We start from the raw sequence: 113172 nt of genomic DNA on the forward strand, positions 1-113172 counted from the left end.
CCGGCGAGAAGATCGAGCTGGCGGCCGATCGGACCCGCCGGCTCCATCCGGTGCGTTACGGCGGCAAGATCGTCGGCGGCATCTACTACCGGCACGGCCTGATCGCCGACGACGCCCTGTTGGACGTGCTGGCCGGGCTGGTCGGCATGGCCATGGATCAACAGCGACTGGTCGCCGAGCAGAGTGCGCTGGTGGCCGATCTGCGCGCCCGGGAGGCCGAGCTGCAGAGCTCGCGCCGGCGGCTGCTGCAGGCCGAGGACACGGAGCGGCGACGGATCGCCCGTGATCTTCACGACGGCGCCCAGCAACACCTGGTCGTGCTCGGGATGAATGCGCGCCAGCTGAGCCGCACCAGCGAAGACCCGTCGATCGCCCGCTCCGCCGCCGAGATCGCGGACGGGATGACCGGGGTGCTGGCCGAGTTCCGCGATCTGATCGCGGGCATCATGCCGGCGCCGCTGCTCGATCGCGGGCTGGTGCCGGCGGTGGAGCTGCTGGCCGAACGGATGCCGATCCCGACCCGGGTCACCGTCCGCTTCGTCCCCGAACGGCTGGCGGCCGATGCCGAGTCCACGCTCTATTTCCTGGTTTCGGAATCGCTGACCAACGTGGTCAAGCACGCCGGCGCGACCTCGGCCGAAGTGATCATCGGCGTGGCCGACGGGGTGACCCCGACGGTGGTGACGATCACCGTCGTCGACGACGGCAGCGGTGGCGTCGATCCGTCCCGGGGCACCGGGCTGCGCGGTGTCGCCGACCGGATCGCGGCGGTCGGCGGGACGTTCCAGGTCGACTCCACCGAAGGAGTCGGGAGCTCGGTGTATGCGGAGGTGCCATGCGGTTGATCATCGGCGAGGACGAAGGCCTGCTGCGCGAAGGCCTGTCCCGGCTGTTGACCGACGAGGGGTACGACGTCGTCGCCACCGCGTCGACCGCGACCGAGCTGGTGGCCCGGACCCAGGAGCTGCGGCCGGAGTTGGTGATCACCGACATCCGGATGCCGCCCAACCAGGCCCGGGACGGGATCGAGGCGGCGTTGATCTTGCGCGCCGCATTGCCCGACCTGGCCGTGCTGGTGCTCTCCCAGCACGTCGACAGCGTCGGCGCCACCGAACTGTTGACCGAGGGGGCGAAGGGGGTCGGCTATCTGCTCAAGCAGCGGCTGATCGACGTGGATCCGTTCCTGCAGGCCGTGCAGCAGGTGCTCGACGGCGGCACCGTGATCGACCCGACCGTGATCGAGACGATGATGCAGCGGTCCCGCCCGGACAACGACATCGACCGGCTCAGCCCGCGGCGCCGGGAGACGCTGGCCCTGATGGCCGAGGGGATGAGCAACTCCCGGATCGCCGCCCGGCTGTTCGTCACCGAGCATGCGGTCGCGCGCAACATCTCGGCGATCTTCGACACGCTTGGCCTGCCGCCCTCAGCCGATGATCATCGCCGGGTGCTCGCCGTGCTCCGCTATCTCGATCGGCAGGTGCAGTAGCCGATCAACGGCCTTCGGCGACCGGCGCCGAGTCCGTACCCAATGATGCGACCAGTCGGTCGGACTCGTCGTTGCGCCAGGGCCGGATCAGGCCGATCAGGACGAAGATCAACAACGCGACCACCACCGGTCCGCCGACGCTGATCGCCGTCGCCTGATCCGGTGCCAGTGCGGCGATCTGGCCGGCCACGACGAACTTGGTGATCACGAAGACGGCGAGGCCGGCGGCCCAGGAGATGATCGCCGCGCCTGGCCCGCAGCGCCGGAACAGCGGCAGCAGACCGAGCAGCATCGGGATCGCGATCGGGCCGACCAGGCCGCCGAACCAGGCGATCAGCAGGCCGAGCACTCCGCCGAACGAGCCGGCGGTCAGCGCGATCACCATGCTCAGCGCAATGAAGCTGAACACGGCGATCCGGCCCACGGTCAGCTCGGTCCGGCTGCTCAGCCCGCTCGGCCGGCGCCAGACCGCGGGCAGAATGTCCCGGGTGACGACCGACGAGATCGCGTTCGCGTCCGATCCGGTCATCGCCATCGTGTGCGAGAACAGCCCGGCCAGCACCAGCCCGATCAGTCCCGTCGGCAGCAGGTCGTGCGTGAGCCGCGCGTACGACTGGGACGGGTCGGCCAGGTCCGGCACCAGTAGCGGCGCCGCCCACATCGGGAAGAACATCACCAGCGGCCAGATCAGGTAGAGGCCGGCCGAGAGCAGGGCCGCGCGGCGGGCCGTGCTGCCGGTCGGCGAGGCGATGAACCGCTGGGCCAGGTTCCAGGTGCCGCCGTTGTACGAGAGCGTGTTGATCAACAGATAGACGACGACGAACAGCACCGTGTATTGCCCATTGAACGCGTCGCCGTGGCCCTCGGGCAGCTTGTCCCACAGGGTCCACAGCGTCGACACCCCGTCCAGGGAGCCGAGCACGACGACGAACAGCACGATGCCGGCGACGAACTGGATCAGGAACTGTCCGGTGTCGGTCAGTGCGTCGGCCCAGAGCCCGCCGATCGTCGAGTAGATGAGCGTCACGCCGCCGGTGAGCAACACACCCCAGACCAGCGGGACCCCGGCGAACACGTTCAGCAGGATGCCCATCGCGGTCCATTTGGCGCCGACGTCGAACACCTTGAGCAGGGTGCCGCTCCAGGCCAGCAACTGCTGGGTCGGCAGGTTGTATCTGATCTTGAGATACTCCAGCGGCGAGATGATGCCGAGCCGCTGCCGCAGCCTCGGCCACCGCGGGGCGAAGATGAACGCGCCGACCACCATCGCGATCGAGATCCCGAGCGCCCACCACACGTACAGGACGAAGCCTTCGGTGTACGCGATCGCGGCGTAACCGACGAACACGGCCGCGCTGTAGCCGGACATGTGGTGCGAGATGCCGGACAACCACCACGGCATCTTGCCGCCCGCGGTGAAGTAGTCGGCGGAGTTCTTGACCCGGGCCTTGGCCCAGAGCCCGATGCCGATCATCACCAGGAAGTAGCCGCCGACGACCACCCAATCGAGTGCCTGCATCTCGACACGGTGGCATGCAATCGGTTGCAGGTCAAGCGGATGGCGAGTGCCCCGGCTCAGTCCCCGGTGGGGCTCAAGGCTTGTCGGACCAGGGGAGTGGTGTCGCCGGCGAAGTAGTCCCGGAAGGAGATGATCTTGTCGTCCTGGATCCGGACCACGTGGACCTGCCGGATCTGTTGCAGCTCGGCCTGGTCGAGGAACTCGACCGTCAGGTCGACCTCGGCCACGACCAGCTCCGGATCGGCTCCCTCGTGCACGGTCAGGCTGGACCGGTCCTCGATCACCCGGGTGCCCGAGCTGCGGGTCCGGTCGAGCGCCTGCAGCATGGTCAGAATCTCATCCCGGCCGTGGAACCGGCCCGGGGTGCCGTCCGGTGCGAACGGGAACTCGACCACCGCGTCCGGCGCGTAGAACTCGAGCTGTCCGGGCCGGTCGCCGGCCCGAGCAAGGTCCAGTTGTCGCAGGTAGATGTCCTTGGCTGTCATGAGTCCTCCCGGTGCCGAATTATTCGGAGTGATCACTCCGTCTCTGACTATACGGAGTGATCACTCCGGTAATCAACCGTGCCGCCAAATTCGTTCCTGAGCCAGTCGAAGGCAGGCCGGTTACCGCCCACGCTCCTCGACGCCCGGACGATAGATTCAGCACAGAGATCCCCGACCCCGGAGTGAGCGACCATGGCCCCCAAGCAGCGCGCGGACGCGGTCCGCAACCGGGCCCGGGTGCTGGCGGCCGCCGAGGAGGTCTTCGACCGCTCGGGTCCCGGGACGTCGACGGCCGAGATCGCCCGGGTCGCCGGAGTCGGTATCGGCACCGTCTTCCGCCACTTCCCGACCAAGCGCGATCTGCTCGCGGCGATCATGAAGGACCGTCGGGAGCGGGTGGCTACGGCGGCGGAGGCGTTGATCGCCGGTGACGATCCCGAGGCGTTCTACGTCTTCTTCACCGACCTGGTGGCCGCCGCGGCGGGACGCAAATCGGTGGTCGACGCGCTGGTCGAGGAGGGCGTCGATCTCTCGGTGGACAAGCCGATCGGCTCGCTGCAGGGGATGATCGCCCCGCTGCTGCGCCGCGGTCAGGAGGCCGGCACGATCCGCGCGGACGTGGCGCTGCCGGAGGTGATGGCCCTGCTGATCGGGACCTGCCAGGCGGCGTTGTCCGGTGGCTGGCAGGCCGAGCTGCAACAGCGCACGACCAAGATCATCTTTGCCGGGCTGCGGCCCGGAGCTTGATCACCGTTCAGATCGCGTTCAACTCCACTTAAGGCCGTCGCCGTGTGCCGCTCGCCCGGGCGGCAGATCGAAGGCTCATGGTCGAACCATGGTGGCCAAACTCTCCCGGGAAGTCGCCGCGGTGCTGGCGGCCGAGATCCGCGAACTGCCGGCCGGTCACCGGCTGGACGGCGAGCACACGATCATGAAGCGGTTCGGGGTCAGCCGCAGCACCGTCCGCGCGGCGCTGAAGGAACTCCATGATCAGTATCTGGTGCGGCGCGTCCAGGGCTCCGGTACCTTCGTCAACCGGCGGATCGATTACGTGATCTCCCGCAGCCGGCGGCCGTCCCTGCACGAGACGGTCGCCAGCGCCGGTGCGAAGGCGTACACCCATCTGGTCGAGGCCGACCTGCGGCCGGTGCCGGCGCAGGTCGCGGATCGGCTCGGGGTGCCGGCGCGGGCCGAGGCCCAACGGCTGGTCCGGCTGAGCTACATCGACGACGAGGTCTCCGGCTATTCGGAGGAGTGGATCAGCCTGGACGTCTGTGATCACATCGAGGTGGGGCTGCGGGTGATCGAATCGCTGGACCAGGTGCTGCGTGGCCGCGGCTACGACCCGGTCCGGGCCTGGTGCCGGATCGGTCTGGACACGCCGCCGGCCGCGATCGGTGAACGGCTCGGCCACGACGGACCCCGGCCGACCTGGATCGTCGAGAGCCTGACCCGTAACCGCGCCGACTCCCGACCACTGATGTGCAGCACCGCCTGGACCCGCCCCGACCTGGTCCGGATGGTTCTCGAACTCGAGGAGTGACCCGCCCGCAGACGGAGTTGTCCGGTAGGTCCGCGGGGATCGTCGGGGCTTGGTCTCCGTTTGTTCACCGGCCGGCCCCGGCCGTCGTCAGGTCCGGCGCCGAGAGTGATCACGACAGACGTCGCGATCGGAATCGGCAAGGAGCGTGGAGCGATGGCTTGGGGCCTGACACGGGGGAGCGCCACGAAGGCGAGCAGGAAGGGCCGGGCCGTCGTCGCCGCGGCGCTGTTGATCGGCAGCGGCCTGCTGGCCGGCTGCGGTGAGAGCGCGGTTGCGGGTCCGGCGCCGGGGAAGGATCCGGACGTGCTGATGCTCGGTCACATTCCGAGCGAGGATTCCAGCAACATCGACGAGGAATACCAGCTGGTGATGGACGTGATCGAGAAGGAGACCGGCAAGAAGGTCGAGTTCCAGCCCGCCACCAGCTACGCCGCGGTGATCGAGGCGCAGCGGGCCGGGAAGGTGCAGCTCGCCTCGTACGGCCCGTTCTCCTACGTGGTCGCCAAGGACAGCGGGGTCGGCGTGACCGCGCTCGGCTTCCTGGCCGAGTCGAAGGACGCCACCGGCGGTTACCACTCGACCGCCTGGGTGCCGAAGGGGTCGCCGATCAAGGATCTGGCCGGCTTCAAGGGCAAGAAGGTCTGCTTCGTCGATCCGACCTCCACCTCCGGCTACCTCTATCCGTCGGCCGGGCTGCTCGAGGCCGGGCTCGATCCGAAGAAGGACGTGACGCCGATCTTCGCCGGCGGCCACGACTCCTCGGTGATCGCGATCGCCAACCAGCAGTGCGAGGCCGGCTTCTCCGAGGACACGATGCCGGAGGAGCTGACCGAGAGTGGCCAGATCGCCGCCGGCTCGGTGATCAACGTCTGGACCTCCGACCTGATCCCGTCCTCGCCGATCGTCATGAGCGATTCGCTGTCGGAGCCGTTGAAGGCGCAGCTGACCGACATCTTCGCCACCAAGCTCAACGTGGATTGGCTGTCGAGCAACGGGTATTGCGCCAGCTCGGACGCCTGTGAGCTGCCGAGCGACAAGGCCTGGGGCTACAAGCCGGTCGAGGATTCGATCTACGACGGCATCCGCGCGGTGTGCGAGGTGACCAAGTCCGACTCGTGCCAGGTGAGTTGATCATGATTCAGGATCAACGCGCGCCGGTGATCGAATTCGTCGGGGTGGACAAGCGGTTCGGTGACACGGTCGCGCTGGACGGGGTCTCGTTCTCGGTCGGTGCCGGGTCGGTCGTGGTGCTGCTCGGGCTGTCCGGCTCGGGGAAGTCGACCCTGCTGCGTCAGGTCAACGGGCTGCAGCAGCCGTCCGCGGGATCGGTGCGGGTGCTCGGTGCCGACGTGCCGGCCATCCGCGGCCGAACCCTGCGGGCGTTGCGCCGGCAGGTCGGCTTCATCTTCCAGAACTTCCATCTGGTCGGGCCCTGCACCGTGCTGGAGAACGTCTGCACCGGCCTGCTCGGTTCGCTGTTCGGCCCTCGCCTCGGGCTCGCCATGTATCCCCGGTCGGTCCGCCGGCAGGCGCTGGAACAGTTGGACCGGGTCGGGTTGGCGGACCGGGCGTTCCAACGCGCGGACACGCTGTCCGGTGGGCAGCAGCAGCGGGTGGCGATCGCCCGCGCGCTGATCCAGCGGCCGAAGATCCTGCTGGCCGACGAGCCGGTCGCCTCGCTCGATCCCGAGTCCAGTGCCCAGGTGATGCAGTTGATCACCGCGATCAGCGCCGAGGACGACCTGACCGTGGTGTGCAGCCTGCATCAGGTGGAGCTGGCGCTCGACTTCGCCGATCGGATCATCGGCCTGCGCTCCGGCGCCGTCGTGCTCGACCGGCCCGCGGCCGGCCTGACCCGGGACCAGGCGATGCAGATCTACGGGGTCGTCGGGGCCGAGCCGACGCCGATGCGACCGGTTGCGGTGGAGCTGCCGGCCATGGCCGGCTAGTCGCCGCGATGACCGTCACCGAGACTCCGGTGCGGCCCGGCCGCGGTGCCGGTCGGCCGCCGGCCGAGTTCCCGTCCCGGCCGGCGACGCCGTTCGGTCATCGGGCGATGAACCTCGTGCTGCTCGGTCTGCTCGGCGCCGCGATCTGGTCGATCATCGACCTCAAGATCAATCTCGCGACGATGACCGACGGCCTGGGCTACGCGGTGGCGTTCCTCGCGCGGGTGGTGCCGCTGGACTTTCCGCCGCTGGGCGAGATCATCACCATGGTCGGCCAGACGCTGGCCATCGTGGTCTGCGCCACCGTGCTGTCGGTGCTGCTCAGCATCCCGGTAGCCCTGCTGGCGGCACGGAACACGACGGTCAATCAGGTCACCCGCGGCGGTGCCCGGCTGATCATCGTGATCGCCCGGGCGCTGCCCGAGTTGATCTTGGCCATGTTCTTCCTGCGCATCTTCGGCCTCGGTGCGATCGCCGGCGTCCTCGCCCTCGGGCTGCATTCGGTGGGCATGGTGGGAAAGTTGTACGCCGACGCGATCGAAGAACTCGACCCCGGCCCGCGGGAGGCGCTACGGGCCACCGGCGCGACCAAGCTGCAGCAGATCACCGGCGCGATCCTGCCGCCCCTCGGCCCGGCCTTCGTGGCCACGGCGCTGCACCGGTTCGACATCAACCTGCGCGGCTCCGTGATCCTCGGCTTCGTCGGCGTCGGCGGGATCGGGCTGGAGATCGCCGGCGCCCTGAACACCATGAACTACCGGCGTGGCCTGGCGCTGGCGATGATCCTGTTGGTGATCTGTCTGATCACCGAGGTGGTCTCCGGGCTGATCCGGATGGCCCTGCTCGGCCGCGCCGCGCCGCGCCGATCACCGCTGGCCTGGCTCCGCCGCCTCACCGACCGTGCCGACCGCAACTCCGGAGGCTGGGTGCGCGGCACCGGCCATGCTGGGCCGCGCGGCACCGGGTCCGGTGGCTCCGGATCGACAGCGGTCGGGACGGGTGGCATCGGGACGAGAGGCATCGGGTCGAAAGGCATCGGGTCGGGGGCCTCGGACCAGCGACGGATCAGTCCGCCGTGGACGGGGGACCGGATCCGCCGGACGATCTCGTACCTGCTGACGGCGGTGGTGATCGGCGCCTCGCTGGCCGGCGCCCAGATCAGCCCGGAACAGCTCGCCGGCGGGCTGCAGCAGGCCACTCACATCATGTCGCTGTATCTCCCGCCGGGCCTCGGCGGCATCGGCGACAAGCTGTTCGCGGCGATGTTGGAGACCGTGCAGATGGGCCTGGCCGGGACCTTGATCGGCCTGGTGACCGCCATCCCGGTCGGCATCCTGGCCGCCCGGAATGTGGCCCCGCGACCGGGGATCGCGACCTTCTTCCGGGTGATCATCGTCAGCGTCCGCGCATTCCCCGACCTGATCATCGCGATCTGCATCGTCGTCCTGACCGGGCTCGGCCCGGTTGCCGGCGCTCTGGCCCTGTCCTTCGGCGCGGTCGGCTTCCTGAGCAAGATCATCGCCGACTCGATCGAGGAGACCGACCTCGCGGTGCAGGACGCGGTCCGATCGGGCGGCGGCGACGGCCCGCAGGTCTTCGTCGCCGCAACCCTGCGCCAGGCGGCGCCGTCCGTGGTGTCGCACGTGATGCATCAGCTGGACGTCAACGTCCGCGGCGCGACCAGCCTCGGCGTAGTCGGCGCCGGTGGGATCGGCTACTACATGACCAACGCCAACCGGGTGCTCAACTACCAGGTCGTGACCAGCTGCATGATCATGATCCTGGTGGTGATCCTGGCCATCGAAGCCCTCGCCCTCTGGGTCCGCCACCGCGTCAGCTGACCCGCCCCCAACCCCGACTTGTCAGACTCTCACCACGCTATAGCCCGGTGAGAGTCTGACAAGTCGGGGTTGGTTGGGTGGCCGGGCCGTCGGGATCGGTGAATCATGGCGGCATGATCACGCTTCCAGCTCGGCTGCGGGCGAAGGCGTCGCTGACGACGGCGGGCCAGGCCTGGTTGGCGACCCTGCCGGAGCTGTGCCGTCGGCTCGCTGCTGACTGGTCGGTGCGGCTCGGCGAGCCGTTCGACGAGTGTCACGTGTCCTTGGTCGTGGCGGCGGATCGGGCCGGTGAACCCGTGGCCCTGAAGGTGCCGCTGCCGGTCACGATCGAGTTGGGCACCTTGGCCGCCGGCGTCCGCTCGGCCGAGGCCGCAGCACTCCGGGTCTGGGCCGGGGCGGGAGCGGTGCGGCTGCTCGAGCATGATCACGAGACCGGCGCCCTGCTGATCGAGCGATGCGTGCCCGGGGAGCCTCTCGCCCGGGCGGGGGACGCCGACGAGGCGGACCTGGTCGCAGTCGCGATGTTGGACCGTCTGCACGGCGCCGAGCCGCCGCCCGGGACGTTCGACCGACTGACCGATCGGGCGGCGCGGCTGGCTCGGGAGCTTCCGGAACGATTCGAACGGCTTCAAGGCTCATTCGATCGGCGATGGCTGGAGCCGGCCATCGCGGATCTGGCCGCGCTGTCGGCGGGCGGCACCGCCGAGGTGCTGCTGCACGGTGATTTCCACCACGACAACATCCTGGCCGCGGAGCGTGAGCCCTGGCTGGCCATCGACCCGCTGCCGATGTTGGGGGATCCGGCTTATGACGCGGTGCAGTTCCTCCTGTTCCGCAAGGGCGACCTGGCCGAGCCGGCGGTGGAGTGGGACCGCGTGATCAGCCGATTCTGCGGGCTGCTCGGTGTCGAAGCCGAGCGGGTGAAGGCCTGGATGTTCGTGCGGCTGATCACGGACGCCGTGGCGGCTGCCGAGGAAGGCGTGACCTCGGCGGAGTCGGATGCTTGGCAGGGAGATCTCTGGACGGCTCGGCTGGTGCACCGCCTTCGGAAGTGATCACCAGGGTGTTGCGGCCGGCGTCCCCTGGAATCCGACCGCCAGCCGCTCCGACACTCGCGACACGCCGCAAGATCGAAGGGGAGCGGCGCGCTGGTGGTCGGATTCCAGGGCGGCGTGCGCCCAGATCACGAAGAAGTCGGCCGGTCGGGTGGGATCAGGGGAGAGGCGTCGATCAGGCGGGCGACTTGGATGGCGACGTCGTCCTGATGCGGCGGCGCCACGACCTGGGCGCCGACCGGGAGGCCGTCGAGGAGTCCGATCGGGACCGTGATCGCCGGGTGGCCCGAGAGGTTGAAGGCCCAGCACAGCTGGCAGGCCGGCAGATGATCTTCATACTCGAGGTAGGGATAGGCGGTCTGCGGCGTCGTCGGTGTGATCAGCGCATCGATCTCCGCGAACATCTCGGCCAGGGCCCGATCCAACTCGCGACGAGAGGCCAGTGCCGCTGTCAGATCTTCATGATCGACCGGCCGGCCCTGGTCCAGTGCATAGAGTGACAGCCAGGCCCGCTCCGGATCGGCCAGCTCGGCCCGTACCGATACCAGCTCGACCAGACCGGCTCGCGCCGACTCCGCCACCCGAGCGCGGACCAGTTCGGCGACGGACGGATCCGGGCTGGAATATCCCAAGGCGGCCGAGAAGGCGACACGCGGCGGCCGCCGGACGGGGGTGGTCGCCGGGTCCCAACGGGGGAGGGCCGTCGAGTCGTTCGGGTGGCTGCCGCTGGCCACTCGGGTCGCGATGACGACATCGTCGATGCCTGCGCCGATCACGCCGCTGCCGGTGAGCTGGGCCAGCCCGCGCCCGGCACCCCGCGGCAACCGGCCGACGGTGCCCTTGAACCCGACCACACCGCAGAATGCAGCCGGGATCCGCAACGATCCCGCACTGTCGCCGCCGGTCGCGAAGGGCACCACCCGGGCGGCGACCGCCACGGCCGAGCCGGCCGACGATCCGCCGGGCGAGCGGTCCAGCCGCCACGGATTCCGGGTGTGGTCCCGCCCGTTCCAACCCCAGGACTGGGAGACGGCGCCGGGAGTCGGGCGAGTGGTCGTGCCGATCGGAATCGCTCCGGCGGCGACCAACCGCTCCACCACCGGTGTGTCCAGCCCGGTCCCCTCCTTGATCATGAACGGCACCCCGGCCAGCTCGCCCCGTCGCCCAGGCGGTCGATCATCGACCGCGCCGGCCAGCCGTCGGGCCAGTTCGTGCCACGGCTCGGCCACGAAGTGAAGATCGACATCGAGCCGAGCCATCGCCCGCAACGCGACCTCCACCCCCGACCGAGCCGAGACCCGCCCATCGTTCACGTCGTCGGCGATCCCCATGCGCCGACCCTAACCACGCCGACTTGTCAGAACTGAGTTGTGTCAGGGGGCTACTCAGTTCTGACAACTCGGCGGGGGTGGAGCGTGGGCCGGTCCCTGCCGGGGCGGGCTGATCACGTTGCTTGGCCTTCGCTCCCTTTTCTCCGGCTCCGCGACACCATTAGCTGGGGCGAGGCACGAGGTGGTGGGGCGAAGGTCGACGGGTGCGGTCGGGGGCGGATGGCCCGACCCGCAGGTGCCGTCGACCATCTCCTGGGCGGAGGAAGTTCCAGGCACCTTCCCGGCGCGATCAGCGGCGCGCTGATGCCGAGGACCAACTCCTGCCGAGTTGTCAGAACTGAGTAGCCCCAGAGCACAACTCAGTTCTGACAACTCGGCGGAGGGCTTGGAGCCGGACACACTCTCTGCCCGGCGTGCTGATCACGCTGCTCGGCCTTCGCTCCCTTTTTCCGGCTCCGCGACGCCAGTAGCAGGGGCGAAGCACGAGGAGGTGAGGCGAAGGGTGTGGGGCGGGTCGGGGTCGCGGAATCGGCGACGTTGCCGATCACTTGGCCGAGTTGTCAGAACTGAGTTGTGTCAGGGGGCTACTCAGTTCTGACAACTCGGCGGGGGTGGAGCGTGGGCCGGTCCCTGCCGGGGCGGGCTGATCACGTTGCTTGGCCTTCGCTCCCTTTCTCCGGCTCCGCGACACCAGTAGCTGGGGCGAGGCACGAGGTGGTGGGGCGAAGGGCGGCGGGTGCGGTCGGGGGCGGCTGGCCCGGGCCGCAGGTGCTGTCGACCATCTCCTGGGCGGAGGGGAACCCGGGCACCTTCCCGGCGCGCGATCATCGAGGCGGTGACGTCGAGGACCAATTCCAGCCGAGTTGTCAGAACTGAGTAGCCCCAGAGCACAACTCAGTTCTGACAACTCGGCGGAGGGTGGGATCGGCCTCTCCGGTTGGAGGCGGAGGGACCGAGGCGTGGAGGCCGTCGGGCATTCCTGGTGGGGAGTGGGCGGTGACAAGAGGCTGTGGTGTTCGGGGGGTGTTCATCGGGCGGTCAGGTTGGCGCGATTCTGTTGCCGGTCCGGCGTTGCAGGCTCGATCACGACAGTGAAACCTGCTGAGGATCGAGGCCCGATGGATGGATTGCCTACCAGGGAAGCGATGAGTAGGGAAGATCTCTGCTCCGAGTTGAGCATGATCGAGGCGTCCGGATTGATCGCGCTGGCGGACGAGTGCATCGCCGGCGAGACCGAGCTGATGATCACCCGGCCGCCGACGGTCGGCAGCGTGGTCACCCAGGTCCGGGAGCCGGTGGCCGAGCAGCGGTTCATTCTGGCCGACGTGCTGGCGTGCTCGGCCGAGGTGAGTCTGCGGGGGCAGCTCGGCTGGGGGATGCGGATGGGCGCCGATCGGCGGGCCGCACTGGCCGCGGCGATCTGTGACGCGGAGGTCGTCTCGTCCGGACCGTACGCGACCCGGGTGATCGATCTGTGCCGCGAGGGCCGGGCGCGCCGGGAGGCCGAACGCGCCGCCGAGTGGGCCCGGCTGGCCCCGTCCATCGTCGAATTCGAGGAGATCCCGTGACGCTCATCGCCGATCCCCGCTCCGCCGTACCGTCGGATGCCGACGCCGACTGGCCGGTGTTGCGGGCGCTCAGCGCCGACACCTCGCAGCGGGTGTTCCGGGCCTGCCTCGACGCCCTGGCTCGGCCCGGCACCCGGCACGCGTTGCCCATCGGTGTGCTGCCCGCCGGGGTGCCGCCCGTCGCCTTGGCGCCGCTCGCGTTGACCGACCTGATGGCTCCTCTGGCCGGGTTGGGTGCGGCGAGCGGCCTGGCCCGGCGGGTCGCCACCGCTACCGGAGCTCGGTTGGTCGACCCCGAGCAGGCGCGGTTCGCGTTGGCGCTGGCGGACAGCGGTGAGTTGGTACGACTGCCGATCGGCAGTGCGTGGTCGCCGGAGTTCGGGGCGATGCTCTGTCAGCGGGTCGGTGCCGTGCGGGGCGAAACCGGGCCTGCCCTTCGACAGGCTCAGGGAACGAACAAACCAGCGGCTCAGGGAACGAACAAACCAGCGGCTCAGGGAACGAAACCAGCGGCTCAGGGAACGAACAAGCGGCCGGCCGGGGGAGACGTCGGTAGGTCGGCTCAGGGAGCGGATGAGGGCAGGACTCGGGAAGCGGCCGAGTGGTCGGCTCAGGAGATCGAGCAAGGGGCTCAGGTCGTGGTCGGGCCAATGGATCAAGGAACGATCGGGCAGGCGGGTCAGGGGGCGAACGTGTCAGCGGAGGAGTTGCGGCTGACGCTGACCGGGCCGGGGATCAAGGATGCGACCATGATCATGGTCGCGGGGCTCGGGGTGAAATTCTTCACCGCCCGAGCTGAGCTGATCGAGGGGTTCCCGGCCGGGATCGACGTTCTCTTGATCACCGACGACGGTACGGTCACCGGGTTGCCCCGGACCACCCGGATCGAGGTCGGCTGATGTACGCGGGGACCAACAAGGGTGGCACCGAGGCGATCATCGCGGCCGAGCGGCTGGTGCTGCAGCGACGGTCGCTGCTCGACGGGGTGATCACCGTCGATCAGGTGATCGAGTGTTTCCCGATCGCGCTGGACAAGATCATGGGCGAGGGCGGGTTGTGGGATCCTCCGACGGCCGCGACCGCGTTCCTTCAGGCCGGCGGCGATGCGGCCGAGGCGGTGCACCTGTTGCGCGCCCACCGGTCGACGCTGCCGCGGCTGGCGTACTCCGAACCGGTGCAGCCGCGGGAGCTGGAGTTGTTGCGCCGGATCGTGCCGGCGCATCGCAAGCCCGACGGCCCGCAATTGCTGGGCGAGACGGTCGACTACACCGCCCGGCTGATCCATCTGGGCGGCGAGCCGCCGCTGCCCGTCGAGCCGATCGAGTCCGTTGATCATGATCAGGCGGAGCCGGAGCCGGACGAGCCGTTCCGCCGCTACCGCGACTATCTCGCCGACCGGGGCGTGCTGGTCGACCGGAGCGACCCGGCCGACCCGGAGCCGTTCGACCTGGCGCTGGTCGCACCGCAGTTGCCGGCCGAGCGCTCTGCACTGTTGTCGGCGATGGCGCTGGCCGAGACCGGTGGCTTGATCAACATCTGGTATCAGTCAATCATCGGCCCGGACGGCTACACCGACGAGTCGGTCACCCTGGGCGAGGTCCGGCACGGCCGGATCCCGGTCCGGGTGCGCCATCCGCACACCGGGAACCCGGTGCAGATCGGGCGGATCCGGGTCAGCGAGACCGAGGCGATCACCCACCTGACCGAGCGCGGCGAGGACGCGGCGAAGTTCGACGTCGGCTACGGCATGGCGCTCGGCCACAACGAACGCAAGACGATCGCGATGGCCAGCCTGGACTGCGCCGCGCAACGGTTCCGTGGCACCGAGGGCGGCAAGCGGCTGGACCAGATCCTGCTCCACACCACCGACGGCCTCGCGTCCTGCGGCTTCCTGGAGCACCTGAAGCTGCCGCACTACGTCACCTTCCGGTCCCAGCTGGAACGGGCCGAGGCGGCGGCCGGCGAGGCCGGGACCTTGATCAACTCCGCCATCGACCAGGAAGAGGACTGCGATCATGATCACGAGCATTGATCAACTGATCGACGAGCCGGCCGACCGGGCACCGGTGGTGATGGACGAGCAGGCGAAGCGGGAGGTGCGCCGGGCCTGCCTGTCCGGGGTCTGCGTGCCCGGCTACATCGTCCCGTTCGGCTCCCGCGAGATGCCGGTCGCCCGGGGCTGGGGATCCGGCGGGCTGCAGGTCACGCTCGCGGTCGGCGGCCCGGACGACTCGGTCAAGGTGATCGACCAGGGCGACGAGGAGGGCGTCAACGCGGTCAACCTGCGCCGGCTGATCGCCGGCACGCTGCGCTGCCGGACCACCGCCGACACCCTCGACGCCACGATCGTCCAGTCCCGGCACCGGGTGCCGGAGGACGCGCTGGACGGCGACGACATCCTGGTGTTGCAGGTGCCGCAGTCCGAGCCGCTGCGCAAGGTCGAGAAGTCGGTCTACGAGTGCAAGCGCCGGCACGCGGAGGGCGACTACGCCAAGATGTGGGTCGGCCTGTACGAGAGCCTGGCGCAGAACGGCGTGATCAGCGGCGGCGCCGGCTATCCGGTCATGGTCCAAGATCGTTATCTGATGGCGCCCAGCCCGATCCCGCGCTGGGACATCCCGCGACTGCACGACAGTGATCATCTGACCCTGCTCAGCCACGGCCGGGACAAGAAGATCTACGCCGTGCCGCCGCACACCAAGGTCGAGCCGCTGACCTTCACCGACGTGCCGTTCGAGGTCGAATACACGGCCGGCAGCCGGTGCGGCCTGTGCGGCTCCGACGACACCTTCCTGGTCGAGACGAGCTCGGGCGACTTCCTCTGCTCGGACGTGCAGTGGTGCCTGAAGGTCCGCGCCGGTGAAGCCGATCATGATCATCGAGCCCGGTCGCCGCTGCACCTGCTGCCCGATCCGGCCCGCCGGGTCCGGGCCACGGCGGCGACCGAACGGAGGTCCTGGCAGGCCCCGCCGGCCGGCGTCACGGCTCCCGGCGAGGAATGGTCGATCAAGGTCGCCGGCCTGGGCAAGACCTACCGCGGCTATCGCGGCTCCAGCGAGGTGGTCGCGGCAGCCGAGGTGAGCTTCGACGTCGCGCCGGGCGAGGCGCTCGGCATCATCGGGGAGTCCGGCTCGGGCAAGTCGACCGTGATGCGCTGCCTAATCGGCGACGAGTCGGAGGCCGAGGGCGAGGTCTTCCTGGGCGCGTTGGACCAGGGCCGGACCAACGCTCTTGATCTTGATCCGGCCGGACGCCGGACGTTGCGGATCGGCACCCTGAGCGTGGTCTACCAGGATCCGGCGGCCGGGCTCGACCTCGGCATCTCGGCCGGCGGCAACGTCGCCGACCGGCTGACCGCGGCCGGCTGGCGCTCGTACCACGCGATCAGAGACCGGGCCGCCGAGCTGCTGGACCGGGTCGAGGTGCCGACGGACCGGATGGACGACGTGGTCGGCCAGTTCTCCGGCGGCATGCGGCAGCGGGTGCAGATCGCCAAGGCGCTGGCCACCGATCCGCAGGTGCTGCTGCTGGACGAGCCGACCACCGGACTGGACGCTTCCGTCGCCGCCGGCGTTCTCGACCTGCTCCGCGAACTGCTGGCCGAGCGGGAGATCGCGGTGGTCGTGGTCAGCCACGATTTCGCGGTGATCGACGCGCTGACCGATCGGGCGCTGGTGATGCGGCACGGCCGGGTGATCGAGACCGGCCTGACCGACCAGCTGTTCGCCGACCCGCACCATCCGTACACGCAGCGGCTCGTCGCCGCCGCCAAGCACTGAGAGGAGCGGGATGACCGATCCGATCCTGACCGTCCGGGACCTGACCAAGACCTTCACCCTGCACGCGATCGGCGGCCGCCAGGTCCGGTCGCTGGACACGGTCTCGTTCACCCTCGCGGCCGGTGAACACCTCGCGATCGCCGGGGCCAGCGGGGCCGGCAAGTCCAGCCTGCTGCGCTGTCTCTACCGCAACTACCTGCCCGATGCCGGCCGCGTCCGCTTGCGTACGGAGTCAGGCGAGCTCGAGCTGACCGCGCTGCCGGACCGGCAGATGGCCCGGCTCCGTGGTCGCGAGTTCGGCTACGTGTCCCAGTTCCTGGCCGCGCCGCCCCGGCAGGGCCCGCTCCGGCTGGTCGCCGCCGCGGCCCAGCGGCGCGGCCTCGGCCTCGACGCCGCCCGGGTGGCCGCGGCCTCCTCGCTCCGGCTGCTCGGCCTGCCGGAACGGCTCTGGGACGTCGACTGCAGCCTGCTGTCCGGCGGCGAACGGCAGCGGGTCAACCTCGCCGCGGGGACGGTCAGCCCGCCCCGGCTACTGTTGCTGGACGAGCCGGTGTCGGCACTGGACCCGGCCAACCGGGCCCTGGCGCTGACCGTGATCGAGCGGTTGACCGGGCAGGGCGTCAGCGTCCTCGCGGTCTATCACGACCTGGCGATCATCCGCCGGATGGCGGATCGGGTGCTGGTGTTGGACGGCGGGCGGCTGATCGCCGACGGCCCGCCGGACACGGTGTTGGCGGCGGGCCATCGGGCGCTCGCGGAGGCAACGGAGGAGACGTACGGATGACCCTCGAACTTGATCAACAAGCCACCGGCCAAGATCAACAGTCCGGCTGGCCGGTGGCCACGCCGCCGAGCTCGTACGTGATCAGCAACGCGCGGGTGGTGTTGGCGGACCGAGTGACAGACCCGGCCAGCGTGATCATCCGGGACGGGTTGATCGCCGAGGTGGTGGAGCGGGTGCTGCCCGGCGACCTCGACGCCGGCGGCCGGCTGCTGCTGCCCGGCCTGATCGACGTGCACAGCGACGCGCTGGAGAAGGAGCGGGCGCCGCGCTCCAACGCCGTGCTGCCGTGGGACTTCGCGCTGACCTCGTACGAGGCGAAGCTGGTCGCGGCCGGGGTGACGACGATCTTCCACGGTGCAGGATTCCAGCACAAGGCGGCCCGCGGCACGGAACGATCACCGGAGCTGGCGCTCGAGCTGTGCGCGGCGGTCGAGGCGCACCGGACCCGGCGGATCGATCACCGCATCCTGCACCGGTTCGCGATCCGCTCCGAGGGTGGTGCGGCACTGCTGCGGCGCCGGCTGGAAGGGTTGCCGGCGGGCGAGGTGCCGCTGGTGTCGCACGAAGATCACACGCCGGGCCAGGGCCAGTACGCCGATCCCAAGGTGTTGATCAAGGCGATCATCGGCGACGGCGGGATGGAGCGGGCGGCGGCGGAGGAACGGGTGACCGAGATCCTCGCCGACGCCGCACGGACCGAACCGGTCCGCGACGCCAACCTGGCCTGGTTGGGCGACCTGGCCCGGGCCGGGCGGATCCGGCTGCTCGGCCACGATCCCGACACGGCCGCGGCGATCGACGAGCTCCGCGACCGCGGCGCGACGACGGCCGAATTCCCGACCACCCTCGAGGCGGCCCGCCGGGCCAAGGATCTGGGGCTGACGTCGGTAGCCGGCGCGCCGAACGTGCTCCGCGGCCGGTCCCACTCCGGCAACGTCGCCGCGGCCGAGCTGATCGGGCTCGGCCTGGTCGACGCGCTCGCCTCCGACTACCTGCCGAGCGCGCTGCTCGGGGCGGTGATCACGCTGGTCCGATCCGGCACGATCGGGCTGCCGGCCGCGGTCCGGTTGATCACCGCCGGACCGGCCGCCGTCGCCGGCCTGAGCGACCGCGGCCGGATCGCGCCGGGGCTGCTCGCCGATCTCACCCTGGTCGACGACATGGGGCCGGGCTGGCCGCAGGTGCTGACCACCTTCAAGAGCGGTGCCGACCGGAGCCGGCCGTGACCGGACTGGCCGGCGTGCATCCGGCCCTGGCCGACACCTGCCGGGCCGCCACCGACGCTTTGGCCGAGGCGCAGCGACGGTACGGCCGGGACGAGTTGTCGGCGGAGACGCGGATCGGCGCCGACGGTACGCCGACGATGCTGATCGACGACCTGGTCGAGGCCCGGATCCTCGACGTCGCACGCGGCCACGGGGTGAACGTGCTCAGCGAGGAGGCCGGCTTCGTCGACCGCGGCAGCGCGCTGACCCTGGTCGTAGACCCGGTCGACGGGTCGGCCAACGCGGCCGCCGGCGTACCGCTGTCCTGCTATTCGGCCGCGCTGCTGGACGACGGCCGGCCGGTCGAGGCGTTGACCTGCTGGCTGGAGACCGGCCGGACCATCTCGGCCCGGGTCGGCCGGCCGGTGCCGTACCGGACCAGCGGTGCGCGCCGGCTCGCCGGCCGGGCCCTGTCGATGCTGCGGCCCAAGGTCGGCGCGCGGGGCGACACGGCCGACACCTGGCTCCGGCTCTCCCGCCGGGCCGGCCGGGTGCGGATCCTGTCCTCCAGTTGCCTGGAGGCGATGCTGGTCGCGACCGGCGCGATCGACGCCTTCGCCGACCCCGGCTCCGACACCCACCGCCTGGTCGACCTGGCCGCGGCGATGGTGATCATGCCGGCCGCCGGCGGCTTCGTCGGCGACGCGTTCGGCCGGCCGCTCGTTTTCGATCATGACCTCACCTTGCGCTACTCGGGGGTGGTCGCGGCGACGGAGGAACTGGCGGCGGAGATCGTCACTGAGATCAGGGCCGGAGACGAAGGGTCCCGAACCACCGGGCCGGCCGACCCCGTCGTCGTCAGGTGACCGGAATCCGGCGACGGTTCGCGAAAACGACCGGCAACCGGCCGATTCGGTGAACGGACGCTGGATTTCGGTCAACCCCTCTTGTTCTGCCGACAGTTCGGCCGGAATCCGCCCCGGCCCCCCGCCGCTCGTGGCACGCTGCTCCCGTTCGGTCACCGGAGGGGAGAGGCGATGGCGCGGACCGGAGTGGACTTGGGCGAGTTCCTGCGAGCCCGGCGGGCGGGGCTGCGGCCGGACGATCGCGGCCTGCCCAGCTATGGCAGCCGCCGGGTGGCCGGGCTGCGCCGGGAGGAAGTCGCGCTGCTGGCCCAGGTCAGCACGTCCTACTACACCCGGATCGAGCAGGGCACGGCCGGCGTCATCTCCGCCGGTGTGCTCGAGTCGCTGGCCCGGACGTTCGAACTCGACGCCGACGAACGGGCCCATCTGTTCCGGCTGGCGGGCGTCGCTCCGGCCGAGCCCGATCCGCGGACGGGCCGGCTCGATCCCCAAGTGGAGCGTCTGATCCACGCGATGGACCCGGTCCCGACCGCCGTGCTCGGGTCGGCCATGGAACTGCTCGGCTGGAACCGGACCTGCCACCTGATCTTCGGCAGCCACCTGCCGTTCGACCTGCCGGTACGAGAGCCGGAGCAGTCGAACTGGATCCGGCTGCTGTTCGTCGACCCGGCCTATCGGGAGTTGTTCACCGACTGGACCGAGGTCGCCACCGACCTGGTCGGCCGGCTGCGCAACTCCTCCGGCCGGTGGCCGGCGCACGGCGGCCTGCGGGCGTTGATCACCGAGCTGAGCGACCTCAGCCCGGACTTCGTCGAGCTCTGGCACCGGCATCCGGTCCGGGACCGGCCGCTCAGCGGGGTCCAGTTGGCCCATCCGACGCTGGGCCCGCTGGAGCTGTCCGACCTGGTGCTGAGCCCGGTCGGCCACGACGAGTTGCGGTTGCTGGCCTTCCTGGCCGAGCCGGGCAGCCCGACCGCGGCCCTGCTGGAGCGTCGCCGCGGGTCTGCCTGACCCTGACAGTGGCAGGCAACTCACGGTCTGGAGCGGCGGCGGCCGAGACGCCATCGTGGGTGGTCCGAACCATCCTTGGAGGAGATGATCATGAAACTCACCAGTGTCTACCCGGTGCTGATGTCGGCCGACGTCGCCGCGGCGGCGGCGTTCTACCGCGACCTGCTCGGCTTCGAGACCACGTTCGCCGCCGACTGGTACGTCAGCCTGCGGCAGGGACTGTGGGAGCTGGCTCTGCTCGACCCGAACCATCCGACCATCCCGGAAGGGTTCCGCGGCACGCCGGCCGCCGGCGTGCTGATCAATCTCGAGGTGGCCGACGTCGACGCCGTCCATCAGGACCTGACCGCTCGCGGCGCCTCGATCGCCCGGCCGCTGCAGTCGGAGGACTTCGGCCAGCGGCACTTCATCCTGCAGGGACCGGACGGGGTGCTGATCGACGTGATCACCCCGATTCCGCCGCAGGGGGAGTATGTCGAGCAGTTCAGCGAGGGCGAAGCGGTCGTCGACGCCTGACCCTCGGCTGTACGCACAGCGCCGTCGCCACGATCGCTCGTGGCGACGGCGCTCTCTGTCGTGCTGTTCAAACCCTGAGCTCGGGAGGGCGATGGTGATCATGGGCTGGCCCCTTCGACAGGCTCAGGACATGCCTCGACAGATCCAGTCTGGATCCGCCGGTGGCGCAGCGGCGAACGGCTTGAGTGGGGTTGCGTTGGCCCGGACTCGGGGTTCGTTCCCTGAGCCTGTCGAAGGGCAGGTAAGACCGCGCCCCGAGTCGTGCTCCACCGGGATCCGCACCTCGCCGGACGTCGGGGTCTGCTTGATCATCGACTGTGCGCCGACCGGTACCCGGCCGCGATTCCCCGCCGACCGCTAACCCCGTTCTTTGGCGCGTCGTTCCCGGCCGTCAGGCCGAAGCTCCGCGAGAACGGCACCATCCGGTCTGCCCCATCGCGTGGACCCTGCCGGCAGACTTCGGTCGCTTGAGGTCGGCCCGGCCCGACAAGTCCGCTCGGTGCACGCCGAGACTAAAGACGCGCCAAGGACGGGCCGGTTGCGGCGTTTCCTCGGAACCTCCGGCCGGGCGCCGGTTGCGCTGTGGTCGGGATCAACGACCAGCGACTTTCGCCGTGAACACCGACGCCCGGCCGCACAACGCGACGAACCGCCCTGACCCGCCCGTCCTTGGCGCATCTTTCCGGCCGTCAGGCCGAAACCGAAGAGACACCAGCTGGCCTGCCCTTCGACAGGCTCAGGGAACGAACAAGCTTCGACGGGCTCAGGGAACGAAGAGACGCCCAGCCCGAACAGGAATCGCGACATCGCAGATCCAAGATCATCGGTGGATCCAGGCGTCCCAGGGAACGGAACATGCGGCCGTTCTGTGGGCTCGGGGAACGGATCAGTCCCGGCTCAGCTCACCGGACCGTAGCGGTGCCCGAGCGGTGGGTCCAGGCTTCAGCGGCGTAGGGCTCGGGTTTGGAGGGTGGCGAAGATGGCGACGATCAGGGCCTGGGCGATGATCCAGCCGCGTCCGAGCGGGGTTGGGTCGGGGGCGGCGAGGGCGAAGACGACCGAGGCGGCCACCCAGGCCAGGTTGATCAGCACCGGGATCCAGCAGGCCGGGTGGGCGGTCGTGGCCCGGGCGGCCAGGATCAGCGGCACGGTCACCAGCACCAGGAACACCCCGACGCTCAAGAGCAAGGTCGGTGCGGCGCCCAGCACCGGGGCGAGCCGGTCGGCCAGCAGCAGAAAGCCGAGGCCGTTGAGGCCGGTTACCACAGCGTCGAGGCCGAACCACAGGCGGCGCCGGTCGACCTTGCGCCGTGGCGCCGTCGCGGCCGGAGTTTCTGCGGTCATCGTGTCCACCCACCGAAACGGTTGATGATCATCGGGACGAGCACGGTCATGATCCACTCCTTCCCCGGCCGGCTGATCCGGCCCGGATTCCCAGACTGAGTGGGAATCCACGGCCCAGCCAGACCGCGTTCCGGGTGCCACTGACAGTGGTAGGGAGGTCCGCAACCGTCTCAGCAGACGGCGCAGGTGTTCGCATCGCAAGATTCCCTATGTATCCACTGGGGAATATGTGAAACTGAAGTCACCTGCAGCGGTGTTGATCAACTCCGGCCCTCACAACCGAGAGGTATCTTCATGTCAGCCCATCCTGCTTACGGCACGAGGCAGCCTGGCATCAGCCTGGTCCCGGCGATCCCGGAGCCTGCCGTTTCCCCCGAGCTCTACCGGTCGGTGTTCCGGCTGCACGCCGGCGGCGTGGCCGCGATCACCGCGGCCGCCGGGTCCGCACCGGTCGGCTTCACCGCCACCTCCGTGGTGTCGGTGTCGCTGAACCCGCCGATGGTGTCGTTCTCCTTGTCCAACAGCGCTTCCAGCTTTTCCGTGGTGGATCGCGCCAGTTACGCGGCGATCAATCTGCTCGCCGCCGATCAGTCCGAGCTCGCGGTGCGCTTCGCCACCAGCGGCATCGACCGCTTCGCCCATCCGACCAGGTGGTCGACCCTGGCCGACGGTACGCCGGTGCTCGACGACGCCGCCAGCCTGCTGCACGGACGGATCGCGCACCGGTTCGCCGTCGGTGATCATCAGATCGTCGTCCTCCGGTTGCTCACGGCCGAGGTCCGGCGTCCGTACCGGCCGCTGGTCTACCATGACGGCGGCTACGGCGCGTTGGCCGGAAGCGGTGATCTCCGATGACCGGCTCCACCTCCCGCCGTTCCTTCCTCGGTCTGGCCGCGGGCGCGCTGGCCCTGTCGGGCTGCGCGATCGGACAGCAATCCGGCACCGGCGCCACCCTGGCCCTGGACGCTCCGCTGCCGGATCAGGTCCCGGACGACACCAAGATCATCATCGGTGATCCCTCGACCCAGAAGGCGTTGCAGCTGTCCGGCGAACTGGACGAGCTGCCGTTCATCGAGTGGGCCAACCTGTCCGGCGGGCCGCAGACCACCGAGGCCTTCCGGGCCGGTGCCCTCGACGCCGGTTCGGTGGCGGAGATCCCGCCGATCCACGCTCGCTGGACGGGCCTTGAGGTCAAGATCATCGCCTCCCGGTTCCGGGTCGATCCGCTGCACCATCCGGTGTACGAGTTCGGCGTCGCTCCCGGCACCGCGGCCGCCACCCTGGAGGAGTTCAGGGGTAAGAAGATCGCCTTCTCGCCGGGCCAGGCCCAGGGTGCACTGGTGCTCAAGGCCCTGCGCAAGGCGGGCCTGACCAAGGCCGACGTGCAGTTGATCGAACTGCCCAGCACCGGCGACGTCTACGCCAACGCCCTGGCCGCCCGTCAGGTCGACATCGCGCCGATCGGCGGGGTCCAGATCAAGCGCTATCTCGGCAAGTATGCGGCCGAGGGCGCCGCGACGATCCAGCACGGTCTGCGCGACGATCCGGGCCACGTCTATGCGCTCGAGTCGTCGCTGGCCGACCCGGGCAAGGCCGCCGCGCTGCGGCAGTTCGTGGCCGCCTGGGCCCGCGCGGTGCGCTGGGTCGACGAGCATCCCGATCAGTGGATCGAGGGCTACTACGTGGCCGACCAGGGGCTGAGTGCCGCCGACGGGCGCTGGCTGGTCGAGCGCACCGGGAAGCTCGAGATCCCGGACGACCTGACCGACGTGTACGTACGCCATCAGGAGACGATCGATCTGCTCGCCGCCGAGACCGGCAACGACCCGATCAAGGCCGAAGACCTCTACGACCCGCGGTTCGTGCCGGTCGCGACCGAGGCCTTCGCCGCGGAGGGCCGATCATGACCACCGACCTCAGGCTCGATCCGCCCGTCCTGGTCGGTGACCGGATCCCCACTCGGACTGCTGCCTCGGACCGGTCGCGGACCTCGCGCCGATCGCGGACCCGGCTCAGCCTCGGCCGGCCGATCCCGTTCGGGATCGCGATCGGACCGCTGTTGTTGCTGCTGATCTGGGCCGGCGGCTCGGCCACCGGCCTGATCGATCCGCGGATCCTGACCGCGCCGTGGACGGTCGTCACCACCGCGATCGAACTGACGATCGACGGCCGGCTGCCGGCCCACCTGGCGACTTCGGCCGCGCGGGCCCTGACCGGACTCGCCCTCGGCATCGGGCTCGGCCTGGTGCTGGCGTTGATCTCCGGCCTGAGCCGGGTCGGCGAAGCGCTGGTGGACGGCCCGATCCAGCTCAAGCGGGCGATCCCGTCGCTCGCCCTGCTGCCGCTGTTGATCTTGTGGTTCGGCATCGGTGAACCGATGAAGATCATCACGATCACGCTCGGCGTCTTCGTCCCGATCTATCTGCACACTCACAACGGTCTGCGCGGCATCGACAGCCGGTACGTCGAGCTGGCCCAGTCCCTCGGGCTCGGCCGGGGGGAGTTCATCCGGCGGGTCGTGCTGCCCGGGGCGCTGCCCGGATTCCTGCTCGGGTTGCGCTTCGCGGTGACCGGAGCCTGGCTGTCGCTGGTGGTGGTCGAGCAGATCAACGCCACCAGCGGGATCGGCTACATGATGGAGCTGGCCCGGACCTACGGCCAGACCGAGATCATCATCGTCGGCCTCGTCGTCTACGGCGTGCTCGGCCTGACCTCCGATGGCATCGTCCGACTGATCCAACGAAAGGGCCTGTCATGGCGACGCACCCTGGCCGATTAGATCATGATCAACCGACGGTCCGGGTGACCGGGCTGACCCGCCGCTACGGCGCCCGGGCGGTGCTCGACTCGATCGACCTGTCCATCGCCGACGGCGAGTTCGTCGCCCTGATCGGGCGCAGCGGCTCGGGCAAGAGCACCCTGCTCCGGGCCCTGGCCGGGCTCGACGACAACGTTGCGGGCGAGGGCACCCTCGACGTCCCGGACAAGATCTCGGTGGTGTTCCAGGACTCCCGGCTGCTGCCCTGGCAGCGGGTGCTGGACAACGTCCTGCTCGGCCTGACCGGCGGCAGCCCGAAGGAGGCCGCGGGCCGGGGCCGGGAGGCGCTGGCCGAGGTCGGCCTGGCCGGCCGCGAACGGGCCTGGCCCAACGAGCTGTCCGGCGGCGAACAGCAGCGGGTCGCGCTGGCCCGTTCCCTGGTCCGGGATCCGCAACTGTTGCTCGCCGACGAACCGTTCGGCGCCCTCGACGCGCTGACCCGGATCCGGATGCACGTGCTGCTCCGCCGGCTCTGCGACCGGCACCGGCCGGCCGTGCTGCTGGTCACCCACGATGTCGACGAGGCGATCGTGCTCGCCGACCGGGTGATCGTCCTCGACGAGGGCGCGGTCGCCGTCGAGGTCGCGATCGACCTGCCCACGCCGCGCGACGTCACCGATCCCGCGTTCGCCGGGATCCGGGACCAACTGCTCTCCGCCCTTGGACTGAAGGAAACCATCCGTGTCTGATCATTCACTCGTCGATCAAGCCCGACCACTGCACCTGAACGCGTTCCTGATGAGCACCGGGCACCACGAGGCCTCCTGGCGGCTGCCGGAGAGCGATCCGTACGCCAACACCGACGTCGCGCACTTCCAACGACTGGCGCAGACGGCGGAGCGGGGCAAGCTCGATTCGATCTTCTTCGCCGACTCGCCGGTGCTCCGCGGCGACGTCGGCCGCCGTCCCGCCGGGACCCTCGAACCGACCGTCCTGCTCACCGCGATCGCCGCCGTGACCAGCCGGATCGGCCTGATCGCGACCGCCTCGACGACCTACAACGACCCGTACAACCTGGCCCGCCGGTTTGCCTCGGTCGATCACGTCAGCGGCGGCCGGGCCGGCTGGAATGTGGTGACCACCGCCGGCCCCGAGGCCGCCCGCAACTTCGGCCTCGATGATCAACCGGCCCACCGGGAGCGCTACGAGCGGGCAGCGGAGTTCCTCGAGGTCGCCGGCGCGCTCTGGGACAGCTGGACCGACGACGCGACGATCGCCGACCAGGCCGAGGGCGTCTGGGGTGACGCGACCAAGATCAACCCGATCGATCATGTCGGCCGCTACTTCCGGGTCCGCGGACCGCTCAACCTGCCCCGCTCGCCGCAGGGCCGGCCGCTGATCGTCCAGGCCGGCAGCAGCGAGGACGGCAAGAGCTTCGCCGCCCGCTACGCCGAGGCCGTGTTCACCGCGCAGCAGACGCTGGCCGACGCCCAGGACTTCTACCGCGATCTGAAGCGCCGCACCGCCGCCCTCGGCCGGGACCCGGAGTTGATCAAGATCCTGCCCGGCATCGTCCCGGTGATCGGCTCCACCGAGGCGGAGGCGCGCGCGCTCGACACCGAGCTGGACGAGTTGATCAGGCCGGAGTACGCCCGGGACCAGCTGGCCAAGACCCTGCGGGTCGCGCCGGAGGAGCTCGCGCTGGATGCGCAGCTACCGGCCGAACTGCCGGACGAAGATCAGATCGAGGGGGCCAAGAGCCGCTACACCCTGATCGTCAATCTGGCCCGCTCCGAACGGTTGACCGTACGCCAGCTGATCGGCCGGCTCGGCGGCGGTCGCGGCCATCGGACCTTCACCGGAACCCCGGAGCAGGTCGCGGACGCGATCATCGACTGGTTCGATCATGGTGCCGCGGACGGGTTCAACGTGATGCCGCCGGTGCTGCCGTCCGGGCTGGACACCTTCGTCGACCAGGTGGTGCCGATCCTGGTCCGGCGCGGCCGGTTCCGCTCCGATTACGAGGGGACCACCCTGCGTGATCATTACGGGCTGACCCGGCCCGAGGTAGCCGCCGCTGACCTGGCGGTGACCGGATGACCGACACCGGATCTGGCGAGGCCCCGGAGTTCCTCTGGTACATCCCGAACACGGTCGAGCCCGGCCACCGTGGCGACGACGTGGCCGACGGTTGGGGCACGCTGGAGCTGTCGGTCCGGCACGCGCTGGCGGTCGAGGACCACGGCTGGGGCGGCGCGCTGCTCGGCGCCGGCTGGGGCCGGCCGGACACCTTCACCGTGGCCACCGCGCTGGCCGCCCGGACCACCACCTTTCAACCACTGGTGGCGATCCGGCCCGGCTACTGGCAGCCGGCCCAGTTTGCCGCGGCGTCGGCCACCCTTGATCAACTCAGCCGTGGCCGGCTGTTGATCAACATCGTGTCCGGGGTCGACAACCTCGCCGCGTACGGCGACGGCAACAGCGATCCGGCCCGCCGCTACGACCGAACCCGGGAGTTCCTCCGGCTGGTCCGCCGGCTCTGGCGGGAGCCGGACGTCACCTTCCACGGCGAGTTCTTCACCGTCGAGGGGTCGACCGTCCGGCCCGGACCGTACCGGGCGGAGGATGGGCGGCACCCGCGGCTCTACTTCGGCGGCGCCTCGCCGGCGGCCGAGCGGGTGTCGGCGACCGAGGCCGACGTCCAGCTGTTCTGGGGCGAGCCGCTGGACGGCATCGCGGAACGGGTCGATCGGCTTCGTGGCCTCAGCACCGAACTGGAGCGCGAACATGCCCCACTGGAGTTCGGGCTGCGGATCACCACCCTGATCCGGCCGACCACCGAGCAGGCCTGGCACGACGCGGAGGCCAGGGTCGCCGCGATGGCGGAGCGCGCCGGCGGCGAGGCCGACCGGAACTGGAAGCGCGCCGTCGGCCAGCAGCGGCTGTACGACCTGACCGAGCGCGGCGAGGTGCTGGACAGTTGCCTCTACACCACGCCTGGCCGATACGGCGGGGGAGGCGCGGGCACCACCTGGCTGGTCGGTTCACCCGACGACGTCGCCACTGCCCTACGCCGCTACGCCGACCTCGGCGTCAGCCACTTCGTTCTCTCCGACACCCCATACCTGGACGAGGTGGCCCGGATCGGTGATCAACTCCTACCCCGGTTGAGGCAGGTCCGGGAGGTCGGTCAGCCGTACTAGCGCGGGCCGTTGGCGATCGCCTCGGACAGGGCGGCGGCCGCATCCCGCATCGCGGTTTCGACCTGACCGGTCAGCTTCTCGACCGCGGCCGTGTCGGGCTTCCCGCCCGTCGCCTCGACCAGGGCCTCAACCCTGGCCCGCTCCTGGGCCATGTCTGCCAACTGGGCCGCACTTTCCACCCGGGCCAACAGTTCGTTCGACGGGACGTACTCCTCGATCTGGCTGCGGTAGGAGTGGATCTGGTCGGCATAGGAGTCGAGCCGAAGCCGAGACGCCGACACCGCCGGGCAGGTCTGAGCCGGATCCTCGCTGCCGGTGGCCTCGCAGTAGAAGTAGTCCGCCGGCTGGTCGGCCGAAGCCCGGATGCCTCCCAGGGCGACGACCCCGCCCAGCCCGGCCACGACGACGGCGACCGCGCCGACGATCGCGTACGTCAGGCGGCGACCCCGCCCGATCGGCCCGGCCACCACCGGCGGCTTCGGGGACGTCGCCGGCGGCAGCAGCGGCAGATCTGAGGTCAGCGCGAACAGGGTGCGATGATTCTTGGCCTGCAGCGCCAGACCGACCCGATCATCCAGATCCTCCTGGCTCAGGTCGCCGAGCGCGTAATGCTGTTGGACCAGGTCGAGACAGACCTCGCGAGCCTGTTCGACGGATACCGCGGGCACTTCCGGACGCTGATCAGTCATGCCGACCTCCTGAGATGACGCCGGGGAAGTGACGCCACGGCCGAGTCTGCCCGAGAGCGGCCGCGACTCCGGTGCGCCGCGCCGCGTCAAGGACCTGGCGGGGACAGACGAACCCGCTGAAGACGCACCGGATCCTGCGCCGCCACGCCGACCTCGGCATCAGCCAGTTCGTCCTCTCCGATACTCCGTACCTCGACGAGGTCGCCCGAATCGGTGATCAACTCCTACCCCTGCTCCGCCGCCCGCGCTAGTCACCTGGAACCGGGTTGTCAGCGCTTGCGGAACTCGCCACAGGTAGAGAAATGATGCAGCCAGGGCCGGTTGGGGGTGCGGAACTCGCCACAGGTAGAGAAATGATGCAGCCAGGGCCGGTTTGGGGTGCGGAACTCGCCACAGGTAGAGAAACGATCCGGCGGGTCAGAGTCAGGTCGGGATCACGCAAGGTCCAGGAAGTCTCGTAGCCATTGGTCGATCTCATCCAGGCAGTCCTGGTCGACGTGTCCGGCGCGTCGGGCGAGACGGTCCCGGCTGATCGTTCGCGGTTGCTCGGTGATCGCCCAGCTCGGTCGCCGCAAGGTCAGTCCGGCACCGGTGAGTCGCACGTGGTGCGGCCAGTTCCGGTCCTTGGTGGTGACCGGCAGAGCGATGGCGAGGGCCGGCACGGAATCCAGGTAGTCGTTGGATGCGATGATCAGGGCCGGTCGCAGTCCGGCCTGCTCCCGCCCGCGGGTCGGGTCGAAGTTGGCGAACACCACGTCGCCACGGTGCAGTTCACGCATCGTCCAGACCGTCGCCGGCGGCCTCGTCCCAGGCGGCGGTGAGGTCGTCGTAGTCATCGTCGGGGGCGTCGGCGGCGCGCGCGTAGGCGGCTCGAACCCGGTCGAAGCGCTGCCGTCGGGCATGTTCGTTCGTGACCAGTCGGAGATACTCCGCGGCGGTCATGCCCTCCGTTCGGGCGGCCTTCATGACGGAGTCCCGGAGGTCCTTGGGGACCTTGATTGTTGCAGACTCGGACATACCGAGCAGTATACCTTCTGGTGTTCTAGGCGGTATACCGTACGAAGCCGTAGTCAGCCGAAGCGGGCCAGCAGGTCGTCGTCGATCAGGACCGCGTCGGGGAGCAGCACGTGGATCGAGCCGTCCTGGATCTGGCAGGCGTACGCGCTCGGGTCGTCGCAGACCGTCGCCAGTCGAACCGGTTCGGCGGCGCGGAAGTCCCAGAGGGCGAAGCCGGCCCGGCTCTTGATCACGAACAGTCCGGCGATCCCGGTGGCGACCACGGCGCTGCCGCCCTCCGGCAGCAGGCTCGTGGCATCGAGGGTGGCCGGGCCGAGCTCGTCGCCGGCAGCGTCCAGGATCAGCCAGCGGACCTGATCAAGATCATCGAACCGGCCGGTGATCGTCGCCAGATAACGCTCCGTGTCGATCACGCCGTGCACCCGGGCGGCGAGCGTGCCGGCCGGTGCCCGGGTGGTCGAGACCGCGCCAAGGGTGACCGAGTCGATCGTGGCGAACAGGCAGTGATCATCGGTCGGCGGCGCGCTCTGGCAGTCGGCCTCCATCGCGGTGCCGGCCAGCAGGGCCGTGCCGGCGGAGTTGATCACCAGGCTGCGGATCGCCTGACCGGGCAGCGGATCGTCGGCATAGGTGGCCAGCCCGGTCTCGGTGTCATAGCGGGTCAGCACGCAGCCGAGCTCGCCGTAGTGGTGGTTGGAGGAGTAGAAGATCAGCCGGCCGTCGTCGGCCGCCGCGACCGGCCGCATCCCGCTCGACGGCTGCGCCACGACCCGCGGATTCTCCGGGAAGCGGGCGGCGCGGTCGGGGTCGTACTCGACCAGTTCGGCGCCGGTATAGGCCGCCAGATAGACCTTGTTCTTGATCTTCCAGGTCTGCAGCACCTCGCCGCCACCCGGCGCGGCCCGGCCGAGGTCCTCGCCGGCGCCGGTGCGCAGATCGAGGCTCCAGAACCGTTGCGTGATGAAGGTCGTGCCGAGCAATCGGTCGGCGTCGATCCGGCGCAGGCAGTCGACGTGGCCGATCGAATCGGTCGGCAGGTGCCGGGACTGCAGCAGTGAGCCGTCCGCCGCGTCGATCACCAGGAAGGTGCCGAACATGGTCACGGCGACGATCCGCCCGGCGGCGGACATCCGGACGCCCTGGACGGTGCCGTCGGGGATCCGGCAGAGCTCGGTGATCACGCCGGTGGCCAGATCCCAGGTGGCGACGGTGAGCATCTCGCCGGCCATCGCCGAGCCCCAGGCCTTGCCGTCGCGGAGGGCGAACCAGTTCATCCGCCGCCCGGCCTCGGGACCGGGCACCAGCCGCTGTCCGATCGGGTCGTACCAGCCGACCTCGGGCAGATAGACGTGCCCGTCATCGTCGGTGATCGTGGCGGAGATCGTCATCCGGTCGGTCCAGCGGACCGGGCGGCCGAGCAGCTCGCTGGCCAGCGTCCGGGTCACCGTGTCGGTCGCCGGATCCCAACGGAGCAAGGCCAGATCGGGGTTGAACGCCAACAGGGTGAAGGTGCCGTCGCCGTTGGCGAAGTGCGACGCCGAGTAGTGCTCGTCGCAGACTCCGGCGAAGACCGATCCGGCCCGACCGTTGCGGAAGTCGAAGCTGATCGCGGTCGGGGTCGGCGGCGGGAAGGCGAGCCCGAACAGCTTGCCGGACAACGGATCGACGACCATCCCGCCGAACATCAGCGCGTACGGCGCCCCGGTGGCGAACACCTGCCGCTCACGGCTGCGCAGATCGTGCCGGACGACCTTGGCCAGATCACCACACAGCCACAGCGTGGCGGCATCCTCCGGCCCGGCACTGTAGAAGCCCGGATGATCATCGAACCGATGGATCTCCTCCCGGCCGTCCTCGGTGATCATGATCGCCTGAGTGCCGGAAACGCTGTTCCAAGAGGTGATCCAGAACCGTTCGGCGCCGTCGTCGCCGGGGCCGAGGCTGATCAGGGGCGTGTTGACGAACGGATCCTGCGCGGGCGGCAGGGCGAAGCGGCGCACCATGGTGCTGGTCTCCTCGGCAAGGTTGATCATGAACGCCCGGCCGGGCGATCACTGGGTGGCGGCGAAGGCCTGCTCGTATTCGGTCCGGATCTTGTCGCCGCCGCCGGACTTGAAGGTGTTGACGAACCCGTCGAAGTCGGCCAGCTTCTTCCGCCCGGTGATCACGTCGTTGATGCCGTCGGTCAGCGACTTGTCCAGCGCCGCGCCATCGGACTGCTGGGTGGGGGAGTAGAGGCCCTGGGTGGCCAGCGGCTGTTTGCTCTTCGCGCACCGCTCCTGGTACGCGTAGTACATCTCGGTCGCCTCCGGCCGGCCCGGGGTGAAGTTCACCACCGCGGGCGCCCCGGTGTAGTTCACCGGCAGCGTGACCTCGCGGACGCCGGTCTGGTTCCGTACCGGATCGCCGTCCTTGAAGTCGAAATCGTGCCCTTCGACGCCGTAACTGAGCAGCCGGTTCTCCACTGTGCCGAACGGGCTGGCCAGCCAGTTGAAGAACGCCAGGATCTCCTCCAGCCGCTCCGGCGTGGTCTTGGTGATCCCGATCGGCCCGCCGTAGATCGCCGGCCCCATCAGCTTGGTCCCGTCGCCGCCGCCGTCCCACTTCGGCGGCATCAGGATGCCCATCTCCATGTCCGGATTGTTGGCGCTGTAGGTGGTGTAGTAGCCGGCGACCGACCCGGCACCGCCGTTGTTGATGGCGACGTTGCCGTTGCCGACCCATTGCGCCAGCAGGGTTTCCTGGGTGAAGGAATCGGGGTGGAAGAGGCCCTCGCTCCACTGCTGGGTGACCGCGTCCAGGGCCTGCCGGAACTCCTCCCGCTCGGCGACGTGGGTGAACTTCCCGCTGCCGTCCACCCCCCAGCCCTGGGGCAGGCCGAGCATCTCCTTGAGGAAGTTGAGCGTCGACTGCGGGCTGCCCATCGCGTAGCGGTTGCGCTTGGGATCGTTGACCGTACGGCACATCTCGAGGAACTCGGCGTAATCGGCCGGCTCGGGGTTGGCGCCCTTGCTCTTGATCACGTCGAGCCGGGCGTGCATCTCGCCCGCGGCGGCCGGCCGGTTCAGCGGGATGCCGTAGATGCCGCCGTTGTAGACGCACGACTTCCAGGAGACCGTCGGGATGTTGGCCAGCCCCGGATATTTCTTGATCGCGTCGCCGGACAGGTGCTCGGACAGATCGGTGAACCGGGCTTCGAGCAGCTTGGGCAGGTCGCCGACCGGGCGCAGCGCCACCACCTCCGGCAGATCGTCGCCGGCGATCACCACGGTCAGCTTGGCCGTGTAGTCGGCCGCAGTGGCCATGGTGAACTGCAACTCGGCGCCGGCGGCGTCGTTGACGGCCTGCCAGTACTTGTTGTCGTTCAGCGCCGGCGGCAACTGCACGTTGGTGTTGGTCAAGATCGTCAACGGCTTGCCACTGGCCAGCGGCTTGCTCTCGGTGGCGGCGATGTCGCCCGCCGGGAACTTGCGGAAGGCGGCCATCACGGCCTCGTCGGTGGAGGCGAGGTCGGCCTTGACCTTCGTGTACGGGACGTAGGCCGGCAACGCGACGCTGCTGTTGACCTCGGACGTGTTCTCGGTCCCGCCGCCGCTGGAACAACCACCCAGCAGGGTGGCCCCGGCCACGGCCGCGGTGCCACCGGCGATGAGACCGCGTCGGGTGATCGTCCTGGCGTTGGTCATGATCGCTCCCTGATGACTGAAACCGGTTGCAGTAAAGCTTCAAAATAGCCATCACGGGCGTCCCGTGGCAAGGGTTTCAGCTAGGGCAGAATGCCGACTACGGCTGACCGTAATCATCCGAGGAATTCGGCGGACTGCTTCGGGTCAGAGCTGGCCGGCCTTCTTCAGCGCCAGATAGTGGTCGGCCAGGGCCGGGGCGAACGTGTCCGGCGGCGCCTGCACCACCGAGATGCCGAGATCGCGCAACTGCCGCTCGACCTGGCCGCGGCGCTCCACGTCGACCTCGGCCGCCGCCGCGGCGTAGGCGTCGCCCGGCTCCTCCCGCCGGCCACGGAGCTCGTCGATCCGCGGATCGGAGACAGCGGCCAGGACGATCCGGTGCTTGCGCCGGACCGGGCCGATCACGCCGAGCAGCCCGTCGGTGATCGCCGCCGTGTCCAGCCCGGTCAAGATCACCACCAGTGATCGCTGGGAGACCCGGCTCATGATCTCAGTGACCAACTGACGATGATCGGTCTCGACCAGGATCGACTCGACATTGGCCATCGCGTTGACGAACGTGTTGAGCATGGTCGCCGCCGGTTCGCCGACGACGCTGGCCCGGACCTCCCGGTCGACGATCAGCAGATCCACCCGGTCGCCGGCGCGCGAGGCCAGGGTCGCCAGCAGCAGGGCGGCGTCCATCGAGTGATCGAGTTTCGGTTGATCACCGACCCGGCCGGCCGAGGTGCGGCTGGACTCCAGCACGATCAGCACATGCCGGTCCCGTTCCGGACGCCAGGTCTTCACCACGACCATGGTCGACCGGGCGGTGGCCCGCCAGTCGATCGACCGGACGTCGTCACCGGGCACGTACTCGCGCAGGCTGTCGAACTCGGTGCCCTGGCCGCGCTGCAGGATGCTCGACCGGCCGTCCAACTCGCGCAGCCGGGCGATCCGGCTGGGCAGATGCTTGCGGCTGTTGAACGGTGGCAGCGCCCGGACCCGCCAGGGCGCCTGGTGCGCGCGCTGCCGGCCGGCGATCCGCAGCGGGCCGTACGCGCGGATGATCACCGGGCCGCTCGGCCGGTCGCCGCGCCGGGTCGGCAGCAGCGTGGTCCGGGTCAGCCGGCGCTGCCGGGCCGGGATGGTGATCGTCGAGATCCCACCGCTGGCCCCGGCCGACGGCGACCAGGCGTCCCGGACCGTGGCGGTGATCGTGCGCCGGTTGTGGTTGGTCAGCAGCACCGACACCTGGGCCGGATCGCCCAACCGCACCGCGGTGTCGCCGGACCGGCGGACCGAGACCTTGGCCGGCGACGGACAGAGCAGCAGGTCGACCACGATCACGATGATCAGCACGCCGGTGGCGATCACGAACGCGAGCCAACTGCCGGCGATCGCGACCGCGATCACGGCGATCGCCGCCAGGGCACCGGCCCGCCAGGTCAAGATCATGGCGCCGCGCTCCGGTCCGTCGGGGACTGGACCATGATCAGCGCGGCACCGGCACGGTGGCCAGGATGGATTCGATCACGGAGTCGGCGGTGACGCCCTCCAGCTCCGCCTCGGCCCGCAGCGCGACCCGGTGCCGCAGGGTGGCGAAGGCCAGTGCCTTGACGTCGTCCGGCGAGACGTAGTCCCGGCCGGACAGCCAGGCCCACGCCCGGGCCGTGTTCAGGATCGCGGTCGCGCCACGCGGCGACACCCCGAGCTGCAGCGACGGCGACTGCCGGGTGGCCCGGACGACGTCGACGATGTAGGCCTGCACCTGGGGCTGCACCAGCACCGCCTGGGTCTCCCGGCGCGCCTGCCAGAGGTCCTCGCTGCTCGCCACTGGGCTCAGCCCGGCGGCCTCGAGATCACGCGGATCGAACCCGTGGGCGTGCCGGTTCAGGATCTCGATCTCGGCATCGCGCTGCGGCAGGTCGATCTTGATCTTCATCAGGAACCGGTCCAGCTGGGCCTCCGGCAGCGGGTACGTGCCCTCGTACTCGACCGGGTTCTGGGTCGCGGCGACGATGAACGGATCGGGCAGCGGACGGGGAGTGCCGTCCACGCTGACCTGGCGTTCCTCCATCGCCTCCAGCAGCGCCGACTGGGTCTTCGGCGGGGTGCGGTTGATCTCGTCGGCCAGCAGCAGGTTGGTGAAGACGGGTCCCTGGCGGAAGGTGAACTCCGAGGTCCGCGAGTCATAGATCACCGACCCGGTGATGTCGCCCGGCATCAGGTCCGGGGTGAACTGGACCCGCTTGGTGTCCAGCCGCATCGCCTGGCTGAACGCTCGCACCATCAGCGTCTTGGCCGTGCCCGGCACGCCCTCGAGCAGGATGTGGCCGCGGCAGATCAACGCGATGATCAACGACGTCACCGCCGACTCCTGGCCGACCACCGCCTTGCCGACCTCGTCCCGCAGCGCCGACAGGGCGGACCGGGCCGGGGACGGCGGGTTCGGTCGCGGGGCCGGGGAACCGTACGACTGCGGCGGCGGTCCGGGCTGATGCATCGGCGGGCCCTGCGGCGGCCGGCCCATCGGGGCATCCGGGTAGGTCCGCTGCTGGTTCGGGTCATGACTCACGGCTGTCGTGCCTCCTGCTCGAGCTGATCAAGGTTCTCCGCCAGGTCCAGAAGTTGATCATCGTCGGTCGGCACCGGCCCGAACAGGACCTGGTGCACCTGCCGGCTGTCCCGGCCGGTCCGCTCGGCGAGGGCGGCGGCCAGGGCCATCGGGTCGTTGCCGTGGCCGTAGCGCCGGCTCAGTCGCCGGACCACGCCGTCGCGGAGAGCGGCTGCGGCCCGGTCCCGGGCACTGAGCCGGAAGTAGAGCCGGCCGTGGCCCTCGACGGTCTCCGACGCCCGGACCCGGACCGGCAGCCGCTCCTGGATGATCGGGCCGAGCCGCCGGCCGCGCCAGAGGCCGACGATGATCACCGCGACCACGGCCTGCGCCACCGCCATCGTCCACCAGCCCGGCAGCACCGTCGGTCGCGTGGGTTCGCCGCCGCCCGTGGAGTCGCTGTCCGGCGTGGTCTCGAGCAGCCAGATCAACCGGTCCCGCGACCCGAACAGGCTGGTCACCAGAGCAGCGTTGCCCGCCAGCGCGATCTCGTCATTGGTCCACCCGCCGCCCAGCAGCTCGATCTCGGGCCCCGCCGCGGTGGCCGCGCGGAGGTAGCCGAAGCCGCCGTCACCGGGATAGCACCCGGCCAGCAAGGCTCCGTTGGGCCGGTACACCTCACCCCCTCGGAACTGGGTGTCCCCGGCCCGCAACGCCGCCGGGTCGTCGCACTGCGGCGTCATCGGGATCTCGGCGGAGCCCCCGCCCAGGACGTTCTCGGCCGCGGCACCGAACCGCTCCAGGACCGACTCGGGCGCCAGCAGGATGATCCGGGCGTCCGGGATCGCCAACAGCCGGCGCGCCTGAGCGGCGGTCAGCCGGTCCGGGAAGGCGACCACCACGGTCGCGCCCGCCCCGTCGCGGACCGCGTCGTCGACCCGGCGGGTCGGCCGGACGTCGACCCCCTCCTGCCGGAGCACCGCCGCGCCGGCACCGGCGCCGTCGGGCCGGGCCGAGCGCGGGTCGTTCGGCCCGTTGCTGCCGGTCATCGAGCCGAACGCGGTGATCGTCAACGCGATGATCAGGGTGACCAGCAGGATCGCGGCCACCCACCGGGTGGCCGGATGGCGCCAGAACGACGACCAGCGCGACCGCGGCCGGGTCGGCGCGTCCGGCGGGGGTCCTTGTCCCGCGGGCGGTTCGGGCTTGTCGGCCGGCGGCCCGGTCGGACCGGCGCCGGGTCCCGGCGGAGCGGCGAAGATCGTCATCGCGGCTCCTCCGCCGGCTCCGGCTGATCGCCGGACAGGTCGGCCCGCTCGGCCGCCGCGGTGACCTGCCGGTCCAGCTCCACCAGTTGCCGGTACGTCGACCCGTCGGCGGCCCGGTCGCCGTACATCACCGCGGAGAACACCTCCGCGCCCGCCCGCAACACCGACGCCTGCTCCGGCAACGCCCGGCCGGCCAGAGTCGAGGCCTCGAAGGCGGTCCGGGCCGGCCGCGGATCGAGGATGGTGACGATCTCGAGCTCCTTGACCACCGCCCGGAAGCGATCCCGGACCGCGGCCCGCCAGTCGCCCGCGGCGGCGAACCGCTCCGCCGCGGTGCGGTAGTCCGCGGGGGCGAGGTCGGCGTCGAGCTCGACGTCGGCGTCCCGGATCCGTGATCGCCGCCAGCGCGGCAGCCCGACCTTCCAGACCAGCAACCCGATGCCGATCACGATCACCGCGACCATGATCACGAAGCCGATGTTGATGCCGCCGCCGGCGGCGCCGGCCGGGCTGCCGAGGCCGAGGACGAACCGGACGATCTCGATCAGCAGGTCCTGCAGCCGGTTCATCAGGTCCTGCAGCCAGGGCGGCAGCTCGCCCTCGTACTTGGTCTTGGCCAGCTCCTCCAGCACCCGGCGGCGGGCCTCCTCCCGGCCCAGCTCGACCGGCACGTCCAGCGGGATCATGATCGCGGTCCCGGCGGTGCGACCGGCGGCGGCATGGGCGGCATCGGCGGCCGGGGCGGAGGCATCGGGGCGAGGAAGACCACCGGCGGAGCCGACGGCTGCGGGATCGGTACGCAGTCGAAGCGCATCGCCAGATCGAGCCCCTCCCGGCGCATCCGAAGATCAAGATAGAGCAGCGTCTGCACGGCGGCGATGAACGCGAGCAGGGCCGACATCGCCACCACCGAAGCGAATCCGAACACCCCGATGTAGGTCCAGGGGTTGGACAGCACCAGCAGCGGATCGGCCCCGAGCGCGGTGGCGTACAACAACACCACCAGCAGTGAACCGATCCCGACCAGGGTGACCACGGTGACCGAGATCGCCATCCCGCCGGCCATGATCAACGCGGCCCGGGGCAGGTTGCGCAGCCCGATCAGCTTGAACGACCGCTCGAACGCGGTGATGATCGTGGTCCGTCGCTGCGGGGTGCCGATCCAGGCCGGCGCGTGCGCGTTCTCCGTGGCGTAGGCGGGAACGGTCAGCGAGATGTAGCTGTAGGCAGCCGCCAGCAGCAGATAGCCGACCAGCGACACGATGATCGTGATCACCGCCGCCAGTTGCTCGTCGGCGCCGAGCAGCGCCCCGAGCAGCGCGAAGTAGTACAGCACCGAGACGACCGACTGCAGGATCGATCCGGCCACCCACTGCAACACCGACAACCCGACCATCGGCCAGAACAGCCGCAGCGACCGGCGCAGCGACAGCACGGTCGGCGGCGCGAAGCCGGGCCCGAGCACCGTCTGCAGCGTGACCCCGGACAGGATCGCGGTCATCCAGACCAGGCACATGGTGAGCAACAGCAGCCCGAGCAGCCCGTACAGCACGACCACCAGGATCTGGGCCCAGTCCGCGGTGGACTCGCCCAGCAGGAACCAGATCCCGATCCCGCCCAGCAGATACGCGCCCGCGCCACCGGCGATCGCCAGCGGCAGGCCGATCATCATCCGGGCGTTCCGCCGGACCACCAGGAACGCGGCGTCCAGCACCTCGGTGATCGTCAACGGCCGCAGTGGGATCAGCGCCGCCCGCGAGGCGTCCAGGACCGCGGGCCGGCGCGGCCGCAGCCACGGTGCGGGGACCGTGGTCGGGGGCCCGCCTCCGGGATTGAACGTCGCAGCCATCGGCGACAGTCTGTCATCCCGGGGGCACACAGTCGGGTGGTCGACGCGCGCCCGGCCGGGAGCGGGTTCGGTGGTGGCCGAAGTTCGCCGCGGTCCGTTGCGCCTGGTTGATCCCGTTTTCCCGGTTCCGCCCACTAGGATGAACTCGCCCCAGCGAGTCTCAGAGAGGTTTTGGGTGTCAGACGGAACGAAAAACGGGAGCGGCAAGGTTCGGGTGCTGGTCGTCGACGACGACGCGTCCCTGGCCGAGATGCTCACCATTGTGCTGCGGACCGAAGGCTTCGAGCCGATCTGGTGTTCCCACGGCGACCAGGCCTATTCCGCCTACCTCGAGTCCAAACCGGACCTGATCCTGCTCGACCTGATGCTGCCCGGCCGGGACGGGGTCGCGATCTGTCGGCAGATCCGGGCCGAGTCCGGCGTGCCGATCGTCATGCTGACCGCGAAGTCGGACACGATCGACGTCGTCGCGGGCCTGGAGGCGGGGGCCGACGACTACGTCGCCAAGCCGTTCAAGGCCAAGGAACTGGTGGCCCGGGTGAAGACCCGGCTGCGCCGGCAGTTGGAGGACAACGAGTCCGAGACGCTGGCCATCGGCGACCTGACGATCAAGGTCGACGGGCACTCGGTGCAGCGCGACGGGCTGCCGATCCAGCTCACCCCGCTGGAGTTCGATCTGCTGCTGGCGCTGGCCCGCAAGCCGTGGCAGGTGTTCAGCCGCGAGGTGTTGCTGGAGCAGGTCTGGGGCTACCGGCACGCCGCCGACACCCGACTGGTCAACGTGCACGTGCAGCGACTGCGGTCCAAGATCGAAAGGGACCCGGAACGCCCGGAGATCGTCGTCACCGTACGCGGTATCGGCTACAAGGCGGGCGAAGTGAAGCAGCCCCGGTGATGATGGGGATGGGCTAGCTCGTTCATGTCCTTACCGAGTGGGATCACCGAGGGTGAACCGTGGTGGAAGCTGCCACTGAACTGGTGGTCGCGGTCGTTGCCGCTGCGGGTGATCTCGTCGGTCTTCGTCGCGTCGCTGATCGTGGTGATCCTGGGCGGGTTCCTGATCATGCGGCAGGCCAGCAGCGGCGTGATCGACACCAAGAAGGAGTCGGTGCAGTCGGAGGCGCAGGCGGCGCTGTCGGCGGCCCAGGAGACGCTGAACAACGCCACGGTGTCCAACAGCGCCAGCGCGAACGAGTTGTTCCAGACGCTGGCGGTCAACCTTGCCGGTCGCGGCGGCTCCGACCGCTACTCGGTGATCGCCTTCGTCAACCGGCAGACCGTGCGGACCGGCGAGATCGACGTCAGCAGCGTCCCGCAGGCACTGCGTGACCAGGTCACCGATCCGGCCTCGGAGGGTCAGTACTTCATCACCCCGGCCGGGATGCGGACCACCACCGAACAAACGCCCCGGCCGGCGTTCGCGGTCGGCACGATGCTGCAGCTGCCCGGGAGCGGTGGGTACGAGACGTACCTGATCTTCCCGTTGGCCCAGGAGCAGGAGACCCTGGACGTCCTCGGCACGGCGGTGATCAGCACCAGCGCGCTGCTGGTGTTGCTGTTGACGATCATCGCCGCCCTGGTCAGCCGCCAGGTGGTCGCTCCGGTCCGGGCCGCGCGGCGGGCGGCGGAGAGCCTCGCCCTGGGCAACCTGGACAACCGGATGCGGGTCCGCGGCCAGGACGACCTGGCCCGGCTGGCGGCCTCGATGAACTACATGGCGAGCGAGCTGCAGAAGCAGATCACCCAGCTGGAAGAGCTGTCCGCGGTGCAGCAGCGGTTCGTCTCCGACGTCTCGCACGAGCTGCGAACCCCGCTCACGACGGTGCGGATGGCGGCCGAGGTGCTGTACGAGGCGCGGGAGGACTTCGACCCGGTCTCGGCCCGGTCGGCCGAGCTGTTGCAGGTCGAGGTGGACCGGTTCGAGGCGCTGCTCACCGACCTGCTGGAGATCTCCCGGTTCGACGCCGGGGTCGCCGTGCTGAGCCTGGACCGGGTGGACCTGGTCGACGTCGTCGAACGGGTGGTGGCGACCCACGAACGCTTCGCCGAGGAGGCCGGCGCCGTGGTCACCGTGCACTCACCCGGCCCGTGCGTCGCCGAGGTCGACGCCCGGCGGATCGAGCGGGTGGTCCGCAATCTGCTCACCAACGCCATCGAGCACAGCGAGGGCCGGCCGATCGACGTCTGGCTGGACCGGGACGAGGATGCGGTGGCGATCGCGGTCCGCGATCACGGGGTCGGCTTCGAGGCCAGCCAGGCCAAGCTGGTGTTCCACCGGTTCTGGCGGGCCGATCCGGCCCGGACCCGGACCATCGGCGGCACCGGCCTCGGGCTGTCCATCGCGATGGAGGACGCCCGGCTGCACGGCGGTTGGCTGACGGCCTGGGGCCGGCCCGGGATGGGCGCCCAGTTCCGGCTCACCCTGCCCCGGGAACGCGGCGGCATCCTGGAGCAGTCGCCGCTGCCGCTCGTGCCGCGGGACCTGGTCGGACCCTCGGTGTCCCGGGTGGACGGGATCGAGTTCGCCCAGCCGCTGATCGCGCCGGTGACGCCGCCGGTGGCGATCTCGGCGGTCTCGCCGACCGCGGCCGGCTCGCCGCCGTCCGCCGCCGAGCCGGTGCCGGCGGAGCCCGTACCGGAGCTGCTCGACCTCGGCGACCACTCACGAAGGGGTGAGGAATGATCGGGCGCACCCGAGCGGGCCGGCGGCCGGCGGCCCTGCTGGCCGCGCTGCTGGTGATCGTGCTGACCGGGCTGGTCGGCTGCACCGAACTGCCGACCAGCGGACCGGTCGACCCGGTGCAGAGCGGCACCCCGAGCTGCCGCGGCTGTCTCAACGTCGACCCGGCCGACCCGCGGCCGGGGGACGATCCCAAGACGATCGTCGACGGCTTCCTGCAGGCGATGGCCAGCTATGAGCCGACGTACGCGACCGCCCGCAAATACCTCACCACCGAAGCCGCCGACCGCTGGGACCCCGAACGCGGCACCATGATCTACAGCGGCCAGCTGGCCTCCACCAGCCCGACCTCGATCGTGCTCGACGGCCGGCTGGTCGGCGTCCTCGGGCCGGACCGGATCTTCACCGTCCGCGACCAGCGGCTGCGGGAGCCGTTCGTGCTGACCAAGCAGGCGAACGAATGGCGGATCAAGGAGCCGCCGAACGGACTGATGGTGCCCAAGCGGACGTTCGACACGTTCTACGACAGCTACAACATCTACTTCCTGGGGCGGGACGGGACGCTGGTCCCGGACGCGATCTATCTGCCCGAACAGTCCAACGTCGCCTCGGCCCTGATGCTGGCGTTGCTGGCCGGGCCGTCGACCTTCCTGCGCCCGGTGGTCACGACAGCGCTGCCGTCGGCCACCACTCTGAGCGTCCAGTCGGTGACGGTCGACGGCGGCGTCGCGGATGTCGATCTGAGCGACGCGATCAACAACCTGACCGACCAGCAACGAATACAGATGGCGGCCCAGGTCGCCAACACGCTGAAGCTCGCCCAGGGTGGGATCCAGGCCATCAAGTTCCTGGTCAACGGCGAGATCTACCACGTGCCCGGGGCCGACCCCAGCAACGGCACCCTTTCGGTCAACGACGAGCGGATCCGCGACTTCGCGGCGATCCCGCCGCGGGCCAGTGACCAGATCTTCGCCGCCACCGACCGCGGGGCTCGGATGATCAACGACCCGGCCGCCCGCCGGGAGATGGTCGAGGTGAGCGGCGACTTCGGCGAACGCCGCGGCGTCGAGCACGTCGCCGCGTCGTTGAACGGTCGTGATCTTGCCGTGGTGACCAACGGTGGATCGGTGTTGCGCCGGCAGCCCGACGGCGGCGAGCCGACGGTGTTGATCAAGGACGCCGAGGATCTCCTGCGGCCGCAGTATTCCCGCCAGGGCGAGCTGTGGGAGGTCGGGGAGAAGGGCGGCGAACAGCACATCTGGGTGCACAGCGGCAATCGGCTGATCGAGGCGCAGGCGCCCTCGCTGCGCGACGTCCGGATCGTCGCCTTCCGGCTGTCGCCGGACGGGACCCGGCTCGCCCTGATCCGGGAAGGGGTCGGTGGCAATCGCGAGCTCGGCCTGGCCCGGATCAACCGGGTCGAGGGCCGGGTGATCATCGACGGCTGGCGCCGGCTGGACACCGCGGCCAATCAGGGTGAATCCATCACCCAGTTCCGTGATGTCGGCTGGCAGGACGAATCCCGGCTGGTGGTGATCGGCTCCGCCGGTCCGCAGACGCCGGTCGGCGTCTTCCAGGTGGCCCAGGACGCCTCCACGATCGAGCGGCTGGGCGAGCTGACCGACTCCGACGTGATCGAGGTGGCCACCTCGTCGGCGCACAACCACGTCGCGACCGTGACCCGTTCCGGCGAGGCCTACTGGCTCGACGCCAGCCGGTGGGAACGGATCGCCGACGGCCTCGACTCCCTCAGCTACCCCGGCTGAGCCGACTTGTCAGAACTGAGTTGTGCCCCGACACAACTCAGTTCTGACAAGTCGGTGGGGAGTTTGCTGAAGTGGCAACTTTGTTTGTCTTTCCTGTGGGTACGTTGCACGGTGGGACCATCGACGAGCGATGGGAGGACACGGTGTCCGGACAGACCACAGGATCCCCGGCAGGCCAGGGATTCGACTACGACGTGATCGTGATCGGCGGCGGCGCGGCGGGGTTGAGCGGCGCGGTCGCGCTGGCCCGGTTCCGGCGCTCCGTGGCGGTGATCGACTCCGGCGAGCCCCGTAACGCCCCGGCCGAGGGGGTCCACAATCTGCTCGGCCGGGAGAACGTCTCGCCGGCCGACCTGCTGGCGACCGGGCGGGCCGAGCTGGCCGGCTATGGCGGCGCCGTGATCACCGGGGTCGTTGCGACGGCCGAGCATGATCAACAACTCGGCGGCTTCGAGGTCGGACTGACCGACGGGCGCCGGTTCCGGGCTCGGCGGCTGCTGCTCGCCTCCGGGGTGGTGGACACGCTGCCCGACCTGCCGGGGGTGGCCGAGCTGTGGGGCCGGGCGGTGCTGCACTGCCCGTACTGCCACGGCTGGGAGTTCCGGGATCAAGCGATCGGGATCCTGGCCACCGGCCCGATGGCGACGCACCAGGCCCTGATGTTTCGGCAGCTGTCGGACGACGTGCTGCTGTTCCGGCACACCGCCGCGCTCGACGATGATCAACTCGAACAGCTGGCCGCCCGCGGGATCACGGTGATCGACGGCGAGGTGACCGCGCTGGAACGGGACCCGTCCGGCGAGCTGGCCGGCGTCCGGCTGGCCGGCGGCACGGTCGTGCCCCGGCAGGCGATCGTGGTCGCGCCGACCATGGAGGCCCGGGCCGGATTCCTCACCACCCTGGGCCTGCAGCCCGAGCCGGTCGAGGTCAACGGGGTGCGGATCGGCAGCAAGATCGCCGCCGACGGCAACGGGGCGACCGCCGTGCCGGGCGTCTGGGCCGCCGGCAACCTGACCAACCCGATGGCCCACGTGATGATCTCCGCCGCCGCCGGCCTGACCGCCGGGGCGGTGATCAACGGCGACCTGATCACCGAGGAAACCGCCGCCGCGGTAGCCGCCGCCCGCGCCCGGGCTCAGCCCCAGCCCCTCGACCCGGTCGGCTGATCGTCCGTCGGTCGCGAGATCGTCGAGTGTGACGGTAACGACGCCTGCGGGCCGATTTCGCGTCGATAACGTCCCACTCGACGTCGCACAGCCGACAGCCGGCCGGGGGTCGGCCGGCTGATCAGGACTTGCGGTTGCGGCGGGTGCTGGCGCGCAGGTGGGCCCGTTCGCCCTGGCTGCCGAAAAGGGAGAGGATCTCCACCCCGTCGGGGCCGGCACTGCCGAACCAGTGCCCGACCCGGGTGTCGAACTCGGCCGCCTCGCCCGGCCCGAGTTCGAGCTCGTTGTCGCCGAGGATCAGCCGGAGCCGCCCGTTGAGTACGTACAGCCATTCGTAGCCCTCGTGCCGTTGCGGCTCGGCCTTCCCCGAGCGATGCGGAATGATCATCTTGTACGCCTGCAGCCCGCCGGCCTTCCTGGTCAACGGGATCATGGTCGTCCCGTTCCGGCTGACCGGGCGCAGTCGGATCCGTGGATCGCCGGTGTCCGGCGCGCCGACCAGGTCGTCGATCGCGACCGCGTACTCCCGGGCCAGCGGCAGCAGCAGTTCCAGGGTCGGCCGGCGCTGCCCCGACTCCAGCCGGGACAGCGTGCTGACCGAGATGCCGGTGGCGTCGGACACGTCCTGCAGCGTGGCCGACCGGTCCTGGCGCAGCCGCTTCAGCCGCGGCCCGACATCGGTCAGGACCTGCTCGTACTCGTCGGTCATCGCGTCCTCTCGCGGCGGGCGGGCCGTCGTCCTCGGTGCTCGGCCAACGTTATCCACAGATCGGCGACCACCGGCTGGCCCGGACGGGGCTGATCGGCGACAGTGGGCCGGTGGGGGACAGCGGGACCGCGGATGATGATCATCGCCTGAGTTGGCCGGCGGCGGTCGGCGACCTGCTGCTCGGCGCCCGCTGCCTGGCCTGCCTGCGGCCGTGGTGGGGTCTGTGCCCGCGCTGCCGGGGCGCGCTGCGGGCTCGGACCGCCCGGCTGACCAGCCCGACCCCGTGCCCGGACGGGTTTCCGATCACCGCGACGGCGGGCGACTACGACCTGCCGATGCGCCGGTTGATCGTGGCTCACAAGGAGCGGCAGGCGCTCGCCCTGGCTCCGGTCCTGGGCGAGCTGCTCGCGGTCGCCTGCTGGCACCTGCTCCGGTCCCGGGACGACGGTCTGCCGGCCGGGAGCCTGACGCTGGTTCCGGTGCCGTCGGCCCGGGCCGCGGTGCGCGGACGCGGTTACGACGCGACGACGACGCTGGCCCGCCGGGCCGCGGCGCGGCTCCGGCCGGCGGTCGCGGTCCGGGTCCGCCGGCTGCTCCGGCACGGCCGCTCCGTTCATGATCAGGCCGGGCTCGATGCCGCGGCGCGGCGGCGGAACCTCGCCGATAGCCTTCGGGTACGAGACGTCGCGTCGACCCGGGCGACGGCCGCGACCGCCGGCCCTGGGCCGGTGATCATCGTCGACGACCTGGTCACCACCGGCGCCACCCTGGCCGAGGCCGACCGGGCGCTCACCGCGGCCGGGATCACGGTCCTGGGTGCGGCCACGATCGCGGCGACCCGTAAACTACACGCCAATTGATCAGATGAATCTGGCCACGGAGGGAAAAGCATGACGATGGGGTCCGAGCAGGAGGCACCGAGCCGGGGCGAGTTCGCCGGGCTGCGGGCGATCGTCACCGGTGGCGGCAGCGGGATCGGGCTGGCCACCGCGAGTCTGCTGGCCGAGCGCGGCGCGGCGGTCGCGGTGCTCGACCTGCGCCCCGGCGAATTGCCGGCCGGCCTGGCCGGGTTCGCGGTCGACGTCGCCGACGACGCCTCGGTCACCGCCGGGGTCGAGGCCGCGGCAAAGCGGCTCGGCGGGATCGACATCGTGGTCAACAACGCCGGCATCGGCGCCCAGGGCACGGTCGAGGACAACGACCTGGACGAGTGGCGCCGGGTGTTCGAGATCAACGTGTTCGGCATCGTCCGGGTCACCCGGGCCGCGCTGCCGTACCTGCGCCGGTCCACGTCGCCGGCCGTGGTCAACACCTGCTCGATCGCGGCGACGGCCGGGATCCAGCAGCGCGCGCTCTACTCGGCCAGCAAGGGCGCGGTGCTGTCGCTGACCCAGGCGATGGCCGCCGACCACATCGCCGAGGGCATCCGGGTCAACTGCGTCACGCCGGGCACCGCCGACACCCCGTGGGTCGGCCGGCTGCTCGACTCGGCGCCGGACCCGGCCGCCGAACGAGCCGCCCTGAACGCCCGCCAGCCGCACGGCCGGCTGGTCGCGGCGGCCGAGGTCGCGGCCGGGATCGCCTACCTGGCCTCGCCCAGCTCCGGGTCGAACACCGGCACGGTGCTGCCGGTGGACGGCGGGATGCAGAACCTCCGGCTCCGGCCGCGGAACCCGCAGTGACCGACGTCGGCTCCGCGGCGGGGATTCCGCGGTCCGTCGACCCCGCCGTCACCACGCCGTTCGGCCCGGCCGTCCTGGGCGGCGCCGGCTACGCCAACCTCTACGCCGCCGTGTCGGAGGACGAGGCCCGGGCCGGGCTGAGCCGGGCCTGGGAGCTCGGCCTGCGGGCGTACGACACCGCTCCGCACTACGGGGCCGGCCTGTCCGAGGAACGGCTGGGCAGGTTCCTGTCGCGACAGCCGCGGGACGAGTTCGTGCTCTGCACCAAGGTCGGGCGGCTGCTGTTCGACGACGCCTCCGCGGATCCCGACGCGGCGGGCTTCGCCGGTGCCCGGCGGCGCAACCGGCGGCTCGACTACTCCGCCGACGGCGTGCGCCGGAGCCTGACCGAGTCGCTCGAACGGCTCGGGTTGGACCGGGTCGACCTGGCCCTGATCCACGATCCGGAGGACCACCTGCCGCAGGCCCTCGGCGAGGCGGCCCCGGCGCTGGCCGAGCTCAAGGCCGAGGGGGTCATCCGGGGTTGGGGGGTCGGCACCAACTTCGCCGCGACCGCGGAGCGGTTCGTCGCCGAGACCGAGCTTGATCATCTGATGATTGCCGGCCGCTACACGCTGCTCGATCGCCGCGCCGACCGACTGCTGACCGCCGCCGCCGACCGCGGGGTCGCCGTCCTGACCGCCGGGATCCTGAACAGCAACATCCTGGTCGACCCGGCGCCGGGAGCCCGGTTCAACTACGTCCCGGCATCCGAATCGCTGCTGGCGACGGCCCGCCGAATGGCCGATATTTGCCAGCGGTACGGCGTCTCCTTACGGGCCGCCGCACTGCAGTTCGGGCTCCGCGATCCGCGGGTCAGCGCGGTCGTCCTGGGCGCCGGACTGCCCGACCTGATCGCCGACTCGATCGACCAGCTCCGGGTCCCGATCGACGAGGCGTGCTGGTCGGAACTGGAACGACTGGTGCCCGACCCGGCTGATCTGCCCGACTGAACGTCGGGAATGATCTTGGCCACCCGCAGACCACGAGAGTTGAGGATGATCATGGAATTACAGCGACGCGGCCCGGCCGGCGAGGAGATCCCGGTCGTGGTGGACGAGGGGCGGGCCTTCGACCTCCGCCCGCTGACCGGCGACATCGACGGCGCCTTCCTGGCCGGTGACGGGATCGCCGGCGCACGGTCCGCGCTGGCCGCGGGCGAGCTGACCGAGCTGGACGTGTCCGGCCTGCGTCACGGCGCGCCGGTCGCGCGGCCGGGGGCCGTCGTCTGCATCGGCCAGAACTATGCGGCGCACGCCGCCGAGTCCGGCTCGCCGCCGCCGCCCGAGCCGATCATCTTCTTCAAGCACCCGAACACCGTGATCGGCGCCTACGACGAGGTGCACCTGCCGCCGGGGAGCGCGAAGACCGACTGGGAGGTCGAGCTCGCGGTGATCATCGGCCGGCAGGCCCGCTACCTGGCTTCGCCGGCGGACGCGCTGTCGTACATCGCCGGCTACGCGGTGAGCAACGACGTCTCCGAGCGCACCTATCAGTCCGAGGTGTCCGGCGGCCAGTGGTCGAAGGGCAAGTGCTGCGAGACCTTCAACCCGCTCGGCCCGTCGCTGATCCCGGCCGATCAGGTCGACCCGACCAACCTCCGGCTGCAGTCCTGGGTGAACGACGAGCCGCGGCAGGACTCGACCACCGGCGACATGATCTTCTCGGTGGCCCAGTTGATCTACGAGCTGAGCCAGTTCCTGGTGCTGGATCCGGGCGACGTGATCAACACCGGCACCCCGCAGGGCGTGGCGTTGTCCGGCCGGTTCCCGTTCCTCGGCGTCGGCGACGAGATGCGGCTGGTGATCGAGGGGCTGGGCGAGCAGCGGCAGCAGATCATCGCCGCGCCCGGCGTCCCGGCCGCCGCGGGTGCCGCCAACATCGCGCGCTGAGCCGACGGAGCGGCTGCCGGTCCCGGTGACCGGCAGTCGACGCCGCGGCAACGAGCGGTCGACACTGAGACGGCCGTGAGATTCTCTACCGGCCCATAGAAATCGCGGCTGCATCCGACTACCGTCAACCTATGGTGCTCCAGCCCACGAAAAGACCACGGTTCCGGGGGTCGACTGCGGGTGAGGCAGGCAGCGCCGTACGGCCCAATCAGGGCCCGGGTCCAATCCGTCGGCGGCGGCTGCGGCGCGCGCCGGGAGGGCCCGACCGCCGCCCACACAACGGAGGTTGACATGGATGTTGTCGTCACCAGCAGGCACTGCCAGGTCTCGGACGGGTTCCGAGAATTCGTGGCCGACAAGGTCACCCGGTTGGAGAAGCTGAACGATCGGCTCGTCCGGGTCGAGGTCGAGGTGTCCGCGGAACGGAACCCGCGGCAGCACGACCAGGCCAGTCGAGTGGAGATCACGGTCCGCGGCAAGGGCAAGGTGATCCGGGCCGAATCCGCCGCGGAGGACAAGCGCGCCGCGTTCGATCTGGCGTTGGACAAACTGATGGCCCAGTTGCGGAAGGCCGCCGACCGGCGGCGGGTGCACCGGGGCAGCCGGACGCCGAAGTCGTTGCACGACGCGGCCGCCGAGCTGGCGCCGACCAACGGGCAGCTGCACGAGACCGACGAGGACGACGTGCGCACCGTGGCCGGGATGGAGGTCCGTGGTGACGGACCCCTGGTGGTGCGGGAGAAGGTGCACAACGCCGGACCGATGACGCTGGACCAGGCCCTGGAGGCGATGGAACTGGTCGGCCACGACTTCTATCTGTTCATGGACGCGGATCGCGGCGTGCCGAGCGTCGTCTACCGCCGGCGGGCGTACGACTACGGCGTGATCCGCCTCGGCAACGCCCACCTCGACGGCGAACCGGTCAACGGCTCGGCCCGCACCGACACCGGCATCCTGGTCGAATCCGCCCACTGATCCGCGGCTCTTCGCTGAGCCCGTGAGTGTCGGCGCCGGGCGATAACGTTCGAGCGTGCCAGCACGACAGCGGGAGAAGGTCAGCCGGGCCCAGGCGCGCCGGATCGCTCTGGCGGCCCAGGGATTCGGCGCCCGACGGCCCGATCGGGCCGTCGGGATGCGTGACCTCCAGTCGGTGATCAGCCGGCTCGGCCAGTTCCAGATCGATTCGATCAACGTCGTGCGCCGGGCCCACTATCTGCCCCTCTTCTCCCGGCTCGGGCCGTACGACACCGCGCTGCTGGACCGGGCCGCGCACCGGTCCCCGCGCCGGCTGTACGAATACTGGGGCCACGCCGCGAGCCTGATCGACGTGCGGCTGCAGCCCCAGTTGCGGTTCCGGATGCGGGACGGCTTCCGCGACGTCTGGGGCGGGGTCGAGCGGGCGGCCCGGGAGAATCCGGGCCTGGTCGCCTGGGTCCGTGATCACGTCGCCGAGCACGGCCCGCTCACCGCCCGCGAGATCGAGTACGACGAGGAGCGCGACCGGACCAACTGGGGCTGGAACTGGTCGATCGTGAAGACGGTCCTGGAGTGGCTGTTCTACTGCGGCGACGTCACCTCGGCCCGGCGCAACAGCCAGTTCGAGCGGGTCTACGACCTGCCGGAGCGGGTGTTTCCGGCGGCGGTGCTGGCGGTGCCGGATCCCACCCCGGAGGACTCGGCCCGGGAGCTGACCCGGCGTGCCGCCCAGGCCCTCGGCATCGCCAGCGAGCCGTGTCTGCGCGACTACTTCCGGACCAAGTCGGTGCTGACCACCCGGGCGATCGAGGAGCTGGTCGAGGCCGGCGAGTTGTTGCCGGTGCGGGTCGAGGGCTGGGACAAGCCGCACTACCTGTGGCACGAGGCGCGGATGCCGCGCCGGATCGAGGCCCGCGCGCTGCTCAGCCCGTTCGACTCGATGATCTTCGAGCGGGCCCGGCTGGAGCGGTTCTTCGACTTCGTCTACCGGATCGAGATCTACGTGCCGGAGCCGAAGCGGGTGTACGGCTACTACGTCTACCCGTTCCTGCTCGGCGATCGGTTCGTCGCCCGGGTCGATCTCAAGGCCGATCGCGCGGCCGGCCGGCTCCGGGTCAATTCCGCCTGGCTCGAGCCCGACCAGGACGCCGGCGAGGTCGCGGCCGAGCTTGCCGCCGAACTCCGTACCCTCGCGGATTGGCTCGACCTGCCCGAAATCTCGGTGGCGAAGAAGGGAGATCTGGCCCCGGCGCTCACCCGCTCCGTCGCCGCCTGAGCTACTGTCGTAGGCGAAGCCCTGGAGCAGGTCCGGTCGGGGGACGCCGGCCGGGTTGGCTCGTGCTGGTGTGGCACGGATGCTGGCCTACGATGGGGACGCGCCGGCGCCAGATGACGACCGGCGAGCATTCGAGCGTCGATACAAGGGAGCCAAGACCGCCGTGGGCTTGATGGATAGGTTGCTGCGGGTCGGCGAAGGCAGGATTCTGCGCCGGCTCAAGGCCATTGCCGACCAGGTCACATCGATCGAACCCGATTTCGAGGAGATGTCGGACGAGGAGTTGCGCTCCCAGACCGACGACTTCCGGGAACGGTTGGAGAAGGGCGAAAGCCTCGACGAGCTGATGCCGGAGGCGTTCGCGACCGTTCGCGAAGCCACCAAGCGGGTGCTCGGCAAACGCCACTTCGATGTGCAGATCATGGGCGGCGGCGCGCTGCACCTGGGCAACATCGCCGAGATGAAGACCGGTGAGGGCAAGACCCAGGTGGCGGTGCTGGCGGCGTACCTGAACGCGCTCAGCGGCGACGGGGTGCACGTCATCACGGTGAACGACTACCTGGCCAAGACCCAGTCCGAGCAGATGGGCCGGGTGCACCACTTCCTCGGCCTCGAGGTCGGCGTGATCCTGTCCCAGATGACGCCGGTCGAGCGGCGCAAGGCGTACGCGGCCGACATCACGTACGGCACCAACAACGAGTTCGGCTTCGACTACCTGCGCGACAACATGGCGTTGAAGCTCGATGACTGCGTCCAGCGCGGGCACCATTTCGCCATCGTCGACGAGGTGGACTCGATCTTGGTGGACGAGGCGCGGACGCCGTTGATCATCTCCGGCCCGGCCGAGGACAGCCACGAGTGGTATCCGCAGTTCGCCAAGCTGGTCGACCGGCTGCGGCGGGATCAGCACTACGAGGTGGACGAGAAGAAGCGGACGGTCGCGATCCTGGAGACGGGGATCGAGGTGGTCGAGGACCGGCTCGGCATCGAGAACCTCTACGAGTCCGCCAACACGCCGCTGATCTCGTACCTGAACAACGCGCTCAAGGCCAAGGACCTGTTCAAGAAGGACAAGGACTACGTGGTCGTCGACGGCGAGGTGCTGATCGTCGACGAGCACACCGGCCGGACCCTGGTCGGCCGGCGGTACAACGAAGGGCTGCACCAGGCCATCGAGGCCAAGGAGAAGGTGCAGATCCGCGAGGAGTATCAGACCCTCGCCACGATCACGCTGCAGAACTACTTCCGGATGTACAGCAAGCTGGCCGGGATGACCGGCACCGCGATGACCGAGGCCGCCGAGTTCCAGAAGATCTACGGCCTCGGCGTGGTGCCGATCCCCACCAACGAGCCGATGATCCGCGAGGACCAGCGGGACTTCATCTACCGCACCGAGGAGGCGAAGTTCGCCGCCATCGTCGAAGAGGTGGTGGAGCGGAACGAGCTGGGTCAGCCGATCTTGATCGGCACCGCGTCGGTGGCGAAGTCGGAGATCCTGTCGGCGCTGTTGAAGAAGGCCGGCGTCAAGCACGAGGTGCTGAACGCCAAGCACCACGAACACGAGGCGGAGATCGTCGCGGCGGCGGGCCGGAAGGGCGCGGTCACCGTGGCCACCAACATGGCCGGTCGCGGCACCGACATCATGCTCGGTGGCAACCCCGAGTTCATGGCCGACAAGAAGCTTCATGATCAGGGCATCGACCCGGTCGAGCACTCCGAGGAGTACGAGAAGCTCTATCCCGAGGTGCTGGAGGCGCTGGAGGAGGAGACGAAGGCCGAGCACGAAGAGGTGGTCGAGCTCGGCGGCCTGTACGTGGTCGGCTCGGAACGGCACGAGTCCCGGCGGATCGACAACCAGTTGCGCGGTCGCTCCGGCCGTCAGGGCGACCCGGGGGAGAGCCGGTTCTACCTGTCCCTCGGCGACGATCTGATGCGGCTGTTCAAGTCCGACATCGTGGAGTGGGTGCTGCAGGCGCTCAAGGTGCCTGATGATCAACCGATCGAGAACAAGCGGGTGTCGTCGTCGATCGCCAGCGCGCAGGCGCAGGTGGAGTCGCAGAACTTCGAGACCCGGAAGAACATCCTCAAGTACGACGACGTGATGAACCGACAGCGGCATGCCGTCTACGGCGACCGGCGCAAGGTGCTGGAGGGCGCCGACGTCGAGGCGCAGCTGCGCGGCACCGTGGCGACCGTGGTCGAGCAGGCGGTGACCGATTCCACCGAGGGCTTCGCCGACGAGTGGGATCTGGAGCAGCTGTGGACCAACGTCAAGACGCTCTACCCGGTCTCGCTCGACGTCGCGGACTACGACACCGATGATCTTGAGCGGCAGCAGCTGATCGATGACTTCAAGGCCGACGCCTCCGCCGCGTACGACAAGCGCGAGGAGGAACTTGGCGAGGAAGTGATGCGCGAGCTGGAGCGGCGGGTGCTGCTCACCGTGCTGGATCGCAAGTGGCGCGAACACCTGTACGAGATGGACTACCTGCGCGAGGGCATCGGGCTGCGGGCGATGGCGCAGCGCGATCCGCTGGTCGAATATCAGCGCGAGGGCAGCACGATGTTCACCGCGATGATGGCCGCCTTCATGGAGGAGGTCGTCGGCTTCGTGTTCAACATCGACGTCGAGGTCGAGCCGGCCGCCAAGGTCGGCGTCACCACCGGCGCCGACGGCGCTCCGGTGCAGGTCGGTGGCGGCCGCAACGGTCAGGCCGGCAACGGTCAGGCCGGCAAGGGTCGGGCCAAGGCGAAGGCGAAGCCGCGGATCGAGTCCGGCCCGGATCCGGACGGCCCGGGGGTCGAGGTCAACCGGGTCGCCGACCCGGCCGAGGATCCGGTGGACGGCGCGGCGGCCGATGATCCGGGCGACGCCCGGGAACCGGTGGCGGTCGCGGCCCGGCCGCGGCTCAAGGGCAAGGGTCTCGACGCCCGTCCGAGCCGGCAGTTGAGCTACTCCGCCCCCGGTGAGGACGGCGAGGCGAAGACCGGGGCAGCGAAGAAGTCGGACGATCCGTATGCCAACACGCCGCGGAACGCCCCGTGCCCGTGCGGCTCGGGCAAGAAGTTCAAGCTCTGCCACGGCCGGCACGGCGCTAAGTAGCCGGCCGGCGCTTCCGCTGGGCGGGCGACCCGGTTCAGGGTCGCCACGCCTCGCGATAGTCCGGATGATCGGCATACACGGCGCCGAGGATGCGGACCGTGTCGCACGGCGCTTCGACCCGGGCGTCGACATCCCAGTCGATCGTCACCCGGGAGTGGTTCCGAGAAGCGGTGCACTGGCGGCACGGCCGAACCGTCGGTGACGCGGCGGCCCGCGCGTCCGGTGCGTGATCGGCGATGATCATCCGCTTGGCCGTGAGCTCGGCCCGCAGCCGGTCCGGGTGATCAACTCCCGGCCGGGTGTCGATCTTGGCGTCCGGATCTCGGAGTTCCTTGATCGCGGCCTCGTCGTCGGTGATCCTGGCGTCCAGGAACTTGAACAGATCCGTCATGTGCCCCCGCCCTCCGCGGCCGGCGTGAGTCGCGGTCGCACCATGATCATCTCATCTCCACCGCGGCCGGGGACCGGGCGGGATCGCCGTTGCGGTCACGCCGGCCGGGATCAGCCGCGCGGACCGAACTCCAGGGCGGTGACCAACCAGCGGTCGTAGACGGCATCCAGCCGGAGCGCGACCGGCACCGACAGCGGGCCGATCCGGACATGGACCGCGGCCTCCGCGACCTCGGCCCCCGGATGCTGCACCCGCGCGGACTGCACCCGGGCCTGGAGCACCGGCCGGGCCCGCGCGGTCGCCTTGATCGTCCGTGGTGGCCGGGCCGCCAGCTTCGCCAGCCGCTCGAGTTGATCTTCGGTGACCCAGCGGGACAGCTGCCCGATCGGACGCCGGCCCCGGACCACCTCGACCGCCGCCAGGCCGAGCGACGCGGCCCACGGGCCCGCGTCGGGCAACCGCGGATCCGGTCGAGCCTGCCAGGCCGGCGCCGCCGTCGTCGTGGCCGGCGCGTCGGGGCTCGGCCGGTCCGGCAACCCGGACAGCTCGAGCAGGCTCGGCTGCGCCGCCGGCGCGCCCAGCGGCGGGGCGAGCCCCGCGAACCACGACACGGACGGCGGCCGGGAGTCGATCACCGGGAGCACACGCAGGCCTGCCATGCCGCCACTCTGCGGCCGTCCGGGCCCGTCGTCCAGCCGCGCACCCCGAATCTGTGGATAACTGGCTCTTCTGACCTATCCGGATAACTGGGGTGCCGCATGACTGACTTACGGCGCTAGGGTCTCGCGCATGGGGAACGTGGAACGTGAAGAGATGACGTGGGCGACGTTCGGCGAGGCGAGCCGCTCCCTGGCCGGGGCCGTCGCGGCGAGCGGGTTCGTGCCCGACATCGTGCTCGGCATCTCCCGCGGCGGGCTGATCCCGGCCGGCGGGCTGGCGTACGCGCTGGACTGCAAGAACCTGTTCACGATCAGCGTCGAGTTCTACACCGGCGTGAACGAGCGGCTCGACGTGCCGGTGATGCTGCCGCCCTTCCTCAACGCCGCCGACCTGGACGACGCCCGGGTGTTGATCGTCGACGATGTCGCGGACACCGGGATGACGCTGGAGTTGGTGCACGAGTTCTGCCGCGGGCACGTCGCGGAGGCGCGGACCGCGGTGCTCTACCGCAAGCCGTTGTCGATCATCGACCCGGACTATGCCTGGTCCAAGACCGACCGCTGGATCGAATTCCCCTGGTCCGCCGATCCGCCGGTCGTCAAGCCGACTTGTCAGAACTGAGTTGTGTCAGGACACAACTCAGTTCTGACAAGTCGGCTTCATACGGCGAGGGAGGAGCGGATGCTGTAGTGCGCGGCGTGGTAGATGTGCCGGCCGAACTCGACCAGGCGGCCGAAGTCGTCGTAGGCGAACCGGTCGGCGGTGAGGCAGGCCAGCGGCGGGGTCTCGCCGAGCAGGGCGGCCTCGGCGTCGGTGGCCAGCCGGGCGCCGACCCGCTGGTGGGCCAGCTTGAGGGTGATCCCGTGCTGGCGCAGGCAGTCGTACAGCCCCCGACGCTCCAGCTCGGCCGGGTCGAGGGCGAAGCGGGCGGGCAGGTAGTTCGTCAGGACGGCGAGCGGCACGTCGTCGGCCAGCCGGAGCCGCCGCAACTGCAGATACTGATCATCGGCCGGCAGCGACACCTGGTCGGCCAGCTCGGCCGGTAGCGGGCCGATCCGGGAGCCGAGCAGCCGGGTGCGGGGCACCTTGCCGGCCGCGAGCAGATCGTCGTGCAGGCTGGACAATCGCTCGTCCCGGCTGAACTGGGGCTGGACGACCTGGGTGCCGACGCCGCGCTTGCGGACCAGCAGCCCCTTGCTGACAAGCTCCTGGATCGCCTGCCGGGCGGTCGGTCGGGAGACGCCGAGCCGGCTGGTCAGCGACAGTTCGTTCTCCAGCCGGTCGCCGGCGACGAGTTCGCCGGTCGCGATCGCCTGCTCGATCGCCCGGGACAGCTGCAGATAGAGAGGCACGGATGCAGACCGGTCCAGCGTGATGTCGAGGCGACGACCGCCGGCCGATACGGTCATGCCGGCTATCGTAATCGGCGCGAGCGCCGGCCGGTCGGTGTTGGCCGAACTCGGTCGTCAGTCCAGATCCACCCAGCGGCGTTCGGCGATCGAACGCTGCAACGCCGCCCCGATCCGGGCCGCGGCCACCGCGTCGATCATGGTCGCACCGGTCTCGGCGCCGGAGTGGATCGCGGTGATCAGCCGGTGCAGTTCGATCACCTTGAGATCGTCGTACCCCAGCGCGATCCCGGCCGCCGGCTGGAACGCGGCCGAGTCGCCCGCGCCGGCCCCGACCAGCACCGTGCGATAGGCGGCGTCGGCGTAGTCGCCGTCGACACAGAGCTGGAGCTCGCCCATCCGGCGGAAGTCCCAGGCCAGCGCGCCCTCGGTGCCGCGCACCTCGATCCCGTACCGGCACTGATCACCGACCGCGGACCGGCAGGACTCGAGGACGCCGCGGGCGCCGCCGGCGAAGCGGAGCAGTGCGGCCAGGTAGTCCTCGTTCTGCACCGACCGCACCGGGCCGCTGCCGCGGGCGAAGTGCGACGTCGCGGCCCCGGCCTCGGGCCGCTCGGCGATGAAGATCGCGTCGTCGGCGATCACCGACTCGATCTCGCCGACCACGTACCGCCCAAGATCAACACCGTGGCAGACCAGATCGCCGAGCACGCCGCTGCCGGCCAGTGATCGGTCGAACCGCCAGGAGAACGCGCCGTCGGGATGGGCCGCGTAGTCGGCCAGCATCCGGATCGACACCATGGTGACCCGGCCCAGCCGGCCGTCGGTGATCAACTGCCGGGCCAGCTCCACCGCCGGGGCGTTGCGATAGTTGAAACCGACGGCGGATCGCACCCCGGCGGTGGTGACCGCCGATGAGATCGCCGTCGTCTCGGCAAGATCACGACCGGCCGGCTTCTCCAACCACAGGTGGTGCCCGGCCGCGGCGACCGCGGTGCCGATCTCGGCGTGCAGGAAGTTCGGCGTGGTCACGCTGACCAGGTCAAGATCATCCCGGCCGAGCAGGTCGGCCCAGTCGTCGACCACTTCCTCGACCCCGTAGCCGGCGCAGAGTGTGCGCAGCCGGTCGCCCCCGGCCACCTCGGCCACCGCGACCAGCTCGGGCGGGACCAGCTCGGGATAGTGGTGCCCGAGCCGGCGGTACGCCCGCGCGTGCACCTGACCCATCCAGCCGAAGCCGATGATCGCGGCCCGGAGCGGGCGGTCGGAGGTCGAGGTCGGTGAAGTCGCGGTCATGACCCTCAGTCTCGGGCACGACGATCCGCCACCTCCATCCGGTCACCATCCGGCGGCGGGTGAGCGGTAGTACGGTGAACGAAGGCGTGCGCACCCCACTGATCGGAGGCTCGATGCCGCAGCGGCTGAAACCTGAGGAACTGTCGGTCCTCGCCCTCGACACCACCCGGGCGCCGGGACACGTCGGCACCGTTGACATCTTCTCCACCGGCGGGGACGGGCTGGACTACGAGCGGCTGATCGGGCTGATCCGGGAGCGGCTGGCCTACGTGCCGCGCTACCGGCAACGGTTGCGGTTCCTGCCGGCGCAGCTGGCCGGGCCGGTGTGGGTGGACGACGAGCACTTCGACCTGACCTTCCACGTCCGCCGGTCGGCGTTGCCGCGGCCAGGGACGATGGAGCAGCTGCGGGAGTTCGTCGGCCGGGTGCTGGCTCGCCGGTTGGACCGGTCGCGGCCGCTGTGGGAGGTCTATCTGGTCGAGGGGCTGGCCGACGACCGGTTCGCCCTGGTCAGCAAGTCGCACCTGCTGCTGATCGACGGCGTGGACGGTGTTGATCTTGGTCAGGTGCTGCTGGAGGACGAGCAGGATCCGCCGCCGGACGGCTTCGCCAGCGCCGGCTGGCATCCGGTGCCGGAACCGTCCGACGCCGAGTTGTTGATCTCCTCGGTCTGGGAGGGGGTGCGCAACCCGGAACTGGCGGTGGAGAACGTTCGCGGCGCACTGACCGGCGCGTTGGGCACCGCGATCGCGATCGGCGAGGCGGTCGGCGGGATCGCCGGTGCGCTGGGCGAGCTGGCCGGCGACGCGCTCCGCGGCACCCGGCCGCCGAGCACCTCGCCGCTCACCGGGGTGCTGTCCGAGCAGCGCCGCTACGCCGGCATCTCGGTGCCGCTGGCCGAGCTGCGGCAGGTCCGGGCCGAACATGATCACACCGTCAACGACGTCATCCTGGCCATGATCACCGGCGGGTTGCGCGGCTGGCTGCTGGCCCGTGGCGAACCGGTCAGCCCGCAGACCGCGGTCCGCGCCGTGGTGCCGATGAGCGTCACCGAGGACGACGGCGAGCCGACGTCGCTCGGCAGCCAGGTCGCGCCGCACGTACAGAACCTGCCGGTGGGGGAGCCGAACGCGCTGATCCGGCTGCACCAGGTCGCCTACGGCACCCAGGCACACAAGGACACCGGCCGGGCGGTCGCGGCGCGGTCGCTGACCGACATCGCCGGCTTCGCGCCGACCACCATCCACGCCCTCGGCGTGCGGGTGGCCGGGGAGGTGATCCGGGCCCGGCACGACCTGTTGATCACCAACGTGCCGGGGCCGCAGCGGACCATGTATGCGGCGGGGGAGCGGCTGGTGGCCAGCTATCCGGTGCTGCCGTTGACCGCCGGGCATCTGCTGGCGATCGGCGTCACCTCCTATGACGGTGAGGTGTTCTTCGGGCTGACCGCCGACCGGGACGCGATCAGCGATCTCGACGTGCTGGCCCAGTCCCTGCTCGACGCCCTGGCCGAGTTGACCGAACTGACCGAGTCCCGGCAACGGGGCGGCTCATGATCGTCTATCTGCCGGCCACCCCGGCCGAGGCGGCCGGGCTGCGCGCCGGCGGCGATCTGCCGGCCCGGCGCGGTTACGCGGTCACCCCATCGCTGCTCGAGGCCGCCGGCTTCTCGGCCAAGGAGGCCGAGGACGCCGGCTACACCGCGCTCTGCCACGCCGGCGTCCAGGCCCTGCTCGACCCGGCCGCTGGAGCCGAGCCGCCGGAGCGGCGGCTGATCATCGCCGCCGAGCCCGATTCGATCAAGGACCTGACCGATCCACAGGGCGCGGTCGAGGTCACCGGGCTGCGCTGGCAGGACGTCCTGGCGCTCTACTACGACGAGCCCGAAGCGGCGGCGGCGGTGCGGAAGGCCGCCGCGGCCGTTTCGCCCGGCGAGCCCGTCGCCGACGCGCTGGCCCGATCCGAGGTCGACGCGCTGCTCCATGATCACGACCTGCTCTGGTACGACCCGACCGAGCTGGACCGCCTGGATCAGCCGTCGGCCTGACCCGCACCGGGTGGCCGCTCGTCGGGCGGCAGTGTCGCCGATCCGTCGCTTGACTGTGCCCCCGGGGCATGGTCTGGACTGTCGTCATGCCGATGTCCCGCACCGATCGTCAGCCACCGGCCGCAACCGGCGCCGCCCCGACCCGGCCGGGCTGGCCCGAGATCGTGGTCGGCCTGGTGGCGTTTCTGCTCGCCACGGCGGTGGTGCCGTTCTTCGGGCCACTGGGGCTGAAGCTGGAGCCGGTGCCGTTCGGACTGATCCTGACCGCGTGGTCCGGCGTCGTCGGCCTGGTCCTGACGTTTGTGCTTCTGTCCGTCCTCACCCCGATCGGCGAGGAGTTCCTCTTCCGCGGCGTGATCGCCAACGCCCTGCTGCGTTACGGGCCGGTGATCGGCGTGCTGGCCAGCGCGGTGATCTTCGCCCTGTGCCACGGCACCAATCTCGCCCTGCCGACGGCCCTGGTGGTCGGCATCATCGCCGCCGAGATCATGCGGCGCAGCGGATCGATCTGGCCCGCCGTCGTCGTGCACGCGGTCAACAACCTGGGCCTGCCGCTGTTCGTGTTGATCACCGGGGCAACGGGACCGGCCTGACCTCCAGCTGGCTTTGACGTTGTAACTGATCGAGATCGTACCGATCAGCCCATGCTGGGGGCGTAGTTCCCGCCGGTGGCGAGACATCCGTACAACGTTACGCAGGCACCTGTCGGACGAGCGCTGGATCGTCTGTCAAGATGTCGCCATGGCCAAGCAACGTCCGGGTGCGACGGTCGGCGCCGTCGGTGTGCGGGAGGTGGCCGCGCTCGCCCAGGTCTCGCCGACCACGGTGTCGAACGTGCTGTCCGGCAACCGGCCGGTGAGCACGGCGACCCAGGAACGGGTCCGCTGGGCGATCGCCAAGCTCGGCTACCGGCCCAACCTCAGCGCCCGGAACCTCCGGCTGCGCCGCGGTGGCCTGATCGCGCTGGCGGTGCCGGAGATCGACGTGCCCTACTTCGCCGAGCTGGTCCGACACGTCGTTCAGGCGGCCCGCAAACGCGGCTACACGGTGTTGATCGACCAGACCGAGGGCGATCCCGAGGCGGAGCGGTTCGTGGTCGGCGGGATGAACCCGGGGATGGTGGACGGGATCCTGTTCAGTCCGTTGAACACGCCGCGGGCGGAGTTCGAGGCCCTGCGGGACGCGACGCCGCTGGTGCTGCTGGGCGAGTTGATCACCGGCACCGGAGTTGATCATGTCGGCATCGACAACGTCGCCGCCGCGGCCGCGGCCACTCGGCACCTGATCGATCAGGGCCGGCGCCGGATCGCGGCCCTCGGACATCAGCGCGGCCGGGAGGGCACGGCACCCCAGCGCACCAACGGCTACCGCAAGGCGCTCCGGGCGGCCGGGATCCCGTACGACTCGTCACTGGTGATCACCACCGACTCCTTCCACCGGGCCGACGGGGCCAAGGCGATGCAGGAGTTGCTGGCCAGCGGGACGGCCCCGGACGCGATCTTCTGCTACAACGATCTGGTCGCCCTCGGCGCGATGCGGGTGCTGCGTGATCACGGTCTGCGGGTGCCGGAGGACGTCGCGGTGATCGGGTTCGACGACATCGACGACGGCCGTTACAGCACCCCGTCGCTGTCCACGGTCGCGCCGGACAAGGCGGGGATCGCCGCCGCCGCCCTGGACCTGTTGCAGGACCGGATCCGGGAGGGCGCCGGCAGTCCTCGGCAGATCGTGGCCGGCTACACCCTGGAGATCAGGGAGAGCTCAGCTCGATCCCGGTGATCACCTCGTCCGGGGACGCTTCCGGCTGCCAGCGACAGTCTGTATCCCCGATTTCGAGCCCGAGTCCGTCGTAGTTCAGGTGGCATAGACGGCGACCAGGTCGTGTCCGGTGCATCCCTGATGTTCCGGTTTGGCCTCGGCGGCGCTCCCGTAGCTGCTCGCCGTTATCGGCAACTCGTCGCCCAGGGCGTAGTCGCCGATCCCTTCGAGGTGGATCCTTCCGTCAGGCTCCAGCCGGGAGCCGAGTGGGGCGATCAGGGTCATTCCAGCCACGGTTACACAGCCGGCAGCATCCACCGCGAAGACGCCGGACACCGCCGCCTGGAGTGCCCCGTCGTGTTTCTCGGTGGCCACCAGAAGTCGTGGTCCCGGTGACGGGTTGGTCGGTGTCTCTGCCGGGGTGCCGGCACCGGTGCAGGACGTGAGCATGATCGTGCACACCGCGATCCCGGCAGGGATCCGAATCGTCACTGCAGTCACCCCCTGCGTTCCTTCGAGCGGCACTGCGGCCGTCCCGCTGCCCACTATGGACCCCGCGGGCGGTGTTGTTGATGAACCAGGTGTCGCGAAATCACTTGGTGCTGGGTGATTAATCGTTTCAAGTCGGGCTAGAGGTCGAGCTCGAGCGATATAGCGACAGCTTCTAGACTTTCGCACCGTGTCACAGCTGTCGCCGGATCAGGCCGAGGCGTTCCTCCGCCGTCGCTACGGGTCCCGGGCCGGTCGGCCGGTGCCGCTCGGTGCGGGCCAGTGGTCGCGGGCATACGCCTTCACGCTGGACGGCCAAGGCCTGGTGGCCCGGTTCGGCGGTTACGTCGAGGACTTCGAGAAAGATCACCGGATGGCCGCGTACGCGTCGGAGCGGCTGCCGATCCCCGAGGTCCTCGAGGTCGGCGAGACCGACTTCGACGACGGCTACTTCGCGATCTCCCGGCGGGCCCGGGGGACCTACCTGGACGAGCTCGACACCGACGCCCTCCGCACCGTGCTGCCGGCGGTGCTGGACGCGCTCGCGGCCACCCGCGCGATCGACCTGAGCGGGAGCACCGGCTTCGGCGGCTGGGACGCCCGTGATCACAACGCGCCGTTCGACCACTGGTCGGAGGCGCTGCTGGCCGGCCTGGAGGACGTGCCCGGTCGCCGTACCTCCGGCTGGCGGGCCAAGCTGGAGCAGACACCGACGGCGGCGGCCGCCTTCGACGAGGGAGCCGAGGTGCTGCGACAGCTCGCGCCCCGCTGCCCCGATCGCCGCGAGCTGATCCACCAGGACCTGCTCAACCGCAACGTCCTGGTCGCCGACGGCCGGCTCACGGCGATCTTTGACTGGGGCAATTCCCTGTACGGTGACGGCCTGTTCGATCTGGCCTGGCTGCTCTACTGGTGGCCGTGGTATCCCGATTGGTCCAAGATCGACATCCGGCGCATCATCGAGGATCAACTGACTGATCATGGAGCCGACGCCGGGGCGCGGCTGCTCTGCTACCAGCTCCAGATCGGCCTCGACCACATCTCCTACACCGCCTTCATGGACCGCCCGGACGACCTCGCCCGCAACGCCACCCAAACCCTCGCCCTCGCCCGATCGGCGTGACCGTCGAAGGGCGTTGGGGTGGGGTCGATCGGGCTGGGCAGCGGGACGTGAGGGTGTTCGTTCCATGAGCTTCGACAGGGTCAGCCCGGATCCGCCGATGAGCTTGGAGCTGTGGTGTCGCCTCCCCAGCTCGGCGGCAAGGTTGTCGCTGGTTCCGTTCCGTGTCGTAGGCCCAGCCAGGTCCGTGCGCCTCTCCCGGGGGCGGTCGGCCGGGGTGTCGGTGCCCTCATGTCGCAGATCTGACAACCGTTGGCCGGATTGCCCTATTTCGGCCCGATTTCGCGAACCATTGTCAGATCTGCGACATCGGTCCACCGTCAGGCCGACCCCGAGGAGGGCACCGTCTGGCCGGCCCTTCGACAGGCTCAGGGAGCGAAGAAGATCATCGGGCCGGCCCTTCGGCAGGCCCAGGGAACGACCGGCCCGCAGGTTCAGCCCGAATCCACCGATGATCTTGGAGCCGGTGGCCGTGTCCAGGGTTGGGGAAGGCGGTCGTTGGTTTCGTTCCCTGAGCCTGTCGAAGGGCAGGCCGGGAGTGTCTTCGACTGGGGTTTCGGCCGGACGGCCGGACAAGACGCGCTAAGGACGGGCGGGATGGAGCGGTCGGCCGGGGATCGCGGCCGAGGACCGGTTATGCGTTGGGTTTCGATTGCACTCTTCGAGTGGACGCTTTGGCCGCGGATCTGCGTCTGGAAGCTGGCCGAACAGTCCACTCGGCGCACGCCGGCGGGAGATCTCGATCCTCCCTTGAGCCTGGCGGTGGATCCGGGACCCCAACCCGGCGCGCGTTGGTCGTGTAGCGGCAACCGGCTTCCGGTCCGGCAGACATCGAGTGTGACCTTTTCCACCCGGGTTCGCAGATTTCGGGTGGAGAAGGTCACTCTCGACGCACGGCGATGGGTTTGGGGATGAGTCCCGGGGTCAGAGGTCGGCGTAGTAGGACTCGACGGCGTCGGCGTCGATGCTCGGATCGCGGGGGAGGCCGAGGCGTTCGTACTTGCTGCCGCGGGCCCGCATGTCGCTGAGCAGGATCGCGCGGGCGTGGGTGGCGACCTCGTGGGCGACCTCCTGCGGCACCACGACCACGCCGTCGTCGTCGGCGCCGACGATGTCGCCCGGGTTCACCTGGGCGCCGCCGCAGGCGATGGTGGTCTGGGTCTCGATCGCCTCGATCCGGCCGGGGATGATCGTCCGGCCGCGGAGCCGGGAGACGATGGGGGTGCGCTGGGTGGCGAGCTCGGCGGTGTCGCGGCAGTAGCCGTCGGTGACGATGCCGACCGCGCCGCCGAGGATGGCGCCGAGGGAGTTTTCCGAACCCCAGTAGCCGGTCTCGGGGCCGCCGCCGGAGTCCATCACGATCACGTGACCGGGCGTCAGGTCGGTGGGCAGTTTCGCCTGCGGATACTTGGCGAACCAGCGGCCGTGTGCCGCCACGATGTCTTCGGTGGTGTCGAGTTTCCACATCGGTTTGTTGGACGGTACGGCGCGGATGGTGGCCGCCTCGCCGAAGAAGCGCATCCCGGACCAGATCGGGCGCAGCTCGGGCGAGACCAGGCCGATGTTGAAGTAGCCGATGCCGTCCATCGCGTCGACGACGTCGACCACGCGCAGATATTTGTACAGGCTGCCGAGCTGATTCGGGTCGGCCTTGGTCGGTTCGATGGTGGTGGTCATGATCAGCGGATCTCCTTCGGGGGATGAGTTTTCCTCGGATGCGAGCGTGTTGATCACGGGAGGCCGTACCAGCGGCGGGCGGTGCCGCCGCTGATCTCGGCCAGGCCGGCCGGGTCGCAGCAGGCGGCGGCGGCCGCGGCGACGTTGTGCCAGGCCTGGGTGTACGGGGCACGCAGCTCGACCACTGGCCAGTTGGAGGCGAGCAGACACCGCTCGGGTCCGAACCGCCGGATCGCCCACTCGACATACCGCGGCAGCGCGTCGGCCCGCCAGGAATCCCAGGCGGACAGGGCATCCAGGCCGATCGACAGCTTGATCGCGACCGACGGGATGTCGGCCAGCCGGGCCACCTGATCGGCCCACGGTTGCCAGCCGGCGGACTCGATCGGCGGCCGGGCCAGGTGATCGAGAACGATCTTGAGCCCCGGCACGGCAGCGGCGAGCTCGATCACCGCGGCGCACTGATCGGCGGTCACCGGCACCACGTCCCAGGCCAGGCCGCGGTCGGCCAGGTCGGCGAACAGCTCTCGTACCGCCGGGTCGCGGGTCCACTCGATCGGGTCGGCGCCGATCAGGCAGCGCACGCCGGCCAGCTTGGTGATCACCGCGGAGCCGATCGGCGCGTGGCGGGACCCCTCCTGATCTTCGACCGGTCCGGGGTGATCTGGACTGCCCCCTTCGACAGGCTCAGGACGGCGCTTCGACAAGCTCAGGGAGCGATCGGGTTGCCCGTCGTCCGGGCCGGGGAACGAGTCCGGGGAGGTGATCCGGTCCAGCTCGCGCCGGGCGGCGACCGGGTCGGACAGGGGCAGCCAGGCGACGACGCCCAGGACGAGCGGGTGCTCGGCGAAGACGGCGAGGCGGTCGTTCTCGGCCGGGCCGTCGACCGATTCGACCAGGACGGTGCCCTCGACCGGAGTGCCGGCGGCGGCGGTGATCAGGTCGTCCGGCAGGTAGTCGCGGGCGATGCGATGGTGGGAGTCCCGGCGCCACGGCTGCTCGGCCTCGGCCAGCCGCCAGAAGTGCTGGTGCGCGTCGATGATCATGGTCAGGCGCCCTTCCAGTCCGGGGTCCGGTGCTCCAGGAAGGCGCGGACGCCCTCGGCGAAGTCCTTGCTGCCATAGCAGGACCGGATCAGATCCTCGTCCTCGACGTGTCCCGCATCGCCGACGGCCGCGACCAAGCGCCGGTCCAGGGTCTTGATCGCGGCCAGGCTCAGCGGCGCGCTCGCCGCGACCCGCTCCGTCAGCCGGTCGACCCCGGCGTCGAACTCGTCGCCGGGCAGCACCTGGTGCACCAGTCCCAACTGGTGTGCCCGCTCGGCGGTGATCAACTCGGCGGTGATCAACAGGGCCAGCGCCGGGCCGGCGCCGAGCCGCTCCCGCAGCCGGGCCAGCACCGCGGCCGGTAGGCAGTTGCCGAGCGTGCGGGCGATCGGCACCCCGAACCGCGACCGGTCGCTGGCGATGATCAGATCCGCGGACGCGGCGATGGCAAGCCCCCCGCCGACCGCGGGACCGTCCACCGCGGCGATCACCGGGACCTCGATCGCGGCCAGCCGTCGCAACACCGAGCCCACCCGGCGTTCGTACGCGACGCCGTCGTCGGCCCCGGTGAAGTCGGTGAACTCACCGATGTCGGTCCCGGCCGCGAACGCGTCGTCGACACCGCGGATGATCACCACCCGGAGTCCGGCCGCGGTCGCGACCTCGTCACAGCAGGCCGCCAGTTCGTCGTACATCGTCAGTGTCAAGGCGTTGCGCCGACCGGGATGGCTGAGCCGGATCGTGCCGACCGCACCGGCCCGTTCCAGCCAGACCCGGCCGCTCATCCCGTCTCCTCCGTCTCGTCGGCCTCAGCTGTGAGCTGGTCGAGGATCTCGTCGTTGTGTTCGCCCAGCAGGGGCGGTGGCCGCCAGACGCCGGCGGGAGTCCGGGCCAGCTTCAGCGGCGTCCCGAGCACCCGGATCGGGCCCTCGACCGGATGGACGACCGTGCTGATCATGCCCCGGTCGCGGACATGCTGATCATGGTCGAGCACGTCGGAGTAGTCCCGGATCGGCCCGGCCGGGACCCCGGCCGCCAGCAGCGCGTCGACCCAGGCGTCGGTGGACCGGGTGCGGAACCGTTCGGACAGGATCTCGATCAAGGCGGTCCGATGCGCCATCCGCCGGGTGTTGTCGGCGAACCGCGGATCGGTGATCAGGTCGGTCCGGTCGATCACTCGGCAGAGGCCGGCCCACAGCTTCTCGTTGTTGGCTCCTATGGTCACGTAGCCGTCCGAGGTCGGCAGGGCCTGATAGGGGGCCGACATCCGATTCGCCGAGCCGAGGGCCGCAGGCGCCTCGCCGGTGGCCCAGAACTCGGTCGACTCCCACACCGACATGGCCAGCGCTGCCTCGTACAACGAGGTCTCCAGATACTGGCCCCGGCCGGTCCGCTGCCGATCGGTGACGGCGGCGAGGACCCCGATCGCCGCGAACAATCCGGCGCCGAGATCGGCCACCGGCAGACCGCTCTTGACCGGTTCGCCGCCGGGCTCGCCGGTGATGCTCATCACCCCGGTCATCGCCTGGACGATCAGGTCATAGCCGGGCCTGCTGGCGTACGGACCGGTTTGGCCGAAACCGGAGATGCTGGCGTAGATCAACTCCGGATGATCACGACTGAGCTCGGGATAGTCGATCCGCAGCCGTTTGGTGACGCCGGGACGGAAGTTTTCGATCACGATGTCCGCGGTCGCCGCGAGCCGGCGGAACCGGCGCAGGCCCTCGGCCGATTTCAGGTCGAGGGTGACGCTGCGCTTGTTCCGGTTGAGGGCGAGGAAGGCCCGGCTGTCGGTGCCCTTGACCGCGACCCCCCAGGAGCGCCGGGTCTGATCACCGCCGTCCGGGCTCTCGACCTTGATCACGTCGGCGCCGAGATCGGCCAGGATCATCGTGCAGTACGGTCCGGACATCACCTGGGTCAGGTCGAGCACCCGCAGCCCGGCGAGTGCACCGGACGGCTCTGCCGACGAGGGATGGTCCATGATCACAGCTCCTGATCAGCCGAGGGTGGCGTTGGTCTCGGTGAAGAATGCGTCCACGGCCTGCTGGATGGACAGCCGGCCGAAGGCGATCTCGTCCCAGTTCCGTTCGAACGACTGCTGGAAGGTGGCGTTGTAGCCCGGCGGATAGACGATGTAGGGCGGTTCGTCGGCGACGATCTGCTGATACAGCTCGAGCTCGTGCTTCTTCAGCGCCGGCAACTCGGGATCGTTCAGCTGCTCCTCCAACACCTGCTGGTTGGTGGCGGCACCGTTGTCGGAGGCGAAGGACTTGCCGGCCTCGGCGTCGTTGGTGAAGAAGTCGATGAAGGCCGCGGCCGTCGGCACGTTGGCACAGTTGGCCGCGATGCCGAACCCGGACGGGATCACCGCGTTGCCGATGCCGGCCGATCCGTCGGGGTAGCGGAACGTCATCAGCTCGCCGGCGTCATGGCCGGTCAGGGTCTGCTGCGCGTTGAACAACGCGTTGCCCGGGATGCCGTTGATCATCAACTTCCCGGTCGCCACGTAACCCTGGTCCGAACCGACCGGCTCCTCCGCCGCGACCTGCGGCGGGATGGTCACGCCCTCGTCGCGCAACTGCTTCCACATCGTCCAGTACTCGGTCAGCTGCTCCTTGGTGATGCCGATCTTGCCCTCGGCATTGAACAGCTCCAGGCCCTGGCCGAGGGTCCACGCGTTGAACGCGTTGATCGTGCCGCCGAGGTCGCCGAGCACATACGTGTCGTCGCCGAGCGCCGCCTTGGCCCGGCGGACGTAGTCGAGGAACTGGGGCCAGGTGTAGTTCTCGGGCAGCGCCGCCAGGCCGGCCCGTTCGGCGATCGTGGTGTTGATCGCGATCGCGTCGTAGGCGGCGCCGTACGGGATGAAGTAGACCTTGCCGTCGGTGCCCTTGCCGGCGGCGAGCACGGCGGGCGGGATCTTGCTGGTGTCGATGGTGCCGGCGGCGATCATCTCGTCCAGCGGCAGCAACACCTTGCGCTTGGTGTAGTCGTTCAACTGACGTCCCTGCATCTGCACGGCGCAGGGCAGGGATCCGCTGCTGGCCTGGACATTGAGCCGGTCGAAGTAGTTGCCGTAGTCGGCCGACTGGCGCTCGGTGGTGACACCGGCGTGCTGGGCCTCGAACAGTTCGATCACGGTGTTGGTCTTCTTGTTCCGGGAATCGCCGCCCCACCAGGCGACGGTGAGATTGCCGGTGATCTCGCCCTTGCCGTCGGAGGTGGCGGGTGGCTGATCACCGCCGACCTTGTCGCCGATGCCGCACCCGGCCGCGGTGAACGTGATCAGCACGGCACCGGCCAGGGCCCGGCGCAGTTGTGACTTCATGATCGACTCCTGTCCTCGGCTCATTTGAAGCCGGTGGTCGCGATGCCTTCGACCAGCAGGCGCTGGGAGGCGATGAAGAAGCCGACGATCGGGGCGAGCGAGAGCGTCGACATGGCGAACAAGGTCCCGTACAGGCTCTGTCCGGTCTGGTCCAGGAACGAGTTCAGGCCGAGCGGCACGGTCCACATGCTCGCGTCGGGCAGATAGAGCAGCGGGCCGAGCAACTCGTTCCAACTGGCGATGAAGGTGAACATCGCCGTGGTGCCGATCGCCGGCAGGGCCAGCGGCAGGATGATCCGGAGGAAGATCCCGACGTGGCCGCAGCCGTCGATCCGGGCCGACTCGTCCAGCGACCGCGGCAGGGTGCGGATGAACTGCACCATCAGGAAGATGTAGAACGCCTCCGTGCCGAGCCAGTTCGGCACGACCAACGGCAGGTAGGTGTTGATCCAGGCCAGCTCGTTGAACAGGACGTACTTCGGCACCAGGGTCACGTGCGCCGGCAGCAGCATGGTGCCGATCATGATCGCGAACAGCAGCCGCTTCAGCGGGAACCGGAGCCGGGCGAAGGCGTAGGCGGTCAGCGAGCAGGCGAACAGGTTGCCGGCGATGGACAGTACGGTGATCGCCGTCGAATTGAAGAAGTAGACCGAGAAGTTGATCGCCCCGGACGACCAGCCGTCGAGGTAGTTCTGCAGCGTGTAGCGATCCGACAGCAGCCCCAGCCCGTCGAAGGTCTCGTTGCCGGGCCGGAAGGACGCGGCGACCATCCAGATCAGCGGATAGAGCATGATCACCAACGCGCAGATGATCAGGCAGTGCCGGATCACCCCGCCGACCAGCCGGCCCTTCGGCGCCGGTCGCAGCATCAGCCGGCCGATCCGGCCGCCGGCCGGGGGAGCGGGGCGGGTGAGCACGGCCATCAGGACTCCTCACCGTAGAACACCCAGCGGCGGGACGTGAGGAACAGGATCCCGGTGATCACCGCGAGCACGGCCAGCAGCACCCAGGCCATCGCCGAGGCGTAGCCCATCTGCAACTGTCGGAAGCCCTTCTCATACAGGTAGAGCGTGTAGAACAGGGTGGAGTCGACCGGCCCGCCACCGCCGCCGCTGATCACGAACGCGCCGGTGAAGGACTGGAAGGCGTTGATCGTGCCCATCAGCAGGTTGAAGAAGATCAGCGGCGTCATCAACGGCACGGTGACCGAGAAGAACCGGCGCACCCGGCCGGCCCCGTCCACCTCGGCCGCCTCCAGCAGCTCGCTCGGGATCTGCCGCAGCCCGGCCAGATAGATGATCATGGTCGATCCGAACGCCCACAGGCTGAGCGTGATCACCGTGCCGAGCGCCCGGCCCGGGTCACCGACCCAACTGCCGACGTCGCGGATCCCGATCGCCGCCAGCGCGCTGTTGACCAGCCCGTTCTCACCGAACACCTGCCGCCACACGGCGGCGACGGCGACGCTGGCCCCCATCAGCGACGGCAGGTAGAACAGCGCCCGGTAACCGCTGTTGAACCGCATCCGCCGGTTCAGCAGCAGCGCCAGCAACATCGAGAAGATCTGCAGCAACGGGACGAAGATCACCACATAGGTGAGGGTGACCCGGACCGAGTTCCAGTAGCGCGGGTCGGCCGCCATCGCCTCGAAGTTGTCCACCCCGGTCCAGCTCGGCGGGGTCAGCAGGTCGTAGTCGGTGAAGGAGAGATAGAGCGAGTAGAGGATCGGGCCGCCGGTCAGCACCATCAGCCCGATCAGCCACGGCAGCAGGAACAGGTAGCCGGCCAGAGCCTCGGTCACCGCCGGCCGGAGCCGGCGGCGAGGTTGCGCGGTGATCGTCGCCGTCATGCTTCGCCCCGCTCGTGCGATCGGAGAGGCCCTTCGACAAGCTCGGGGGACGAACCAAGCGGCTCGGGGTGCGATGGGTCGGCGTGGTTGCGGACCATGATCGACAGACGCTCGGCGATCAGGGACGCGAACGGCGCATCCAGCCCAAGCTCCCGAGCCGCGGCGACGGCCTGGGCCGGGTCCTTGGCCCACGGTCGGTGATCATCCGGCACGCCGGCGGCGTCGTAGTCGCGGGTCAACTCGTCGTAGAAGCCCCAGTGATCGCTGACCCAGGATCGGGCGGTGCCGGTGCCGACCGCGCGCAGCACCGCCTCCTCGGTCAGCCCGAAGCCACGGGCCAGCTCCAGCGCCTCGTACGCGCCGGAGAGAGTGGCGAAGAGCATCAGTTGATTGGCCAGCTTGGCGGCCGAACCGGCGCCGGGCGGGCCGAGGTGGACGAGATCGGAGCCCAGCTCGCCGAGCAGAGGCAGGGCCCGGCGATGATCATCATCGGTCGCCCCGACCATGATCGTCAGCGAGCCGGCGGCCGCGCGCTCCGCGCCACCGCTGACCGGAGCGTCGACGAAGCCGTAGCCGGCGGCCCGGCAGGCGGCTCCCAGCCGGGTGGCGAGCGCCGGCGAGACCGTACTGTGCACGAGGATCAGGCCACCGGGCCGCACCAGCCGAGCCAACCGGTCGGGCTCGGTCAGCGTGGCGACCGCCTTGTCGTCCGGCACCACCAGGCTGAGGACCGGCCGTGGCGCCGAGTCCTCGGGAGCCGTCGCGGCGCCGCCCGCCGCTTCGAAGGCGGCGCGGCGATCCGGCGAGACATCGACTCCGACGACGTCGTGGCCGCGAGCGCGCAGCCGGCTGGCGATCGGCAACCCGAGGTTGCCCAGCCCGACGACCGCGATCGCGGCGGCATCGTCCGTCATCGTGGTCCCCTCAACCCTGAGCACTTGATCACCGAGTATGCGACAACAGTGGACTATTGTCTACAAAAGTCTGAATACATCTCAGCGGGCCTGTGACACACTGTGGCGGCAGGCCACGCGGGCGGGAAGGAGCACCGATGACGGCAACCGGGCCGACCGATGATCGGCTGAATCCGCCCAGCCTGGTCCAGCTCGCGGCGGACTCGATCCGGAAGTTGATCTTGGCCGGCGAGTTCGAGCCGGGGGAGCGGCTACGCGAGGAGCGGCTGACCGAACGGCTGGCGATCTCCCGGCCGCCGCTGCGGGAGGCGCTGCGCATCCTGGAGAACGAGGGCCTGATCACCACCCTGCCGCGGCGCGGCGCGACGGTGACCACGCTGACCGACCGCGACGTGTTCGAGATCCTCACCCTGCGCGGAGCGCTGGAGCGGATGGCGTTCGAGCTCGGCATCCCGGTGGCCCGGCCGGAGCTGCTGGACCGGCCGCGGGCGGCGCTGGAGGAGATGGAGCGGTGCGCCCGGGAGGAAGATCGCGGGGCGCTGGTGCAGGCCGGCTATGCCTTCCACTCGGCCCTGGTCGGCATCGCCGATCACCGCCGGCTGTCGGCCACCTACGAGTCCGTCCACCAGCAGGTGCTGCTGTGCATGGCACGCAACCTGATCGCCCGGGAGACCTACTTCGAAGATCTCGAGCAGCACGCCGCCCGGCATCGGACCCTGTTCGAGCTGGTCGAGTCCGGCAACCGCAAGGCCGCCCTGGCCGAGCTGGCCGTCCACGGCGAGGGATCGTTCGAGAAGCTGTCCCGTCCCCGTCGCCGGACGCCGGCCTGACGGATCAGAGTCTCCCGGTCTCGCGATCTTGGTAGTCGCGCGGTGCGAGACCGTGGAAGCGGGTGAACGCGGTGCTGAAGGTCGGCAGGTGGGCGTAACCGACGCGCCGGGCGACGGCGCTGGGCTTGACGCCACCGGCGAGCAGGTCGCGGGCGACCCGCATTCGGGCGGCGTAGCGCCAGCCGGCGAAGGTCAGGCCGGTCTCGGTGCGGAAGGCGCGGTGGACGTCGGCGGGCAGCTCGACGGGCGCGGAACCGTCGGCCGCGCCGAGCCGGCGCAGGAAGTGCATGGCCGCCTCCCGTGCCCTCGGTCCGGTCGGCATCGGCACCGCCAGAGCTCGCTGGGCGGCTACCTGCTCGGTGAACAGGTCGAGGATGTGGCCGGGATCGTAGCCGTCGGGTTGCAGGATGGACCGGGCGCTGACGGCGCAGAACATCAGGTAGTCGTCCCAGGCGGGCGAGAACTGGACCTGCAGCGGCTCGGTCAGTTGCAGCTCGCCGGTGTTCGCATCCCCGAGCGGCAGCGAGATGGAGTTCTCGCGGAGGCCGGTGGTGTGCTCCAGGTCCGCGGGGATCCAGGTCGCGACGCCGCGTCGCCGTTCGTAGCGGCGATCGCCGAGATCCAGATAGCCGCTGCCGCGATACATCCAGCTGAGCACATGCACGCCGTTGGCGTGGACGGGCGTGCGGGCCGAGGGCAGCAGGTCGGGCGCGGCGCCGTCGCCCCGCACCATGCGGACGAGCTCGTCGGCCTGCCGGTCACCGACGACCGCGCCGGCGGCGAGTTGCCGGCGGTAGGCGTGCGGGGTCGGCCCGAACTGGTGCTTGAACGCGCGCGTGAAGCCGTTGCGACTGGCAAATCCGACCCGGACGGCGACCTGGTCGACGTCATGCCCCGACGCCAACAGCCCGACCGCCGCGGCCAGCCGGCAGCGCAACCGCCACTGCTCGAAGCTGAGCCCGGTGTCAGCGAGGAAGCCGCGCCGGAGGGTCCGCGCGCTGGCGAGCACCCGGGTCGCCCATTCCTCGACCGTGAGGTCGAGGGCCGGGTCGCGGCTCAACCCCTCGGCCACCGCTCGGGCCCCGCCGGCCCGCGGCATCGTCGGCAGCGCGGGCAACGCCGAGGGCTCCGAGGCTCCGTTGCGCACCGGTGCGGGCGGTCGTGAGCCCGGGCGGCGGAGGAAGGCGGCGACGGGGTCAGCGGAGTAGCCGCGACCGCCCAGCGGCGTGACCTGCAGGTTGAAGTGCTGGATCAGCCAGTCCTGCCAACCGGCGGGAACCTCGAAGCGGGTCGGCTCCGACAGCTCACCGGCACCGACCCCGGTCGGCGGCCACAGCGGGAAGGCGACAGTGCCCGGCTCGGTGATGATCGCCCGGTGGCGCCAGCCGTCCGCGGGGATCCAGGCACCCTCCCCGGCGGCGAGCCGGAAGGTCGCCGCATCGTCGAGGTGGACGTGGGCCGTGCCGGTGCGGACCCAGATCAGCATCGAACGGACGAGGGCTCCGGTCGAGTCCGAACGGGCTCCCGGAATCGGCGGCGGTTCGCTCGTGCCGGCGGCGAACGGCGACGCAACCACGTCCTAACCATACGGCAGTCTGCGCACACAAATGGAGGTGAGGATTACCTAACCTATTCTGTGGCCCTTCTGCCGATGCTGGCGCGCGGCCTCAACACCCTCGAAGCCATCCGAAAGGGCTGTCCTCAGCATGCCGAAGACCTCACGCCGGCTCACCGTGCATCCAGTGTCCCTGCGGGAGGTCGAGGTCGTCCGGATCGCGGACCTCACGCCGGGGCTGCGGCGGGTCACCCTGAGCGGCGCCCAGCTGCGCGCCTTCACCTCCGCCAACGGCTTCGCTCAGCCGGCGTTCACCTCGCCCGGGTTCGACGACGACATCCGGCTGGTGTTCCGCTACCCCGGTCAGGAGGCCCCGGTGCTGCCGGTGCAGCGGGAGCGAGGAGTGGACCTGCCGCGCAGCCCTCGGCCGCTGTCGAAGGTCTACACGGTGCGCCGCTGGGACCCCGCGGCCGGGGAACTGGACGTGGACTTCGTCAAGCACGGCGTCGGCGTCGGCACCACCTGGGCCTACCGGACAGCGGTCGGCGACCGGATCCACCTGTTCGGCCCGAGCGCGTCCCGGTCGTTCCCGGCCGACGCGGACTGGCTGCTGGTCGCGGGCGACGACACCGCGATTCCGGCGATCGCCCGGCTGCTCGACGAACTGCCCGAGGGCGTACGGGCGCAGGTGTTCGTCGAGGTCGCCGAGGATTCGCATCGACTGGAGCTTCGGGCCCTACCGGGCGTCGAGGTGACCTGGCTGGTCCGCGACGGCGCCGAGGCGGGCACGACCACCCTGCTCCGGGACGCGGTCCGGAGCAGCGACTGGTGGGAGGGACGCCCGTTCGCCTGGCTCGCCGGGGAGCAGACGGCGGTCCGGGACCTGCGCCGCCACCTGGTCGAGGAGCGGGGTGTGCCGAAGGAGGACATCGAGTTCACCGGCTACTGGCGCCGCGGCGAGGTCGTCGTCCTGGAGACCGACGGGGCGGTGCCCGATCCCGAGAAGTCGAAGACGCCGTTCGAGCAGCTGCACGAGCTGACCGAGCTGATCCGGCCGATCGCGATCCGTACCGCCGTCGAGCTGGGGGTGCCCGAGCTGATCTCCCGCGGGGTCACCGGCGTCGCCGACCTGGCCGGGAGGACCGAGAGCGATGAGCGGGCGCTGGGCAAGTTGCTGCGCTACCTGCACGCCGTCGACCTGCTGACCGAGACCGCGCCGGGCCACTACGGCCTGACGGCGGTGGGCGAGGTGCTGACCAACGATTTCGTCGCCGACTCGCTGCATCCCGCCGGCGTGGTGGGGCGGGAGGCGCGCGGCATCCACGGGCTCACCGAGTCGATCCGGACCGGCCGGCCTGCGTACGCCTCGGTCACGGGTCAGACCTACGCAGAGGTACGGGCCGAACAGGACTACGAGGACCGCTACCTGGAACGCCTGGCGAAGTTCCAGCCCGCGCTGGCCGAGCCGATCGCCAAGTCCGAGCTGCTCGCCGGGGTCCGGCGGCTGGTCATCCACTCGGGCGGCGCGGGCGCCCAGGCGCGCGAATTCGTCACGGTCCACGACGACCTGCACGTGACGATCTGCGCGCTGCCCGCCCAGGCCGACTGGTTGCGCCGCGACCTCCCCGACACCATCCCCGACGAGCGGCAGCGGGCTCGGGTCAGCGTGCTCGAGCAGTCCGTCTTCGAGCCGAGCCCGGCGGCGGACGCCGTGTTCATCAGCCGTGCCCTCAAGGCGCTGCCCGACGCGGATGCCGCGCACGCGCTGCGCCGGGCCGCCGAGAACCTGCTGCCGAACGGCCGGGTGCTGTTGATCGAGGAGACCTTCGACACCGACGACCTGGACGAGCACGACGGCGAAGCCGACCTGATCGGCCTGACCTGCCACGGCTCCGGCCTGCGCACCGCCGCCGAACTCGACGCCGTCATCGCCCGGGCCGGACTGCTCCGCAGCGCGACCCACACGGTCGGCTGGGGCGCCACCGTCCACGAACTGGTTCCGGCCGCCACCCGCTGACGATCACCCGCCAACGATGAAGGGAAGGAAGACGGGGTGACCGCCCTCGATCTGCGGCCCGAAGGTCCGGCCACCGTGACGGTGCCCGGACGGCGTCGTCGCTGGATCGGCCTGGTCGTCGCGCTCCTGGTGCTGCTGGGCCTGCTGGTGCTGAGCGTGATGATCGGCTCGACCGCGATCGCGCCCTCGGTGGTCTGGGAGGCCCTGGTCCGGCCGGCGGACGACATCGATCAGTTCGCGATCCGCGACTACCGGCTGCCGCGCACAGTCCTCGGGCTGGTGGTGGGCGTGGCACTCGGAGTCTCCGGCGCGTTGATCCAGGCGCTCACCCGTAACCCGCTGGCCGATCCGGGCGTCCTCGGCGTGCATGCCGGCGCGTCCTTCGCGGTAACGGTCGCCGTGGGGCTGCTCGGAATCCGCGACATCCAGGGCTACCTGTGGTTCGCCTTCGCCGGGGCGCTGATCGTGACGATCATGGTGCTCGCCCTGGGATCGACCCGGCAGGGCCAGTCCCCGGTGATCATGGTCCTGGCCGGTGTCTGCGTCAGTGCCGTGCTCGGCGGCGCCGGATCGATCCTCCAGCTGACCAACCCGGACGCCTTCGACCAGTTGCGATCATGGAACGCCGGTTCACTGGTCGGGCGACCGCTGGAGCTGGTGTGGCCGATCCTGCCGTTCTTCGCCGTGGCCCTGATCTTGGTCCTCGCGGTGTCGGGTCCGCTCAATGCGATGGCCCTCGGCGACGAGCTGGCTGCCGCCCAGGGCGTACGACTGACCCGGGCTCGGGTGCTCACTGTCGTGGCGATCACCCTGCTGGGTGGTGGCGCGACCGCGATCGCGGGGCCGATCGGGTTCGTCGGGCTGATGGTCCCGCACGTCGCCCGCTGGATCGCGGGTGCGGATCAGCGCTGGATCTTCGCCTACAGTCTGCTGCTGGCCCCGAGCCTGCTGCTGACCGCCGACGTCCTGGGCCGGGTCGTCCTGGCACCCGGTGAGATCCCGGTCGGGATCGTGACGGCGTTCGTCGGGGCTCCGGTGTTGATCGCTCTGGTACGGCGCCGGAGAGCGAGCGGGCTGTGAGCGGCGGCTCGTCCCGCCTGGCCCGGCCGGCGGGTGCCGGCCGGGTGGACTTCGGTCGGCGATCGCTCATCCTGCGGCGGCGCCGGTTCGGATTGAAGATCGAGCTGCGGAGCGTCGCGGTCTGCGGCGCTCTCGGCCTGGTGGTGATCATGCTCGCGCTGGTGGCGCTGGCCACCGGCTCGTACCAGCTCAGCCTGGGCCAGGTGGCCTCCGCCCTCACCGGTGGGGAGACCGGGCTCGTCCACGACATCGTCGTCGAGTGGCGGCTGCCGAGGGTGGCCGCGGCCGTGATCTTCGGTGCCGCACTCGGGGTCAGCGGGGCGATGTTCCAGTCGCTGACCCGCAACCCGCTGGCCTCGCCCGACGTGATCGGGTTCTCCGCCGGCTCGTACACCGGAGCGCTGATCGTGATCATCCTGATCAACGGCAGCTACGTCCAGGTCGCGGGCGGCGCTCTGCTCGGCGGCATCGCAACCGCGCTGCTGGTGTACGTGCTCGCCTGGAGTCGCGGCGTGCAGGGGTTCCGGCTGATCATCGCCGGCATCGGCGTCTCCGCGATGCTGGCATCGCTGAACACCTGGATGATGCTCCGGGCCAAGCTGGAGGTGGCGCTGTCGGCCGCCGCGTGGGGCGCCGGATCGCTCAACGGGGTGTCCTGGGATCAGGTCAGGATCGGCGGAGCGTTCATCGCGGTGCTGCTGGTGCTCGCGGGGATGCTGAGCCGACCGATGCGGCAGCTGGAACTGGGGGACGACACCGCCGCCGCCCAAGGCGTACGGATCGCCGCGGCCCGCCTGGCCCTGATCGTCGTGGGGGTGGCCCTGACGGCGACGGTCACCGCGGCCTCCGGCCCGATCGCGTTCATCGCCCTGGCGGCACCACAGATCGCTCGCCGGCTCGCCCGCACCGCCGGCATCACCCTGCTGCCCGCCGCCTTCGTCGGCGCACTGCTGCTGGTAGCGGCCGACTTCGTCGCCCAACACCTCGCCCCGACCCCGTTACCGGTCGGGCTGATCACCGTGATGATCGGCGGCGGCTACCTCGGCTGGCTGCTGTTCCTCGAAGCTCGGCGGCGCATGTGACCCCGCGGAAGAGCCGTTAGCGCCCGGATTGTCGGTGGTTTGGGGCAGACTTGGCGTCATGCCTCGTTCAATCTGGAAGGGCGCGATCTCCTTCGGCCTGGTCACCATCCCGATCAAGCTGTACTCCGCGACGGAGGAGAAGGACGTCAGCTTCCGTCAGGTGCATCCCGAAGACGGCGGCCGGATCAAATACCGCCGGGTCTGTGAGAAGTGCGACAAGGAGGTCCCGTTCGCCGAGATCGCCAAGGGGTACGAGACCGCCGACGGCCGGATGGTGATCCTGGAGAAGGACGACTTCGACGCGTTGCCGCTGACCACCACCAAGTCGGTCGAGGTGGTGCAGTTCGTCGCGGAGGACGAGGTCGACCCGACCTACTTCGCGAAGACGTACTTCCTCGAGGCCGACGGCCCCGGTGTGAAGCCGTACGTGCTGCTTCGCGACGCCCTGATCAAGAGCGGGCAGAGCGCTGTGGTCAAGGTCGCCCTGCGGTCGCGGGAGGCGGTCGCGCTGATCCGGCCCAAGGACGGCGTGCTGGTGATGCACACCATGCTCTGGCCGGACGAGCTGCGCGACGGCGCCTTCGCCGCGCCGCCGGCCGAGGTGACGGTGTCCGACGCCGAGGTGGACATGGCGCGCTCGTTCATCGACGCGCTGACCAGCGAATTCGACCCGGAGCAGTTCCACGACTCCTACCGCGAGGCGGTCGAGCAGCTGGTGCAGTCCAAGCTCGACGGCACCGAACTGCCGGCCGAGGTCGAGCAGCCCGAGGAGGCCGAGGTGGTCGACCTGGTCGCCGCACTCCGGGCCTCGGTCGAGGCGGCCAAGAAGCGGCGTGAGGGTGCGGAGGAGAAGAAGGCGGTGTGACTCCTCGGCCGGCGCCGGGAGGATGATTCGCGGCGAGGCGCTGTTTTCACGCTCGGTGGAGTAGCCTCGCGGCCGTGGACGCCGTAACTTTCGTGCCCGAGCCGGTCAACGAGCCGGTCCGCAGCTACGCCCCGGGCAGCCCGGAACGGGAGAGCCTGGTCGAGCGACTCAAGGACCTGGCCGAGGCCGGGCCGATCGACCTGCCGACCGTGATCGGCGGCCGCAGCCGGATGCCCGGCGGCGAGGCCTTCGAGGTCCGGATGCCCTCCGACCACGGCCACCTGCTGGGCCGGTCCGGCTCCGCCGACCGGGGCGACGCGGCGGCGGCGATCGAGGCCGCGCAGCGGGCCAAGCACGACTGGGCCGCGGCCGACTTCGACGACCGGGCGGCGGTCTTCCTCCGCGCCGCCGACCTGCTCGCCGGGCCGTGGCGGGACACGCTCAACGCCGCGACCATGCTCGGCCAGGGCAAGACCGTGCAGCAGGCCGAGATCGACGCTGCCTGTGAACTGATCGACTTCTGGCGGTTCAACGTCGGCTTCGCCCGCCAGTTGCGGGAGCAGCAGCCGGCCAGCTCACCCGGCGTCTGGAACCGGACCGACTACCGCCCGCTGGACGGTTTCGTGTATGCGATCACGCCGTTCAACTTCACCGCCATCGCCGGCAACCTGCCCACCGCGCCCGCGCTGCTCGGCAACACCGTGCTGTGGAAGCCGAGCCCGACCCAGCAGTTCGCCGCCCACTTCACGATGGAACTACTGCGTGCCGCCGGTCTGCCGGACGGCGTGATCAACCTGCTGCCGGGCGACGGCCTCGACGTCTCCTCCGTGGCGCTGAACCATCCGGACCTGGCCGGGATCCACTTCACCGGCTCGACCGCGACCTTCCAGAAACTGTGGGGGACCGTCGGCGCAAACCTGGCCGGCTACCGGTCCTACCCGCGGATCGTCGGCGAGACCGGCGGCAAGGACTTCGTCGTCGCCCACGCCAGCGCCGACCCGGACGTGCTGCGCACCGCGCTGATCCGCGGCGCCTTCGAGTACTCGGGCCAGAAGTGCTCGGCCGCCTCCCGCGCCTACGTGGCCCGCAGCGTCTGGGACAAGATCAAATCCGACCTGGTCGACCAGACCGAGGCGCTGAAGGTCGGCGACGTCCGCGACCTCGGCAACTTCACCTCCGCGGTGATCGACCGGCGCTCCTTCGCCAAGCAGGTCGCGGCGATCGAGAAGGCGCAGCAGGATCCGAATGCGGAGATCATCGCCGGCGGCAGCACCGACGACTCGGCCGGCTGGTTCGTCCGGCCGACCGTGATCACCGCGACCGACCCGCGCAACGACGTCTTCACCACCGAGTTCTTCGGCCCGATCCTCGGCGTCCACGTGTTCGAGGACGATCAGTTCTCCGCCACCCTGGCTGAAGTTGATCAAGCCGCGCCGTACGGGCTGACCGGGGCCGTGATCGCCGACGACCGGGCCGCGGTCGCCGAGGCCTCCCGGGCGCTCCGCTTCACCGCCGGCAACTTCTACGTCAACGACAAGCCGACCGGCGCCGTCGTCGGCCAGCAACCCTTCGGCGGCTCCCGGCGCTCCGGCACCAACGACAAGGCCGGCTCGCTGTGGAACCTGATCCGCTGGGTCAGCCCCCGCTCGATCAAGGAGACCCTGGTCCCGGCGACCAGCCACGACTACCCGCACCAGGGCTGAACTTCCGCGAGGGTGCTCTCATTGATGTTAGTATCATCAATGAGAGTATCTGGGAGGTGACGTGTTCGTCGGGCGCGAGAATCCATTGGCACGGCTGACTGCCGTCCTCCAACGGGCCCGCACCGATCGAGACAGCAAGCCGGGTAAGGCACTTTTGATCCGCGGTCGGCGCCGGGTAGGAAAGTCTCGGTTGGTAGAGGAGTTCGTGGACCGTGCGGGCGTTCCGTACCTCTTCTTTGCCGCCTCCGGAAGGCCGGTACGCGACGAACTGCGACTCTTTGCCGAGGAGGCAGCCGCCTCTAGCCTGCCCGGCGCAAAGGTCTTCGACGGTGTCGAGTTGACATCGTGGGATGCGGCACTACGGCTGCTTGCTACCGCCCTTGCCGATGACGGCAGTGTCGTGATCTTCGACGAGTTGCCCTACCTCATCGATGCTGACCAGAACTTCGAGGGCACTCTGCAGCGGGCGTTCGACCGTGAACTGTCCAAGCACCGCCTACTGCTGATCGGCATCGGCTCCGACCTGTCGATGATGGAGGCACTCAATTCCTACGGCCGCCCGTTTCATCAACGGGCCAGCGAGATGGTCGTGCCTCCGCTCACCCCAGCCGAAGTGGGCACCATGCTGGGCCTGGCCGCCGCGGAAGCCTTTGACGCGCACCTGGTGACTGGCGGTCTTCCGCTGATCTGTGGTGAATGGCCGAGCGGGGCGTCGCTCTGGGACTACCTCGAGGTTGCCGTCAGCGACCCGATCTCGGCACTTCTGGTGTCGGGGGAGCGGTCACTAGCCGCGGAATTCCCCTCCGACGTGCAGGCGCGCACGGTCCTCGGCGCGGTCGGAAGCGGCGAGCGGACCTTCACCAACATCGGTCGGGCCTCCGGCGGAATTCCACAGGGTTCACTGAATCGGTCGCTGAAGCAACTGATCGAGAAGCGTGTCATCGCCGTCGATGAGCCGTTGTCCACCAGGGCCCCGAGGGACAAGCGATATCGAGTGGCGGATCCCTACCTGAGGTTCTGGCTCGCGTTCCTCGGTCCACATCTGGACGAGATCGAACGGGGCCGAGGTGACCGTGTGCTGGCGCGGATCCGAACCTCGTGGACGTCCTGGCGCGGTCGCGTCATCGAACCGATCATCCGGGACGCACTCGAACGGCTGGATCTGCCCTCGACCCGAAGGAAGGACACCGTACCGGGTGTCATCGGGAGCTATTGGACTCGCACGAACGATCCCGAGATCGATCTTGTTGTGGCAGACCGGTCCCCAGTGGCCAAGGAGATCCTGGCGGTGGGTTCGATCAAGTGGCTGGAGAACGCCCCGTTCGATTCTCATGACCTTGGTCGACTCCAACTTCACCGTGGCCAGCTTCCGGGTGCGAGTGCCACCACGCCGTTGATCGCCGTCGCACGTTCTGGATGCGCTGCGGACGGCGTGCCATGGATCGGACCAGACGAACTCCTCACTGCCTACGACCGTCGAGTACGCGACTGACCGGTGCGGCGTCAGATCGACGGGTTGGGGGCGCATCAGTATTGGCCCAGAGCCAGGCCCTTGGCGAAGAAGCGCTGGGAGACCAGGAAGAGCAGGGCGGTGGGCAGGGAGACCAGGATGGCGGCTGCCAGGACGACGGTGTAGCTGGCGCCGCCGCCTTCGGTGGACTGCAGGCCGGTGAGCACCGGCATCACCGGCCGGGTCTCCTCGCTCTGGGTCAGGATCAGGCCGAGCAGCAGGTCGTTCCAGACCCAGGTCGCCTGCAGGATGAAGACGACCGCCAGCGCGCTGGCCGACATCGGCAGATAGATCCGGGTGAAGATCTGCCGCACCTTCGCACCGTCCACCACGGCGGCCTCGAAGACCGACTCGGCGATGCCGGAGAAGAAGTTCCTCATCACGAAGGCCGAGAACGGCAGGCAGACGATCGAATAGATGATCACCATGCCGGTGATCGAATCGTAGAGGCCGAGCCGGGAGTAGCCGTCGAAGATGGGGATCACCACCATCTGCAACGGGAACACCGACCCGCAGTAGATCAGGAAGAACCAGAGGAAGCCGCGGCGCAGCCGGAGCACGATCACCGCGAAGCCGACCATGGCCCCGAGCACGACGGCGATCGCGGGGGAGACGACGCTGTAGATCGCGGTGTTGATCAGGGCGCGGGCCAGGTCGGTGTCGGTGATCACCTGGCCGAGATTGATCACCAGGTCGAGCGGGTTGCCCGGCAGCCACAGGGTGGCGCCGGAGTAGCTGTCGTTGGTCTTGCCGGCGTTGCTGAGCAGCAGATAGACCGGCACCAGCCAGAGCAGGCCGAGGATGATCAAGGCCGTGACCCGCGCCAGGTAGGCGATCCGCGCGCTCATCGTCCGCCTCCGCTGCTGTTGCCGAGGGCGAGTTGCCGCCGGAGGTAGATGATCGACGCGGCGACGGTGACGACGCTGAGGAACATGGCGACCGCGGCGCCGAGACCGTAATCGCTGTTGACGAAGGTGTCGCGATACATGGTCAGGGCCAGCGTCTCCGAGGCCCGGGCCGGGCCACCCTGGGTCATCGCCTGGACGATGTCGAAGGTCTTCAGCCCGTTCACGATCGACAGTCCGACGACGACGGTGGTCGACGGCCGGAGCAGCGGCCAGATCAGGTGGCCGAACAGCCGCAGCCCGGTGGCGCCGTCCAGCCGGGCCGCCTCCAGCGGCTCCTTGGGGATCGACTGCAGCCCGACGGTGAACAGCAGCGCGTTGACGCCGACGCCCTGCCAGGCCGCGGCGATCACCATCACCACCGTGTTCAGCGGGGCGTCCTGCAGCCAGCGCAGCTCGCTGCCGGGCAGGCTGAGGAACCGCAACGCCTGGGTCAGCGCGCCGTCCGCGCCGAGCATGAAGCTCCAGATCACGCCGACGGCCACGCCGGAGAGCGCGTACGGGATCAGGAACGGGAGCCGGAGCAGGCCGCCGCCCCTGATGCCGTACGCGAGGCAGGCGACCAGCAGGCCCAGCCCGACCGGCAGCAGCAGGGTGCCCAGCACCCAGATCACCGTGTTGCGCAGCGCCACCAGGAAGGCCGTGCCGGTGATCATGTCGGCATAGTTCTCCAGCCCGACGAACAGCGGCGCGCCGAGGCCGTTGTACTGGGTGAAGCTCAGATAGAACGTGTAGAGCACCGGCAGGTAGAGCACCAGCACGACCAGCGCCAGGCTCGGCGCGACGAGGCTCCGGGCTTGGCCCTGGTAGTCGAAGGATCGGCGTCGCACGATCGCTACTGCCCGGCCCAGTATTCGTCGGCGGCCTGCTGGATCGCTTCCAGATAAGGCATCGGGTCACCCGGGTTGGTCAGGAAGGCGCTGAACTGCTCCAGCGCGACGGTCCGGATCGGCACCGGCGTCGCCTCGTAGTAGCGGAGGTAGAAGGCGTAGTCGCCGGAGTTGAGTTGATCACTCAGCTCGGCCATCGGCGCCGTCGGCGGCTCGGCCTTCGGGTTGAACGGGAGATTGCCCTGCTGCTTGACCCAGGCCGTCTGCCCCTCCGGCGACATCCACCACTCGGAGTATTTCAGCCCGAGCTCGCGCTGATCGGAGGTCTGGCCGACGCAGGCCGGCGCGGTCTCGATCGCGACCGGGATCTTGCCGCCGGCGGTGATCGGCGGGATCGGGAACATGCCGACGTCCTCGCCGACCTTCATCCCGGCCAGCGCCGCGTCGGCGGTGAACCAGGTGCCCTCCGGTGCCATCACCACGTCGCCGTCGCTGAGCAGGTCGCGGGCGAAGTCGGTCTTGCCCGGATCGTTGAACAGGCCCTGCTGCTGCAGGTCGAGCCAGGTGTTCATCACGGCGACGACCCGCGGATCGGTGTAGGACGCCTTGCCGGCGGCCAGATCCTCGTACAGCTGCAGATCCGTGCCGGCCAGGATCGTCTGGAACCAGACGAAGGACCAGGTCTTGGTCTGGTTCCAGAACGGCGTCTCGCCCTTGGCCTTCAGCGTCGCGGCGAGGGTGATCAACTGCTCCCAGGTGGTGGGCACCTCGAGGTCGTACTTCTCGAAGATCTTGATGTTGTAGAACATCACCCAGTCGTCGACGCTGATCGGCGTGCAGTACTGCTTGCCGCCGACCGTGTACAGCTTGCGGACGTCCTCGGTCACGTAGCCCTCGGCGATGGCCTTGTCCCACAGGTCGGTGGTCTCCGCGACGACGCCCTGCTCGGCGAGCTCGGCCAGCGCGGTGCTGACCTCCCAGGTGAACAGGCCCGGGCTCTCCTTGGTCCGGAAGGACTGCCGGATGAACGCGCGGTACGGGTCGCCGGAGTACTGCGTGCTGTTCAGTGAGATGTCGATCTTGTCCGTGGACACCGCGGAGAACGCGTCGAAGTCCCACGGCTTGTTGTGGCTGAACTTCAGCGTGCCGGTGGTCGGCTGATCCGCGGCCGTCGGGGCGCAGGCCGTCGCGGTGAGGGCGGCGACCAGCAGGGCCGCCACGGAGACGAGCAGTCGGGCTTTCATGAGGACCTCCTTGGTCCGGTCGATCCGGGCTGTGGTGCCGCGATCGGGTGATCACGCGCGGGGTCCCGCAAGGCGATGACGAGGCCGGTCCAGGACTGCGGCCGGGCGCCCAGCCCGCCGCCGGTTTCGGGGTTCCAGTACTCGGCCCAGCCGCTGGCCCGGGCGCCGGCGAGCGTCTGCCGGGCCAGCCCGGCGGCCGACTCGGCCCGGTCCCAGCGCCGGTGGGCCAGCCAGAACAGGTAGTTCAGCGGCGGCCAGGCCGGGCCGCGCCAGTAGGTGGCCGGGTCGTAGGCGGGATGATCACGGGCCACGTTGGCCGGGCCGTACGGTGCGCCGAACCGGGCCGGGTCGTCGAGCTGGTCGAGCGCGGCCGCCGCCTTGGCCGGGTCGGTCGTCACCAGCGCCCCCATCACGCCGTCACTGGTCGGGATCCGGACCGACGGGCCGCCGCCGGCCAGGGCCAGGTCGGCCCAGAGTTGTTGATCTTCGTCCCAGAGCAGATCATCGATCGACGCGCCGAGCTCCGCGGCCCGGCCGGCGAGCTCGTCGTCGCCGAGCAGATCGGCCAACTCCGCCAGGTTGAACGCCACGTAGGCGTTGAAGGCGGCGGGGCAGACAACGAAGTCGGGCGTCCAGGCGGCGGCGCCGTCGGCGGCGAAGGTGACGTCGTGCATCTTCTGCTTGTTCCAGGCCGTCCGGGCGGGCCGGCTGTAGTCCGCCGGTGTCCGGCCGGGAGCACCGAAGTCGTCCCAGCGCGGGGAATGATCATTGCCGGCCTCCCACGGGTGCACGACGAAGATCAAACCGTTGTCGGCGCGGCGTTCCCGCCACAGCCAGTCCAGTCCGGACCGGGCCCGGGCCAGCGTGCCGGGGGCGGGCGCCTGGCCCAGGCCGGCCAGCACTTTGGCCGCATGGGCATACATCGGCGGCTGGGTCAGCGACGAGATCCGGTCCAGCGGTCCGAGCCAGCCGTGCTCGGTCGCGCCGTAGCGCATGTGCGGCACGAAGCCGCTCGGCAGTTGGCCGGCCAGGGTGGCTGCCAGTTCCCGGGTCGCCCGGGGATCGCCCAGCTGGGCCCAGATGATCGCGTGGAAGCAGGAGTCCCAGAGCCACAGGTGCGGATAGGTGTCGGGGTTGGGGACGCAGAACCCGAGGTCGTCGCGCCAGTGGTCGCCCAGCAACTGCCGGACCCGGTCCCGGTCGGCGGCGGTCAGTTCGGTGGTCATGATCGCACCCGTTCCGTGCTGACCGTGTCGACCACGGTCTCGGCCAGCCGGCGATGACCATGATCATTGGGGTGGACGCCGTCGGCGGCGATCATGGTCCGCGGCCGCCAGCCGGCGACCGGGACGACCTCGGTCTCCGGCTGCCGGCCGGCGACCTCGCGGAGGATCCGGTTGTACCGGTCGACCACGGCGTCGGAGCCGCGGTCGAACGGGGCGTGGCCGGAGTAGTCCTCGATGTACGGCTGCTCGATCATGATCATCCGGGCGGCCGGGGCAGCGGCCCGGCACGCGTCGAGCACGGTCGCCAGGGCGTCGGCGTAGGCCGCCGCGGCCGCCGGGTCGTCGCCGTACCGCCGCGCGTCGTTGAAACCGGTCATGATCAGGTAGGCGGCCGCCGGGGCCGGGGGCTCGGCCGCGACCAGGGTCGCGGTGTCCGTGCTCAGCGTGCCGCTCTCGGCCCGGTTGTCCAGCCGTAGGCCGAGGTCTCGCGCGGCCCGGGCCGCGAAGCCACCGGAGCCGTCGGCCGCTCCGGAGCCGTACACCCAGGAGTGGCCGTAGCCGACCAGTCCGGGCCCGTCCGCGCCCGGACCGGTGTCCCGGCCGGTGTCGATCCTCGCCTGCATCCCTCTCCTTTGCTGGGCAAACTTCGCAGCACCCAGAACGTATATGCTCTGAAGTGACTTTTCTTCTGCTCAGGGGGCCAGAAGTTGTACTCAAAGGACATTTCGCCGAGGATCCTCCGGCTCGACGAGTACGTCCTGCCGGGCGAGTACTACTACGTCGGCCGGCGCGCCTCCGGCGCCACGTTCCAGGGCCGGCTGCACACCCACGCCGACTTCGCCGAACTGACCTGGATCGAGCAGGGCGAGTTGCAGCATCTGGTCAACGGCGACCGGCAGCGGTGGCAGCAGGGTGATGTGGTCTTCCTTCGACCCCACGACGTGCACCGGGTCCGCCCGGTCGCCGACGTCGCCTTCACCCAGGTGACGGTCTCGTTCCCGAGCGAGACCCTGGAGTCGCTGCAGCAGCGCTACTTCGCCGACGGTCCGTGGGCCTGGTCCGCGGACGGCCTGCCGCGGATCTTCCGGCTGGACGCCGTGCAACTGGACCGCCTGCGGGAGCTCGCGTCACTGCTGGTGGCCGGCCCGCCGACCCGACTGCGGCTGGAACGCTTCCTGCTCGAGCTGCTCTGCGACCTGATCGCGCCCCCGCAGCGCAGCGACCTGCCGGACTGGCTTACCGGGGCGCTGCGGCAGCTCGCCGACCAGCCGGGCGCGCTCGGCCGGGGCGTGAGCGCGCTCTCCGACCTCGCCGGCCGGAGTCGGGAACACGTCAACCGGGTGATCCGGGAGTCGACCGGCCAGACGGCGACCGAGTTGATCAACGAGTTGCGGCTGGCCCGGGCCGCGGCCCAGCTGCGGATGACCGATCGCCCGGTCGCGCGGGTGGCCGGCGACTGCGGCATCCCCAACCTGAGTCACTTCTACCGGTTGTTCAAGGACCGGTATCGGCTGACCCCGCGGCAGTACCGGCTGATGTCCACGGTCAGCGGCTACCGCCCGACCCGGACCAACGGCGACTGACCCGGTCCGAGCAGGGTTGCCAGAACGGCAAAGAAGCTTGCCCGATCGGTCGAGCCCGGCGACAGTGGTGGAATGGAACCGAATCATGATCATGCGGCGACCCTGACCGAGTTCTGGGAGGGGCACTACGGCGCGTCGGAACGAGTCTGGTCCGGGCGGCCCAACCGGGTGCTGGTGGACGTCGTCTCCGGGCTGCCGGCCGGGCGGGCGCTCGACCTCGGCTGCGGCGAGGGCGGCGACGCGATCTGGCTGGCCCAGCAGGGCTGGCAGGTCACCGGGCTGGACGTCTCGACCACCGCGATCGGCCGCGCCCGGGCCGCGGCGACGACTGCCGGGGTGGCGGAATCGATCACGTTCGCGGCCACCGACCTCGCCGTGTGGACCGGCGCCGGCGAGCACCACGACCTCGTCTCCGCCTGCTTCTTCCACTCCCCGGTCGAGGTCGACCGGTCGGCGATCCTCCGCCGCGCCGCTGACACTCTGGCGCCGGGCGGTCACCTGCTGATCGTCTCCCACGGCGCCTTCCCGCCCTGGAGCAAGCATGATCATGATCATGACGACTACCAGTTCCTCAGCCCGCAGCAGGAAGTCGCCGAACTCGCCCTGACCCACGCCGACTGGGAAACCTTGATCGCCGAAGACCGCTCCCGCGAAGCCACCGGCCCCAACGGCGAGACCGCCCTCCTCACCGACGTCGTCGTCCTGCTCCGCCGCCGCTGACCTTTTCTCCCACCCTCCCTCCCGCCGAGTTGTCAGAACTGAGTTGTGTCATGACACAACTCAGTTCTGACAACTCGGCAGGAAGTGGGTGCCGTCGCCGTTTCGTGCCGCACTCCCGCGCACGCCGAGTTTGGTCTGGGGTAAGGAAAGACGCGCTAAGGGACGGGCGGGGCGAGCGGGTCGAGGCTGAGGCTGCCGGCTTCCGGTTCAGGGCCGGCAGGCTCCCGAACGGGTCGTCGACCTACGCGAGTGGACCGGTTGGCCGCGAGTTTCCGCCCGGAGCGTGGCCAACGCGTCCACTCGGCAAGCGAACCGCGCCGAGCAGCCGGGACCGACCCCCGGACAACCTTCCGGCGGCCGGCGGCCAAGCTCGACCCCCGCTCAACCCGCCCGCCTTGGCGCGTCTTTTACTTCCATTAGCCCAGCCCGGACCCATCGACTGTGACGCTAACGACGCAGATCCAGGTGCCGATTCACGTACGTATCGTCACACTCGATGATCACGCGGGCCGCAGGTGTTGGTACGCCAGCGCGCGGAGAGCCTCGGCCAGGAGCGCTTGCCGATCGAGGTCGTCAAGGTTTCCGGCCCGGTCAGGCCGCGGCGAGCCAATCGGAGCCGACCTTCTGCTGGACGTCGAAGCCGGCCAGCACGGCGGGGGCGGCGGACTGCTCGAGTTTCCTGCCCAGTAAGGGGATCGAGACCTTGAGGTCGCCGGTCAACTGGAGCACAGTGCCCGGGCCGCCGGGGGTCAGCTCCAGTTTGCCCTTCATCTCGACCGGCTGGCCGGGGATGTTCAGCGTCACGGCCGCGGTACGGGAGCCGTCGGCACCGGGCTCGCCCCACTCGACCCGTTCGACGACGTTCAGCGTCGGGCCGGTGAAACGGGCAGCCATCTCCGGCGACGGCAGGGTCCGGCTGGTGTGGGTGGTGGTCCCGTCGACCGACGTCTCGTAGGCGTCGGCGTGGCTGGCCTGGCAGACCCGATCCAGATACTGCTTGTCGGTCACCATGGCGAACACACGGTCGGGGTCGGCAGCGAACTCGACCCGGGCAGAGATCTCCATGGGCGGCAGTCTGTCACGGCCGCCGCCGGGGCCACGACACCAGACAGCTCAGTTGCCCGTCCGCGACGCGGCGACGACCGTTTGATTTCAGCGGGTCCGGCGGGCCGATCGAGAAGTGGGTCAAGTAAGGCTTGCCTTGGTAACATCCCGCCATGATGATCATGGCCGCGCCGCAGCGCGGAATCTCCCGGCGGGACCTGCTCGGCTGGACCACGGTGATCGGGGCCGGCGCCGGACTCGCCGGCTGTGCGACGCCGGGCGGTGAGGCGACCGGCCCGGCCGGGACCCGTACCGTCGAACATCCGTTGGGCCGGTCCGAGATCCCGGTCGCACCGCGGCGGATCATCGCCCTCGACGCCGGCGCCGGCCTGCAGACCTCGCTCGAGGCCGGCGTCCCGCTGATCGCGTCGGAGACACTGGCCGGCGAGGTCTCGGTCCCGGACTATCTGCCGAGGCCGCCGGAGGGCTTTCAGCCGCTCGGTTTCAACGAGATCGACCTGGAGCGGATCACCGCCCTGGCGCCGGATCTGATCATCGGCAGCCGGGCCCGGGTCGAGGAACTGTACGAGCCGCTGTCCAAGATCGCCCCGACCGTCCCGTTCCTGAACACGTCCGACCGGGCCCGGTGGCGCGACACCGCGGTCACGGTCGGCGACCTGCTCGGCGCGCGGCCGGAGATCGAGCGTCGGCTGACCGAGTTCGACGCGGCCGTCAAGACGTTCACCGACACCCACGCCGACCGGCTGAACCAGCGGACGGTCGCGCTGGTGCGGTTCACCGCCGACGAGGTACGGATCCTCACCGGCGTGATCTTCCCAGCGGACCTGCTGGCCCAGTGCGGAGTACGGCGACCGAAGTCCAACGAGCCCAAGGAGGCCGACGCCACCTACATCTCGCTCAGCCAGGAGAACGTGCCGGTGCTGGCCGACGCCGACGTGATCGTCTACTTCAGCGGCGGCGGCGGTTCGGCCAAGGACTCCGGCGGGATGTTCAGCAAGGTCACCGAAGGCCCGCTGTGGCGCCGGCTGCCCGCGGTCGCGGCCGGCCGGGCGTTCCCGGTGAGCGCGGTGAACTGGTGGGACGGCTACTCGACCTCCGCCGGCCGGGCCTGCCTGACCGACCTGGACGGGATCTTCGGCAAGCTCTGACCGACACACCGGGAATTTCGTTCGCCTGTCCGCCGTCTCGCCGGAACTGATGGAGGATTAGGGTCGGAGTAAGACCACCGTGGTGTGTGGTTCGGCGAACAGGTGAACAGGCGGGTGTGGTGACGACATTCGAGGTCGAGCTCGAGCGGGAGAAGTCGGCGAAGATCGAGCGGCTGGCCGAGCGAGGGGCGGCGATCGCGGCCAAGTTCGGCCATGACGCCGAGGCGGTCAAGCACTTCCTGACCCACTACTTCCGGCACGTCGACGCGGCCGACATCGACGAGCGGGCGACCGAGGATCTGCTGGGCCTGGTGGTCAGCCACTTCCGGCTGGCCACCGAGCGGCCGCCGTCGCGGGCCTCGATCGCGGTCCGGACGCCGAGCCAGACCGACGACGGCTGGACCACCGGCGGCACCACCGTGGTCCAGATCGTCACCGACGACCGACCGTTCCTGGTCGACTCCGTGACGATGGAGGTGCTGCGGCAGGGCTGGAGCATCCGCGAGGTGTTCCACCCGCAGTTCACGGTCCGCCGCACCCTGGCGGGCGACCTGATCGACATCGTCCGGGAGTCCGAGGCCGGCAACGATCCGAGCGTGATCGCCGAGTCCTGGATGCACCTGGAGATCCTGCCGCCGCCGCCGGCCGAGCAGGACGGCGACCCGGTCGACCGGCTGACCGACGGGTTGCACGAGGTGCTCCGGCTGGTCGACGAGTCGGTCTCGGACTGGCGCAAGATGGTGCAGCGGTCGACCGAGACCATCGCCATGCTCAGCGGGCTGGACGAAGATGATCATCCCGAGGCGGCGCGGGCCCGGGAACTGCTGCAGTGGCTCAACGACGGACAGTTCTCGTTCCTCGGTTACCGCGAGTACGAGTACGTCCGCGGTGACCAAGCGACCTACCGGCCGGTGCCGGCGACCGGGCTCGGCATTCTGCGGGCCGACACCGATGCGCCGGACACGTTCCACGCGCTGCCGCTGGCCGGCCGTGGCCGGCCGGCGCTGATGGTGATCACCAAAGATGATCACCGGTCTCGGGTGCACCGGCCGGCCTATCTGGACTACATCGGGATCCGGACCTTCGCCGACGACGGCACCGTCACCGGTGAGCGGCGGTTCCTCGGCCTGTTCGCCTCGACCGCCTACTCGGAGGCGGTGACCCGGGTCCCGGTGCTGCGGCAGAAGGCGAAGGAGATCCTGCGCCGGTCCGGCTATCACCCGGACAGCCACGGCGGCAAAGCGATCATGGACGTGCTCGACTCCTATCCGCGAGACGAGCTGTTCCAGGCCTCGGTCGCCGAGCTCTACCAGATCGTGGAGAAGGTGGCGCACCTCAAGGAGCGGCGCCAGGTCCGACTGTTCGTCCGTCGGGACAGCTACGGCCGCTATGTCTCGTTCCTGGTCTATCTGCCGCGGGACCGCTACACCACCGCGGTCCGCAGCCGGATGCAGCAGGTCTTGATCAACACCTTCGACGGCGAGCAGATCGACTACACCGCCCGGGTCAGCGAGTCGGTGCTGGCCCGGCTGCATTTCGTGATGCGGATGCGGGTCGGCACCACCGTCGGCGAGATCGACGTCCGGTCACTGGAGCGCGAGCTGACCGCGGCCACCCGGTCCTGGAACGACGAGTTCGCCGATCAGCTCGTCACCACCGAGGCGCAGCAGACGCTGGCCACCCTGGTCGGCGCGTTGCCCGAGGGTTACAAGGAGGAGTACGAGCCGCGGCAGGCGATCATGGACCTCGGCGCGCTGGCGGCGATCGACCCCGAGATCGGGATGTCGATGGTGGTCTACGCTCCGGACAAGGCCGACGACCCGGCCGACCTGCGGTTGAAGATCTTCCGGCTGGACCCGTTGTCGCTGACCAAGGTGCTGCCGCACCTGTCGGTGCTCGGGGTCGACGTCGTCGACGAGCGCCCGTTCGAGCTGCAACTGGCCGGTGATCAACGCGCGTTCATCTACGACTTCGGGCTCACCATCCCCGGCGGCCGGGAGCAACGGGTGCACTGGTCCCGGGAGGCCCGGCACCGCTTCACCGACGCGTTCGCCGCCTCCTATCTGGCCGAGAGCGAATACGACGGCTTCAACGCGCTGGTGATGGGGGCGGAGCTGACCTGGCAGCAGGTCGCGGTGCTGCGGGCGATCGGCCGCTATCTACGGCAGGCCGGCGCCCCGTACAGTCAGGCCTACATCGCCCGGGCGCTGGCCGCGAACGTCGACCTGGCCCGCACCCTGAGCCGGTTGTTCGAGGCCAAGTTCGGCCTCGCCGGTGATGATGATCATGCTCCCGGTGATCAGGGCAAGGGGGCCGCGAAGCGGCGCAAGGCCACGGTGACCGAGCTGACCGAGCAGGTGACCACGGCGCTGAACGACGTGGCGAGTCTTGATCATGATCGGATCATCCGCTCCTACCTCGCGGTGATCGGCGCCATGATCAGGACCAACGCGTTCCAGCCCAACCGGGCGGCGCTGGCGTTCAAGTTGCTGCCGCGCCAGATCGAGGACCTGCCCGAGCCGCGGCCGGCGTACGAGATCTTCGTCTACTCACCCCGGCTGGAGGGGCTGCATCTGCGGTTCGGCGCCGTGGCCCGCGGCGGCCTGCGCTGGTCGGACCGGGCGGAGGACTTCCGGACCGAGATCCTCGGCCTGGTCAAGGCGCAGATGGTGAAGAACGCGGTGATCGTCCCGGTCGGCGCGAAGGGCGGCTTCGTCTGCAAGCGGCTGCCCGACCCGTCCAATCGCGACGCCTGGCTGGAGGAGGGGACGGCCTGCTACCGGTTGTTCATCTCCAGCCTGCTCGACCTGACCGACAACATCGTCGACGGGGTGGTGGTGCCGCCGCGGGATGTGATCAGGTACGACGAGGACGACCCCTATCTGGTCGTCGCCGCCGACAAGGGCACCGCCACCTTCTCCGACGTGGCCAATGCGATCTCGGTCGATCGCGGCTTCTGGCTCGGCGACGCCTTCGCCTCCGGCGGCTCGGCCGGCTATGACCACAAGGCGATGGGGATCACCGCCCGCGGCGCCTGGGAATCGGTCCGCCGGCACTTCCGGGAGATGGGGATCGACTGCCAGGCGGAGGAGTTCACTGTCGTCGGGATCGGCGACATGAGCGGCGACGTGTTCGGCAACGGGATGCTGCTCAGCCGCAAGATCAAACTGATCGCCGCCTTCGATCACCGGCACATCTTCATCGATCCGACGCCGGACCCGGAGACCGGGTTCGTCGAACGGGAACGGTTGTTCGGGCTGCCGCGGTCCAGCTGGGCCGACTACGACCAGTCGCTGATCTCGGCCGGTGGCGGGATCTATCCCCGGACGATGAAGTCGATCACCATCACGCCGGAGCTGCGGGCGGCGATCGGGCTGGACAAGAAGATCGAGAAGCTGACCCCGAGCGAGTTGATCAACGCCTGCCTGAAGGCGCCGGTCGACCTGCTCTGGAACGGCGGCATCGGCACCTACGTCAAGGCCACGGCGGAGACCAACGCCCAGGTCGGGGACAAGGCCAACGACGGGCTCCGGGTGAACGGCGCGGAGTTGCGGGCCCGCTGCGTCGGCGAGGGCGGCAACCTCGGCCTGACCCAGCTCGGCCGGATCGAGTACGCCTCGACCAAGATCAGCCGGTCCGAGGAGTACGGCCGGATCAACACCGACTTCATCGACAACACCGCCGGCGTCGACACCTCCGATCACGAGGTCAACATCAAGATTCTGCTGCAGGCCGAGATCGCCGCCGGCCGGCTGTCGGAGTCCGACCGGGATTCGTTGCTGGCCTCGATGACCGACGAGGTCGCCGAGTTGGTGCTGACGCACAACATCGAGCAGAATCTCGCGTTGGCCAACGGGGTCTACCAGTCCTACGCGATGGCCGGCGTGCACGAGGACTGGATGGAGCGGCTGGCCGACGGCGGGCACCTGGACCGGGAGATCGAGTTCCTGCCGGGCACCGAGGAGATGGCCCAGCGGCGTGGCGACAAGCGGGGGCTGACCGCGCCCGAGCTGTCCGTCCTGATGGCGTACAGCAAGATCGTTCTGGAGGATCAGATCATCGCCTCCGACCTGCCGGACGACCCGTACCTGAACCAGCGGCTGGTCGGCTACTTCCCGACGGCGCTTCGGCAGCGCTACGCCGATCAGATGCCGGACCACCGGCTGCACCGGGAGATCGTCGCCACCGTGGTGGTGAACGACTTCGTCAACATCTCCGGCACCACCTGCTATCACCGGCTGTCGGCGGAGACCGGGGCCGAGGCGGCCGATCTGATCCGGGCGCAGATCGCGGCCCGGTCGATCTTCGCCGCCGACGACCTGCGGCGCGGGATCGCCGAACTCGATCACACGGTCGATGCCGCGATCCAGACCGCGCTCCGGCTCGAGGTGCGCACCCTGGTCGAGCGGGGCACTCGCTGGCTGGTCAACAACCGGCGCCGGCCGGTGGACATCAGCGCGGCGGTGGCACAGCTGGCCGAGGGCGTGAGCGCGGTCACGGCTGCCCTGCCCGAACTGCTGGCGGACCGGGAGCTGAAGGCGTACCGGGACCGGATGGGCGGATACACCGCGGCCGGGGTGCCGGAACAGCTGGCCTCGGCGATCGCCGCCCTGCCGGCGGCCTACGGTGCCCTGACCGTGGTCCAGACGGCCCGCCGCGATGATCATGACCTGATGCGGGTGGCCCGGGTGCATTTCCTGGTGGCGCAGCGGCTCGGGTTGGACCGGCTGCTGGCCCAGATCATCCGGCTGCCGCGCTCCGACCGGTGGCAGACCATGGCCCGGGCGGCGCTGCGGGACGACCTGCACACGGTGCACGCCCAGCTGACCGCGCTGGTCCTCGGCGACGGTGAGCCGGAATCCCTGGTGGAGGAGTGGGAACGGACGAATCCGAGCGTCCGCGAGGTGGTCCGCGAGTTGCGGCTGGTCACCGAGGGCCGGTCCGATCTGGCGCGGATGTCGGTGGGGCTCCGGCTGGTCCGGTCGCTGCTGCCGGCCGACGAATGAGTTCACCGGTCGAACCCGGCGCGGATCGCCCGTCAGGGCCCAATACGGTTAGGTCCATGCGGATCGATCTGCACACGCATTCCCGGGTCTCCGACGGCACCGACGCACCGGCGGAGCTGGTCCGGCGCGCCGCGACGGCCGGCCTCGACGTCGTCGCCCTGACCGACCACGACACGTTCGACGGCCTGGACGAGGCCGTTGCCGCGGGCGAGCAGCACGGCGTCCGGGTGATCCGCGGCGTCGAGATGTCGACCTCCCGCGAGGGGCACAGCGTGCATCTGCTGGCGTACGGGATGGACGAGGAGGACCCGGCGCTGACCGGCGAGTTGATCAAGATCCGGTCGGGCCGGTCCGGCCGGCTGGCTCCGGTGCTGGCGAAGCTGGCCGAGCTCGGCGTGCCGGTGACGGAGCAGCAGGTGTTGGCGCAGGTCGGCGACAGCCCGTCGGTCGGCCGGCCGCACATCGCCGACGCCCTGGTCAAGGCCGGCCACGTCGCCAACCGGACCGAGGCCTTCGACCGGTTCCTGGCCGACGGCGGCCCGGCCCACGTCTCCCGCTACACGGTGTCCCTGGAGCGCGGGATCGACCTGGTGCACCAGGCCCGCGGCGTCGCCGTGATCGCCCATCCATGGGGCCGCGGCCGTAAGCGCCTGTTGCCTCCCGAGGTGTTGGAGCGGCTGGTCGACGAGCACGGTCTGGACGGGGTGGAGGTCGATCACCAAGATCACAACCCGGCCGAACGCAAGGAGCTGCGCCGGCTGGCCGGCAGCCTCGGCCTGATCATGACCGGCTCCAGCGACTATCACGGCGTCGGCAAGGTCGATCACGACCTCGGCTGCAACACCACCGACCCGGAGATGTTCTCCCGCCTGCAAGAACTCACCGCCATGCGCTGACTTGTCAGAACTGAGTTGTGCCCTGGCACAACTCAGTTCTGACAACTCGGAGTGGGGGCGGTGTTGGACGCGCACACTGAGGGAATGACGACGGCGGTGGAGCGGCCGCGGCTCACAGTGGTGCGCGCGGCGCGACTGTTCGACGGGGTGGGTGACCGAGCGGTCGAGCGGCCGTGGGTCGCCCTCGACGGCGACACGATCACGGCGATCGGATCCGGCGACGGGGGTCCGGAGGGGACCGTGGTGGAGCTGCCCGGAGCGACGCTGCTGCCGGGACTGATCGACAACCACGTCCATCTTGCCTTCGACGCGAGCGTCGACCCCGTGGCCGCGCTCGCCGGGCGGGACGACGAGGCCGTCCGGGAGACCATGATCACCGCCGCTCGTCGGGCGGCCGCCGCGGGCATCACGACGGTGCGTGATCTCGGCGACCGCGGTTATCTCGGGCTGGAGTTGCGGTCAGCCGTCGAGACGGATCCGACGTTGCCGACGATCTTGGTCGCCGGGCCGCCGATCACCACTCCGGACGGACACTGTCACTTTCTCGGCGGCGGCGCGGCCGGGGTCGACGGGCTGCGCACGGCGGTTCGGGAGCACGCGGATCGTGGGGTCGACGTCATCAAGATCATGGCCAGCGGCGGCATGCTCACCCAGGGCACGAAGGTCGAGCTGCCGCAGTTCAGCGTCGCAGAGCTGCGGGTGGTCGTCGAGGAGGCGCATCGGTACGGGTTGCCGGTCACCGCGCATGCCCACGGACTGCCGGCGATCACCGATGCGGTCGAGGCGGGAGTCGACGGCCTCGAGCATGTCACCTTCATGACCGCCGACGGTGTCGCCGTACCGTCCGACCGGTTGGTCTCGACGCTGGTCGACCGCCGGATCGTGCTCGGCCTCACCCTCGGCATGACCCCCGTGACCGGTGCGGCACTGCCACCGGGGATCGTGTCTCGGCTGCCGAAGTTGATCGCCAACCTCCGGCGGCTCTGGCAGGCGGGGGCGTTCACGACGATCAGCACGGACGCCGGCATCGCCATCCTCAAGCCGCACGACGTGCTGCCGTACGCGATTGGGCAGGTCGCCGACCTGGGCATCGCTCCGGCCGAGGCGCTGCGGGCCAGCACCTCCCGGGCAGCGGTTGCCTGCGGCCTGAGTGATCGGAAGGGCCGCCTCGCCGTCGGCTACGACGCCGACCTGCTCGCCGTTGCCGGCGACCCGCTCACCGACATCACCGCCCTCCACGACGTCCGCGCCGTCTGGCTCCGCGGCCACCGCCTCCCCTGACCCCAACTTGTCAGACTCTCACCACGTCATAGCGTGGTGAGAGTCTGACAAGTCGGGGTTGGAGGGGGTGGGGGTTAGCGGTCGAGCATGCTGTTGAGCATCCAGGTGCGGGAGAGGTCGATCGTTTCGGCGGTGATCGATCGGGCTTCGTCGGCGTCGCCGGTGCGGATCGCGTCGAGCAGCCGGCGGTGGTTCCGCTTCGGCGGTTTCGGGCCGTGGTCGGCGGCCTGGGCGGCGAGGAACCAGCGCAGTTGATCATGGAGGCTGGCGATGATCGTGATCAGTTGCGGCACCCGGGTGATCTCGGCCACCGCGACGTGGAACGCGGCGTGCTGTTCCAGATCGATGGATTCGGTGCCGGAGTCCAGCAGCCGTTCGTCCAGATCTTCCAGCAGCGCGATGTCCTCGGCGGTCGCTCGGCTGGCGGCCAGGGCGCTGGTGCCGGGCTCGGTCAGCTCGCGGACCAGGTAGACGTTCTTGATGTCCTTGATCGAGATGTGCTTGACCATCGTGCCCTGGCGCGGGAAGACTTCGACGAAACCGTCCGCTGCGAGCTTGTTGATGGCGTGCCGGATCGGTGTCTTGGAGGTGCCGATGCGTGCGGCGAGCGCCTTCTCGTTGATCACCTCCCCGGGCGCGAGCGCGCAGGAAAGGATGTCGTGCTTCATCGCGGCGTACGCCTTCTCGGCCAGGAGCTCCACGGAGACCTGACACCTCCCTCGCTGGATGTACGGGTCGGCGGCGGCGCACCCACCCTGGCGCGCATCGTCCACCGGTGTCCGGATCACCTAGGCATGCGTCTGAAATTCTTGTAGCGTTCCTGTGGAATCTTAACCCCTGATGCGGAGGCTCACGTGACTTTGGCCGTAATCGGTGACAGCCAGGCCGTTGCGGTGGCGGGCCTCGCGTCCCGCTGCAGCGGCCAGGCTGTGCTGCTCTCCCGAGGACCCGGCCGGACCCGCGGGGCCGTCCGGTTGGAGGGCATGTATGCGGGACCGATCGAGGTCCATGTGATCGACCGGCCGACGGCCGATGTCTACGTCGCGGTGACCACCAGTGATCGGCTGGAGCCGATGCTGGCCGATCACCGCGAGTTGCTGGCCGGCCGGGTGCTGCTGGTGGCGCCGGGCGGCTTCGGCGCCGCGGTACGGGTTCGGCAGTTGTTCGACCGGTGGGGCGTCGAGCCGCCGGTGGTGGCCGAGGCGACCGGCTTCCCGGCCATCGGTGAAGGCGAGGGCACCATCCGGCTGCGCGGCATCAAGCGCGCGCTGCCGATCGCCGGAATCGATCATGCCGCCACCGACGAGGTGCTCACCGCGGTCCGTGGCCACCTGCCGGATCTGGTGCCGAGTGAGCTGGCAACCACCTCGCTGTCCAACACCAATCACCTGCTGCACCCGGTGATCATGATGTTGAACGCCGACCGGATCGCCCGCGGTGAGGAGTTCCCGTTGTTCCGCGACGGGCTGTCGGCCGAGCTTGATCAACAACTGGCGGCGGTCGACGCGGAGCGGCTCGAATTGGTCGAGCGGCTCGGCGGCGAGCCGGTGTCGATCATGAACTGGATGCTGCGGTTCTACGAGGACCAGGGCTTGACCGGATCGACGATCAGCGAATGCCTGGACAGCTTTCCCGGCTTCGCGGCGGTGCCGGCGCCGACGTCGTTGCGCCACCGCTATCTGCTCGACGACATCCCGCACGGGCTCGCCGGCTATGTCGGGGTGGCGGACCGGCTCGGCGTCGACGTACCTCAGCTCAGATCTGTGATCAGCACGGCCGAGCAACGCCTCGGCCAGCCACTGCGGGCCGAAAGCTCGGTCGTCCAGGCCTTCCTCGACGCGGTCAGCGCACGACCGGCGTCGGCGGGATGTGCCGGGGCGCTCCATTGAGCGGAGATCCCGCAGTGCTGTCGAGCAGCGGGGAACCCGCAGGGTCGAAAGGAATGCAGATGTCGTCGGTACGGAACGAAGTCGAGCAGGTGCGGCGGCTGCGGAGCCAGTTGGTGGCCGGTGATCTCAGCCGGCGCGGGTTCCTGACCGCGGCCATGGGACTGTCCTCGGCCGCCCTGCTGACGGCCTGCGGCGGCGGACTGACCCAGCAGCAACCGGGCGGCGGCACCTCCGAGCGCAGCGGCGACCCGAATGTCGTGCCGCTCTACACCGTGGAGAACGATCCGGCCACGCTCGCCTTCTACAACATGGTGATCGCGAAGTTCGAGAAAGATCATCCGGGCAAGACGGTCAAGGTCACGGTCTATGCCGACGCCAACCAGCTGCAGTATCTGACCACGGCATTCCAGAACAAGACCGACGTCGGCATCTTCTCGCCGACGGTGAGCACCTTCGCCGACTTCCAGCAGGCCGGTCACCTGGCCGAGCTGGACGATCTGGTCACCGAGATCGGCAAGGACGACTTCCTGCCCGGCACCCGGATCGTGATCGGCGGCCACGACTACGGCATCCCGCTGCAGTCCAACTCGTCGCTGGCCTACTACCGCAAGGACCTGCTGGACGCCGCCGGGCTGTCCGTGCCGACCTCCTACGACGAGTACCTGAACGCCGTGAAAACCCTGCACACCAAGGGAGATCGGGTCGGCATCGCGATGGCCGTCGGCGCCACCGCGCAGCTGCCGCTGCAGTTCTTCGCGCCGTACATCTATCAGTCCGGCTGGGACTACTTCGACACCGACGGCAACCTGACCTTCGACCAGCCCGAGGTGCTGGACGCGGTGCGGCGGTTCGCCGAGATCATGAAATACACCCGGAAGTCGTTCTACAACGCGGCCTACGGCGACATCGTCACGACCTACAGTGCCGGCCAGGCGGCCTTCGCCACCTTCCCCGGCCGGCTCGGCGTGACCATCGACCAGCGGGCCAAGGAGGTCGCGGAGAACACCGGCGTGATGCCGATCCCGGCCGGCCCGTTCATGACCGGACAGCTGCACTTCGGCTCCGGTCAGCAGTACGGTCTGTATTCGCGGACCTCGGATCCGGATCTGGCCAAGGATTTCCTGCGCCGGCTCACCACCGGCGAGGATGCGCTGGCCTTCGCGCTGACCGTGCCCGGGCACCTGCTGCCGTCGCTGAAGAGCGTGCAGCAGCTGATGCGGGACAAGATCGAATCCGCGACCGACGGCTATCTGGCCCAGCACAAGGACTGGCTGACCACCTTCATCAGCCAGGTGCCGAGCGCGATGACCTCGTCGGTGTCGATGGGCGCGGTGTCCGGCCAGAAGTTCGACGGCAAGATCTTGAACATCTGCCCGTGGGCGCCGGACGTGTGGTCGTCGCCGCCGATCGACGGCACCATGTTCCAGGACATCCTGCTGAAGGGTGAGACCCCGGACGCGGCGTGGCAGAAGGCGGCGAAGCTGATGGGCGAGAAGGCCGCGGCCTGGAAGTCGAAGAACCCGGACTGGAAGCCCGAGGTGACCAAATAGTGGCGGCCGGCCGCCGGGGGATGCGGCCGGTCCGGGTGGTGCAGTACCTGCTGTTGATCATGGTGTTGGTGATCTCCGCCGGTCCACTGCTCTGGGTGCTGGTGAACGCGATCCGGCCCGACTCCGAGATCATCGCCTATCCGCCGACGGTGCTGCCGGGGGCGGTCACCGGTGATCATTTCGTGGCACTGTTCACCCTGTACGACTTCGGCACCTACCTGCTCAACAGCCTGGTGATCGCCGGCACGGCGACCGCCGGCGCCCTGGTCTTCGGCACCCTGGCCGCCTACGCGATGGCCCGGTTCGACTTCCGGCTGGTCCGGGTGCTCGGCGAGCTGTCCCTGGTCGCGTACCTGATCCCGCCGATCCTGGTCCTGGTGCCGGTGACCCAGATCCTGTTCGGCTCCGGACTGGGGGACAACCGGGTTGCGCTGGCCGTGCTCTACACCGCAACCCTGCTGCCGTTCGCGCTGTGGATCCTGCGGTCCTATTTCACCGGGGTCGCGGTGGACATCGAGGAGGCGGCGATGATCGATCGGTGCACCCGGTTCGGCGCGTTCCTCCGGGTGGTGCTGCCGCAGGCCGTGCCCGGATTGATCAGCACCGGGATCTTCACCTTCAACGCGGCCTGGAGTGAATACCTGTTCGCCTCGACGCTGATGACCACCAACTCCAAGCTGCCGGCGAACGCCGCGATCTTCCTGCTGATGGGCAACATGGGCACCGAGTCCTGGGGGCTGCTGATGGCGGCGGCGCTGACCATCGTCGCGCCGGTGGTGATCTTGTTCGTGCTGGCCCAGCGCTGGCTGATCTCCGGGATCGGCGAGGGGGCGGTGCGCGGATGAGCAACGCCTACGTCAGCTCCCGGGACAAGGCGCGGACCGAGGGACACGGTCCGCGGAAGCCGCGCCGGTCCGGGCTCACCGACCGGCAGCTCGCCGCCGCGATGGCGGCCCCCGCGGCGGTGTTGATCATCGTCTTCGCCTTCTATCCGTTCGCGATGGCGGTCTGGAACTCGTTCAACGACGTCGACTACAGCACGGGCGTCGCGACCTGGTCCGGCCTGGCCAATTACGTCGCGATCTTCTCCCAGCCGGAGACGCTGGGTTCGATCGCCCGGAGCGCGGTGTGGACGTTCGCCAACCTGGTGCTGCAGGTGCTGCTCGGTGTCGGGGTGGCGCTGCTGCTCAACGCCGGGCTCCGGTTCCAGAGCGTGGCCCGCGGGCTGGTGCTGTTCCCGTACATGGTGCCGGCGATCGTGGTCGCGCTGATCTTCCGGTTCATGTTCAACGACGTGACCGGCCTGATCAACTACCTGCTGCAGACGATCGGCCTGATCGACGCGCCCGCGTCCTGGCTGAGTGACCCGGCGACGCTGCTCGGCACGATCATCGTGGTCAACGTCTGGAAGTACACGCCGTTCTTCGTGATCATCGTGCTGGCCCGGCTGCAGACCGTTCCGAAGGAGCTGTACGAGGCGGTGTCGGTCGACGGCGGCGGCGCCCGGCACCGGTTCAGCACGGTGACCGTGCCGGCGATCGTGCCGGTGCTGCTGGCCGGGGCGTTGCTGCGGACGATCTGGACCGCGTACGACTTCGACCTGCCGTTCCTGTTGTCCAACGGGGGCGGGCCCGATCGCGCCGCCGTGACCGTACCGCTGGAGATCCGGTCGCTGGCCTTCGAGTCGCAGAGCATCGGGCAGGCCTCCGCCCTGGCGGTCTGTACAGCGATCCTGCTGACCGGGGCCGCCTACTTCTATCTGCGTGGCTTCCGCCGGGCGGAACGGGCGACCGGGTGACCGCGGCCGATGGCGCCGCGGAGATCGTGATCATCGGCGCCGGGCCGCGCGGCTGCTCGCTGCTGGAGCGACTGATCGCCAACGCCGAGCTGGCCGGCGGCCGGGCGGTGATCATCCACCTGGTCGATCCGGCGCCGGTCGGCGGCCGGGTCTGGCGGCCGGACCAGCCCGGGCACCTGCTGATGAACACGCTCTGCGCCGACGCCACCCACTTCACCGACGACAGCGTGACCTGCGCGGGCCCGATCGTGCCCGGGCCGACGCTGTACGACTGGTGCCGGTGGGTGACGGCCGGCGAGGTCGCCCTCGACGATGCCGAGCTGATCGCGATGGCAGAGGAGATGCGGCCGCACTCACATCCGCCGCGGCGATTGCTCGGCGCCTATCTGGATTGGTGCTTCCGCACCGATCTGGGCCGGCTGCCCCCGACCATGCGGGTGGTCGAGCACCGGCAGACCGCGGTCGGCTGCCGGCCCGAGGCCGACCGGCTCCGGGTCACCCTGGCCGACGGGGCCGACCTGACCGCCGACGCCGTGCTGATCGCGACCGGTCACGCCGACCTCGCACCCGGTGCCGCCGAACGGAGCCGGATCGCCACCGCCCGTGATCATGATCGTTTCTACGGCCGGCCGGCCAATCCGATCGACCAGGACCTCTCGGCGATCGCCGCCGGCCGGCCGGTGATCATGCGCGGGCTGGGAATGAACTTCTTCGACTACGTCTCGCTGCTGACCGAGGGTCGCGGCGGTCGGTTCGAGGAGACGGATGCCGGGCTGGTCTATCGGCCGAGTGGGGCGGAGCCGACCATGGTGGTCGGATCCGGCCGCGGCACCCCGTACCGTGCCAAGGCGGTCTTCGGCACCATGACCCCGAGGTTCCCGCCCAGCTTCCTGACCGCCGAGGTGATCGAGCGGCTGCATCGCCGCGGGATGATCGACTTCACCACCGAGCTCTGGCCGTTGATCGCCAAGGACACCCTGGCCGTCTACTACGAGACCCTGGCCAGGGTCCGGCCGGAGGCCTTCGCGGCGGACCCGGAGTTGATCATGAAGGCGCTGCGGGAGTGCGACTGGGGCGGCGCCGAGTTGGCCGCGGCGATCGAGTCCGTGGTGCCGGAGCCGGCCCAGCGGGCCGACCTGGCGGCCTGGGACCGGCCGCTGGCCGGCCGCCGGTTCGACTCCCCGGCGGCGTTGCACGCGTGGTGGCTGGCTGATCTCCGCCGGGACCTGGCCGAGGCGGCCCGCGGTCTGGACAGCCCGCTCAAGTGCGCCTCGGTGATGCTCGGTCAGGGCCGGACCTCGCTGCGCACGCTGGTCCGCTACGGCGGGCTGCTCGGCCATTCCTACGACGCCGCGGTGGACCGCTGGTACAAGGGCTTCGCCGGATCCCTGGCCAGCGGACCGCCGGCGCGCCGGATCGCCGAACTGATTGCGCTGACCGAGGCCGGCCTGGTCCGCCCGATCGGGCCCGAACTGACGGTGACCGAGAGCGACCGCGGCTTCGTCGCCGCCTCCGGTCAGGTCGCCGGCAGTGAGGTCATCGCAGCCGCTTTCCTGGAGTGCTACCTGCCCGCGCCCGACCTGCGCCGCACCGCCGACCCGCTGCTCGCCGGTCTGCGTCACGCCGGCCTGGCCCGCCCCTACCGGATCCCCGATCACACCGGGGATCCGGAGCCGGGCGCGTTCGAGTCCGGCGCGGTCGAGGTCGGCCTGGAACCGTACCGGCTGGTCGGCACCGACGGCAGCGAACACCCCCGGATCTTCGCCGTCGGCGTCCCCCTCGAAGGCCTGCACTTCGGCACCCAATTGGGCCCCCTGGCCGGCACCAACTCCCGCTTCCTCCGCGAGACCGACGCCGTCGCCCGCGCCGCCCTCGAACTCCTCCACCTCTGACCCCCGACCCACCCCTGAGGCCCCCGAGCCCGCGCCGAGCCCTTCCGCCGACCCGTCAGATCCGCTACGACACGCCGCGAAAACGCCCGCGGATCTGACGGGTCGGCAGAATTCCGGTGACCCGTCAGATCCGCGGGCATTCTGGCGGCGTGTCGCAGCGGATCTGACGGGTCGAGCTTCGGTGTGGGCGGGTCAGCGGGTCTGGAGGAGTTCCTTCATGGTGGTGATCTCGGCCTGCTGGGTGTCGATGATCGTCTGGGCCAGCTCGCGGGCGGCCGGGTTGCGGCCCTGCTTGAGCTCGGTCTCGCCCATCCCGACCGCGCCCTCGTGATGGGCGATCATCAGCGTCAGGAACAGGCGTTCCGCCGCGGCGGTGTCGCTGGCGCGGATCCGTTCCAGGTCGGCCGCGGTGGCCATGCCGCCGTCGGACTCGCCATGACCCTGGTGGCCCGACGGGGTGGCCGGGCGGCCCCAGTCGGCGAGCCAGGACGTCATCGTGTCGATCTCCGGCTGCTGCGCGGCCTTGATCGCCCGGGCAAGGGTGACCAGCTCCGGATCGACGGAATCCTTGGCCAGCAACAGGTCGCTCAGCTCGATCGCCTGCTGGTGGTGCGGGATCATCCCCTGGGTGAACGCCACGTCGGCGTCGTTGACGTCGCCGGCGGCCGGCGCGGCCGGGCTCGAGGCGTGGTGGGCCGGCGGGGGAGCGGCCGGAGCGCAGCCGGCCAGGCCGCCGAGGAGTCCGGCGGCGAGCAGGGCGACAGTGGGCAGGGCGACAGTGGGCAGGGTGAACGTGTTCATGATCGAATTCCTTCTCTGGTACGGAAACGGCGCGGGAATGATCACCGGCGCCGGATGACGGTGCTGAGGTCCTAGGAGGGTGGTGTCAAACGGTGCCCGCAGCGAGCGGCACCCAGGCGCGCGCTGGACTGCGTTGTCGTCGGCGTCCGTAGGACACCGCTACGACCTTCTCCTCCGCCTTGCCCAGCACGCACCTGGGCACCGCTCGCTACGACCACCGTTCAACACCACCCTCCTAGTCCCGGATCAGGTGCGACTGATGGAGAGTTCGATCAACGACAACGCGGTACGGAAGCGGACCGCGGGTGGCGCGAGCCGAGGCAGCGGCCGGGTCAGGCCGGGCGGCGCCAGCCGCCAACCGGGCCGGATCAGCGCGGCCGCGACCAGCAGCAGGGTCAAGATCAGCAGACAGGTGGCCAGCGCCATCTCGTGCCCCGCGCAGTCGGCGCAGCCCTGGTCGTCGGCCGGGGCGTGATCACCGGCCGCACCGTGCAGCGCCGTCATGGCCGCCGGGTCGGCCGGCTGCCCGGTGGCGACCCGGTGCTCGCTGGACAGCTGATGCATCGCGATCAGGCCGAGCACGACCAAGATCACCGCGACGAGGCGCCGACTCAGCCGATCCATCGGTCCATGGTAGGGGCCTTCAATCGGCCGAGCCCGTCGGCACCGGCGCGATCGGCCACGCCGAGGCCGGGTCCACGGCCACCGCGACACACCGGGATCGCGGATGCCGAGGCGCCGCGACGTCGCGGTCTAGGGTCGGGGCATGGCCGACGCGGGAGTTGGCCCGATCGCTGCGAGCCCGGCGCACCGATCGAGGCTGCGGGAGAACCTGGCGGCATTCGCCTACCTGATTCCGGCGCTGTTCGTGTTCGTCGCGTTCTTCTTCATCCCGCTCGGCCGCTCGATCTATCTATCCTTCACGCGGAGCGACATCTTCGGTCGGCCGACCGGGCTGATCGGCTTCGCGCACTATGCCAATGCGTTCACCAATCCCGAGTTCGGCCGGATCCTGTTGACCACCCTCGGCTTCGTCCTGCTGACGGTGATCCCGAGCATGGCGCTCGGGCTGCTGTTGGCGCTGCTGCTGCAGGACAGGATCCGCGCGATCCGGCTGTTCCGGACCGCATTCGCGCTGCCGTTCGCGTTCTCGGTGGCCACCGCGGCCGTGTTGTTCGGGGTGATGTTCAACCCGGCCACCGGCGTCCTCAACGGGATGCTGTCGATGATCAACATCGCGCCGGTCGGATGGCTGACCGATCCGCGGGTCGCGTTGATCTCGGTCGCGATCACCTCGATCTGGATGCAGCTCGGCTACAACCTGCTGGTGCTGTCGGCCGGCCTCGGCGCGGTGCCGGACGACGTGCTCGAGGCGGCCCGGCTGGACGGCGCCCACGGACTGCGGCTGCAGTTCGGCGTGATCATGCCGTTGATCAGCCCGCAGCTGTTCTTCCTCGCGGTGACCGGCACCATCCAGGCGCTGCAGAGCTTCGGCCAGATCCACATCCTGACCCGCGGCGGCCCGGACCGGTCCACCACCACGCTGGTGTACTCGATCTACGACGTCGCATTCGCCAACAACAACTCGAACTTCGGCTACGGCTCGGCGCAGGCGATCGTGCTGTTGATCGTCGTGCTGGCGATCACCGCCTTCCAGTTCGGGGTGCTGGAGCGGAAGGTGTACTACAGCTGATGGCCATCGCCACGGTCGAACCGACCAAGACCCAGCCCCGGCAGCGCCGCGGCGGGCTGAAGACCGCCCGCGCCGGGGTCGGCACCTACCTCGCGCTCGGGCTGCTCTTCCTGATCTTGTTGTTCCCGGTCTACTACGTGATCATCGGCAGCTTCATGTCGCCGGCGGACATCAACACGTTCCCGCCGAAGCTGTGGCCGGTCAGCGGGTTCACGCCGCAGAACTACGCCTCGGCGCTGGACGTGATCCCGCTGCTCCAGCAGTACGGCAACTCCTTCGCCGTCGCCGCCCTGGTCGTGCTCGGTCAGTTGATCACCAGCATCGCGGCGGCGTACACCCTGGTCTTCCTGAAGCTGCGGGCCCGCCGGTTCTGGTTCTTCCTGCTGCTCAGCACGATGATGATCCCCTGGGAGGCGATCATCATCCCGAACTACCTGGCGATGGCCGAGCTCGGGCTGGTCAACACGGTCTGGGCGCTGGCGCTGCCGTACCTGGCGGCGGGCTTCGGAGTTTTCCTGGTCCGGCAGGCGTTCCTGGCCTTTCCGATGGAGCTGCGGGACGCGGCCAAGGTGGACGGGGTGAGCGATTTCGGCTTCCTCTGGCGGATCGTCATCCCGCTGACCCGGCCGACCCTGGCCGCACTCGGCGTGTGGTCCTTCCTGTCCGCGTGGAACATGTATTTCTGGCCGTTGTTGATCACCCAGGCGCCGGAGAACCAGACCATTCAGATCGGCATCACCCAGCTGCAGTCGGTCGACGCCGGCGATCCGGGCATGGTGCTGGCCGGGGTGGTGCTGGCGCTGATCCCGACGCTGATCCTGGTGCTGTTCGGCCAGCGGTTCATCGTCCGCGGCCTGACCGCCGGAGCGGGGAAGTGATGATCATGAAGCGGAGAGTCGCGCTCGCGCTGATCATGGGCCTGGTGCTGACCGGCTGTGCCGGCCAGCGTCCGGAGGGCAACCTCGACGTGCCCGATCCGGGAGTCCTGGACCGGGCGAGCGGGGTGACCACGGTCAGCTTCTGGCACTCGATGGACGCCAGCAACGGCGTCGCCCTGAACAAGCTGGTGGATCAGTTCAACGCCGAACACCAGGGCAGGATCGCTGTCAAGGCCACGTTCCAGGGCGCCTACGACGACGCGATCACCAAATACAAGGCGTCGGTGCAGTCCAACACCACCCCGTCGATGGTGCAGATCTACGACATCGGCACCCAGTTCATGATCGACTCCAAGCAGGTGGTGCCGATCGCCGACTTCGCCGACCGGGACGGCTACGACCTCGGCCAGATCCAGAAGAACATCGCCGGCTACTACACCGTCGCCGGCAAGCAGTGGTCGATGCCGCTGAACAGCTCCGTACCCCTGCTCTACTTCAACAAGACCGCCTTCCGCGACGCCGGCCTCGATCCCGATCATCCGCCGCGCAACCTGGCCGAGATCCGGGCCGCGGCCGAGAAGCTGTCCCGCTCCCGCGGCGGACCGATCCAGTACGGGTTCGGCGCCGCGATCTACGGCTGGCTGCTGGAGCAGCTCACCTCCACCGCCGACCAGCTCTACTGCGACGCCGATAACGGCCGGTCCGGCGAGCGGGTGCGGAGTGTCAACCTCGACTCGCCGCTGTTGATCGAGACCGCCACCTGGTGGCAACAAATGATCAAGGACGGGCTGGCGGTCAACACCGGCCGGGCGACCAAGGATGCGCAGGATGCGTTCAAGGCCGGGCAGACGGCGATGACGCTGGAGTCGACCGGCTCGCTGAAGTCGTTCCTCACCGCGGCCGAGGGCAAGTTCGAGGTCGGCGTCGCCCCGTACCCCGTGGTCTCCGGCACCCTGCCGGCCGGCGCCGGACCGTCGATCGGCGGCGCCAGCCTGTGGATCTCCGGCCCGGGTCACACCGAGGAGGAGAAGGAAGCCGCCTGGCAGTTCGTTCAGTTCCTCAGCACCCCGGAGTCACAGGCCTTCTGGCACACCAACACCGGCTACTTCCCGGTCACCCCGGCCGCGCTGAAACTGCCGGTGGAGCAGGAATATCTGGCGAAGAACCCGCAGTTCCAGGTCGCCATCGACTCGCTGAACGCGACCGAGGTCCGGCCCACCAGCACCGGCTGCGTCGCCGGCTCGATGCCGCAGATCCGCAAGGCCTCCGAGGACGGGCTCGAGCGCGTACTGATCGGCCAGGATCCGACCGAGTCGATGCGCAAGGTGAAGGAGAACGTCGCCCTCACCATCGCCAACTACAACGACTCCACCGGCTGATCCAACGAAGCTCAGGTCGGGCCGTCCAGGTCGTAGTGGGCCCGGTGATGGTCGATCTCGACCAGATGGGTCTCGACCCAGGCGGCCAGTCCGGTGATCGGCTCCAGCAGCGTGTGGCCGAGTTCGGTGAGGTCGTACTCCACCCGCGGCGGCACCTCGGCGTAGGCGGTCCGGGTGACCAGCCCGTCCCGGGCCAGCCCGCGCAAGGTCTTGGTCAGCATCCGGTGCGAGATGCCGTCGGCCTCGCGCATCAGCTCGGTGAACCGCAGCGGGCCCGCCGCGAGCAGTGACACGACGACCAGCGACCACCTGTCGCCGACCATCCGCAGCCGGTCCCGGACCTGCTGCCGGCCGCGGTCGTCGGTGCAGAAGATGACCTGACCCGGCTCCACCTTCTCGATGCAATCCACGCTGGCTCCATTTCTTCCCTCGAGTCGCGTCACGCACTTCGAAGTGCGCGTGGACAAGCCGAAATGCGGTGCGGATCCGGCTTGTTCCCATCAGCGACAACAGGGCAGGGGCGCGGCTTCTTCCCTCGGCAACGATCCAGGAGGCACCATGGTCAAGATCGGCATCATCCTCGGCAGCACCCGACCGGGACGCAACGGCGAGGCGGTCGCCCGGTGGGCCCTCGACCGGGCCCGCACCCGCGGCGACGCCGACTACGAGCTGATCGATCTGCTGGACCACCCGCTGCCTCATCTCGATGAGGCGATCCCGCCGTCGCTCGGCCAGTACGCCGGCGAGCACACCAAGCGTTGGGCCGAGACCATCGACCGGTTCGACGGCTACGTGTTCGTCACCCCGGAATACAACCACTCCACGTCGGGCGTGCTGAAGAACGCGATCGACTACCTCTATCGGGAGTGGAACGACAAGGCGGCCGGGTTCGTCAGCTACGGCGGCGTCGGCGGGGCCCGGGCCGTCGAGCATCTGCGGCTGATCGCGGCCGAGCTGCAGGTCGCGACGGTACGGGAGCAGGTGGCACTGTCGCTCTTCACCGACTTCGAGGAGTTCAGCCGGTTCCGGCCGAACGAGCGCCAGGGCAGCACCCTGGACGCGATGCTGGACCAGCTCACCGCCTGGTCCGGCGCGCTCCGCGGGGTGCGGGAAGGGCGGCGGTTGGCTGCCGTCTAGTAGTAGCGGATGGGGCATAGGAGTTTCGTTCCCTGAGCCTGTCGAAGGGCAAGCCCGATGAACCGGCATAGTTGTCCACAGATCTGCCGGAGTCAGCTTGCTGACTCTCCTGATCTGGATCCATCCTCAACGAATGCCCTACACCTATCTGCTCGAGTGCGTCGATGGCACCTTCTACGTCGGCAGCACACGAAATCTTGATCAGCGCATGCAAGATCACTATCTCGGGTCGGCCGATGGCTACACGTCAAAGCGGCGGCCGGTTCGGCTGGTTTGGTTCGCGGAGTGCGACCGGATCGATGAGGCGTACGCGCTGGAGCGCAAGATCAAAGGTTGGCGGCGCGCGAAGCGTGTTGCTTTGATCGAAGGGCGGTTCACCGACCTGCCCGGTTTGTCACGTACATCGCGGGCACGGGGCGATTCGGATGGCGGGCAGGTCGGTCGATAGAGCGCGGCGCATCGGGCTTGCCCTTCGACAGGCTCAGGGAACGGAACTCCTGTGCGGCCTAGCTCTGCCCCTTCGACAGGCTCAGGGAACGGAACTCCTGTGCGGCCCAGCTCTGCCCTTCGACAGGCTCAGGGAGCGAGAACCTGCATTGGTCATCTGATGGTCACCTCAGGGTCGATCGACTGATCCGCGGGCGGGAGGTACGGCGGTTAGCCTCCGCGCGACGGCGCAGCACACAGACGGGGGACTATCGTGACCGACCATGATCATGAGCAGGATGGAGTCGAGGAGTCGGCGGGTGGCGGTCTCGACCGACGCCGGTTCATCGGAATGGGCGGCGCGGCGGCGGCGCTGGGGCTCGGGGCGGCGATGACGGGCCAGTCGGCGCAGGCGGCGCCGGCCTCGGCGCGCGGGCTGCGCTTCGGCAAGGACGGTACGTTCACGATCGTTCAGTTCAACGACACCCAGGACGACGAGCTGATCGACCGGCGGACGATCGAGCTGATGGAGAAGACGCTCGACTCGGTCCGGCCGGATCTGGTGATCTTGAACGGCGACAACATCACCGGCGGCTGCGAGAACGAGCTGGCGATGCGGCAGGCGATGAACAACGTGGTGCTGCCGATGGAGCACCGCAAGATCCCCTGGGCGATCA

At 69.8% G+C, this 113172-nt stretch carries 104 protein-coding genes (2 of these 104 only partly in view); 65 read left to right on the forward strand and 39 right to left on the reverse strand.

The features are described 5' to 3' along the window. Window positions 1-845, forward strand: the 3' portion of a protein-coding gene (locus tag FNH24_RS23365; protein WP_152364651.1) for a sensor histidine kinase. The gene continues 982 nt to the left of window position 1, outside the view; 845 of the gene's 1827 nt are visible here — the last part of the coding sequence; its start codon lies beyond the left edge, outside the window; it ends in the stop codon at window positions 843-845. Further along, a complete protein-coding gene (locus FNH24_RS23370) occupies window positions 836-1489 on the forward strand; it encodes a response regulator transcription factor (RefSeq protein ID WP_152364652.1) in 654 nt (217 codons plus the stop codon). The genes FNH24_RS23365 and FNH24_RS23370 overlap by 10 nt, the downstream gene beginning before the upstream one ends. 4 nt (window positions 1490-1493) lie before the next feature. Here FNH24_RS23370 and FNH24_RS23375 read toward each other — a convergent pair whose 3' ends face one another. Together FNH24_RS23375 and FNH24_RS23380 are read right to left on the reverse strand one after the other, a co-directional pair. Beyond that, the gene (locus tag FNH24_RS23375) at window positions 1494-3008 is read right to left on the reverse strand and encodes a sodium:solute symporter family protein (protein WP_152364653.1); all 1515 of its coding nucleotides are present in this window, start codon (window positions 3006-3008) and stop codon (window positions 1494-1496) included. 56 nt (window positions 3009-3064) lie between these two features. Then, window positions 3065-3493: a nuclear transport factor 2 family protein gene (locus tag FNH24_RS23380; RefSeq protein WP_152364654.1), complete on the reverse strand. Its 429-nt coding sequence runs from the start codon at window positions 3491-3493 to the stop codon at window positions 3065-3067. 192 nt (window positions 3494-3685) lie between these two features. Between FNH24_RS23380 and FNH24_RS23385 the strand changes: the two genes are divergently transcribed. From FNH24_RS23385 to FNH24_RS23410, 6 genes are all read left to right on the forward strand, one after another. Next, window positions 3686-4240, forward strand: coding sequence for a TetR/AcrR family transcriptional regulator (locus tag FNH24_RS23385; RefSeq protein WP_152364655.1), 555 nt, complete (start codon window positions 3686-3688; stop codon window positions 4238-4240). Window positions 4241-4328: 88 nt separating this feature from the next. Further along, on the forward strand, window positions 4329-5036 hold the full coding sequence (locus tag FNH24_RS23390; protein ID WP_152364656.1) for a GntR family transcriptional regulator: 708 nt from the start codon (window positions 4329-4331) through the stop codon (window positions 5034-5036). Between the two features lie 153 nt (window positions 5037-5189). Further along, entirely contained in the window at window positions 5190-6167 is a 978-nt protein-coding gene (locus FNH24_RS23395) for a phosphate/phosphite/phosphonate ABC transporter substrate-binding protein (protein ID WP_152364657.1), read from the forward strand. 2 nt (window positions 6168-6169) lie between these two features. Beyond that, on the forward strand, window positions 6170-6985 hold the full coding sequence (gene phnC, locus FNH24_RS23400; protein ID WP_152364658.1) for a phosphonate ABC transporter ATP-binding protein: 816 nt from the start codon (window positions 6170-6172) through the stop codon (window positions 6983-6985). An 8-nt stretch (window positions 6986-6993) separates the two neighbouring features. Then, a complete protein-coding gene (gene phnE / locus FNH24_RS23405; RefSeq protein ID WP_217428446.1) occupies window positions 6994-8826 on the forward strand; it encodes a phosphonate ABC transporter, permease protein PhnE in 1833 nt (610 codons plus the stop codon). A gap of 113 nt (window positions 8827-8939) precedes the next feature. Next, a complete protein-coding gene (locus FNH24_RS23410) occupies window positions 8940-9881 on the forward strand; it encodes an aminoglycoside phosphotransferase family protein (protein WP_152364659.1) in 942 nt (313 codons plus the stop codon). A gap of 128 nt (window positions 9882-10009) precedes the next feature. Here the strand turns inward: FNH24_RS23410 and FNH24_RS23415 are convergent, their stop codons facing one another. Then, complete coding sequence (locus tag FNH24_RS23415) at window positions 10010-11212, reverse strand: amidase (protein ID WP_152364660.1); 1203 nt, start codon at window positions 11210-11212, stop codon at window positions 10010-10012. Window positions 11213-12357: 1145 nt separating this feature from the next. Here FNH24_RS23415 and FNH24_RS23420 point away from each other — a divergent pair. The 9 genes from FNH24_RS23420 (at window position 12358) to FNH24_RS23460 (ending at window position 20941) form a co-directional block, all read left to right on the forward strand. Further along, entirely contained in the window at window positions 12358-12780 is a 423-nt protein-coding gene (locus FNH24_RS23420; protein ID WP_161606282.1) for a phosphonate C-P lyase system protein PhnG, read from the forward strand. Next, the gene (locus tag FNH24_RS23425) at window positions 12777-13679 is read left to right on the forward strand and encodes a phosphonate C-P lyase system protein PhnH (RefSeq protein WP_161606283.1); all 903 of its coding nucleotides are present in this window, start codon (window positions 12777-12779) and stop codon (window positions 13677-13679) included. The genes FNH24_RS23420 and FNH24_RS23425 overlap by 4 nt, the downstream gene beginning before the upstream one ends. Further along, the gene (locus FNH24_RS23430; protein ID WP_217428448.1) at window positions 13679-14812 is read left to right on the forward strand and encodes a carbon-phosphorus lyase complex subunit PhnI; all 1134 of its coding nucleotides are present in this window, start codon (window positions 13679-13681) and stop codon (window positions 14810-14812) included. Before FNH24_RS23425 ends, FNH24_RS23430 begins: the two co-directional genes overlap by 1 nt. Further along, window positions 14796-16559, forward strand: coding sequence for an alpha-D-ribose 1-methylphosphonate 5-phosphate C-P-lyase PhnJ (locus tag FNH24_RS23435; protein ID WP_152364664.1), 1764 nt, complete (start codon window positions 14796-14798; stop codon window positions 16557-16559). The genes FNH24_RS23430 and FNH24_RS23435 overlap by 17 nt, the downstream gene beginning before the upstream one ends. A gap of 10 nt (window positions 16560-16569) precedes the next feature. Next, window positions 16570-17343, forward strand: coding sequence for an ATP-binding cassette domain-containing protein (locus FNH24_RS23440; protein ID WP_152364665.1), 774 nt, complete (start codon window positions 16570-16572; stop codon window positions 17341-17343). Next, complete coding sequence (locus tag FNH24_RS23445) at window positions 17340-18569, forward strand: alpha-D-ribose 1-methylphosphonate 5-triphosphate diphosphatase (protein ID WP_152364666.1); 1230 nt, start codon at window positions 17340-17342, stop codon at window positions 18567-18569. Before FNH24_RS23440 ends, FNH24_RS23445 begins: the two co-directional genes overlap by 4 nt. After that, entirely contained in the window at window positions 18566-19414 is an 849-nt protein-coding gene (locus tag FNH24_RS23450) for an inositol monophosphatase family protein (protein WP_152364667.1), read from the forward strand. The genes FNH24_RS23445 and FNH24_RS23450 overlap by 4 nt, the downstream gene beginning before the upstream one ends. A 171-nt stretch (window positions 19415-19585) precedes the next feature. Further along, on the forward strand, window positions 19586-20425 hold the full coding sequence (locus FNH24_RS23455) for a helix-turn-helix transcriptional regulator (protein ID WP_152364668.1): 840 nt from the start codon (window positions 19586-19588) through the stop codon (window positions 20423-20425). 90 nt (window positions 20426-20515) lie between these two features. After that, the gene (locus FNH24_RS23460) at window positions 20516-20941 is read left to right on the forward strand and encodes a VOC family protein (protein ID WP_152364669.1); all 426 of its coding nucleotides are present in this window, start codon (window positions 20516-20518) and stop codon (window positions 20939-20941) included. Between the two features lie 942 nt (window positions 20942-21883). Here the strand turns inward: FNH24_RS23460 and FNH24_RS23465 are convergent. Then, a complete protein-coding gene (locus FNH24_RS23465; protein WP_152364670.1) occupies window positions 21884-22285 on the reverse strand; it encodes a hypothetical protein in 402 nt (133 codons plus the stop codon). 294 nt (window positions 22286-22579) lie between these two features. Between FNH24_RS23465 and FNH24_RS23470 the strand changes: the two genes are divergently transcribed. From FNH24_RS23470 to FNH24_RS23495, 6 genes are read left to right on the forward strand one after another with little or no spacing between them, the layout of a single operon-like run. Continuing rightward, window positions 22580-23140, forward strand: a complete 561-nt coding sequence (locus tag FNH24_RS23470) for a flavin reductase family protein (RefSeq protein ID WP_152364671.1) — start codon at window positions 22580-22582, stop codon at window positions 23138-23140. Next, window positions 23137-24192 carry an ABC transporter substrate-binding protein gene (locus FNH24_RS23475; protein ID WP_152364672.1) on the forward strand — a complete coding sequence of 352 codons (1056 nt, stop codon included), beginning with the start codon at window positions 23137-23139 and terminating at the stop codon, window positions 24190-24192. Before FNH24_RS23470 ends, FNH24_RS23475 begins: the two co-directional genes overlap by 4 nt. Further along, a complete protein-coding gene (locus tag FNH24_RS23480) occupies window positions 24189-25064 on the forward strand; it encodes an ABC transporter permease (protein ID WP_152364673.1) in 876 nt (291 codons plus the stop codon). The genes FNH24_RS23475 and FNH24_RS23480 overlap by 4 nt, the downstream gene beginning before the upstream one ends. Then, the gene (locus FNH24_RS23485) at window positions 25040-25792 is read left to right on the forward strand and encodes an ABC transporter ATP-binding protein (RefSeq protein ID WP_152364674.1); all 753 of its coding nucleotides are present in this window, start codon (window positions 25040-25042) and stop codon (window positions 25790-25792) included. The genes FNH24_RS23480 and FNH24_RS23485 overlap by 25 nt, the downstream gene beginning before the upstream one ends. Further along, window positions 25785-27143 (forward strand): LLM class flavin-dependent oxidoreductase, encoded by a 1359-nt coding sequence (locus tag FNH24_RS23490; protein WP_246187032.1) that lies wholly within the window; start codon window positions 25785-25787, stop codon window positions 27141-27143. Before FNH24_RS23485 ends, FNH24_RS23490 begins: the two co-directional genes overlap by 8 nt. Next, a complete protein-coding gene (locus tag FNH24_RS23495; RefSeq protein WP_152364675.1) occupies window positions 27140-28246 on the forward strand; it encodes an LLM class flavin-dependent oxidoreductase in 1107 nt (368 codons plus the stop codon). Before FNH24_RS23490 ends, FNH24_RS23495 begins: the two co-directional genes overlap by 4 nt. On the opposite strand, the gene FNH24_RS23500 is transcribed toward FNH24_RS23495, so the two are convergent. Further along, on the reverse strand, window positions 28243-28935 hold the full coding sequence (locus FNH24_RS23500; RefSeq protein WP_152364676.1) for a DUF1707 SHOCT-like domain-containing protein: 693 nt from the start codon (window positions 28933-28935) through the stop codon (window positions 28243-28245). The two genes, FNH24_RS23495 and FNH24_RS23500, sit on opposite strands and share 4 nt — an antisense overlap. A gap of 71 nt (window positions 28936-29006) precedes the next feature. Between FNH24_RS23500 and FNH24_RS23505 the strand changes: the two genes are divergently transcribed. Continuing rightward, window positions 29007-29186, forward strand: coding sequence for a hypothetical protein (locus FNH24_RS23505; RefSeq protein ID WP_217428452.1), 180 nt, complete (start codon window positions 29007-29009; stop codon window positions 29184-29186). Window positions 29187-29369: 183 nt separating this feature from the next. Here FNH24_RS23505 and FNH24_RS23510 read toward each other — a convergent pair whose 3' ends face one another. The 9 genes from FNH24_RS23510 to FNH24_RS23550 form a co-directional block, all read right to left on the reverse strand. Continuing rightward, window positions 29370-29714, reverse strand: a complete 345-nt coding sequence (locus FNH24_RS23510; protein WP_152364677.1) for a type II toxin-antitoxin system PemK/MazF family toxin — start codon at window positions 29712-29714, stop codon at window positions 29370-29372. Continuing rightward, the gene (locus FNH24_RS23515) at window positions 29707-29952 is read right to left on the reverse strand and encodes a hypothetical protein (RefSeq protein WP_152364678.1); all 246 of its coding nucleotides are present in this window, start codon (window positions 29950-29952) and stop codon (window positions 29707-29709) included. The genes FNH24_RS23510 and FNH24_RS23515 overlap by 8 nt, the downstream gene beginning before the upstream one ends. Window positions 29953-30005: 53 nt before the next feature. Further along, entirely contained in the window at window positions 30006-31985 is a 1980-nt protein-coding gene (locus tag FNH24_RS23520; protein WP_152364679.1) for a hypothetical protein, read from the reverse strand. Between the two features lie 18 nt (window positions 31986-32003). Then, complete coding sequence (locus tag FNH24_RS23525; RefSeq protein ID WP_152364680.1) at window positions 32004-33638, reverse strand: type 2 periplasmic-binding domain-containing protein; 1635 nt, start codon at window positions 33636-33638, stop codon at window positions 32004-32006. Window positions 33639-33782: 144 nt separating this feature from the next. Then, a complete protein-coding gene (locus FNH24_RS23530) occupies window positions 33783-35075 on the reverse strand; it encodes a DUF58 domain-containing protein (RefSeq protein ID WP_152364681.1) in 1293 nt (430 codons plus the stop codon). Between the two features lie 37 nt (window positions 35076-35112). Further along, on the reverse strand, window positions 35113-36195 hold the full coding sequence (locus FNH24_RS23535; RefSeq protein WP_246187033.1) for an AAA family ATPase: 1083 nt from the start codon (window positions 36193-36195) through the stop codon (window positions 35113-35115). Continuing rightward, window positions 36192-37442: a DUF4350 domain-containing protein gene (locus FNH24_RS23540; protein WP_152364682.1), complete on the reverse strand. Its 1251-nt coding sequence runs from the start codon at window positions 37440-37442 to the stop codon at window positions 36192-36194. The genes FNH24_RS23535 and FNH24_RS23540 overlap by 4 nt, the downstream gene beginning before the upstream one ends. Next, window positions 37439-38128, reverse strand: a complete 690-nt coding sequence (locus FNH24_RS23545) for a DUF4129 domain-containing protein (protein ID WP_152364683.1) — start codon at window positions 38126-38128, stop codon at window positions 37439-37441. The genes FNH24_RS23540 and FNH24_RS23545 overlap by 4 nt, the downstream gene beginning before the upstream one ends. Then, window positions 38125-39291 carry a hypothetical protein gene (locus FNH24_RS23550; RefSeq protein ID WP_152364684.1) on the reverse strand — a complete coding sequence of 389 codons (1167 nt, stop codon included), beginning with the start codon at window positions 39289-39291 and terminating at the stop codon, window positions 38125-38127. Before FNH24_RS23550 ends, FNH24_RS23545 begins: the two co-directional genes overlap by 4 nt. Window positions 39292-39466: 175 nt before the next feature. Here FNH24_RS23550 and mtrA point away from each other — a divergent pair, with 175 nt between their 5' ends. From mtrA to FNH24_RS23570, 4 genes are all read left to right on the forward strand, one after another. Continuing rightward, window positions 39467-40186 carry an MtrAB system response regulator MtrA gene (gene mtrA, locus FNH24_RS23555; protein ID WP_281351072.1) on the forward strand — a complete coding sequence of 240 codons (720 nt, stop codon included), beginning with the start codon at window positions 39467-39469 and terminating at the stop codon, window positions 40184-40186. 24 nt (window positions 40187-40210) lie between these two features. Continuing rightward, window positions 40211-41974, forward strand: a complete 1764-nt coding sequence (mtrB, locus tag FNH24_RS23560; RefSeq protein WP_152364686.1) for an MtrAB system histidine kinase MtrB — start codon at window positions 40211-40213, stop codon at window positions 41972-41974. Further along, window positions 41971-43737 (forward strand): LpqB family beta-propeller domain-containing protein, encoded by a 1767-nt coding sequence (locus tag FNH24_RS23565; protein WP_152364687.1) that lies wholly within the window; start codon window positions 41971-41973, stop codon window positions 43735-43737. The genes mtrB and FNH24_RS23565 overlap by 4 nt, the downstream gene beginning before the upstream one ends. Before the next feature lie 143 nt (window positions 43738-43880). After that, window positions 43881-44903, forward strand: a complete 1023-nt coding sequence (locus tag FNH24_RS23570) for an NAD(P)/FAD-dependent oxidoreductase (RefSeq protein WP_152364688.1) — start codon at window positions 43881-43883, stop codon at window positions 44901-44903. Window positions 44904-45024: 121 nt separating this feature from the next. Here FNH24_RS23570 and FNH24_RS23575 read toward each other — a convergent pair whose 3' ends face one another. After that, a complete protein-coding gene (locus tag FNH24_RS23575; RefSeq protein ID WP_152364689.1) occupies window positions 45025-45612 on the reverse strand; it encodes a helix-turn-helix domain-containing protein in 588 nt (195 codons plus the stop codon). Between the two features lie 110 nt (window positions 45613-45722). On the opposite strand from FNH24_RS23575, the gene FNH24_RS23580 reads away from it, so the two are divergent. The 7 genes from FNH24_RS23580 to secA all read left to right on the forward strand — a co-directional run bounded on the left by FNH24_RS23580 (window position 45723) and on the right by secA (window position 54579). Next, the gene (locus FNH24_RS23580) at window positions 45723-46472 is read left to right on the forward strand and encodes a ComF family protein (RefSeq protein ID WP_152364690.1); all 750 of its coding nucleotides are present in this window, start codon (window positions 45723-45725) and stop codon (window positions 46470-46472) included. Between the two features lie 30 nt (window positions 46473-46502). Then, window positions 46503-47294 carry an SDR family NAD(P)-dependent oxidoreductase gene (locus FNH24_RS23585; protein ID WP_246187034.1) on the forward strand — a complete coding sequence of 264 codons (792 nt, stop codon included), beginning with the start codon at window positions 46503-46505 and terminating at the stop codon, window positions 47292-47294. After that, window positions 47291-48286 (forward strand): aldo/keto reductase, encoded by a 996-nt coding sequence (locus FNH24_RS23590; RefSeq protein WP_217428456.1) that lies wholly within the window; start codon window positions 47291-47293, stop codon window positions 48284-48286. Before FNH24_RS23585 ends, FNH24_RS23590 begins: the two co-directional genes overlap by 4 nt. 51 nt (window positions 48287-48337) lie before the next feature. After that, the gene (locus FNH24_RS23595; RefSeq protein ID WP_152364691.1) at window positions 48338-49225 is read left to right on the forward strand and encodes a fumarylacetoacetate hydrolase family protein; all 888 of its coding nucleotides are present in this window, start codon (window positions 48338-48340) and stop codon (window positions 49223-49225) included. Between the two features lie 291 nt (window positions 49226-49516). Next, window positions 49517-50200 (forward strand): ribosome hibernation-promoting factor, HPF/YfiA family, encoded by a 684-nt coding sequence (hpf, locus tag FNH24_RS23600; protein ID WP_152364692.1) that lies wholly within the window; start codon window positions 49517-49519, stop codon window positions 50198-50200. Window positions 50201-50255: 55 nt separating this feature from the next. Continuing rightward, window positions 50256-51476, forward strand: a complete 1221-nt coding sequence (locus FNH24_RS23605; protein ID WP_246187035.1) for a winged helix-turn-helix domain-containing protein — start codon at window positions 50256-50258, stop codon at window positions 51474-51476. 163 nt (window positions 51477-51639) lie between these two features. Beyond that, window positions 51640-54579: a preprotein translocase subunit SecA gene (gene secA, locus FNH24_RS23610; protein WP_484502521.1), complete on the forward strand. Its 2940-nt coding sequence runs from the start codon at window positions 51640-51642 to the stop codon at window positions 54577-54579. Between the two features lie 34 nt (window positions 54580-54613). Here the strand turns inward: secA and FNH24_RS23615 are convergent, their stop codons facing one another. Further along, window positions 54614-54970: a DUF6221 family protein gene (locus tag FNH24_RS23615; protein WP_152364694.1), complete on the reverse strand. Its 357-nt coding sequence runs from the start codon at window positions 54968-54970 to the stop codon at window positions 54614-54616. Window positions 54971-55080: 110 nt separating this feature from the next. Further along, window positions 55081-55629, reverse strand: a complete 549-nt coding sequence (locus FNH24_RS23620; protein ID WP_152364695.1) for an Rv3235 family protein — start codon at window positions 55627-55629, stop codon at window positions 55081-55083. A gap of 130 nt (window positions 55630-55759) precedes the next feature. Between FNH24_RS23620 and FNH24_RS23625 the strand changes: the two genes are divergently transcribed. After that, complete coding sequence (locus FNH24_RS23625; protein ID WP_152364696.1) at window positions 55760-56251, forward strand: phosphoribosyltransferase; 492 nt, start codon at window positions 55760-55762, stop codon at window positions 56249-56251. A 38-nt stretch (window positions 56252-56289) separates the two neighbouring features. Here FNH24_RS23625 and FNH24_RS23630 read toward each other — a convergent pair whose 3' ends face one another. Both FNH24_RS23630 and FNH24_RS23635 read right to left on the reverse strand, forming a co-directional pair. After that, window positions 56290-57039, reverse strand: coding sequence for a GntR family transcriptional regulator (locus FNH24_RS23630; protein ID WP_152364697.1), 750 nt, complete (start codon window positions 57037-57039; stop codon window positions 56290-56292). Between the two features lie 57 nt (window positions 57040-57096). After that, complete coding sequence (locus FNH24_RS23635; RefSeq protein ID WP_152364698.1) at window positions 57097-58275, reverse strand: Gfo/Idh/MocA family protein; 1179 nt, start codon at window positions 58273-58275, stop codon at window positions 57097-57099. An 86-nt stretch (window positions 58276-58361) separates the two neighbouring features. Between FNH24_RS23635 and FNH24_RS23640 the strand changes: the two genes are divergently transcribed. The 4 genes from FNH24_RS23640 to FNH24_RS23655 all read left to right on the forward strand — a co-directional run bounded on the left by FNH24_RS23640 (window position 58362) and on the right by FNH24_RS23655 (window position 62101). Then, entirely contained in the window at window positions 58362-59831 is a 1470-nt protein-coding gene (locus FNH24_RS23640; protein WP_246187036.1) for a WS/DGAT/MGAT family O-acyltransferase, read from the forward strand. After that, window positions 59828-60322, forward strand: a complete 495-nt coding sequence (locus FNH24_RS23645; protein ID WP_152364699.1) for a DUF6912 family protein — start codon at window positions 59828-59830, stop codon at window positions 60320-60322. Before FNH24_RS23640 ends, FNH24_RS23645 begins: the two co-directional genes overlap by 4 nt. A gap of 92 nt (window positions 60323-60414) precedes the next feature. Further along, a complete protein-coding gene (locus tag FNH24_RS23650) occupies window positions 60415-60915 on the forward strand; it encodes a CPBP family intramembrane glutamic endopeptidase (protein ID WP_217428458.1) in 501 nt (166 codons plus the stop codon). Between the two features lie 148 nt (window positions 60916-61063). Further along, a complete protein-coding gene (locus FNH24_RS23655; RefSeq protein WP_152364701.1) occupies window positions 61064-62101 on the forward strand; it encodes a LacI family DNA-binding transcriptional regulator in 1038 nt (345 codons plus the stop codon). A 75-nt stretch (window positions 62102-62176) separates the two neighbouring features. Here the strand turns inward: FNH24_RS23655 and FNH24_RS23660 are convergent, their stop codons facing one another. Beyond that, window positions 62177-62581 (reverse strand): hypothetical protein, encoded by a 405-nt coding sequence (locus FNH24_RS23660; RefSeq protein WP_152364702.1) that lies wholly within the window; start codon window positions 62579-62581, stop codon window positions 62177-62179. A gap of 178 nt (window positions 62582-62759) precedes the next feature. On the opposite strand from FNH24_RS23660, the gene FNH24_RS23665 reads away from it, so the two are divergent. Continuing rightward, window positions 62760-63692 carry a phosphotransferase family protein gene (locus FNH24_RS23665; protein ID WP_152364703.1) on the forward strand — a complete coding sequence of 311 codons (933 nt, stop codon included), beginning with the start codon at window positions 62760-62762 and terminating at the stop codon, window positions 63690-63692. A gap of 921 nt (window positions 63693-64613) precedes the next feature. Here the strand turns inward: FNH24_RS23665 and FNH24_RS23670 are convergent. The 8 genes from FNH24_RS23670 to FNH24_RS23705 are packed head-to-tail and all read right to left on the reverse strand — an operon-like array spanning window position 64614 to window position 72506. After that, window positions 64614-65366, reverse strand: a complete 753-nt coding sequence (locus tag FNH24_RS23670; RefSeq protein WP_152364704.1) for an RraA family protein — start codon at window positions 65364-65366, stop codon at window positions 64614-64616. Window positions 65367-65419: 53 nt separating this feature from the next. Further along, a complete protein-coding gene (locus FNH24_RS23675) occupies window positions 65420-66412 on the reverse strand; it encodes an amidohydrolase family protein (RefSeq protein WP_152364705.1) in 993 nt (330 codons plus the stop codon). 2 nt (window positions 66413-66414) lie between these two features. Then, a complete protein-coding gene (locus FNH24_RS23680; protein WP_152364706.1) occupies window positions 66415-67197 on the reverse strand; it encodes an enoyl-CoA hydratase in 783 nt (260 codons plus the stop codon). Then, window positions 67194-68396: a CaiB/BaiF CoA transferase family protein gene (locus tag FNH24_RS23685; RefSeq protein ID WP_152364707.1), complete on the reverse strand. Its 1203-nt coding sequence runs from the start codon at window positions 68394-68396 to the stop codon at window positions 67194-67196. Before FNH24_RS23685 ends, FNH24_RS23680 begins: the two co-directional genes overlap by 4 nt. A gap of 15 nt (window positions 68397-68411) precedes the next feature. Continuing rightward, window positions 68412-69743 carry an ABC transporter substrate-binding protein gene (locus FNH24_RS23690; RefSeq protein ID WP_161606284.1) on the reverse strand — a complete coding sequence of 444 codons (1332 nt, stop codon included), beginning with the start codon at window positions 69741-69743 and terminating at the stop codon, window positions 68412-68414. A 20-nt stretch (window positions 69744-69763) separates the two neighbouring features. Further along, window positions 69764-70666 (reverse strand): carbohydrate ABC transporter permease, encoded by a 903-nt coding sequence (locus FNH24_RS23695; RefSeq protein WP_246187037.1) that lies wholly within the window; start codon window positions 70664-70666, stop codon window positions 69764-69766. After that, window positions 70666-71592, reverse strand: a complete 927-nt coding sequence (locus tag FNH24_RS23700; RefSeq protein ID WP_152364709.1) for a carbohydrate ABC transporter permease — start codon at window positions 71590-71592, stop codon at window positions 70666-70668. Before FNH24_RS23700 ends, FNH24_RS23695 begins: the two co-directional genes overlap by 1 nt. After that, window positions 71589-72506, reverse strand: coding sequence for an NAD(P)-dependent oxidoreductase (locus FNH24_RS23705; protein ID WP_152364710.1), 918 nt, complete (start codon window positions 72504-72506; stop codon window positions 71589-71591). Before FNH24_RS23705 ends, FNH24_RS23700 begins: the two co-directional genes overlap by 4 nt. Window positions 72507-72643: 137 nt before the next feature. Here FNH24_RS23705 and FNH24_RS23710 point away from each other — a divergent pair, with 137 nt between their 5' ends. Then, a complete protein-coding gene (locus tag FNH24_RS23710) occupies window positions 72644-73336 on the forward strand; it encodes a GntR family transcriptional regulator (RefSeq protein WP_152364711.1) in 693 nt (230 codons plus the stop codon). 4 nt (window positions 73337-73340) lie between these two features. Here FNH24_RS23710 and FNH24_RS23715 read toward each other — a convergent pair whose 3' ends face one another. Further along, window positions 73341-74912 (reverse strand): helix-turn-helix transcriptional regulator, encoded by a 1572-nt coding sequence (locus FNH24_RS23715; protein WP_217428459.1) that lies wholly within the window; start codon window positions 74910-74912, stop codon window positions 73341-73343. A gap of 130 nt (window positions 74913-75042) precedes the next feature. On the opposite strand from FNH24_RS23715, the gene FNH24_RS23720 reads away from it, so the two are divergent. The 6 genes from FNH24_RS23720 to FNH24_RS23745 all read left to right on the forward strand — a co-directional run bounded on the left by FNH24_RS23720 (window position 75043) and on the right by FNH24_RS23745 (window position 83130). Further along, complete coding sequence (locus FNH24_RS23720; RefSeq protein ID WP_152364712.1) at window positions 75043-76908, forward strand: siderophore-interacting protein; 1866 nt, start codon at window positions 75043-75045, stop codon at window positions 76906-76908. Window positions 76909-76944: 36 nt separating this feature from the next. Then, the gene (locus tag FNH24_RS23725; protein ID WP_246187038.1) at window positions 76945-77988 is read left to right on the forward strand and encodes a FecCD family ABC transporter permease; all 1044 of its coding nucleotides are present in this window, start codon (window positions 76945-76947) and stop codon (window positions 77986-77988) included. Then, complete coding sequence (locus FNH24_RS23730) at window positions 77985-79070, forward strand: FecCD family ABC transporter permease (RefSeq protein ID WP_246187039.1); 1086 nt, start codon at window positions 77985-77987, stop codon at window positions 79068-79070. The genes FNH24_RS23725 and FNH24_RS23730 overlap by 4 nt, the downstream gene beginning before the upstream one ends. A 58-nt stretch (window positions 79071-79128) precedes the next feature. Beyond that, entirely contained in the window at window positions 79129-79935 is an 807-nt protein-coding gene (gene ku, locus FNH24_RS23735) for a non-homologous end joining protein Ku (protein ID WP_152364713.1), read from the forward strand. Window positions 79936-80009: 74 nt separating this feature from the next. After that, on the forward strand, window positions 80010-81638 hold the full coding sequence (gene pruA, locus FNH24_RS23740) for an L-glutamate gamma-semialdehyde dehydrogenase (RefSeq protein ID WP_152364714.1): 1629 nt from the start codon (window positions 80010-80012) through the stop codon (window positions 81636-81638). 61 nt (window positions 81639-81699) lie between these two features. Further along, window positions 81700-83130, forward strand: coding sequence for an ATP-binding protein (locus FNH24_RS23745; RefSeq protein WP_152364715.1), 1431 nt, complete (start codon window positions 81700-81702; stop codon window positions 83128-83130). 35 nt (window positions 83131-83165) lie between these two features. On the opposite strand, the gene FNH24_RS23750 is transcribed toward FNH24_RS23745, so the two are convergent. Genes FNH24_RS23750 through FNH24_RS23770 form a run of 5 tightly spaced genes read right to left on the reverse strand, consistent with a single transcriptional unit; the run spans window position 83166 to window position 87976 of the window. Then, window positions 83166-83996, reverse strand: a complete 831-nt coding sequence (locus FNH24_RS23750; RefSeq protein ID WP_152364716.1) for a carbohydrate ABC transporter permease — start codon at window positions 83994-83996, stop codon at window positions 83166-83168. After that, entirely contained in the window at window positions 83993-84883 is an 891-nt protein-coding gene (locus FNH24_RS23755) for a carbohydrate ABC transporter permease (RefSeq protein WP_246187040.1), read from the reverse strand. The genes FNH24_RS23750 and FNH24_RS23755 overlap by 4 nt, the downstream gene beginning before the upstream one ends. Before the next feature lie 5 nt (window positions 84884-84888). Then, entirely contained in the window at window positions 84889-86127 is a 1239-nt protein-coding gene (locus tag FNH24_RS23760) for an ABC transporter substrate-binding protein (RefSeq protein WP_152364718.1), read from the reverse strand. Next, window positions 86124-87353, reverse strand: a complete 1230-nt coding sequence (locus tag FNH24_RS23765) for an MGH1-like glycoside hydrolase domain-containing protein (RefSeq protein WP_175047912.1) — start codon at window positions 87351-87353, stop codon at window positions 86124-86126. The genes FNH24_RS23760 and FNH24_RS23765 overlap by 4 nt, the downstream gene beginning before the upstream one ends. After that, window positions 87350-87976 (reverse strand): GDSL-type esterase/lipase family protein, encoded by a 627-nt coding sequence (locus tag FNH24_RS23770; RefSeq protein ID WP_152364719.1) that lies wholly within the window; start codon window positions 87974-87976, stop codon window positions 87350-87352. The genes FNH24_RS23765 and FNH24_RS23770 overlap by 4 nt, the downstream gene beginning before the upstream one ends. An 84-nt stretch (window positions 87977-88060) precedes the next feature. On the opposite strand from FNH24_RS23770, the gene FNH24_RS23775 reads away from it, so the two are divergent. Both FNH24_RS23775 and FNH24_RS23780 read left to right on the forward strand, forming a co-directional pair. Continuing rightward, a complete protein-coding gene (locus FNH24_RS23775; RefSeq protein ID WP_152364720.1) occupies window positions 88061-88936 on the forward strand; it encodes an AraC family transcriptional regulator in 876 nt (291 codons plus the stop codon). Between the two features lie 72 nt (window positions 88937-89008). After that, window positions 89009-89656 (forward strand): class I SAM-dependent methyltransferase, encoded by a 648-nt coding sequence (locus FNH24_RS23780; protein WP_152364721.1) that lies wholly within the window; start codon window positions 89009-89011, stop codon window positions 89654-89656. A gap of 591 nt (window positions 89657-90247) precedes the next feature. Here the strand turns inward: FNH24_RS23780 and FNH24_RS23785 are convergent. Beyond that, window positions 90248-90721 (reverse strand): DUF2505 domain-containing protein, encoded by a 474-nt coding sequence (locus tag FNH24_RS23785; RefSeq protein ID WP_152364722.1) that lies wholly within the window; start codon window positions 90719-90721, stop codon window positions 90248-90250. Between the two features lie 152 nt (window positions 90722-90873). On the opposite strand from FNH24_RS23785, the gene FNH24_RS23790 reads away from it, so the two are divergent. The 4 genes from FNH24_RS23790 to FNH24_RS23805 all read left to right on the forward strand — a co-directional run bounded on the left by FNH24_RS23790 (window position 90874) and on the right by FNH24_RS23805 (window position 99052). After that, entirely contained in the window at window positions 90874-91869 is a 996-nt protein-coding gene (locus tag FNH24_RS23790) for an iron-siderophore ABC transporter substrate-binding protein (protein ID WP_152365050.1), read from the forward strand. A 119-nt stretch (window positions 91870-91988) separates the two neighbouring features. Continuing rightward, window positions 91989-96875: an NAD-glutamate dehydrogenase gene (locus tag FNH24_RS23795; protein WP_152364723.1), complete on the forward strand. Its 4887-nt coding sequence runs from the start codon at window positions 91989-91991 to the stop codon at window positions 96873-96875. 56 nt (window positions 96876-96931) lie between these two features. Next, a complete protein-coding gene (locus tag FNH24_RS23800; RefSeq protein WP_152364724.1) occupies window positions 96932-97771 on the forward strand; it encodes a PHP domain-containing protein in 840 nt (279 codons plus the stop codon). An 84-nt stretch (window positions 97772-97855) separates the two neighbouring features. Further along, complete coding sequence (locus FNH24_RS23805) at window positions 97856-99052, forward strand: amidohydrolase family protein (protein WP_152364725.1); 1197 nt, start codon at window positions 97856-97858, stop codon at window positions 99050-99052. A 74-nt stretch (window positions 99053-99126) separates the two neighbouring features. Here FNH24_RS23805 and FNH24_RS23810 read toward each other — a convergent pair whose 3' ends face one another. Further along, complete coding sequence (locus FNH24_RS23810) at window positions 99127-99825, reverse strand: GntR family transcriptional regulator (protein ID WP_161606285.1); 699 nt, start codon at window positions 99823-99825, stop codon at window positions 99127-99129. 81 nt (window positions 99826-99906) lie between these two features. Between FNH24_RS23810 and FNH24_RS23815 the strand changes: the two genes are divergently transcribed. From FNH24_RS23815 to FNH24_RS23835, 5 genes are read left to right on the forward strand one after another with little or no spacing between them, the layout of a single operon-like run. After that, window positions 99907-100941, forward strand: coding sequence for an NAD/NADP octopine/nopaline dehydrogenase family protein (locus FNH24_RS23815; protein WP_152364727.1), 1035 nt, complete (start codon window positions 99907-99909; stop codon window positions 100939-100941). Window positions 100942-101000: 59 nt separating this feature from the next. After that, complete coding sequence (locus FNH24_RS23820; protein ID WP_161606286.1) at window positions 101001-102491, forward strand: ABC transporter substrate-binding protein; 1491 nt, start codon at window positions 101001-101003, stop codon at window positions 102489-102491. Beyond that, window positions 102491-103336, forward strand: a complete 846-nt coding sequence (locus FNH24_RS23825) for a carbohydrate ABC transporter permease (RefSeq protein WP_217428462.1) — start codon at window positions 102491-102493, stop codon at window positions 103334-103336. Before FNH24_RS23820 ends, FNH24_RS23825 begins: the two co-directional genes overlap by 1 nt. Then, window positions 103333-104289, forward strand: a complete 957-nt coding sequence (locus FNH24_RS23830; protein WP_152364729.1) for a carbohydrate ABC transporter permease — start codon at window positions 103333-103335, stop codon at window positions 104287-104289. The genes FNH24_RS23825 and FNH24_RS23830 overlap by 4 nt, the downstream gene beginning before the upstream one ends. Continuing rightward, entirely contained in the window at window positions 104286-106181 is a 1896-nt protein-coding gene (locus FNH24_RS23835; protein ID WP_152364730.1) for an FAD/NAD(P)-binding protein, read from the forward strand. The genes FNH24_RS23830 and FNH24_RS23835 overlap by 4 nt, the downstream gene beginning before the upstream one ends. 192 nt (window positions 106182-106373) lie before the next feature. On the opposite strand, the gene FNH24_RS23840 is transcribed toward FNH24_RS23835, so the two are convergent. Further along, on the reverse strand, window positions 106374-106982 hold the full coding sequence (locus FNH24_RS23840; RefSeq protein WP_152364731.1) for a DUF305 domain-containing protein: 609 nt from the start codon (window positions 106980-106982) through the stop codon (window positions 106374-106376). 246 nt (window positions 106983-107228) lie between these two features. Beyond that, window positions 107229-107606 carry a DUF6153 family protein gene (locus FNH24_RS23845; RefSeq protein WP_152364732.1) on the reverse strand — a complete coding sequence of 126 codons (378 nt, stop codon included), beginning with the start codon at window positions 107604-107606 and terminating at the stop codon, window positions 107229-107231. A 142-nt stretch (window positions 107607-107748) separates the two neighbouring features. Between FNH24_RS23845 and FNH24_RS23850 the strand changes: the two genes are divergently transcribed. The 3 genes from FNH24_RS23850 to FNH24_RS23860 are packed head-to-tail and all read left to right on the forward strand — an operon-like array spanning window position 107749 to window position 110932. Beyond that, window positions 107749-108675, forward strand: coding sequence for a carbohydrate ABC transporter permease (locus FNH24_RS23850; protein ID WP_152364733.1), 927 nt, complete (start codon window positions 107749-107751; stop codon window positions 108673-108675). Further along, entirely contained in the window at window positions 108675-109553 is an 879-nt protein-coding gene (locus FNH24_RS23855) for a carbohydrate ABC transporter permease (protein ID WP_152364734.1), read from the forward strand. Before FNH24_RS23850 ends, FNH24_RS23855 begins: the two co-directional genes overlap by 1 nt. Before the next feature lie 5 nt (window positions 109554-109558). After that, complete coding sequence (locus FNH24_RS23860; protein ID WP_161606287.1) at window positions 109559-110932, forward strand: ABC transporter substrate-binding protein; 1374 nt, start codon at window positions 109559-109561, stop codon at window positions 110930-110932. A gap of 11 nt (window positions 110933-110943) precedes the next feature. On the opposite strand, the gene FNH24_RS23865 is transcribed toward FNH24_RS23860, so the two are convergent. Next, a complete protein-coding gene (locus tag FNH24_RS23865; RefSeq protein WP_246187041.1) occupies window positions 110944-111342 on the reverse strand; it encodes a winged helix-turn-helix transcriptional regulator in 399 nt (132 codons plus the stop codon). A 148-nt stretch (window positions 111343-111490) separates the two neighbouring features. Here FNH24_RS23865 and FNH24_RS23870 point away from each other — a divergent pair, with 148 nt between their 5' ends. The 3 genes from FNH24_RS23870 to FNH24_RS23880 all read left to right on the forward strand — a co-directional run. After that, window positions 111491-112069 (forward strand): NADPH-dependent FMN reductase, encoded by a 579-nt coding sequence (locus FNH24_RS23870; RefSeq protein WP_152364736.1) that lies wholly within the window; start codon window positions 111491-111493, stop codon window positions 112067-112069. Window positions 112070-112202: 133 nt separating this feature from the next. Next, window positions 112203-112517, forward strand: coding sequence for a GIY-YIG nuclease family protein (locus tag FNH24_RS23875; RefSeq protein ID WP_152364737.1), 315 nt, complete (start codon window positions 112203-112205; stop codon window positions 112515-112517). 252 nt (window positions 112518-112769) lie between these two features. Beyond that, window positions 112770-113172: the beginning of a metallophosphoesterase family protein gene (locus FNH24_RS23880; protein ID WP_217428465.1), read on the forward strand. 806 nt of this gene lie beyond the right edge of the window; the window shows 403 of its 1209 coding nt (coding positions 1-403); the start codon lies at window positions 112770-112772; its stop codon lies off the right edge, out of view.

The organism is Microlunatus speluncae (assembly GCF_009299835.1).
Lineage (GTDB): Bacteria > Actinomycetota > Actinomycetes > Propionibacteriales > Propionibacteriaceae > Microlunatus > Microlunatus speluncae.

What these genes read in the sequence shown, in the direction of transcription:
- FNH24_RS23410 (WP_152364659.1), top strand. Translation starts at nt 8,940, where the DNA reads ATGATCACGCTTCCAGCTCGGCTGCGGGCGAAGGCGTCGCTGACGACG.
- FNH24_RS23635 (WP_152364698.1), bottom strand. Translation starts at nt 58,275, where the DNA reads ATGACCGCGACTTCACCGACCTCGACCTCCGACCGCCCGCTCCGGGCC.
- FNH24_RS23395 (WP_152364657.1), top strand. Translation starts at nt 5,190, where the DNA reads ATGGCTTGGGGCCTGACACGGGGGAGCGCCACGAAGGCGAGCAGGAAG.
- FNH24_RS23805 (WP_152364725.1), top strand. Translation starts at nt 97,856, where the DNA reads ATGACGACGGCGGTGGAGCGGCCGCGGCTCACAGTGGTGCGCGCGGCG.
- FNH24_RS23845 (WP_152364732.1), bottom strand. Translation starts at nt 107,606, where the DNA reads ATGGATCGGCTGAGTCGGCGCCTCGTCGCGGTGATCTTGGTCGTGCTC.
- FNH24_RS23420 (WP_161606282.1), top strand. Translation starts at nt 12,358, where the DNA reads ATGAGTAGGGAAGATCTCTGCTCCGAGTTGAGCATGATCGAGGCGTCC.
- FNH24_RS23695 (WP_246187037.1), bottom strand. Translation starts at nt 70,666, where the DNA reads ATGGCCGTGCTCACCCGCCCCGCTCCCCCGGCCGGCGGCCGGATCGGC.
- FNH24_RS23435 (WP_152364664.1), top strand. Translation starts at nt 14,796, where the DNA reads ATGATCACGAGCATTGATCAACTGATCGACGAGCCGGCCGACCGGGCA.
- FNH24_RS23780 (WP_152364721.1), top strand. Translation starts at nt 89,009, where the DNA reads ATGGAACCGAATCATGATCATGCGGCGACCCTGACCGAGTTCTGGGAG.
- FNH24_RS23685 (WP_152364707.1), bottom strand. Translation starts at nt 68,396, where the DNA reads ATGGACCATCCCTCGTCGGCAGAGCCGTCCGGTGCACTCGCCGGGCTG.
- FNH24_RS23485 (WP_152364674.1), top strand. Translation starts at nt 25,040, where the DNA reads ATGGCGACGCACCCTGGCCGATTAGATCATGATCAACCGACGGTCCGG.
- FNH24_RS23375 (WP_152364653.1), bottom strand. Translation starts at nt 3,008, where the DNA reads ATGCAGGCACTCGATTGGGTGGTCGTCGGCGGCTACTTCCTGGTGATG.
- FNH24_RS23645 (WP_152364699.1), top strand. Translation starts at nt 59,828, where the DNA reads ATGATCGTCTATCTGCCGGCCACCCCGGCCGAGGCGGCCGGGCTGCGC.
- FNH24_RS23675 (WP_152364705.1), bottom strand. Translation starts at nt 66,412, where the DNA reads ATGATCATCGACGCGCACCAGCACTTCTGGCGGCTGGCCGAGGCCGAG.
- ku (WP_152364713.1), top strand. Translation starts at nt 79,129, where the DNA reads ATGCCTCGTTCAATCTGGAAGGGCGCGATCTCCTTCGGCCTGGTCACC.
- FNH24_RS23585 (WP_246187034.1), top strand. Translation starts at nt 46,503, where the DNA reads ATGACGATGGGGTCCGAGCAGGAGGCACCGAGCCGGGGCGAGTTCGCC.
- FNH24_RS23860 (WP_161606287.1), top strand. Translation starts at nt 109,559, where the DNA reads ATGAAGCGGAGAGTCGCGCTCGCGCTGATCATGGGCCTGGTGCTGACC.
- FNH24_RS23840 (WP_152364731.1), bottom strand. Translation starts at nt 106,982, where the DNA reads ATGAACACGTTCACCCTGCCCACTGTCGCCCTGCCCACTGTCGCCCTG.
- FNH24_RS23525 (WP_152364680.1), bottom strand. Translation starts at nt 33,638, where the DNA reads ATGACCAACGCCAGGACGATCACCCGACGCGGTCTCATCGCCGGTGGC.
- FNH24_RS23855 (WP_152364734.1), top strand. Translation starts at nt 108,675, where the DNA reads ATGGCCATCGCCACGGTCGAACCGACCAAGACCCAGCCCCGGCAGCGC.
- FNH24_RS23480 (WP_152364673.1), top strand. Translation starts at nt 24,189, where the DNA reads ATGACCACCGACCTCAGGCTCGATCCGCCCGTCCTGGTCGGTGACCGG.
- FNH24_RS23630 (WP_152364697.1), bottom strand. Translation starts at nt 57,039, where the DNA reads ATGACCGTATCGGCCGGCGGTCGTCGCCTCGACATCACGCTGGACCGG.
- FNH24_RS23540 (WP_152364682.1), bottom strand. Translation starts at nt 37,442, where the DNA reads ATGACGATCTTCGCCGCTCCGCCGGGACCCGGCGCCGGTCCGACCGGG.
- FNH24_RS23870 (WP_152364736.1), top strand. Translation starts at nt 111,491, where the DNA reads ATGGTCAAGATCGGCATCATCCTCGGCAGCACCCGACCGGGACGCAAC.
- FNH24_RS23850 (WP_152364733.1), top strand. Translation starts at nt 107,749, where the DNA reads ATGGCCGACGCGGGAGTTGGCCCGATCGCTGCGAGCCCGGCGCACCGA.
- FNH24_RS23650 (WP_217428458.1), top strand. Translation starts at nt 60,415, where the DNA reads ATGTCCCGCACCGATCGTCAGCCACCGGCCGCAACCGGCGCCGCCCCG.
- FNH24_RS23460 (WP_152364669.1), top strand. Translation starts at nt 20,516, where the DNA reads ATGAAACTCACCAGTGTCTACCCGGTGCTGATGTCGGCCGACGTCGCC.
- FNH24_RS23500 (WP_152364676.1), bottom strand. Translation starts at nt 28,935, where the DNA reads ATGACTGATCAGCGTCCGGAAGTGCCCGCGGTATCCGTCGAACAGGCT.
- FNH24_RS23565 (WP_152364687.1), top strand. Translation starts at nt 41,971, where the DNA reads ATGATCGGGCGCACCCGAGCGGGCCGGCGGCCGGCGGCCCTGCTGGCC.
- FNH24_RS23830 (WP_152364729.1), top strand. Translation starts at nt 103,333, where the DNA reads ATGAGCAACGCCTACGTCAGCTCCCGGGACAAGGCGCGGACCGAGGGA.
- FNH24_RS23760 (WP_152364718.1), bottom strand. Translation starts at nt 86,127, where the DNA reads ATGAAAGCCCGACTGCTCGTCTCCGTGGCGGCCCTGCTGGTCGCCGCC.
- FNH24_RS23510 (WP_152364677.1), bottom strand. Translation starts at nt 29,714, where the DNA reads ATGCGTGAACTGCACCGTGGCGACGTGGTGTTCGCCAACTTCGACCCG.
- FNH24_RS23790 (WP_152365050.1), top strand. Translation starts at nt 90,874, where the DNA reads ATGATGATCATGGCCGCGCCGCAGCGCGGAATCTCCCGGCGGGACCTG.
- FNH24_RS23800 (WP_152364724.1), top strand. Translation starts at nt 96,932, where the DNA reads ATGCGGATCGATCTGCACACGCATTCCCGGGTCTCCGACGGCACCGAC.
- FNH24_RS23475 (WP_152364672.1), top strand. Translation starts at nt 23,137, where the DNA reads ATGACCGGCTCCACCTCCCGCCGTTCCTTCCTCGGTCTGGCCGCGGGC.
- FNH24_RS23550 (WP_152364684.1), bottom strand. Translation starts at nt 39,291, where the DNA reads ATGGCTGCGACGTTCAATCCCGGAGGCGGGCCCCCGACCACGGTCCCC.
- FNH24_RS23690 (WP_161606284.1), bottom strand. Translation starts at nt 69,743, where the DNA reads ATGAAGTCACAACTGCGCCGGGCCCTGGCCGGTGCCGTGCTGATCACG.
- FNH24_RS23370 (WP_152364652.1), top strand. Translation starts at nt 836, where the DNA reads ATGCGGTTGATCATCGGCGAGGACGAAGGCCTGCTGCGCGAAGGCCTG.
- FNH24_RS23515 (WP_152364678.1), bottom strand. Translation starts at nt 29,952, where the DNA reads ATGTCCGAGTCTGCAACAATCAAGGTCCCCAAGGACCTCCGGGACTCC.
- FNH24_RS23440 (WP_152364665.1), top strand. Translation starts at nt 16,570, where the DNA reads ATGACCGATCCGATCCTGACCGTCCGGGACCTGACCAAGACCTTCACC.
- FNH24_RS23415 (WP_152364660.1), bottom strand. Translation starts at nt 11,212, where the DNA reads ATGGGGATCGCCGACGACGTGAACGATGGGCGGGTCTCGGCTCGGTCG.
- phnC (WP_152364658.1), top strand. Translation starts at nt 6,170, where the DNA reads ATGATTCAGGATCAACGCGCGCCGGTGATCGAATTCGTCGGGGTGGAC.
- FNH24_RS23455 (WP_152364668.1), top strand. Translation starts at nt 19,586, where the DNA reads ATGGCGCGGACCGGAGTGGACTTGGGCGAGTTCCTGCGAGCCCGGCGG.
- FNH24_RS23430 (WP_217428448.1), top strand. Translation starts at nt 13,679, where the DNA reads ATGTACGCGGGGACCAACAAGGGTGGCACCGAGGCGATCATCGCGGCC.
- FNH24_RS23875 (WP_152364737.1), top strand. Translation starts at nt 112,203, where the DNA reads ATGCCCTACACCTATCTGCTCGAGTGCGTCGATGGCACCTTCTACGTC.
- FNH24_RS23750 (WP_152364716.1), bottom strand. Translation starts at nt 83,996, where the DNA reads ATGAGCGCGCGGATCGCCTACCTGGCGCGGGTCACGGCCTTGATCATC.
- FNH24_RS23495 (WP_152364675.1), top strand. Translation starts at nt 27,140, where the DNA reads ATGACCGACACCGGATCTGGCGAGGCCCCGGAGTTCCTCTGGTACATC.
- FNH24_RS23520 (WP_152364679.1), bottom strand. Translation starts at nt 31,985, where the DNA reads ATGATCAACCTTGCCGAGGAGACCAGCACCATGGTGCGCCGCTTCGCC.
- FNH24_RS23765 (WP_175047912.1), bottom strand. Translation starts at nt 87,353, where the DNA reads ATGACCACCGAACTGACCGCCGCCGACCGGGACCGGGTCCGGCAGTTG.
- FNH24_RS23615 (WP_152364694.1), bottom strand. Translation starts at nt 54,970, where the DNA reads ATGACGGATCTGTTCAAGTTCCTGGACGCCAGGATCACCGACGACGAG.
- FNH24_RS23595 (WP_152364691.1), top strand. Translation starts at nt 48,338, where the DNA reads ATGGAATTACAGCGACGCGGCCCGGCCGGCGAGGAGATCCCGGTCGTG.
- FNH24_RS23390 (WP_152364656.1), top strand. Translation starts at nt 4,329, where the DNA reads ATGGTGGCCAAACTCTCCCGGGAAGTCGCCGCGGTGCTGGCGGCCGAG.
- FNH24_RS23465 (WP_152364670.1), bottom strand. Translation starts at nt 22,285, where the DNA reads ATGACCGCAGAAACTCCGGCCGCGACGGCGCCACGGCGCAAGGTCGAC.
- FNH24_RS23710 (WP_152364711.1), top strand. Translation starts at nt 72,644, where the DNA reads ATGACGGCAACCGGGCCGACCGATGATCGGCTGAATCCGCCCAGCCTG.
- FNH24_RS23530 (WP_152364681.1), bottom strand. Translation starts at nt 35,075, where the DNA reads ATGATCTTGACCTGGCGGGCCGGTGCCCTGGCGGCGATCGCCGTGATC.
- FNH24_RS23655 (WP_152364701.1), top strand. Translation starts at nt 61,064, where the DNA reads ATGGCCAAGCAACGTCCGGGTGCGACGGTCGGCGCCGTCGGTGTGCGG.
- FNH24_RS23620 (WP_152364695.1), bottom strand. Translation starts at nt 55,629, where the DNA reads ATGGCAGGCCTGCGTGTGCTCCCGGTGATCGACTCCCGGCCGCCGTCC.
- FNH24_RS23820 (WP_161606286.1), top strand. Translation starts at nt 101,001, where the DNA reads ATGTCGTCGGTACGGAACGAAGTCGAGCAGGTGCGGCGGCTGCGGAGC.
- FNH24_RS23380 (WP_152364654.1), bottom strand. Translation starts at nt 3,493, where the DNA reads ATGACAGCCAAGGACATCTACCTGCGACAACTGGACCTTGCTCGGGCC.
- FNH24_RS23770 (WP_152364719.1), bottom strand. Translation starts at nt 87,976, where the DNA reads ATGCAGGCGAGGATCGACACCGGCCGGGACACCGGTCCGGGCGCGGAC.
- FNH24_RS23445 (WP_152364666.1), top strand. Translation starts at nt 17,340, where the DNA reads ATGACCCTCGAACTTGATCAACAAGCCACCGGCCAAGATCAACAGTCC.
- FNH24_RS23670 (WP_152364704.1), bottom strand. Translation starts at nt 65,366, where the DNA reads ATGACCACCACCATCGAACCGACCAAGGCCGACCCGAATCAGCTCGGC.
- mtrB (WP_152364686.1), top strand. Translation starts at nt 40,211, where the DNA reads ATGTCCTTACCGAGTGGGATCACCGAGGGTGAACCGTGGTGGAAGCTG.
- FNH24_RS23705 (WP_152364710.1), bottom strand. Translation starts at nt 72,506, where the DNA reads ATGACGGACGATGCCGCCGCGATCGCGGTCGTCGGGCTGGGCAACCTC.
- FNH24_RS23470 (WP_152364671.1), top strand. Translation starts at nt 22,580, where the DNA reads ATGTCAGCCCATCCTGCTTACGGCACGAGGCAGCCTGGCATCAGCCTG.
- FNH24_RS23545 (WP_152364683.1), bottom strand. Translation starts at nt 38,128, where the DNA reads ATGATCCCGCTGGACGTGCCGGTCGAGCTGGGCCGGGAGGAGGCCCGC.
- FNH24_RS23700 (WP_152364709.1), bottom strand. Translation starts at nt 71,592, where the DNA reads ATGACGGCGACGATCACCGCGCAACCTCGCCGCCGGCTCCGGCCGGCG.
- FNH24_RS23575 (WP_152364689.1), bottom strand. Translation starts at nt 45,612, where the DNA reads ATGACCGACGAGTACGAGCAGGTCCTGACCGATGTCGGGCCGCGGCTG.
- hpf (WP_152364692.1), top strand. Translation starts at nt 49,517, where the DNA reads ATGGATGTTGTCGTCACCAGCAGGCACTGCCAGGTCTCGGACGGGTTC.
- FNH24_RS23720 (WP_152364712.1), top strand. Translation starts at nt 75,043, where the DNA reads ATGCCGAAGACCTCACGCCGGCTCACCGTGCATCCAGTGTCCCTGCGG.
- phnE (WP_217428446.1), top strand. Translation starts at nt 6,994, where the DNA reads ATGACCGTCACCGAGACTCCGGTGCGGCCCGGCCGCGGTGCCGGTCGG.
- FNH24_RS23680 (WP_152364706.1), bottom strand. Translation starts at nt 67,197, where the DNA reads ATGAGCGGCCGGGTCTGGCTGGAACGGGCCGGTGCGGTCGGCACGATC.
- FNH24_RS23785 (WP_152364722.1), bottom strand. Translation starts at nt 90,721, where the DNA reads ATGGAGATCTCTGCCCGGGTCGAGTTCGCTGCCGACCCCGACCGTGTG.
- FNH24_RS23625 (WP_152364696.1), top strand. Translation starts at nt 55,760, where the DNA reads ATGGGGAACGTGGAACGTGAAGAGATGACGTGGGCGACGTTCGGCGAG.
- FNH24_RS23385 (WP_152364655.1), top strand. Translation starts at nt 3,686, where the DNA reads ATGGCCCCCAAGCAGCGCGCGGACGCGGTCCGCAACCGGGCCCGGGTG.